Raw genomic sequence first — 115,343 nt, 5'->3', positions numbered from 1 at the left:
ATGTTTGAAAACAAGGCACAATTCCGTCAGACGATAAAAGTTATCAATCCTAATGCAAAATCGGTTGCAGTTTATGTAGAATATCAGGCGTGTAAAGAATCATGTATCCAATTGGATAAAACCTTCGACATAAAGTTACCGGCTCTGGCTGTAAAAGCTTCTGATATTTCTGCTGCTACCACTGCAGTAGCGGATACAGTTGCATCTCAGGAAGAATCAATAGTAACGGATACAGTTGCTTCATCAGAAACTGAAGTTACAAAAACAGCCGTTTCAGATAAACCAATTGGAAAAAAAGAGGAGAAGAAAGGAATATTCATGATTTTTATTCTGGCGTTTTTCTCCGGATTTGCAGCATTATTGACACCTTGTGTTTTTCCTATGATTCCAATGACCGTAAGTTTTTTTACTAAACAAAGTAAAACAAAGGCTCAGGGAATCAAAAATGCTGTTATTTACGGTATTTCCATCATTTTAATTTACGTTTTATTGGGTTCGTTGGTTACCGCTATTTTTGGAGCTGATGCTTTAAATGCGTTGTCGACAAACGTTTGGTTCAATATCATATTCTTCGTTTTATTGGTGGTTTTTGCCGCATCATTTTTGGGAGCTTTTGAAATCATGCTGCCGAATTCATGGGCAAATAAAGTGGATCGTCAAGCGGACAGAGGAGGAATAATCGGAATTTTATTCATGGCCTTGGCCTTGGCAATCGTATCCTTCTCGTGTACCGGACCTATTGTTGGAACCTTATTAGTGGAAGCAGCATCTAAAGGCGGAATTGCCCCGATTGTAGGTATGTTAGGATTTTCAATGGCTTTGGCTTTACCGTTTATGTTGTTTGCAATGTTCCCGGGTTGGTTAAATTCTTTACCAAAATCGGGCGGTTGGTTGAATACAGTTAAAGTATTTTTAGGATTCTTGGAGTTGGCTTTAGCTTTCAAATTCTTATCGAACGCTGATTTGGTACTTCAGATGCATTTGTTAGAAAGAGAAACTTTCTTAGCAATTTGGATTGTTATTTTCGGAACTTTGGCGTTTTATTTATTTGGAAAAATCACGTTGCCGCATGACAGCCCGCTTTCCCATATTTCGGTTGGAAGATTGATGCTGGGATTATTGGTATTATCTTTTACGATTTATCTGATTCCGGGACTTTGGGGGGCACCTTTAAAACTGATTTCCGGTTTCCCGCCGCCAATGACCTATAGTGAAAGTCCATACGGTTTAGGAGGTTCAAAAGGAAACGGTAATGCATCCACTCAGATTTTACCGGACGGAGCGCATTTAGGAGCCCATGACATCGTTGCGTTTGAAGATTATGAAAAAGGAATGGCTTACGCGAAATCGGTTAACAAGCCAGTGCTTTTGGATTTTACCGGATTTGCCTGTGTAAACTGTCGTAAAATGGAAGATTATGTGTGGTCAAAACCCGAAATTCTTTCAGTTTTAAAAGAGAAAGTAGTACTTATTTCATTGTATGTGGATGATAAGCGTGAGCTTCCTGAGAACGAACAATACACTTCCAAAGAAACAGGAAAAGAGATCAAAACCATCGGAAATAAATGGAGTGATTTTCAGATTACAAGATACAAAGCGAATGCTCAGCCTTATTATATAGTTTTGGATACGGATGGAAATAAACTGGCCGAACCGGTTGGTTATACTCCAGAAGCCGATGAATACAAAAAATGGCTGGAAGGCGGTATTTCGAAATTCAAAAAATAAAAGAGCGGGAAGTTATAAGTTTTTAATTTAGTTGAAAACTGTTGATTTGTAAATTTTTATAATTTGTTTCTTAAGGTACCTTTCGGACATAAATATTTAAATAAAATTTTAGCCACGAATTCACTAATTTGTACAAATTAATTAGTGAATTCGTGGCTAAGTTTTTTAATAAGAATATGAAATCAGTGAAAATCTTTTCAATCTGTATCCTCTGCATACTATTTTTTAGAGATGTTTCCAGATGGTAGGTTTCTTAAGGCATTTTTTTAATAAAGATTCCACAAGTTTTTTTCAGAAATTAATCTGTGAAAATTTGTGGAATCTGTGTTTTTATATTCTATCTGATGGATGTGTCCGGTCGATAGTGTAATAAAGATATTCTTATTATTTAAGGATATGCTGACTTAAAATCTGATATACTTCGTTGATGTTATTGTCTTTTCCGAATTGCTTTTTAATTGGCATTGATTCTCCGGTTACCCAGATTTTCAGTTCGGCATCCAAATCCATTAATCCCGCACTTTCTTTTGAGAATTTTTTAATGCTGCTGTAAGGAATGGATTGGTAATCTACCTTTGAACCTGTAATTCCTTGTTTGTCAACTAAAATCAGACGTTTGTTAGTGAAAACAAACATGTCACGAACGATTTTGAATGCTTTTTCAATGTGTTCTCCGTTGATTAAAATCGGTTGAAATTCCTGTGAAATTTTTTCGATGCTTACTTCTGAAGCATTCCCCATGATGGCGTTAAATAATCCCATAATTTTCTTACGTGTTTAAATTTTTTTATAAATTTATAAAAAATTTACACGCCATGTTAGTTAAAGTATTTGGAAGTGTGAATATGCATATATTAGATTGCAACGGTAAGTTTTTTTTTAGAATAAATTGAAATTAGTGTTTCCAGTTCATAATTTTAATTTAATATATTGTATTATGAAAAATCTAATTTTAAACTTATTGATATTTTCTGCTATATCATGTAAATCTCAAACAATATTTCCGATATATCAGATTGGTTCTGCGGATAAAAGAAATAATTTTTATTACAAGGACACTGAAAATTTTCAAGACCAATATGTTGGAGAGTGGTTATTTAATGATGGTACTACTTATTTAAAAGTGAAATTTATAAAGAAACCAAGGTTTATGGAAACAAGGCGAGGCGCAACTTTTTATAGAGATTTTTTGATAGGTGAATATGAATATAAAGTAAACGATATTACTGTCGTAAATACACTAAATAATATTGATGTCAATCATAGTGATATTCATATGTATAATATGTATAGCCTAATGAGATATAAAATTAATCAGTTTCCCGAATGTGTTGGTTGTGATGTAACAAAAAGATTAGTCATGGTATTTCAAGAGCTGACAAGTAGAAACCCTGATTGGGCAGCTGGTGCTCATTTTATTATTAGACGTGTAATGGAAGGCGGAGTAGAAAAGTTGAAAGTTCAATTTATAATGAAAGATTCAGCAAGTGGTATTCCTGCTGGATTGGGGGATGAATATAAAGGTTTTAGTTTACCTTTTGGGGAATATACACTAACAAGAGTATAGATAAATATTTACGATTTACGTTTGTTGTAATTGCGGCTTTCAGTTCTATCTGAAAGTCGCTTTTTTATTCATATTCAAATAATTTATCCGTCGCAACACAAATCAATCCATAATCCATATTCGCAACACCAAAAACCGATTCAGTCCTTTCCCGAATTTGGCATATGAGATTTCCATGAACTAATTTAGAATTCGTTTAATTTTCATTTTTTCAGTTTCTGTTTCTTTTGTTATAGTGAATTTCAATCTTCAGGTTTTAATTTGAATTTTTATGAGAAAAGTATTATTTTTATAAAAAATTTACACGCCATGTTAGTTAAAGTATTTGGAAGCGCCGTATTCGGAGTTGACGCCACGACCATTACCGTAGAGGTAAACATTGATAAAGGAGTAGGCTACCACTTGGTAGGATTACCCGATAACGCCATAAAAGAGAGCAGTTATCGCATTGCTGCGGCCTTAAAAAACAACGGTTATCAACTTCCCGTAAAAAAGATAACCATTAATATGGCACCCGCCGATTTGAGAAAAGAAGGTTCCGCTTACGATTTAACCATTGCCATCGGAATTTTAGCCGCTACAGGGCAGATAAAATCAGAAGAAGTCAGCAAGTACATTATTATGGGCGAACTTTCGTTAGACGGGGGCATGCAACCCATAAAAGGCGCTTTGTCGATTGCCATTAAAGCGAAGGAAGAAGGTTATAAAGGATTCTTTTTACCTAAGGAAAACGTAAAAGAAGCCGCTATTGTTACTGGACTTGATGTTTACGGAGTAGAAAATGTACTGGAAGTTATTGATTTTTTTGAAGGCAAAGGAACATTGGAACCCACCGTAATCAATACCCGTGAAGAATTTTATAAAACATTAGATTATCCCGAGTTTGATTTTTCCGAAGTAAGAGGGCAGGAGTCAATTAAACGTTGCATGGAAATTGCCGCAGCAGGAGGACATAATCTTATTTTGATTGGTCCGCCCGGAGCAGGAAAAACAATGTTAGCCAAACGATTACCGAGTATTTTACCGCCCATGACGTTAAAAGAAGCCTTGGAAACTACCAAAATTCACAGCGTCGCCGGTAAGGTAAAAGAAACGGGATTGATGAACCAAAGACCATTTCGGAGTCCGCATCATAATGCTTCTTCGGCTGCGTTGGTTGGCGGGGGAAGTTATCCGCAACCGGGAGAAATATCCCTGGCACACAATGGTGTTTTGTTTTTGGATGAATTGCCCGAATTTAAACGTGAAGTTTTGGAAGTGATGCGACAACCCTTGGAAGACAGGGAAGTAACGATTTCGAGAGCGAAGTTTACAATCACTTATCCATCATCGTTTATGTTGGTGGCCAGTATGAATCCGAGTCCGGGTGGGTATTTTAACGATCCCGATGCACCTGTAAGTTCCTCTCCTGCCGAGATGCAACGGTATCTCAGTAAGATTTCCGGTCCTCTATTAGACCGTATCGATATTCATGTCGAAGTGACTCCCGTTCCGTTTGAAAAACTGTCCGACACCCGAAACGGAGAAAGCAGTGTGGAAATCAGAAAACGGGTAACAAAGGCAAGGGAAATCCAGTCGGTTCGGTTTGAGAATTTCGAAAACATTCATTACAATGCGCAGATGAGTACGAAGCAAATTCGGGAGCATTGTGCTTTAGACCCAACGTCACTTCAACTATTAAAAACAGCGATGGAACGGTTGAACCTTTCCGCCCGTGCCTACGACAGAATCCTGAAAGTATCACGAACTATCGCCGATTTGGAGGGTTCGGAAAAAGTGGAGTCTAATCATATTTCGGAAGCGATTCAGTACCGCAGTCTGGATCGGGACGGATGGCTGGGGTAGGTTGCAGTGTGCAGTAATCAGGGAAGTTCAATCAGTGTTCAAGTAATTAGTAATCATAAATTTCTGTTCAATATAAATATGTTACTTAAAGCAATTTAATTACGTTTTAACGATTTTTATGTCTTTATAGATATGTTTCGAAGTTTTGTTTTGTAAGTTTAATAAGTTTTTTTGTTAAACATTTATTACTAACTCAAAAATGAATATTATGAAACAAAAAATTTTTACGCTGATTTTAATGGCATCTTTTGTTTTGTTCTCAGGATGCTACCCCGATGGAGCGGAAAATACGGAGGATTTTGATATTGTTTACTCGGCTTATGATGAGGGGTATAATTTTCAAAATGCCGGAACATATTCTATGCCTGAAGAAATTGTCATTTTGGGAGATGATGAAGAAATCGAAGTTGTTCCGGATGGGCCTGCTGCCAATATTTTGGCAAGAATTGATACTAATCTTCAGGCTTTGGGGTGGACAAAAATTGAAAATCCGGATTTTGATAACCCTACGGCTCCAAAACCTGATGTAGAATTTTTGCCTGTTTCATGGACGACTACAACAATTTCGGTTTGGGGTGGAGGATATTGGTGTTATTGGGATCCGTATTATTGCGGAGGCGGATGGTACTATCCCTATCCGGTGGTTACCAGTTATACTACAGGAACTTTATTATTTACCATGATTGACTATAATGCTCTGAACAATAATGGACAGAGAAAAGCGGTTTGGACAGGAGCTCTCAACGGATTGTTTCAGGGAACTTACAATGAAAGCAGAATTAATAAAGGTATTGATCAGGTTTTTGAACAATCTCCATATTTAAAAACTAACTAATTGAAGCGATTATGAAAAAACTATTTTATACTTTCTTGTTTTTTGGATGTTTATTAACTTCCATATCATACAGTCAGGGATCAAAACATGTTTATTCAATGGAATATTCGGTGGGATTAGCTTCTGATTTTATAGACAATGTCAGTTTCAGAGGTCTTGGATTTGAATATCGAAATATGGTGAAACCTAACATTGGAGTAGGGGTTGGTATCGGGTATAACTTCTTCTATGAAAAAAAGGATTATGGTACATATGTCAACGGTAATGAATCACTTACAGGTATTCAATTCCGTTATTTACACAATGTTCCCATGATGGTTGCGGGTGATTATTATTTTAAGCCGAACACAAAAATTAATCCTTTTGTGGGTTTTGGTATTGGAGGCAATTATATTTCCAAAAGAACTGAAATGGGGGTTTTCATGATAGAAGATGAAGCATTCCAATTTGCGTTTAGACCCGAGGCTGGAGCAATTTTTCAAGCAGGACCCGATGCCATGATTTCATTTACCGCTAAATATATTATAGGAACGGATGCCGACGACATTGATGCTCAAAGCTATCTTGCACTTAATTTAGGATATGTGTTTTAAGAAAATAGGGGAGTTCAGACCGAAAGGATTTTTAATATAGAATTAAAAAAAAGAGTTTGGATTACAAAAACCATACTCTTTTTTTTATCAGATTACCGAAATGTATAAGGGTTAGTAAATACAACAGTCTGTAATCTGCTGGCTTATCTCATTTCTTCAGCAAAAGTATCTCCCTGACGGATGTCCCCGGTTTTATAACCACGCATAAACCATTTCATCCGCTGCTCGGAACTGCCGTGTGTAAACGATTCCTGATTTACCTGTCCCTGCATTTTTGTCTGAATGGCGTCATCACCAACGGCATTGGCTGCACTTAATGCTTCTTCAATATCACCTTCTTCTAAAAACTGTTTGTTGTGGTAGGCCCATAATCCTGCATAAAAATCGGCCTGAAGTTCCAGGCAAACCGATAATTTGTTGGCTTCGGTCTCACTTCTGTTGCTTTGCAGTTGTCTTACTTTTGCAGAAGTTCCCAATAGGGTTTGTACATGATGCCCAACTTCATGTGCCATAACATAAGCGATCGCAAAATCACCTCCTTTGGCACCAAACCGCGTTCTGAGTTCTTCAAAAAAAGCCATATCCATATATACCTTTTTATCTCCGGGGCAATAGAAAGGACCTGAAGCAGAAGTCGCTCCACCACAAGCGGTTTGGACTTGATCTGTAAATAAAACCATTTTAGGTTTTTCATAGGTCATGCCGTTTTCCTCAAATATTTTACCCCACGTATCTTCCATAATGGCGAAATTGGCGTTTACGAAATCACCAATTTCAATTTCTTCAGCGGTAAGTTCCCGTTGTTCTGTTTGTTGGGGCTGTCCCTGTTGTATCTGCTCTAAAATAGGAGTGAGTTGCTGTGCATTTTCTCCGCCAAAAAGATTTACAAGCAAAATGATAATTCCCAAAATTCCGCCACCAACGAGGGTTTTTCCTCCGGTAGACATTCCTCTTCGGTCCTCAACATTGTCACTTTTTCTATAGCCTTTCCATTTCATAACAAACAAAATTTAAAATAAAATAATCTATTGTTATGTATTACTCTTCAAATCCAACACTGTGTTTGTAAATTGCATAATACATACAATAAAGGTAAGGCAATGTGAAGAATATCCCTATGCAAAAACCAAAAAATCCTATGAATGAACCAATTGCAGCGAGCAATAAAGCCAAAAATATAATCAGCGGTTGCTTGGAAACCACCATAATGCTGTTACTGATTGCACTCATTGCCGATAATTTTCCAAAGACAATCAGCGGGATTGTCATACACATCAGAAAACCAATCACATAACTTAGCAGCGTTCCTACAAAATCCAGATGAATAATCTGAAACACCACTGTTAATGTGCTTGTAATCAGTGAAATTATTAATGAAGACAAGAGCAGGTCCTTTAAATAACCGGCCTTGTAGCATTCAAAAATAGTAGCAAAAGAAACCTCATCCTTGGTTTCCACATCGTGAACGATTTTAATCAAACCCGCAGTAAACGGAGCCAAAAACATTGCAAATAGTGAAACTCCTCCGATATACGCCGCTATTTCCACAGGAGAAAATGTGGCGAAATTCATTATCATGCTTTCTTCCGACAGATTTTCAAAATCCGTAAAATAGGATAATCCGAAAACAACAACAATTATCAATGTTAAAATTACGATCAGCAGTGCTAACCCAGCCAAAAGTGCAATTTTCTTATAACTTTCAAAACTTTCGTTTATCAAATCCCCAAGATCAATCTGATAACCGTTTTGTCTTACTTCGTTAAGACGCTTGTTGATGTAATTCATTTTTTATTGTAAATATTATATTCCGAATCTGAATCCAAAGTAAAAATCAGCCTGTTTGGAATCACTCAATGCCGCAGTTACAATCGAACCCGAACCAAGGAAAAATCCGCCTAACCTAACTCCGAAACCAGTTGTAAATCCGGAAACTTCATTGTCTGAAAAAGGCATGTAAATCTCATAGTTTTCCCCTCCGAATCGAGGAGTCAGTGTAATGATATTTTGGATTGTCGAGAAATCATTCTGACTGTCATCTGATAATTTCTGTTGCGTATAGGCAGAAACCGACCATTTGTTGTAAATTTTATAGTCAACGTACGCATTTATTACGGCAGGAAGTTTTACTTTGAAATCTTTACTTGAAGCAGTTTCCTTTAGATAACCATTATCAATCAATATTTGCTCAATTTCAGCAACACTTTCCGTATCCTCAAATTCGTCAAGATTCAGCGGGTCGGTTGCAGGAATATCAAGTGTGTAGTTAGCAGAATGATTGTTATCGTCTTTAAAAGTCATACTGCCTATATTTCTGAAAGAAAGACCGGCATTTAATTTATATCCTTGTGGCTTAGGTGTCTCACCTTCAGCAACAGCAGTTGCTTTTTCTTTTAATTGGTAATTGAAACCAAAATCGGTACCGAAACCGTTCAAACCTCCAGCGAAAAGTTCGTTATAATTTGAACTGTCTTCGTAACTTTCAGCTAATGAACCCGAATAAGAAAAATTTACATTAGCACTCGCACCAGACAGGTAAACATCACCGGTTAAAGGATCGGCAATAATGGTTCCCTGTAGATTCTCCAATCCGAAATTTGTATAGGAACCGGGGAAAAGTAATTTAAAAGTCGCTCCCGCATTGAATTTATGCTGCTCATTTTCATAAATGGTTCGGGCTGCGGAAAGATTAATTTCACCCCAGGTAACACCGTTCATTCTTTGGTTGTATTGAGAATTTATCTGTGATGTCCCTAAGAAAGAATTGTTAAGTGCGTTTCCAAGGTTCACATCAATATCTATGGCGTTGGCTTTAATATTTCCTGCAGTAGTAACGGCAAAAGCCCATTTTTTAACTTTCATTCCGAAAGAAGGACCCTGAACCAAAGCGTCAACACGCATGCTGACAGGTTCTGTTCCGGTAAAAATTTTATCTTCAATGTTCTCTCCTTCAGTAATATCAGAAAAGCTGATTTTATTATTGGAAACGTTCAGACTCATGTTGAAAACATTGACATCATAAGTTCGGAACATATTATTTAACTCGGCCGGATTGATATAAGCATTAAGTAATCCGGTTCTTTTGGAAGTGTTGATTCCTGAAAAATGCTCCTGTGAAAAGGCGCTTATGGAAAGTAAAGAACATGACAGAAGTAGAATTTTTCTCATAATGTGATTTAATTTGTATTTTAAACAGTAAATAAACAAAAAGTTAAATGTTTTTCCAAACAACATTATCAGGAACTGGTGCAATAATCTCTAAAGTTTCTTTACTAACCGGGTGAATGAAGACCAATTTTCGTGCATGCAGATGAATTCCTCCATCCGGATTGCTTCGGTCGAAACCATATTTCAAATCGCCTTTTATCGGACATCCGATTGCTGAAAGCTGACTTCGGATCTGATGATGTCTTCCGGTATGCAGATTGATTTCCAAGACGTAATAGTTGTCCAGTTTCTTAATGATCTTATAATCTAAACTGGCTTTTTTACTCTCGGGAACTTCTTTTATATGTGCTTTTGAAGTATTGTTTTTCGGATTTCTTTTCAGAAAGTGCACAAGAATATCTTCGGTTTTAGGTGGTTGGTTTTTCACCACAGCCCAATAGGTCTTTTGAGTTTCGCGTTTACTGAACATTTCATTCAGGCGCGTCAAAGCTTTTGAAGTCTTGGCAAAAACTACGATACCGGTTGTAGGTCGGTCCAAACGATGAACCACACCGAGAAAAACTTCTCCGGGTTTGTTGTATTTTTCTTTTATGTATTCCTTTACGACATCGCTTAACGGTTTGTCTCCGGTTTTATCACCTTGCACAATATCGCCTACACGCTTGTTAACAATTATAATATGATTGTCTTCGTGGAGAATTTGTAAATTGTCTTTTGTAGAGAGAATTTTCATTTAGACTTCTTAGATTTTTAGACCTCTTAGACTAGCTTAGATTTCTTAGATTTTCAATGTAGAACGAAATCTTGAAATCATTTTTATAATTTCATTAAGCTGATTAGACAGCAAAAATAATTTTTCTGAATCAATAAAACCTAAATCGGATGCAATTATAAGTTGTGTTTCGACTTCATAGGCAGAACCTATGGCAATTTCCAAAAACCTTGAAAAATCTTTATTTGAATTTCGGGATGAACCCTCAGCGATGTTAGAAGGAATAGAAACAGAGGCTCTTCTTAACTGGTTGGTTAGACCAAATTTTTCTTCATTAGGGAAAGAGGTTGTGATGGAGTATATGTCTGAACAAAATACCCTGCTTTTTTTCCAAATTCCCAACTCTTTAAATTGATGCATATAATTTTGGCGTATATAAAATTTAATAATCGAAGTCAGTCTGTCAATCCAAATAATCCAACAATCTAAGAAATCTAAGCTAGTCTAAGAAGTCTAAATCAGTCTAACTAATACTGTTCATTCGCATTAGGGAAATCAACCGATTTTACATCCTCAACATATTGTCCGATGGCTTTGGTCATGTCTTCGAATAAATTCATGTAACGGCGTAAGAAACGCGGACTGAATTCGTGTGTCATCCCGATCATATCGTGTAAAACCAATACCTGTCCGTCAACACCGCTTCCGGCACCAATTCCTATTACGGGAATGGAAATGCTTGCGGCTACTTTTTGTGCCAATGCAGATGGTATTTTTTCCAAAACCAATGCAAAACAGCCAATTTTCTCCAGCATTTTGGCATCTTCCAAAAGTTTTTCAGCTTCCGCTTCTTCTTTGGCACGAACGGTATAGGTTCCGAATTTATAAATCGATTGCGGTGTTAAACCCAAATGTCCCATAACGGGAATTCCGGCGTTTAATATTTTTTTGATACTTTCCTTAATTTCTTTTCCGCCCTCAAGTTTTACGGCATGACCACCGCTTTCCTTCATGATTCGGATGGAAGAACGTAATGCTTCTCTGGGATCTGACTGATAACTTCCGAAAGGCAAATCAACCACAACCAGCGCTCTTTCAGCAGCTCTTACCACGGAAGATGCGTGATAAATCATCTGGTCCAAAGTGATGGGAAGCGTGGTTTCGTGTCCTGCCATTACATTACTGGCAGAGTCACCAACTAAAATTACGTCAACTCCTGCTGAGTCAACAATCTTTGCCATGGTATAATCATAAGCCGTAAGCATCGAGATTTTCTCTCCGTTGGCTTTCATTTCGATTAACGATTTTGTGGTAATTCTTTTGTAATCTTTTTTGGCTACTGACATAATTTTTTAGTTAGAAGTCAGAAATAGGAAGTTAGAAGTTCTGAATTAACTTGTAACAGCCTTTTTTCTGTAATTAGATTGTAAAATTACTACAATTTCCAAAATGACGTAACAATAATGGGATAAATGCTACTTATTGTACGTAATTAAAAATCAGTAAAAATGAAAAAGCTGCTTTTCTTGTTTTTGTTTTGTTTACCGATTATTTCCAACGCTCAAAAATTGGAAGTCGAAAATACGATTAAAACCTTTTTTGTTGGGTTTCATGCCAAAGACACCGTGAAAATAAAATCCGTTTGTTCTGAGAAAATGATTCTGCAATCGATAATAGAAGGGCAGAAGGGAACGCGATTTGAAGAGGAAAAACCATCCGAATTTTATAAATCATTTTCCACATTCCCCGCCGATTTGAAATTCGAAGAAAAGATTCTGAGTTATAACATTCAGATTGACGGAAAAATGGCCCACGCCTGGACACCGTATGAGTTTTACGTGAACGGGAAGTTGAGCCATTCCGGAGTAAACGCCTTTACGCTTTTCAAAGAAAATGAAACATGGAAAATCGTCCATTTGATTGATACAAGACGTAAAAAGCAGTAACTGATTTAGGTACTGCTTTTAAAGGAAATTGTGAAAGTACTTCCGGAACCCAATTCACTTTCAACTGAAATTGTTCCGCCCTGAGCTTCTATAAATTCTTTACTGATTGCTAATCCGAGTCCGGTTCCTTCTTTTTCGGTTCCCGGCACCCTGAAGTACTTGTCAAATATTCTGTCCTTGTATTGAGATGAAATCCCCAAACCATTATCGATAACACTTACCTTCACTGTTCTGTCAACTTTTTTTGCTTTAATGGCAACCGATGAGTTTTCGTAAGAATATCGGATTGCATTTGAAATTAAGTTCGAAATTACCCAAGCCGTTTTTTCCGAATCAGCATTAATTTGCGGTAAATTTTCTTCGATGTGTACCTGTAAAGCAATGTTATTTTGTTCTGCAAGATTTTTGGTTGACTCAACAGAATGTTTAACTATTTCTCCGATTTCGCATAATTCAATATGCATCCTGGTTTTTCCGGACTCTACCTGTGTGATGTTCAACAATTCTCCGGTAGTTTTGAGCAACCTGTCAGCATCATCATAAATACTGTGAATTAATCCTTTCTGCTCGCTGTTGAGTTTGCCTATTCCTTCATTTTCCAAAAGTTGTAAGCTCATTTTCATGGAGGCAATAGGAGTTTTGAATTCGTGTGAAACAGTTGCAATAAAGTTAGTTTTAGCGTCATCCAACTCTTTATAAGCCGTGACATTTCTGAGAATGATAAAAGAACCGATTTGTTTTTTCTCTTTTTCGCCTGTCGGGATAACCCCTATCGGAACGAGCTGTTTTTCGAAATAGCTTTCTTTTTTATCAGCATATATTTTCAGTGTTTCATGGTTTTTATTGAACTCATCATTTACAAGATGTTGTAATAACGATCGTAATAAATCGTTTGAAAGTGCTACTTCCTGCGCCGGTTTCCCAATAACCTCGCCTGCATTTAAGCCTGATATTTTCAATGCTTCTTCATTAATTAACAGAATGTTATTTTTATCATCCAACCCGATAACAGGATCATGCATATTGTTGATAAGCGTTTCTATCCGCTTTTTTTCAGTCATCAATTTGGCCAGATTACTGTCATTATACTCCTGTAGTTTCTCGGCCATCGTATTGAATGATTTTGCCAAATCACCAAATTCATTATGATTTTCAAAATGAACTCTCTGATGGTAGTTTTTGGCTGCAATTTGCCGGATACTTTCGGTTAAATCTTTAATGGGATCGGCAATACTGCTTGGCAGATTCACCAATAATGTAAAGGCGATGATAAAACAGGTCGCGCCGGTTATTGAAATCCATAAAATTGCGCCTTGTGCCGTTTTTGAAGCTACTACGCTTTTACGTTGAATCGCATCCATATTGAGTTTCATAATATCATTCAGGTCTTTTCTGATATGAATTGCAGCAGTTTTGTTATCAGGTTGATTTTGATAATTCGCAACATCATCTACGAGACTTTGGGTAAGCTCTTTTTCGCCTATTTCGGTTATATTCTGCAATTGCAATTTCAGAAATCCATTGAATTTTTGAAACGATTGGTTTTCGGTTTCAATTTTATCCAGTTCTTTGAGCATGTTTCGGGAATAGTCCAGCGAATTGTAATTAGCCACCAGAATATTCTTAGTGTCATTTGAAATCACATGAACCTGTCTGACGCCCAACGCTACCAAAAGCACGATCAGGAAGAACAATAATCCCACGCCAAGCGTAAGTTTTGTTTTTATTTTCATAGTTATGTTTTTTTAGAAGCAAGAGGCAAGAAACAAGAGGAAATACAAAAAACAAAAAACAGAAGACTTTCTTTTTGATCCATCATCTACTTAATTTATTTTTTCTTGGTTTTTGGTTCTTGCATCTTTTATGTCTTCTCTTTCTCAACTAAGTATAATCAAATCTATATCACTCGAAGATAGTTTGTTTAACAGCTCTTTGAAAACATTTGTGGATAGAATTATTTTCATCAGATTCATTCGTGGTTTTCCGATGCAAACGGTAGTTATGTTTTTCAGTTCGGCTTGTTCAATGATGGCTTTGGCGATTTTCGTATGTTCCACTTTTATTACTTCGGCACCCAATTCGGTAGCCAGTTTGAAGTTATTGATCAGATGGCGTTGTTTGTCTAGCGGAATCTTGTCCACACTCTCTTCAGGTACCTGAACGTATAAAACAAACCATTTGCTGTTATAATAATTTGCCAGTCGTGCCGTTTTCCGGATCACTTTTTTGGCTGTTCTCTCATTACTGCTGATACAGGCCAAAAACTTTTCGTGCCGTATGTTTTTATTTTTCGGAACTTCAATTTCCACTTTTCGTTCCACCTGACTTGCCACTTCTTTCAGCGCTAATTCACGCAATTGCAGAATATGTTCACTTTTAAAAAAGTTTTTCAGGGCTGTTTCTATTTTTTCCGCCTGATATATTTTTCCTTCTTTTAATCGGGTTATCAGTTCATCGGCGGTTAAATCGATGTTTACCACTTCATCGGCCTGTGCTAAAACACTGTCGGGAATCCGTTCTTTAACCTCAACGCCCGTAATGTATTTTATTTCTTCGTTCAGACTCTCAATATGCTGAATGTTTATGGCGCTTATAACGTTAATCCCGGCATCAAGGATCTCCATTACATCCTGCCAGCGTTTCTCGTTTTTACTTCCTTCGATGTTGGTATGTGCCAATTCATCAACGATTACAACTTCCGGACGCAGATTGATAATCGCCTGAACGTCCATTTCCTCCAGTTCTTTCCCTTTGTAGAATAACTTCCTTCTCGGAACCACAGGCAAACCCTCCAACAATTCCTGTGTTTCTTTTCGGTTATGGGTTTCAATAAATCCGATTTTAATGTCGATACCGTTTTTAAGTAAGGCATGTGCTTCCTGAAGCATACGGAAAGTTTTGCCCACACCGGCACTCATGCCGATGTAGACTTTAAATTTTCCTCTTCGTGACTTTTTAATTAAGTCCAGAAAATGCTGAACGTTATCTTCTCTCCTGATTTCCAAAATTGTACCGTTTAAATTGGATTAAAATGAAACCGTTAAAGATGTTACCATTGCAAAATTTTGCTTTACAGGGTCCCCATTTTTAGTAAAAACCTCATCTTTACTGCTTAAATTTCGTGCCTCAATACGCCAAACTGCGTTATCATAAATATAATAGTCTAAATTTAAGGAATATCCGAACGTTTGAAAACCATTTGGTGTTCCTGTTGTAATGATTACCCCATTTTCATCCGAATAATATTCTCCTCGGGCCACAATATTTATCTTATCAGTTGCTTTATATTTTGCGATTAAAACCGGTGAATACCAGCAATTGTAGCTTTCACTTCCTTTTGATTTTTGTTCGGCTCCAATGTCGAAACCTGCTGTTAATCCCCATTTGTCATTTAACTGATACTGACCGTATAGATTGTGGAAATAACGCATCTGTTTGGAATCATTCGGTTTATCATTTCCGATAAAAGAGCTGCTGTTTAATGTTACTTTTGAGTTAGGCTTATAGGTTAATTGATGACCGAAAGCCAATGTTTTGTTACCGTCTACGCGTTGGATACGTTGCCATCCGTTTAAAACCAATCCACTGACAAACCATTTTCCGCTGTCTGAAGTGTATCCGACTTTTACACCGCTTTCATAATAAGGTGAATTGTCGGAAAGTATGCATCGGGTCAGAGCCCAGCATTCTTTACTTACGGCACTTTCGAAACCGATGTGTGAAGCAAAAATCCCGGCATCGACCCAAAGATTTTTGGTTTTTGAAAGTTTAACTCCGGCGTTGGCTTCGTAAATGTTTTTTAAAACACCTTCTTCAGCAGCTAAATTAGCGTTGGAGTAGGTTCCTGCCATAAAAGCAAGATTGGCTCTCACATTATCTTTTTCATAGGCTGCTTTGATAAAACCTAAATTCAAAGCAACTTCGTTATGACGATTGTGTGAGTACATGAAACTGGGGCGTGTATTGTTCTCCGGCTCTCCAAAATCATAGGCATAATAGACGTCAACATAGCCACTGAATTTTAAAGGATTTACTGTTTTTGTACTGTCAGTTTGTGCCTGTAAGCCTAATGATGTTAAGGCAGTTGTTATTATTATTGTGATTTTTGATTTCATTTTATTTTGTCTAAAGCGATATTTAATTGCAGTACATTAATTTTTTCCGGGCCAAAAACCCCCAATAAAGGTTTGTCTGTATTTTCAGCGATTAAATGTACCAATTTTTGTTCATTAATGTTTCTGATTTTGGTAATGCGTTTTACCTGAACCTTTGCAGCCTGAGCTGAAATATTCGGATCTAAACCACTTCCGCTGGCGGTAACCAGATCGGCAGGAATTTCACTTCTTTTGATTTCAGGGTTCTGAATCAGGAAGGTGTCGATTCTTTGCTTTACTTCGGCTAAATATTCCGGATTACTCGGACCTTTATTACTTCCTCCCGAACCAGCTGCATTGTATGCTACAGCTGACGGGCGAGAGTTAAAATATTTTCCGTCCGTAAACGATTGGCCGATGTTCAAATATTGTTTTTTTCCATTTGCTTCAACTATTTCCCCTTTACCCTGATTAGGTGCCATTTGTGCAATTCCTAAAATAAACAAGGTGTAAATCCCTGAAAAAAAGACGAGGCATACTGCTGTCAATTTTATTCCTGATAAAATATGTTTTTTCATTTTTTTAAGTTTTAATTACATGAATAATGCAACTGCTATATCAATTACTTTGATTCCGATAAACGGAACGATAATACCTCCCAATCCGTACCACAGTAAGTTTCTTCTCAATAACGCCGAAGCTCCGATCGGTTTGTAAGTAACCCCTTTTAAGGCTAACGGAATTAAGAACGGAATTACAATTGCATTGAAAATTACGGCTGATAAAATGACACTCTCCGGACTGTGTAACTGCATGATGTTTAATCCTTGCAATGATGGGATTGCAGTGATGAAAAGAGCCGGAATGATAGCAAAATACTTCGCCACGTCGTTCGCAATACTGAAAGTGGTTAACGTACCTCTTGTCATTAGTAATTGCTTGCCGATTTCAACAATTTCAATCAGTTTGGTCGGATCGTTGTCTAAATCCACCATGTTACCTGCTTCTTTAGCAGCCTGAGTTCCACTGTTCATCGCAACGCCCACATCAGCCTGAGCTAAAGCCGGTGCATCATTGGTACCGTCACCCATCATGGCTACTAGCTTACCAAGTTGTTGTTCGTTTTTGATGTAATTCATTTTATCTTCCGGTTTGGCTTCGGCGATGAAATCATCCACACCGGCTTTTTCGGCAATAAACTTAGCAGTTAGCGGATTGTCTCCGGTAACCATTACGGTTTTTACACCCATTTTACGCAAACGCTCAAAACGTTCCTGAATTCCGGGTTTTATAATGTCCTGTAATTCGATAACACCCACTACTTTTTCATTTTCAGAAACTACTAGAGGCGTTCCACCGTTGCTTGAAATTTCGGTTACTCTTTCGGCAGTTTCTTTCGGGAAAGTAAAACCTGCATTTACACTCAGATTTCGGATTGCATCAAAAGCCCCTTTCCTGATTTTGGTTCCGTTGGGAAGATTCACCCCGCTGCTTCTGGTTTCGGCGGTAAATTTTATTAATGTGGCTCCTTCAATGGAAAGATTTCTCACCGCATCTTTTCCGGCCAATTCGATGATGGATTTTCCTTCCGGCGTTTCATCGGCTAAAGAGGAAAGTACACAGGCTTTCACAAAATCCGATTCGGCAACGCCATTGGCAGGGTAAAAATGAGTTGCTTTTCGGTTACCGATGGTGATGGTTCCGGTTTTATCCAATAAAAGCACATCGATGTCACCGGCAGTTTCCACCGCTTTACCTGATTTTGTTATCACATTGGCACGCAGCGCTCTGTCCATTCCCGCAATACCGATAGCCGATAGTAATCCGCCGATGGTAGTTGGAATTAAGCAGACAAAAAGTGAAATAAACGCCGCAATGGTGATTGGGATATTAGCGTAATCCGCAAAAGGTTTCAGCGTCACACATACTATAATAAATATCAAAGTGAATCCTGCAAGCAAGATGGTCAGCGCAATTTCATTTGGTGTTTTCTGACGTGATGCTCCTTCCACCAAAGCAATCATTTTATCAAGGAAACTTTCGCCGTGTTCGATGGTTACCTGTACTTTAATTTTGTCTGACAAGACTTTTGTACCTCCGGTAACCGAACTTTTATCGCCTCCGGCTTCACGAATTACCGGTGCGCTTTCTCCGGTTATGGCACTTTCATCAATCGTAGCCAAACCTTCTATAATTTCACCGTCTGTCGGGATGATATCGCCCGCTTCACAAATGAAAACATCACCTTTAACAAGACTTGAAGAAGGTACAACTACAACTTCGTTTACGTGTAATTCGCCTACACGCTCTATTTTTTTGGCAGGAGTTTCTTCTCTTGTTTTTCGCAAACTGTCGGCTTGAGCTTTACCCCGCGCCTCAGCAATAGCTTCAGCGAAATTGGCAAACAAAAGCGTAAAAAGCAGAATTACAAAAATTGTGAAGTTGTATGCAAAACTACCTTGTGATTGTTCTCCGGCTAAAATCCAAAGGCATACACAAAACATTACTGCTGTTCCGATTTCTACCGTGAACATAATTGGGTTTCGGAAAAGTGTCACAGGATTGAGCTTCAAAAAGGATTGTTTTAAAGCCTCCATTATCAATTCTTTCTGAAACAGGGATTTATTTTTAGTTTTCATTTTTATAAAATTGAATGTTGTACATTTTCAACGATTACTTCATTGAAAAATATTCGGCTATCGGTCCTAATGCCAAAGCAGGGAAGAACGACAAGGCTGCAATGATTGCGATTACGGAAAAAATCATTAGTCCGAAAGTTGTCGTATCCGTTTTTAAAGTGCCTGCACTTTCCGGAATGTGTTTCTTATTGGCTAAAATTCCGGCTATCGCGATTGGTCCGATTATTGGCAAAAATCTGGAAAGCAGCAAAACGATTCCGGTTGTGATATTCCACCACGGATTGTTGTCGCCCAAACCTTCAAATCCGCTACCGTTATTGGCTGATGACGAAGTGAATTCATAAAGAATCTCGCTGAATCCGTGAAACCCGGGATTGTTCAATGTACTGGCTCCCTGTTCTGGAAAACCGGTCGATAAGGCAACTCCCACTAATATCAACAGGGTGTGAAACAAGGCTACAATCATGGCGATTTTCATTTCACGGGCTTCGATTTTCTTCCCTAAAAACTCGGGCGTTCTTCCCACCATCAATCCGCTGATAAATACAGCCAGTATGATGAAAATGTAGAAGTTTAGTAATCCGACACCACAACTACCGTAGAAACAGTTAACCATCATGGCCAGCAATTGATTCATACCCGACAAAGGCATGGCACTGTCGTGCATCGAGTTTACCGAACCGGTAGAAATTACTGTTGTGGCGATACTCCAATACCCTGAAGCTGCTGCTCCGAAACGAACTTCCTTACCTTCGGTTGCACCATTAGATGTATCGATTCCCATGGCTTCGATTTCGGGATTTCCATTCATTTCTGCCATGACAGTCGGAACTGTTAAGGCTAAAAATCCGATGGTCATGACGCTGAAAATCATCCAAGATAATTTGCGTCGGTTTAAGTAAAAACCAAGGGCGAAAATCATGGCAAACGGAATAATCATCTGCGCTATCATTTCAACCATATTGGTGAAATAATTAGGGTTTTCTAACGGATGTGACGAATTGGTTCCGAAAAAACCACCGCCATTGGTTCCCACATGTTTGATAGCTGTAAAAGCGGCAACAGGTCCTGTAGAAACCTGAACGGTATCACCCTGAAGCGTTGTAATTGTATCTTTTCCTTCAAAAGTCATTGGCGTACCGTTGAATAACAAAACAACTGCTACAACTACTGAAACCGGTAACAAAATACGGGTACACGATTTAATAAAATAGTTGTAGAAATTACCCAGTTTTTCGGTAGTTCTTTCTTTTAAGGCATTGAACAACACAGCGGCAGCGGCTAAACCGATCCCTGCAGACACAAACTGTAAGAACATTAAAAACAACTGACTCAGATAAGTGACTCCGGTTTCCCCGGAATAGTGCTGCAGGTTACAGTTTACCAAAAACGAGATTGCGGTATTGAAAGCCAGATCTGCGGTCATGTTCGGATTGTTATCCGGATTTAGCGGAAGCCATCCCTGGCACATTAAGATAATCATTCCCAACAGGAACCAAATCGTGTTTAATGTCAGCAAAACAAACATATGTTGTTTCCAGTTCATTTCTTTGGTTGCATCTATGCCACTTATTTTATAGAATAGTTTTTCTATCGGATTAAAGACAGGATCTAAAAATGTTTTCTGACCTGTATATACTTTTGCAATGTACTTTCCTAACGGAATGGATAATCCAAGTGTTATGAGAAACATCGCTACGATTCCTATAATTTCTGTGTTCATGGTTTAAAATTTTTCGGGTTTAACTAACACATAACAGATATAGGCAAAAACGGCTATGGCTATGATGAATAAAGCTACCATATACTTAAATTTTATCGAAATAATAAATTGATGCGTAAAGGATTGCAAAACAAAGCAGTCCCACTACTGTTAAAACTACTGTCATCATACTCCTGAAGTATTAATCTGTTTGACATATTCATTGCGGAGTGTAACCGGTAACATTTTTGAAATCGGATATCGGTTCAATTCCAGATAATGCGAAACCGAGTACAAATACACATTGGTAATGGCATTTTTCATTTCTTCATTACCTTTACTTAGTAACTCATCAGCAAGAGCGAGACATCTTTTAGTTCTTGCCTTTTTGCCCAACTGCAAACTGCTGATGGTAATGCTGGCCAAGCGTTCCATTTTTCTGACCAGACTTTCATTAAACTGTTTCATATATGTAAAATTTATTTGTTAGCAGTCATATATAGTATCGCTTTTTATTTATCGGTGTTTGCTTGCGTAAACTTCTGGTTAATGGCGATTTCATAAAACATGAATTTATTTTTCTGTTCTATGCCAAAAAGCGAACCTCTTTTTTAGGAAAAGGTTTAAAGTTCACATACTGTGATGTTTATGGTTTTTATGAAGTTTGTGCCAAAGAAAAACCCTATCAAAACGATAGGGTAGGTACTTTCAAAACGATAGGGTTTTTAGCTTATTTTGTATTCTTCCAGCTTTCGGTATAAGGTTGTCAGGGCAATTCCGAGCAGTCTTGCGGTCTCCGTTTTATTGTGGTTTGTATAATTCAGTACTTTTTGGATATGAATTTTTTCGGCGGAAGCCATTGAAAATGCAGACATAGTTTTATCGGAATCTGTATTGCTGAAATCTTTCAGTTGTTGGATTTCAAACGGAAGACAGTCAGGCAGAAGTACATCTCCGGTTTCCAAAATCACACTGCGCTCCAGAACATTTTTGAGTTCACGGATATTTCCCGGCCAAGTGTGCAATTTCAACAAGTGAATAAACTCATCGGAAATCGATTTTATCTTTTTATTCGTTTTTAAAGCGAAAGAATTCAGAAAATATTTTGCCAAAAGTTCAATATCAATCACACGTTCCCGCAATGCAGGTAATTTAATTTGAAAAACTGAAAGACGGTAATATAAATCCTGACGGAAATGGCCTGCTTCAATCTCTTTTGTTAAATCGCGATTCGTTGCAGTTATTATCCGGACATCGACTTTGGTAACCTTGCTTTCACCCACTTTGATAAATTCTCCGTTTTCAATTACGCGGAGTAATTTCGCCTGTAAATCGAGTGCCATTTCGCCGACTTCATCCAGAAAGATGGTTCCGTTATTTGCCTCTTCGAACAACCCTTTTTTGTCCTTGGTTGCTCCGGTAAACGCTCCGGCAGTATGTCCGAACATTTCACTTTCCAGTAAATCATGGCTGAAAGCCGAACAGTTAATGGCCACAAAATGTTTGTTTTTTCGGTTACTTGACTGATGAATCGCCTGCGCGAAAACTTCTTTTCCGGTTCCGGTTTCGCCGGTTAGCAACACTGTTGTATCGGTTACAGCAACTTTTTTAGCCAGTTCAATAGCTTGTTGTAATGCTTTTGAGTTTCCGATTATCCCGTCAAAAGAGAACTTGGTTTCCAATTGCGCTTCCAACTGTGAAACTCTTTTTGTCAGCGTTCCTTTTTCTATAGCGCGGTGGAGCAGCGGAATGATTTTATTATTATCATCACCTTTTACGATATAATCAAAAGCGCCGTTTTTTATAGCCTGAACACCGTCGGGAATATTTCCGTAGGCGGTAAGCAGAATAACCTCGACAGATGGATTTTTGTCTTTGATAATTGCGGTTAAATCCACACCGTTACCATCGGGTAGTTTGACATCGCATAAAACAACATCAATATTGTTTTGCTCCAATTTTTTTAATCCCGATTTACAATCGCCTGCTTCGACAACCTCAAAGCCTTCGAGATGTATAATTCGGGCAATCAATCCGCGAAGTTTTTCTTCGTCGTCAATGATTAAGATTTTCTTCAATTAAAATTAGGATTTAATTATTTTGTAAAATTAGCAATCCGACATGTTAACAGCAACAGCCAAACCGCCTTCGGACGTTTCTTTGTATTTGTTATTCATGTCTTTTGCGGTTTGCCACATCGTATCCACCACTTTATCCAAAGGCACTTTTGCGTTTTTCGGATCAGTTTCCATAGCTAATTCGGCTGCGTTGATGGCTTTGATGGCTCCCATCGTATTTCTTTCGATACACGGAATCTGAACCAAACCGCCAATAGGGTCGCAGGTTAAACCTAAATGGTGTTCCATGGCGATTTCGGCAGCAACCAGAACCTGTTCCGGAGTTCCGCCCATCACTTCACATAAGGCTGCTGCTGCCATGGCTGAGGATACGCCAATTTCGGCCTGACATCCACCCATAGCGGCAGAAATGGTAGCGCCTTTTTTAAATATACTGCCCACTTCACCGGCAACCATTAGGAATTGTTTGATATGTTCTTCGTTGGCTTCGTGGTTTTCAATTACCATATAATACATTAAAACGGCAGGAATAACACCGGCGCTTCCATTGGTAGGTGCTGTTACAACGCGTCCTAGGGCTGCATTTACTTCGTTAACTGCCAAAGCAAAACAGCTAACCCATTTTAATATCTGACGGAATTTCACTTCGGTCATACGAATGGTTTCCAGCCACGATTGCGGGTTGTCATACGGTAAAACACCGATAAGATTTTTATGCATGTCATACGCACGACGACGGACATTCAATCCTCCCGGTAAAGTTCCTTCCGAATGGCATCCGATGTAAATACATTCTAACATGGTGTTCCAGATGCGCATCAACTCATGATCGATTTCTTCTTCGGAACGCATTGATTTCTCGTTTTCAAATACGATTTCGGAAATCTTTTTGTTTTCTTTTTTGCAATACGTCAGAAGTTCTTCCGCTTTATCAATTGGAAATGGGAAACTGCGTTTTATTTCTTTGTTTTCTTTCGAATGTTCACGGTCTTCCTTCACCACGAATCCGCCACCGATAGAGTAGAAGGTAGAGGAATATTCTTCAGTATCAGTGATAACCGTAAACGTCAGACCATTCGCATGAAACGGTAAGAAGTTTTTGTTGAAAACGATATCATTTTCAAAATCGAAAGGAATGATGATTTCGTTTCCGAGGAAGATTTCCTTTTTATTTTTTATAGCCGTGATAATCACATCGATGCTTTCCACAGGGATATATTCCGGATCGGCACCGCTTAAACCAAGCATTACGGCCAAATCGGTAGCGTGTCCTTTTCCTGTCAGCGAAAGCGAACCGTATAAATCCACTTTAATTCGGTTAATATTATCGATGAGGTTACGTTCGCGGATTTCGGCAAGAAATTGTTCGGCAGCACGCCACGGGCCTAAAGTGTGTGAACTTGAAGGTCCAACACCAATTTTAAGCATATCGAAAACGGAAATACATTCCATAATTTATTCTATAATTTATTATTTATGACAAAGGTAATTCTATAATTTGACAGTTCATAACGGTTTGATTTTTTATAACAACCTTAACATCAGACTTTATGTTTTAAAACAGTATTTTTGAGCAGTCAATCAAAAAATCATCATGAATAGCATTGTGTTTATTATAGTAACGTTTTTGTTTTCAGTTGTTTGTTTTCCGCAATCACAAAGGGAACTTTACAAGGAAAGTACGGAAGCGTATAAGAATAAAAATTACGTTCAGTTTTTAAAAATCACTCAGAAATTAGACAGTCTTCGGCCTTCGCATCCAACCTATACTTACAATCTGGCAGCGGCATACGCATTGAATAATGAAAGCGAAAAAGCGATTACTGTATTGGAAAAATTGGTGTTGTTGAATAACAAAGTCGATTTTGAAAAAGATGCCGATTTTGATAATCTGAAGGCTACTCCCGGATTTGCGAATGTCATTCAGATGAAAGCCGACCTGAACAAAATCATAAGTCATTCTGAAAAAGTTATTTTCCTATCTGAAAAAGATCTGCATCCTGAAAGTCTATTCTATTTGTCCAATCAGAAAATCTGGCTGGCATCAAGCATCCGAAAAAAGAAAATTGTAGCCTTTGATTTTAAAACCGGTCAATGTTCGGATTGGTTTGCGGAAAGTAATTTTTCGGTATTTGCCATGAAAGCCGATGCAAAAGAAAAATACCTTTGGGTTGCTACTACCGCAATGCCTGAGATGATTGGTTTTTCAAAAGAAATGGAAGGTCAATCAGAAATCCTGAAAATTGATATCAAAACCCGAAAAATTGTTAAGCGATTTCCGGTAGCAGGAAACCATGTTTTTGGCGATTTGGTTATTACAAAAGATGGCGATGTTTATGTTTCGGACAGTGGCGAAGCGCTGATTTACAAAATTTCGGGCGATATACTTTCGGTTTGGCTGGATCTGAAATCGGAAGCGTTTAATTTGCAGGGAATTACGTTTGATAGAAACCAATCGAAATTGTTTATTGCTGATTATCTGAAAGGGATTTTGGTTATAGATGTTAAAAATCCGCAAAACAGAAATTGGCTGACGTTTCCGAAAGGCGCCACGGTAAAAGGGATTGACGGTTTGGTTTTTCATGAGAATTCACTTTTTGCCATTCACAACGGTGTGAAACCGATTCGTGTAATTCAGTACAATCTGAATGGCAACCAGATTTCCGATTTCAAAATTATCGATAATAACCGACCGGAATTCGATGAGCCTGCTTTGGCCACGGTTGTTGGCGGAAAATTGGTTTTCTTTTCCAATTCGCCATGGAAAGCCTATGATAAATCTTTTAATCTGGACCCAACGAAATTTGAAAACCCAATGTTGTATCAGTATGAAATCTTACGGAATAATTAATCTTAAAATGACATTAATGTGTCGTAAATTAAATGTCAAATATAGGTTTTAACGATTATTTATGTTCAGACAAATGTCAATTAATGTCATCCTGTCAGTTTTTTTGAATCGTTTTTTGGCGGAATCTGACATTTTATATTTTTTTTCTTCTTGGCACAATCATTGTCATTTGCATCTCGAGTTTTAAACTTTTGAATTAAAATTAAACTATTATAAAAATGAGTAAGATTATTGGAATCGACTTAGGAACAACAAACTCTTGCGTATCCGTAATGGAAGGTGGAGAACCAGTTGTAATTGCTAATGCCGAAGGAAAAAGAACAACACCGTCTGTAATTGCATTTGTGGAAGGTGGCGAAATTAAAGTGGGTGATCCTGCGAAAAGACAAGCAGTAACGAATCCAACAAAAACTATTGCTTCCATCAAACGTTTCATGGGTAATAAATACACAGAAAGCGCTAAAGAAGCATCAACTGTAGCTTATAAAGTAGTTAAAGGTGATAACGATACCCCACGTGTTGATATCGACGGAAGACTTTACACGCCACAGGAATTATCAGCAATGGTACTTCAGAAAATGAAAAAAACGGCTGAAGATTATTTAGGAACTACAGTTACAGAAGCGGTTATTACCGTTCCGGCTTACTTTAACGATGCACAACGTCAGGCTACAAAAGAGGCTGGTGAAATTGCAGGTTTAAAAGTACGCAGAATCATCAACGAACCTACAGCTGCTGCATTGGCTTACGGTTTGGATAAATTAGGCCACGATCACAAAATCGCAGTTTACGATTTAGGTGGAGGTACGTTCGATATTTCTATCCTTGAATTAGGAGACGGCGTTTTCGAAGTATTGTCTACAAACGGAGATACACACTTAGGTGGTGATGACTTCGATCAGGTAATTATCGATTGGTTAGCTAACGATTTCAATGCTGCTGAAGGTCTTGATTTACGTAAAGACCCAATGGCATTACAGCGTTTGAAAGAAGCTGCTGAAAAAGCTAAAATTGAATTATCATCTTCTGCTCAGACAGAAATCAACTTACCATACGTTACGGCTACTGCTACAGGACCAAAGCACTTAGTACAGACATTAACTCGTGCAAAATTCGAGCAATTGGCTGATTCTTTGATCAAACGTTCTATGGAGCCGGTTGCAAAAGCATTAAAAGATGCTGGTTTATCAACATCGGATATCGACGAAGTAATCTTAGTAGGAGGTTCAACACGTATTCCTGTAATTCAGGAGCAGGTTGAGAAATTCTTCGGAAAAAAACCATCAAAAGGAGTTAATCCGGATGAAGTAGTTGCCATTGGAGCTGCTATCCAAGGTGGTGTATTAACTGGAGACGTGAAAGACGTATTGTTATTAGACGTTACGCCGCTTTCATTAGGTATCGAAACTATGGGAGGTGTAATGACTAAATTAATCGAGTCAAATACTACTATTCCAACTAAAAAATCTCAGGTTTTCTCTACAGCAGGAGATAATCAGCCATCAGTAGAAATTCACGTAATTCAAGGTGAGCGTACCATGGCGGCTGACAACAAAACAATCGGTCGTTTCCATTTAGACGGAATTCCGCCTGCACCAAGAGGAGTTCCTCAAATTGAAGTAATCTTTGATATCGATGCTAATGGTATTATCCACGTAACAGCAGTTGATAAAGGAACAGGTAAATCACACGATATTCGTATCGAGGCTTCTTCAGGATTAACTCCGGAAGAAATCGAAAAAATGAAAAAAGAAGCTGAAATGAACGCGGAGGCAGACAAATTAGCTAAAGAAAAAGTAGATAAATTAAACGAAGCTGACGGAATGATTTTCCAAACGGAAAAACAATTGTCTGAGTTCGGAGATAAATTATCTGATGGAAACAAAGCAAATATCCAAAGTGCTTTAGACGGATTGAAAGCGGCATACGAAACTAAAGATATCGTTACAATTCAACCTGCTTTAGACGCTATCAACGAAGCTTGGAAAAACGCTTCAGAGGAAATGTACAAAGCACAGGCAGAAGGACAAACTCAAGAAGCACAGCCACAAGCAGACGCTTCAGGAGATACAACTCAGGATGTAGACTTTGAGGAAGTGAAATAATCTTTTCGCAATTATATTTTAAACCACGCTTAACGGCGTGGTTTTTTATTTCAATTTTTACCGCAGATTCGCAGATTATTTATATAGATTAAGTTTTTAATCTGCGAATCTGTGGTTATTTTTAATTTTAACTTTCGCAATTATATTTTAAACCACGCTTAACGGCCTATCGTCTGGACACATCTCTAAAAAATAGTGTACAGATGATGCACATTGAAAAGATTTGCACTGATTTCATATCCATATTAAAAAACTTAGCCACGAATTCACTAATTTGTACAAATTAATTAGTGAATTCGTGGCTAAAATTTTATTTAAATATTTGTGTCCAGACGGTAGCTTAACGGCGTGGTTTTTTTATTTCAATTTTTACCGCAGATTCGCAGATTATTTATATACATTAAGTTTCTAATCTGCGAATCGGTGGTTATTTTTTAATTTTAACCTTGCAGACAGAAAGGCTATAATAATTATTAAACGTTTTACTTTTATGCATTTACCTTGACTTTTTAAAAATAGTGCTTCAAAGTGCTTTTACGAATTTTCTAAATTAATCTGTGAAAATCTGTGGAATCTGTGTTTGTTGTTTTAGATTTTTTAAAATATTTGTTTTTGTAAAAAAAAATTGTATTTTTCCAGAACCAAGTAACCTATAAACAACTTATGAAATCGCCATTAAAAACAGGTTTGCGTAGGCAAACACCAATAAATAAAAAGGCGATAACATATATGACCACTAAAAAATAAATTTTACATATATGAAAAAGACACTTTTATTAATTGCATTAGCATTGATTACCACTGTCGGGTACAGTCAGAAAAAGAAAAAAAGCGGTTCGAATTCAAAAACGACTTCTGAAGTTTTAGCCAAAACGGATAATCTTTCCGCCGAACTGGTTAAAAATGAGTTTCACTTATACCTGAACGAGGGAGGTAAAAAAGAAGTTCTTTTTACCCGTCCGATAGACGCCAAACGAAAATTATCAGAATGTAAAATAACAAGTTTTAAAGCTAAAGATACGCAGTTATATTACATTTCATGGATTGAAAAAGGAACCGTTAAAACCAATTTAAAAACGGAAGATATAACCAGTGTCGTTTCTGAAATTTGGGAGGTATCCACAAAGACACAGGTAGCTGCAAACACGCAAACCACTACGAATATCACCGAAAAAGTGTTCCTGGATGCATCAAAAGAGGTTTCAGAGACCCAGCAAAGAAAACGAAGTGAGGGATCGGAGTTTAAATTGTTACCCAATGGTGATGCAATACTGAAAGGCAAAGCGGAAAATAAATATACTTATGATCCGGTTACCAAAAAGTATGTGTTGGCAGGAGGTAAGAAAAAATAATAGGAATTAGACCAGTGGAAACAACCCACTGGTTTTTTTATATAAAATTGACGATATTTACAGTCCTCAAATCAAATTCGAAAAGCAGAAATTATGATGAACAAAAATACAGTTTTAGGATGGGCAACGTTAATCATGGTTATTATGGGTTGCATACTGATTGGTCTTGCGGTGTACCGTTATGCAGACGTTGCAGGATGGGGTTTTGGTGCTGTGGGTATCGGATTCTTTTCTATCGCATGGGTTTTTAATGCATTGAAAGGTAGAGTATAAGGAAAGAATTAAGAAGAGCGTATTAGAAACGGTATACTATTTTTAGATTTTAAAACAATAAGCTATTGCGTAGAGTAATAGCTTTTTTGTTTTCTGATGGTTTTTGTTTTCTCTTATATCAATGAATTACTGTATCCGAAATTACATTTCTCGCTGCTATTTGTAAGTATATGTAGTGAATGTTTCGGATACACTCAAAACGGTGCTTTACATAAAATGAAAATCATTATGATTCGAATCATAATGATTTTATTTACCTGTTAGTTGAAGTCTCTTTTTATTCATAATATTTTACTTATTATCGATTAAAACTGGGTTTGACCGAATATATATGTTAAATTTTTAAAAAAAATCATACATTTAATCCGCTAATCTTTTAATCAAAACCTAAAATCATGAGGAACATTTTTACAATTATAGCGTTCTTTTTATGTGCAGTTACTTTGCATGCACAGGATGAACCTAAGAAAAGTATGGAAATTTACGGCTTCATTATGATGGATGCCGGGTATAATTTTGATCAAATTCATCCGGATTGGTATGATGTAGTGAGACCAACCAAGTTACCGACAGTTGAAAATCAGTATGGTACAGACGGGAATACTTATTTTTCGGTTCGTCAGACCCGATTAGGCTTTAAGAACTATTTTGATACTCCGATGGGTGAGCTAAAAACCCAATTTGAATTTGAAATGTTCGGGACAGGTGTAGATGCAGGACAAACCACTATGCGTCTGCGTCATGCTTACGCAGAGTTGGGTAAGTTCGGAGTTGGACAGACTTGGAGCCCGTTTATGGACATAGATGTGTTTCCGAACACAGTGGAGTACTGGGGTCCCACCGGTATGGCTTTCTACCGAAACGTTCAGATTCGTTACATGCCGATTCAAGGGGATACACGTTTGACCTTCGCTTTGGAAAGACCAGGAGCCAGTGCTGACCAAGGACCTTATTCAGATCGTATTCCTGACGATCTCGCACCCCGTTTTCCTCTTCCGGATTTATCGTTTGAGTATCGCCATGCAGCCAAATTTGGTTATGTGGAAATAGCGGGAATTGCAAGAAGTATTCAATGGGAAGATACAGATACCACAGACGGTAATGATTTTAGTGATGAGGTTCTCGGCTGGGGACTTAACCTGAGTACCAATTTGAAATTTGGAAAAAGTACGGTTTTCAGAGGATCTGTTCTTTATGGTGAAGGAGTAGAAAACTACATGAATGACGCTCCGGAAGATATCGGAGTTGAAGTTAATTCTGATGGTACTTTAGAAGGTGTTGCTTTACCTGTTACGGGGATTTCAGCATTTATTGATCATAACTGGAATGATAAATTCAGCACTGCGATTGGTTATTCTATGATTGATATTGATAACTCTAACGGACAATCTGATGACGCCTTCAGTAAGGGACAGTACATAGCAGCCAATTTAATGTATTACCCGGTAAAGAATGCAATGATGGGTGTTGAACTTCAATGGGGTGATCGTACCAATTTTAATACAGGAGCTGATCCTGATCTTATTGATGCTTCCATAACAAAAATTCAATTCTCCTTTAAATACAACTTCAGTGAAATTTTCTATAAAAAAAATCAGTAAAACACTAGTAATCAACTAATAAATTATTCTATAATGAAAACGACTATAATCTCATCGGTTAATACAAAACTAATGGCCTTCGTGTTAGGTTTGTTTTTTGTATTCAGTGCCCAGGCACAAAATTTACCACGTGTAAAAATTCTTGCTACAGGAGGAACGATTGCGGGAGCAGGTGCTGCTGCAGACCAAGCCGGTTATAAGGCCGGAGCGCTTCCGATAGATCAGTTATTAAGTGCCGTTCCGCAAATCCATAAGTATGCGACGGTTACCGGTGAGCAGATTTCCAGTATAGGAAGCCAGGATATGAGTATTGAAATCTGGATGAAACTGAACAAACGCATCAATGAGATATTCAGTAAGAATGAAGCGGATGCTGTTGTAATTACCCACGGAACAGACACACAGGAGGAAACTTCTTTTTTCCTTAATCTGACACTTCGCAGCGATAAACCCGTTGTATTTACAGGATCAATGCGCGCAGCAACAGCAATCAGTGCCGACGGACCCAAAAATCTGTTTGATGCCGTTGTGGTGGCTGCCAGTCCGAAAAGTAAAGGAAGAGGTCCGATCGTAGTATTCTCGGAAAGCATCTTTGACGGAAGGGATATCGTAAAAACAAGTTCCACTCATATGGAGGCCTATACCGCTCCAAATGCCGGCCCGATCGGACAGGTATATGATGCAAAACCGGTTTATTATCAGGAGTCAGCGCGTAAATCAGATAAAAATACCCCGTTTGATATTTCAGGTGTGACTAAAATGCCGCGTGTTGAGATTGTGTATATGTATGCCGATGCAAATCCCTCACTGATAAACGCTTTAGTGAATGAAAAAGTGGACGGAATTGTTATAGCAGGAGTAGGAAACGGAAATTTCAACAAAGCGTATTACGATGCTATTGATGCCGCCGTGAAAAAAGGCGTGGTGGTTTGCAGAGCCACAAGATGTGTTTCCGGTCGTGTTGTACTTAAGGATGAGGTGGATGATGATAAGTTGGGAACCATTGTAAGTGATGACCTAAATCCTCAAAAGGCCCGTATTTTACTGATGATCGGTTTAACCAAAACCAAAGACAAAAAACAATTACAGCAATACTTCTTTGAGTACTAAAGGAATAAGCAGATGTGTGTTGAATGTTTTAAACAGTATTCAGATTTCAAAATAAAATATCATGAAAAAAGTAAAATATAACTGTCTCATATTGTTAATGGGAATCACATTACAATATGCAAATGCCCAAGTTCGAACAGAAAAAGATTTGTTGGGAGAAAAGCAGATTCCCGCTGATGCTTACTACGGAGTACAAACCCTAAGAGCATTGGAAAATTTTCAGGTCAGCGGAGTAAAAACGAACTTTTATCCCGACTATGTAAAAGCCTACGCCATAGTAAAGCTGGCAGCCGCCAGAGCCAACGGTGAGGTGGGCCGAATGAAAAAAGACAGACTTGCGGCCATAGAAAAAGCCTGCCAAGCAGTAATGGACGGAAAGTATCACGACCAATTTCTGACCGATTTGTATCAGGGAGGAGCCGGAACATCAGCCAACATGAATGCGAATGAGGTTTTGGCGAACATCGCCCTTGAGATGATGGGGAAGAAGAAGGGGGAATACCAGTACATTGAACCTCATGACGATTTAAACATGGGACAGTCTACAAACGATGTGTATCCCACGGCCATCCACATAGCATTGATATTGCATAACGATAAACTTATAAAAGAAGCAAAGTTATTATCACAGTCTTTCCATAAAAAAGGGGATGAGTTCGGCAAACTTTTAAAAATGGGGCGTACGGAAGGTCAGGATGCCGTTCCCATGACATTGGGGCAGGAGTTTCATGCCTTTGGTTACCAGATTGATGCCGCCATTGAAGCGTTGCGTAAATCGGAAGAGTATCTGTATGAAGTGAATATGGGAGCCACAGCGATTGGTACCGGCTTAACGGCAACCCCGGGCTATGCAGAAAAATGTTCTGCCCAACTCGCAAAAATTACAGGTAAACCGATTACAACAGCTAAAGATCTTATTTCCGCAACAAGCAGTATGCAGGCCTTTGTGATGTATTCTTCGGCAATGAAAAACTTAGCGGTTACCTTATCTAAAATCAGCAGCGATTTGATTTTCCTTGCAACTGGTCCGCGTACCGGTATTTTCGAAATCAATTTGCCGGCACTACAGCCCGGTTCCTCAATTATGCCGGGAAAAGTGAATCCTGTAATGCCGGAATTGATGAATCAGATTTGTTTTAAAGCGATAGGGAATGATGTAACGGTTACGTTCGCATCGCAGGACGGACTTTTACAGTTAAATGCCTATGAACCCGTGGTTGCGGTTGCTATCATGGAATCACAAGCCTTGTTCTACAAATCGATGCCGTTATTCCGTAAAAATTGTATCGACGGAATCACAGCCAACGAAAAAGTATTGAAATATTACATGGAGCGCAGTGTCGGTATTGTTACCGCTCTTAATCCGGTTCTTGGTTATGAAAAAACAACAGAATTGGCCAAGGAAGCATTGGAAACCAATAAAGGTATTCTTGAACTAATCCGTGAAAAGAAATTGCTTACCGAAGATCAGATTAAGAAATTGTTGGATCCGGCTACTATGACCGGACAGCAGAAAAAATAGTTGTGGAATTTGTTTTGGAGAGATCCGAAAATAAAATGTGTCCCAATGAAATTACTCGAAATTGAAGGCAAAAGCCAGGTAAAAAAATCGAATAGGATAAAAAAAACCTTGTTATCACTGCTTTTTGTGGTAACAGGGTTTGTTTCGTATGCGCAGGTTACACCAAAAGAACCGACTCTGGATGGGACTGAGGGAGAAGTTTTTAAGGAAAAGGATACAATTGCTTCTGAAAAAAAAATATCAAGAGCCAATGAATTCGAAAACGATTTTTCCACATTGAGGTTTGGCGGAGGATTCATGTACGAACATGCATTTTACAGTCAGGATGAGGAGAGTAAAGATCAGGTACAGCTATCTCCAGGCTTTATAGTGAGGGATTTTAGGGTTACGATGTCGGGTAAATTAAAGACAGAGAGGGATATAAGTTGGAAAGTAGGGGTCATGTATGATGGCGCATCCAGGAGTTGGCTCGTGAGAGAAAGCGGTGTTATGATTGGATTTCCGAAATTATCAGGACATATTTTTATAGGACGTACCAAGGAAGGATATTCACTCAGTAAGGTTATGAACGGATATTCGATGTGGCATGTGGAAAGAGCCATGGCTATCGATATTATTCCGATACTGGCAGATGGAGTGAAGTATATGGGGTTTCTTCCAAAACAAAAAATAAACTGGAATATTGGTTATTTTAATGATTTTTTATCTGAGGAACAGAGTTTTTCAAAATATAAATGGCAATTTGCTTCCAGAATTGGCTATCTGCCTATTTATACCGATGCTGTAAAACCGGTAATGCATATAGGAGTTAATTACAGATATGGGGAAACTAAAGATGGTAAATTGCAGGTAAGGTCGAGGCCAGAGGCTAATGGAGCACCTTATTTCGTAGATACAGGAACGTTTTCTGTAAATAACTCAAATCATATTGGAGGTGAATTTTATTACAGGTCAGGAGCTTTCCTTTTTGGATCTGAGTATAATCTCCATATGATGAATTCGCGTGAAACTAAAAATCCGATATTCAAGGGAGGTGAAGTGTTTTTGGCTTACTCGATTACAGGAGAAGTAAGACCTTATTTGAGTAACCCTGGGATATTTACATTCCTTAAACCAAAAAAATCTGTTTTTGAAGGAGGATACGGTGGTTGGGAAGCAATACTTCGTTTTTCTTCTCTTGATCTTAATGATGGAACATTAACTGGTGGTGAATTTTGGAGGATTACACCGATGGTTAACTGGTATCTTTCTGAAAATATCCGATTCTATTTTGCTTACGGATATGGAGTTTTGGATAAAGATAATCAACAAGGTGTCACTAACTTTTTTCAAAGCCGAGTATTGCTAATGTTGTAAGAGGTTGGAGTTTAATTTAAAAGTAAACCGTTTTTCATTCGCTCTAAAAAAAATCAGTAAAGGAGCCTGTTGCGTATTTATTTACCCGGCAGGTTTTTGAATGATTGATAAAATGTGAGGATAATTTTTTGCCTTTGATGAACCAATTTTGTTGATTTCTTCATGTCGCGTGAGGGATAGCAGTGGAAAGCCCGCAACGGAGCGAAGCGCAGAGAGGACTTGCAACGGATAGCCCGACCCGCCGGAAGTATGGAGGCGGGGCACGCCCTCAAAAAAATTGAACAATCTAAAAATCGAATGAACGTACCTAGATTTTTAGGTTAATGTAAAATCATACGAACTACTGAAGTCTGTTTAACAAAAAATGGCATGTCTAAATATTTAAAAGAACTGATAATTACATTTCTGGTCTTTCCAATGTATTTGTATGCCCAAATTCCTGAAAAAAATAAAATTGATTCCCTTCCTTCGATAGCGCAGGATACACTCCTGAAAAATGTTGAGGTAGATACAACGATTTCCAAAAAAGATAAGAAAATCAGAAAAGAGGCCTTTACGCCGGATATTTTACATCTGAAAAACGGAGACAGGTTAACCGGTAAAATTTTGTCGTTCCAACAAGGCCGATTGAGTTTTGATGCGCAGGGACCCGGTATTGTTTCCATAAAATGGCACAAAATATATTCTATTGACGGCGGAAGTAAAATATATAAAGTAGAAAGTATTTACGGGGAAATTTTTATCGGGAAAATAACCCAGTCTCAAATTATGGGTGAAATAATTGTTTTAACCGATTCGGGAGAAAAAATCAAGTCAAGTGAAACAGACGGGTTAAGTGAAACAGCCGGGTCAGGAGAAACTGTTGCGCCAAAAGGAACAATAATTAAGTTTGAAGATATTTTAAGAATTTTTCCTCTTGAAGAAAAATGGTATGAGGGATTTAAAGGCGATATAGGAGCGGGGGTAAGTTATTCAAAGTCGTCTGAAGTATTACGTGTCAGTGCCGAAAGTAACCTTTTTTATGTCATTTCACGATGGCGGTTTGTTAACAATTTCTCTTATATCGCGACTTCAACGGAAAGTTCGGATTACTCGGTGAGAATTCAGGAAAATTTGCAGGAGTTTTATTCGTTACACAAAAAATGGGTGCTGTATCAGGCGAATTCTTTTAACCGAAATGACGAATTGGGTATCGATGCAAAATTATCGTTTGGTTTCGGAATCGGAAATAATCTTGTAATTACCGAACGCCAGAGGTTGCTGTTATTCACAGGTTTTTTACAGAATTTTGAAGACACCATAGAAACGGATAAATTAGTGTCAAACAGTGAATGGCCTGTAACGTTGCAACATTCTGTGTACAGTTTTATAAGTCCGAATCTTTCCTCTACATTTAAATTGGGCTCTTATGTGGGAATTACCGAAAAAGACCGATATCGTTTTGATATGAGTGCAGATCTTACTTGGGAAATAATAAATAATTTCAAAATACAGTTCACTTTTTATTATAATTACGATAATAAGAACATAGTCGGAAAAAGCACAAAAGAGGATAGCGGAACAGAATTGTCTCTTATATTGGAACTGAAGTAAAAAATTTACTGCGGAAAGAAATCTCGCTACTGCGGAGAGAAATCTCCCTATTGCGGTGAGAAATCTCGCTATTGCGGAAAGAAAACTCACTACTGCGGAGAGAAATCTCCCTATTGCGGAAAGAAATCTCGCTATTGCGGAGAGAAAACTCGCTACTGCGGAAAGAAATCTCGCTATTGCGGAGAGAAAACTCGCTACTGCGGAAAGAAATCTCGCTACTGCAGAAAGAAATCTCGCTACTGCGGAAAGAAATTTTGCTGATCTAACAGATAAAACAGATTTTCACTACGTTTTTATAAAAAATGTAATCTGCGCAAATCTGCGAAATCTGCATGAAATTAATTTATCCTGTTTCTAATGCAGATTAAAGGTTTAAATTCCCCGAAAATGTAAATACAGAGTTGCAAAATCGCTTTTAAATTCCTTTATTTAAAGTTATCTTTGTCGGTAGCTTTTAAAAATAAAATAATAACAAACAATAAAATATGTCAGACGATAAGAAAGTGATTTTTTCGATGTCGAAAGTAAGCAAGACTTACTCCAGTACGAATAAGCAGGTTTTAAAAGACATTTATCTGAGTTTTTTCTACGGAGCCAAAATCGGTATACTTGGTTTGAACGGTTCGGGTAAATCGTCACTATTGAAAATTATTGCGGGTGTAGATAAAAACTACCAGGGTGATGTGGTGTTCGCGCCAAATTACACCGTTGGTTATTTAGAGCAGGAGCCGCATCTGGATGAAACCAAAACCGTTATTGAAGTAGTACGCGAAGGCGTTGCCGAAACCATGGCGATTTTGGACGAGTTCAATAAAATAAACGATATGTTCGGTCTTCCGGAAGTCTATGAAGATGCCGATAAGATGCAGAAACTAATGGACCGCCAGGCAGATCTTCAGGATAAAATCGATGCTCATGGTGCATGGGAAATCGATACTAAATTGGAAATCGCGATGGATGCGCTTCGTTGTCCGGATTCTGATACGCCAATCAATGTGCTTTCAGGAGGAGAAAAACGTCGTGTAGCTTTATGTCGTTTACTATTACAGCAACCGGATGTATTGTTACTGGACGAGCCTACCAACCACTTGGATGCCGAGTCGGTATTGTGGTTAGAGCAGCATTTGTCGCAATATGCAGGAACGGTAATCGCAGTAACGCACGACCGTTATTTCCTTGATAATGTTGCGGGATGGATTTTGGAATTAGACAGAGGTGAAGGTATTCCGTGGAAAGGAAATTATTCGTCTTGGTTGGATCAGAAATCAAGCAGAATGGCTTTGGAGGAAAAAACAGCTTCCAAACGTCGTAAAACATTGGAGCGTGAGCTGGAATGGGTTCGCCAGGGTGCCAAAGGACGTCAGACAAAACAAAAAGCGCGTTTACAGAACTACGATAAGTTATTAAACGAAGATCAAAAAGAACTTGACGAAAAATTAGAATTATACATCCCGAACGGACCACGTTTAGGAACAAATGTTATTGAAGCCAAGCATGTTGCCAAAGGTTACGGAGACAAATTGTTATATGACGATTTGAACTTCACCTTGCCACAGGCGGGTATTGTTGGAATTATTGGTCCGAATGGTGCCGGTAAGACTACTATCTTCAAAATGATCATGGATGAATTGCAACCGGACAGCGGAGAATTTGCTACCGGAGATACGGTTAAGATTGCTTATGTTGACCAGTCGCATTCCAATATTGATCCGAATAAATCCATCTGGGAAAACTTCTGTGATGGTCAGGAATTGATCATGATGGGAGGTCGTCAGGTGAATTCAAGAGCGTATTTATCCCGATTCAACTTCGGCGGAAGCGAACAGAATAAAAAAGTAGCCACACTTTCCGGAGGAGAGCGTAACCGTTTGCACCTGGCCATGACGCTGAAAGAAGAAGGAAACGTATTGTTGCTGGATGAGCCAACAAATGATCTGGACATCAATACCCTTCGTGCTTTAGAGGAAGGTTTGGAGAATTTCGCCGGATGTGCCGTGGTTATTTCTCACGACCGTTGGTTCCTGGACAGAATCTGTACACATATTTTAGCCTTTGAAGGCGATTCTCAGGTATATTTCTTTGAGGGAGGTTTCTCAGATTATGAGGAAAACCGTAAAAAACGTTTGGGGGATGTTGCTCCAACCCGAATCAAATATAAAAAACTTATCAGAGGATAATTACTAAAATACGCGGCCCATGAGGTCGCGTATTTTTTTAACAAAATTTATTTTTTTTCTTAGATTTTATTGATGTTATTTGATTTAGGTTTAGTAAATTAACATATTAAAACTTTTGATGAGAGTAAATACGATAAAATTCTTACTTTATTTTTTTCTGCTGAATTTTCAGTTGGCGTTTGCCCAATCTGAAGCGGTGGAACGTAAGAGCGTTTTAAATCTTTTGTCAAAATCAGGACAACATTTTAATAATTTAGAAACAAATGAATCATTATCGTATGCCAAAAAAGCATTAAATGCGGCATATAAAATTGATGACAATCAGTTAATTGCCCGAGCCTATAACCTGATCGGGTTGAACTTTGAGGAGTTTTCGGATTATAAAAAAGCTACTGTTTTTTATTCCAAAGGATTACAATTTGCCAATCTCACTACAAACGACACTTTAAAGGGATGGCTTCATAACAACTTGGGAAATCTGTATTGTTACAGAAAAATAAATTTCAGCAAGGGTGTTCAGTCCTATAAGAAAGCGCTCTTTTATGCCAAAAAAATTAAGGATACAACGGAAATAGCTTTCACAAATCTGAATATAGCTTCGGCATACTTTGCAAAGGAAGAATATGCTACCGGTTTCCCTTATTTAAAAGCTGCAGAACCCTTTGTTGAAGAGATTAATCAGATGGAAGCCACACTTTCCATGAATTCCTTATACGGTTCTTATTACACCCACAATAATGATTTTTCCAGAGCTGAAGCCGCTTTTAAAAAAGCTCTAAGGGTTTGCGAAACTAATAATGTTGAATTCCTTGAAACAAACGTAGCCGAGTTATATGATGACGTCTCAAATTATTATTTTAAAAGAAAGGATTATAAAAACGCATACCTGTACCTGGAAAAACATAGTGAGTTAAAAAGTAAAATCTATAATCAGGCGCGAATTGATGAAGTAAATCTTGAAGGGTCCCATATCGCATTAGACGAATATAAAAGAGAAATTGATAAAATTGAAAACGAAAAACTTGTGCAGATGGACAGGTTAAAACAAACCCGATTAATTGTGGTTATGTTCATTTTCATATTTTTCATCCTTCTTTTGCTGGTATATACGCTTTACAAAAATAATGCGCTCCGAAAAAAATCCAATAAGGAACTGAAAGCGGCTAATGAAGAATTGATGATTGCCAAAGAACAGGCGGAAGAGGCTTCATTGTTAAAATCCCAATTTATTTCCACAATCACTCATGAACTTCGGACCCCGCTGTATGGAGTGGTCGGCATTGCAGAGATGATTGCTGATGAGCATAAAGAACTTAAAAACAGTACTTATCTGAAATCATTGAAGTTTTCAGCGAAATACCTGCTTTCACTGGTTAATGATATTCTTCAGGTGTATAAAATCGAAGAAAAGAAAATTGTTCTGGAGAATACGATCTTCAATCTTGCCGACGAATTGAATTCCATTGTAGAGAGTTTACAGTTTTTGGCAGTAAAGAACAATAACCGATTGGTACTGGAGGTAGACGACAGTATCCCCGAGTTTATAATTACCGATAAGGTTCGATTGTCTCAGATTTTTATGAATCTGATCAGTAATTCGCTGAAATTCACTAATGATGGTGAGGTTAAAATATGTGCCAAACTGGAACGGAATGAGGCTTCTTTTTGTTTTATAACGTTCAACGTCATCGATAACGGAATCGGAATAGCAAAAGAACATCAGAAGAAAATATTTGAAAAATTTGTCCAGATTGAACGAAAAGAAGATGATTATCAGGGAACCGGTTTAGGGTTGTCCATAGTTAAACAGTTGATTTCATTATTTGGAAGTGAAATTCATTGTGAAAGCGAAGAAAATATCGGAACCAAAATGACATTTACCATTGGTTTTGATACCGATGAAAATCACCGTATTGACTTACTTAAAAACCTGGAAGTTGATTTCTCTGAGGAACATACCTATAAGATTTTAGTGGTTGAAGACAATAAGATTAACCAGATTGTAACCAAGAAAATATTGGATATCCGTCATTTTGAAAGTGTGATTGTGGATGACGGTTACGAGGCTGTTAAAATATTGGAAGATCAAACTTTTGATGTGATCCTGATGGACATCAATATGCCGAAAATAAATGGTTTTGATACATCCAAACTTATACGGAAAATGGGGGTAAACACTCCGATAATTGCTGTTACTGCTTTTGACAAACAGGAAATCATGGAGCAGATTGTTGCGTCAAAAATGAACGAAGTCATCGTAAAACCGTTTGATCCTAACTATTTGTACCGTATGATTGTCCTGCTTTCGGATAAAAAAGTTGAGGCTTCAAAAGCAAAAAAGTAAACTGTTTTTTAGAGAATGGTGTAGACAAAAAAAACCGCAAAATCCTCAATTATCGGAAAATTTTACGGTTAATTAATTATGTTATGAATACTAATCCCGATTCATTACAGTTTTCAGGATCAGTGTATCGGAATATTCTTTTTGGAGTTCGAATTTCGATTGGTGTTTTTAGGAATGGTTACATGTAAGATTCCATCTTTGTAAATCGCTTCGATTCTTTCGGTTTCAGCCGCATCAGGAAGATGGAACGAACGGCAGAATGAAGTGTAATTAAACTCTTTTCTTGTATAATTCTCTTTTTTATTGGTTTCTTCAAAACGCTCTTGTTTTTCAGAAGCAATTGAGATTGTCTTATCCTCAATTTCAACTCTGAAATCCTCTTTTTTCATACCGGGAGCTGCCAAATCAATTTGATACTCACGTTCGGTTTCAGACAAATTCACAGAGGGCATTGTACTGCCGATGTCTGTAAAATTTTTAAATCCCCACTCCACAATATCTTTCGGAAAGAACTCTTCCAAAAGTGTATATGGATTTGTTTTCGAATCGTTTTTAGCTAATAATCCCATAACTTTCAGATTTAAATTAATGAAATTTAACCGTTGTAAAGTTACGAAAAATGGTGAGGATGTAAAATTAAATAAATGCTAAAACACTGTTAATCAGATGATTGATTGCTTTTTTAATTTATCCCATTGGATCAAAGAATACTCATTCCCATTAAAACAGAATATACAACCAGAAGTAAACCAACAATAATCTGAATTGTTTCAATGGTTATCTTTTTCAAAAATTTATTGCCCAAATAAGCTCCTGAAAAAGCCATAAAAACAGCAATAAACAATAGCTTGTAATTACTTTTGTCTAATTGATATTTATCCGTTGAGTAAACCGTTAAACGTACAATGTCGATACCACAGGCAATCACGATTCCGGTTGCAATGAAAGCTTCTTTGGAAAGACCGGCACGTATCAGAAAAGCACTGCGAAGCGCTCCCTGATGACCGGAAAGTCCGCCAAAAAAGCCGCTGAGCATGCCACCCAAAGGAATGTATTTTTTACTGAACTCTAAATGTTTCAGTTTTGGGATAAGTTCCATCATTGCAAAAAAGAACAGCAATACTGCGATGCAAACTTTTATCGGAGTAACAGTATAGGTGTTTCCCCAAGCTTCATAAGAATATAAAGCAGAAAGATGACTTATCTGCTTCAGAAGCATTGCGCCAAGAAAAGAAAACAAAACAGCCGGAATACCAAAACGAATGACAATCCCTTTATCAGCTTTTTTACCGATTAAAAGCAGCTTAAAGAAGTTGTTAAGCAAATGAACAATGGCGGTTAAAGCAATGGCAATTTCCACAGGAAAAAAGACTGCAAAAACCGGTAAGAGAATTGTCCCGAGACCAAATCCGGAAAAAAATGTTAATGCGGAACCTAACAGGGCTGCTAGGGCAATAATCAGAATGTCCATTGATAATTTACTAAATTTCTAAAGGAAATCATTTTCAAATACTAATACCAGCGCTTTTTCTTTTTCTTGGAAGCCTCTGATTTTCGCGAATTAGATTCTGATGTTTTCTTCTCACCCAGAGGTTTCTTTTTATTTCTGAAATCAGGCTTAGCATCCGGATTTTTTTCCTCTTCGCTCCATTGGAAAGGATGATCGGTTACTACTTTTACTTTTTGACGGGTTAGTTTTTCTATATCCTGCCAATAGGTTTTTTCATCTCTGGAGCAAAATGAAATGGCCATACCCGAATTTCCGGCACGACCTGTACGTCCGATTCTGTGTACATAGGTTTCCGGGATATTCGGTAAGTCAAAGTTAATTACATACGGAAGCATTTCAATATCGATACCTCTGGCAGCAATATCAGTAGCGACTAAAACAGTGGTCTCGTTTCTTTTGAAGCTTTCCAATACACGTTGCCTTGCACTTTGCGATTTATCTCCGTGAATGGCTTCAGCATGAATGTTTTGTTTCTTCAACGCTTTTACCACATTGTCCGCTCCGTGTTTTGTACGCACGAAAACCAATACGCTTTCCAGTTTCTCGCCTTGAATAATTTGATACAGAAGGTTTCTTTTATTTTCTTTATCAACAAAATAAACTTTCTGATTTACTTTTTCGGCTGTACTGGAAATAGGGGTAACGGAAACATATTCGGGTTTCGTTAAAAAACTGTCGGCCAACTCGCGAATGGCAATCGGCATAGTTGCGGAAAACAATAATGTCTGACGGTTATCCGGAGTAAGTTTGATGATTTTCTTCACATCATTGATGAATCCCATATCCAGCATCAAGTCGGCTTCGTCTAAAACCAAATGGTGCAGGTGATTCAAATCGATAAACCCCTGTTTGTTTAAATCCAATAAACGTCCCGGAGTGGCTACCAGGATGTCAACGCCTTTTTTTAATTGGTCAACCTGTGATGTTTGGTTTACACCTCCAAAAATCACCAGCGATCTTATGTTGGTGTATTTTCCATAGGTGTCAAAACTTTCGGCTACCTGAATAGCCAATTCGCGTGTAGGTGTAACTACAAGGGTGCGAATGTGTTTTACTTTACTTGAGGAACCGACGATGCGGTGTAAAAGATTAAGAATCGGAATAGCGAAAGCCGCTGTTTTTCCGGTTCCGGTTTGCGCACAACCGACTAAATCGTTTCCGTCTAAAATAATCGGAATGGATTTTTCCTGAATAGGAGTAGGATTGGTATATCCCTCATCGGTTATGGCGTGCTGTATGTTTTTGAGTAAATTAAGTTCGTTAAATAGCATAAAAAAACGATAGTGTTTAGTGACTATCGTTTGCAAAAGTACTCTAAAAATTCGAGATTGTTATTTATTCGATTTTGCTTTCATAAAATCGGTTATCAGATATGCAATTAATTTACCTACCAGATGGTTGTTTTTTTCTTCAGCCAAATCCGGAGCGCCTTCGCAAATGTGTAAATAGGAGGCATTTGGATTCTGACCGAAGTAATGCAGAAACTGACGCAACTGCTCTACTGAGAAACCGCTGAGTGTCATGGCACTGCTTGGAATATTCGGAATGGCATCCAGATCGATTTCAATTCCGAACGCATCGCCGCTGATGTGTTTCTCAGCAAGATCCATTTCTGATTCAAAACTTTTTTCTTTTCGGATAGCAATCTGTTCGTAAGTATTGTATTTTATTTTGTCTTCTGCTTTTTTAATACTTTCCAGGATACTTTTGGAAGTGTAGCTTTCGTGTAATCCGAAAATGAAATATTTTTTAAGAAAACCTTCTTCATAGGCATATGAAAATCCGTTACCGCTGTGGCGTCCTTCGAGTGCACGAAAATCGGTATGGGCATCAAAGTTTATCGCGTTTACGGGTTTTCCTTTGGCTAAAGCCAATCCTTTAATGTTTCCGTAGGCATTGTTATGACCGCCACCGATTATAATCGGAATTTTTCCGGCTTTTACAATTTTACAGATGATGTGTGAAACTTCTTTGTCAATTTTGTCAACCAGTTTAAAGAATTTCTTTTTGTCGTCTTTGTTATTAATGTTTAAAGTTTCGATTTCTTCCATTTCCGGTTTCACGTCTAATGTACCTAAAATCATCAGCCGGCTTCCTTTGCAAAAACGGTTATTCTGGATATTTACAATGCTTTTTAACGTGCTTTCCCATGCTGAAGCTGCTCCGGGACGACCTAAGTTAGCTCGTACTCCGATATCTTCGGGTACTCCGAAAAGTACAAAATCGGCATCGCTGCTTTCAAGAAACTCCAAGGTGTCCATTTCTTTAGGTACCGTTTGAATCCGTTCCCCAAATTTAATTTCAGTGTTTCTGTGACTTGTGATTTTGGTTAAATCGCTTATTGTAAAACGGATGAGTTTCTCCATAAAAAACTAAAAATAATGCATTCAAAAATACTATTTTATCTAAAACTTCGTTTATTAATTTAGGTTTAAATGAAAAAAAAATTAAATTTGAAGAAAATATAAATACCATGGAAAATCAAAAAAGTAATTCTAGTTTAAAAGCTATTATCATTGTATTAGCATTATTATTATTGGGAAGTTTGGGATATATGTATAAAATGAGTACTGATAACCAGACAACTGAGAATAAAATAATGTCAGAAAAAGAAAAATTAAGTGAAGAATTGCAGGCATCGATTGCTAAATATGACGAAGCAATTGCGGCCAATACGGAACTTTCTGATGAACTGTCGGCAGAAAGAGAAAAATTGGTGCAATTAAAAGCCGAACTAGAAAAATCTCAGGGAGACGCTGCATCTATGGCTAAGTTTAAAAATGACTATTTACGTTTAAAACGCGAAATGGACAACTTAATAAAAGAAAATGATGCATTGAAAAAGCAAAACGAAACGCTTACTACGCAACGCGACAGTACGCAAGTTGTATTGGAAGACACTCGTAAAGTTCGCGATACTTTAGTTGCTACAAACGAAAACCTGGCTAAAACGGTTGAAAAAGGGTCCAAATTGTCGGTTTTGAACCTTCAGACAATGGCTGTTAAACAAAGAAGTTCAGGAAAACAAATTGATACAGACAAAGCAAGCAGAGCCGATGTGTTAAAAATCAGTTTTATGATTGCGGAAAATCAAATTGCAAAGTCAGGAGACAAAACTTACCATATTCAGGTAATCGACAGTAAGAATAATGTTTTAGGAGATAAAAAAACCGAATCTTTCGGTGAAAAAACATTAACGTACAGTTTTGAAAAAACAGTTAAATACGAAAACAAAACAGTTCAGGTATCACAAGATTTACCGGTTAAAGATATTGAAGGAGGAATATTCTATGTAAATATCTTTGATAAAGGGGAATTGGTTTCTAAAACAAGTTTTACTTTAAGATAATTAATTCTTCTTAATAGAATAAAAGGCTGTCATTTCTGGCAGCCTTTTTTATTGTTTTTTTTACTGATTCACAGATTAAAAAATGAAGGGAAATCTGTGGAAGTATGATGAACGGAATAGTTTCGGAATTAAATCAACTGTCCTTCAATAATAACCTGTTCAATCAGATTACTTCCAAAAGCATAGGGAATCTGGTAGTAGGACGTAAGCGGTTTGGTGATAATAATATTTGCCGATTTTCCTTTGGTTATACTCCCGTGAGTATCGGAAATTCCCATGGCATAAGCTCCGTTGATGGTGGCCGCGTTTATGGCTTCTTCCGGAGTCATTTTCATTTTAATGCAGGCTGTTGCCACAACAAAATTCATGTTCCCCGATGGCGTTGTTCCCGGATTGAAATCGGATGCCAATGCTAACGGTAATCCTGCCGAAATCATGTGACGTGCCGGAGTATAAGGGATGCTGATGAAATAAGAGCAGCTTGGTAAGGCAACCGGCATGGTTTTGCTGTTTTTTAAAGCAATAATGTCTTCATCGGTTACAATTTCAAGATGATCTACAGAAAGCGCTTCATGTTTTACGCAGGCCGCAATTCCGTTGATGGCTGTAAATTGATTGACGTGAATTTTTGCGGTCAGGCCGAATTGTTTTCCGGCTTCCATGATCCTTTCGGTTTCTTCTACGGAGAAATAGCCGGTTTCAAGGAAAGCATCGATATAATCGGCTAAATTTTCTTTTGCAATTCTGGGAAGCATTTCATTGATAATCAAATCGATGTAAGCCAAATGGTTTTCTTTGTATTCCGTTGGAAAAGCATGTGCGCCCAAAAAAGTTGCTTTGATTTTGATCGGATAGTTTTGGGAAAGTCTTTTGATGACGCGGAGCATTTTCAGTTCGCCTTCCACCGTTAAACCGTAACCCGATTTGATTTCTACAGCTCCGGTTCCCTGCTGCATTACCTCTTCCAAACGGACTTTCGATTGGTTGTAGATTTCCTCTTCGGATGTCGCATTAAGTTTTTTTGCCGAATTTAAAATTCCGCCACCGCGATTGGCAATTTCTTCATAACTCAATCCGTTAATACGGTCCACGAATTCCTGCTCACGATTCCCGGCATAAACAATATGAGTGTGGCTGTCAACCCAAGTAGGTAAAACAGTTTTTCCTGTTGCGTCAATTACCTGATCGAAGGTGTCATTTGGACAATTGTGCATCGTTCCGAAATCGGCAATCCGGTCGTTTTCAATCACTAAAAAAGCGTTGTCAATTTTTGGTAAAACCGCCATTTCTGCTCCGGAAACTTTATCGATCGTATTTTCACGAACCTGTAAAAGTTCTTTTATATTTTTTATAAGGATTTTCATTGTCTTAATTTTTCTGTAAATGTAAAATGGAATTTCAAAAACTCCTATCTTTATGACAAATTATTCGGTTTTGAGAAAGATAAAATATAAAAAAGGGCGTAAAACCCAACCCAATTTTTACGAATACACGGGTATTCATCGCACAGATTCCGTGGAAATGCAGTTGTTTGTATATAATGAAAATCAGTATCAGGAATTCAAAAATATCCATATTAACAGGGTTGGAGAAACACTTACTAATTCACTTCACATAAATGATATTAAATGGTTAAATGTACACGGATTACATGATGTTAATTTAATTAAGGATATTGGGGATTTGCTTCAGGTGGAGCCTTATATAGTGGGTGATATCCTCAATACAACACGCCGTTCCAAAATGGAAGAATTAGGTGATACCCTCTTTTTTACCATCAAATCAATTTTGCCTGAAGAGGATCTGAACTACTTGCGGGTGGAGCAAATTAGTTTCATATTAAAAGAAAATCTGCTGGTTTCTTTTCAGGAGAAGAAAAGTGATTTTTTTACGCATATCCGGGAACGTATCAGAACAAATGCGGGAATCGTCTGCAAAAAGAAAAATGATTACCTGTTGTATCTGATGCTGGATGCAGTTATGGAAAACTTCTACATCACCATCGAAAATTATGAGGATAGGATAGAGGTATTAATGATTGAAGCAAAAACCAATCACAAACAGGATGTTTTGGTGCGGATTGAGAATAACCGTGAGAATCTCAATTATCTGAAACGAGCCATTGTTCCGCTTCGCGATGCATTGTTTAGTCTGAAAAGTTTTCAGGATGATAATGAGTATGACGGAATTGAAGCTGCGAATTACACTTTTTTCGCCCGTTTGCATCAGAAATGTCTGGAGCTTCTGGAGCAGATTGACTACGATTTGACTTCATTGGACAGTGCTTCTCATTTTCACTTTTCGGCGCAAAGCCAGCGGATGAATGAGATTATGAAAACCCTCACCGTGGTTTCGGTTGTATTTATACCACTAACATTTATAGTTGGGGTTTATGGAATGAATTTCGATTATATGCCCGAGCTGCGTTGGCACAACGGTTACTTTCTTATAATGGGATTTATGTTTTTAATTGTCGTAGGGATGTTGTTTTATTTCAGGAAAAAGAACTGGTTTTAAACCATGTCTTCGGGTTTTACCCAGGCATCAAAATCTTCCGCAGAAACATAGCCCAACCGAACAGCCTCTTCTTTTAAGGAGGTTCCGTTTTTATATGCTGTTTGAGCAATTTCGGCAGCCTTGTAATAGCCAATTTTCGTATTTAAAGCGGTAACCAGCATCAGTGAATTATCAACCAATTCCTTGATTCGGATATAATTCGGTTCGATTCCTTGGGCACAATGTTCATTGAACGACATACAGGCATCTCCTAATAATCTTGCCGATTGAAGAAAATTGGCAGCAATCAGCGGTTTGAAAACATTCAGTTCGTAGTGTCCCTGAGCGGCACCTATTGTAATGGCAACGTCATTTCCCATGACCTGAGCACAAACCATGGTTAAGGCTTCGCATTGTGTGGGGTTTACTTTTCCGGGCATGATGGAAGAACCCGGTTCGTTTTCGGGTATCAGGATTTCCCCGATTCCGGAACGCGGACCCGAAGCCATCATTCGGATATCATTCGCAATTTTATTTAACGAAACTGCCAATTGTTTCAATGCTCCGTGTGTTTCCACCATGGCATCGTGAGCGGCCAGCGCTTCAAACTTGTTTTCAGCGGTTTTAAAAGGCAGTGCGGTGAATTTGGAGATGTAATCGGCCACTTTTATGTCGTAGTCTTTAGGGGCGTTTAAACCGGTTCCTACGGCTGTTCCGCCCAACGCTAATTCGGATAAATGAGCTAATGTGTTTTGTATGGCTTTCAATCCGTGATTTAATTGTGAAACATAACCCGAAAGCTCCTGACCTAATGTTAGGGGAGTGGCATCCATTAAATGGGTTCGACCGATTTTTACCACACCTTTAAAGGCTTCCGATTTTGATTGTAGTGTGTCACGAAGCTGTTCAACTCCGGGAATGGTGGTTTCAATTATGATTTTATAAGCCGCAATGTGCATGGCTGTCGGGAACGTATCGTTGGAGGATTGTGATTTGTTTACATCGTCATTGGCTTTGATAAAAGGTTCATCACCAATTTTATTTCCGGCCAAAACCTGAGCCCGGTTGGCAATAACCTCGTTCATATTCATATTGCTTTGCGTGCCCGAACCAGTTTGCCAAATAACTAACGGAAAATTATCATCAAGTTTTCCTGACAGGATTTCATCACACACCTGAGCAATGGCATCGCGTTTTTCAATAGGTAAAACCGCCAAATCACAATTGGTGTAGGCCGCCGCTTTTTTTAAATAGGCAAACGCTTCAATGATTTCTTTGGGCATGGAAGAAGGTTCGCCAATTTTGAAATTGTTTCTGGAACGTTCAGTCTGTGCTCCCCAGTATTTTTCTGACGGAACACGTACTTCTCCCATAGTATCTTTTTCTGTTCGGAAGTCCATGATATATTTATTTTTATCTAAATTTAGTGAATATCAATCGTTTAATGAGTATTGTTAAAATAATTTTAAGAGAACTGTTGTTGGGGCGGATATTTACACGTATATTTGGCCTGAATTCATAAAATTCCGGAAAACATGTTTGAATTTAAACAGTACTTAGGCTTTTTACTTTTCTTAGGAATCTTTTTAACAGGATTCTGGTTAATGCTTTTCTTGGTGAACTTCGTGTTCTACTGGGTAGGAGGAGCATTATGGGAAGGATTTAAAGAGAAAAGAAATCGCAAAAACAATGAATAGTTAGAATTCTAACTTTCATAAAAATAAAAAAGTCCCGATATTCGGGACTTTTTTTAGTTTTAACCTCCAATGAAGTCTTCACTTTCACCGGCAGTTTTAGGTAGTTTGTCTTTATCTGTTTTCTTCTTATTGAAACGATAGGTGAACGATAAGTTGATTTGTCTTTCACGTCCCTGCATTTCTGTATGTGCTATAACAGAGTTTAAATTACTGTCGAAAATTCTTTTTCTTGAATTGAACAGGTCATTCACGTTAAGTGTAAAGGTTCCTTTATCTTTCAATACATCTTTACTGAACGCTAAGTTTGCGGAAATAACACCTAAACTGGTACCTTGTGCGTTGGTTTGTGGCGCATTATACGTTGCGTTAGTTTGCCAGTCGATTGCATAAGGTAACGTTATTTTTGAACTGATACGTGTAAACCAAGTATAGGCAACATTGTCAAAATTCTGAACCACAACTTGGTTTTGATAGTCTGTGTATGTATAATCTCCCTGTGTTTCATTTCTGAAGAAATTGAAATTTCCGTTTAATTTCCACCATTTGAAAGGGGTGTAGTTCAGGGTGAATTCAAAACCGGCTCTGTATTCGGTTGCCAGGTTAATCGGTGTTGTTTCGATTACAGGAATCCCATCTACAAAATCTCCGGACTCTCTTTGAATAAACTGAAAAGAATTCTCAGTATGATTTAAATAAGCGGAAGTGCTCAGTGTTAATTTATCCCATTGTTTCATATATCCCAGATCAAAAGCATTTGTCATGGAAGGATCAATATCCGGGTTACCCTTGAAATAGGCTATATTACTGGAGTAATTTGAAAACGGGTTAATAAGACGACCTCTCGGACGGTTTATTCTTTTACTGTAATTAACACTGATGCTGCTTTTTTCACCTAACTCATAGGTTAAGAATGCACTTGGAAATAAGTTGTTGTACTTCTTATTATTGAACTCGTTTGTAGTCAGTAAATTAATATCGATGTTGGAATCTTCAAAACGAAGTCCGGCCAAATAACTGAATTTGCCGATTTTACCACCGTATTGCGAATAAATCGCGTTTATTTTTTCCTTATAATCCAACTTATTCGTTAAGTCGGTATTGATAGTACCTGTGTTTGTGTTAGGGTCAATATTTTCCAATACAGCGTAATCTGTCAGCATATTGGAAAAATCACCGCGATATCCGGCTTCGAATTGTCCTTTTCCGATAGGTAAAACGTAATCGGTCTGTACCATCGTACGGTTTTGTTTCTGATTGTTTTTTGTTCCTGTTATTACTGAACCTGAATTATCATCCAACGTTTCTTCAATCTTGGAAAAATCATTATCATGATTTCCGGAAACCGAAAAATCAGCCGTTAATTTATGTCCTTCTTTGGCGAAATTTTTTGTGAAGTTCGTAGAGTAATTGATGTTATTGCTCTCGTTGGTTTGGTCGTTATAACGATTTCTGATGTTGATTAGTTCATGATTTTCATCATAATTATAGTAGGTCACATTTTCCGGATTTCCTCCCTCATTTTTTGAAAACCCTATAGTATTTGTCCATGTTAAGGATTTACTTAAATACCATTCCAAACCGAAATTGTTGTTCTTCCCTTTTCTTTCTCGGTCGTTTTCTCTCATTTCATCAATGAAAGTGGGTGAACCCGGGTTAGGATCTAAATATTCCGAATTTCTTAAAAAGTTACCCGGACTGATGCTGTTGTTATACCCAAGGTTGGTGAAAAAGTTGAAATTTTCGGCTCTGAAATTAAAATTAGCCGTTAAACCATAATTTTGAGGATGTCCAACGGTTCCTGTGACACTACCGTTAATACCTTGGTTTTTTCCTTTTTTCAGGATGATGTTTACGATACCGCCACCACCTTCCGATTCATAACGGGAGGACGGATTTGTAATTACCTCGACTTTGTCAACAGAATCGGCCGGAAGCTGTTTTAAGGCTTGTGCGACGTTTACACCAATCATTCCGGATGGTTTTCCGTCAATCAGGATTTTTACGTTTTCATTACCTCTTAAACTTACGTTTCCGTCGACATCTACCGAAACAGAAGGTACATTGTCCAATACATCGCTGGCGGTTCCGCCTTTTACGGTCATGTCTTTACCGACGTTGTATACTTTTTTGTCGAGTTTAATTTCAACGGTTGATTTTTCGGCAATGATAACCACTTCATCCAATTGTTTAGAATCTTCCGTAACGGCAATTACTCCCAGATTTGTGTCGGAATTGATTGCCTTATCTTTGAATTCAACGGTTTTGAAACCTAAAAATTCGATTTTGATATAATACACTCCGGCTGGAACGTCAAAGGTAAATTCTCCTTTTGCATCAGTCATTCCCCCCGAAACTAAAGAAGGATTTTTGGTGTTTTGAGCATAGACGCTGGCATACTCTAAAGGCTGATTAGTAGATTTTTCAATAACTTTTCCGGTCACTTTTACTTTTTGTGTTTGCGGTTTTTGTTGCGCAAATGAAAAAAGCGTTGTTAACAGCACCAAAAAAGTTACTAAAGAATTGATCTTTTTCATGTGTAATAGGTTTGATTTGCTTCTTAAGACTGCTAAATTACTTTTTGGTTTATGCCGTAATTCCCAAATCTTTGTTAAAACAATCATGTAACGGTTCTAAATAATTGTCAAAACTTTTTCGATGGGTCTGCCAATTACTGCCTTATCGCCGTTAATAATGATAGGTCGTTCAATCAACACCGGATTTTCTGCCATAATGGTTATTATTTCCTTATCTGAAAGAGTCTTGTCTTTGTAATTTTCTTTCCAGAGCGTTTCTTTTGTTCGGACTAATTCAATCGGTTTGCAGTTTAATTTTTTGATTATCGCGGTTAGTTCTTCAACTGTGATATTCTCGTCAAGGTATTTAACGGTGTTGAATTCAATTCCTTTTTCTTCTAAAAAGCAAACGCCTTCTCTGGATTTGCTGCATCTCGGATTATGATAAATGGTAATCATGATTATATATTTTTTTCAAAAGTACTCCTTATAAATTAAAAAATGAAGTACCTTCGATGTAACAAATTCTGCCGTAAATACACCAATTTCTAAAATGCCATTTATGTTTATTGAACAGATAAAAAACAAAGATTTCAATTTCATTCTCTATTTACCGATTCTGTTAGGATTCTCTGCATTAATGCTGACCAATTATTTTATGACTCAGGATATAAGTAGCGAAGTCTTGATGCAACAGATGATTGAAGAATGGGGTTCCAATATTACTTTTGTTTTTATAGTTATTCCGTTGTCTTTAATGTGTCTGGGATTGCTGTTTTGGGTGAAATTCATCCACAGACAAAGTGTTCGAAGTTTGACTACAGCAAGAAAAAAGGTGGATTGGGGCAGGGTGTTTTTCTCTTTTGGATTGTGGGGATCGGTTTCTGCAATTTTATCGCTGGTAGCTTATTTTTTGGCACCGGAGGATTTTGTGGTTACTTTTGAGCCGGTACCTTTTTTTACTTTTTTGCTATTGGCCGTGATTTTAATCCCGTTGCAGACCAGCTTTGAGGAATACCTGTTTCGAGGATATCTGATGCAGGGTTTGGGTGTGATAACCAACAGTCGGTTAATTCCGTTTCTGACCTCTTCCGTTTTATTCGGACTAATGCATATAGCGAATCCTGAAGTGGGAAAATTGGGCATGACAATTATGATTTTCTATATAGGAACCGGATTTTTTCTTGGGATTATAACCTTAATGGATGATGGATTAGAGCTTGCCTTAGGATTTCACGCTGCCAATAATTTAGTAGGAGCACTTTTGGTTACGGCTGATTGGACTGCCTTTCAGACGAATTCGATCTTAAAAGATATTTCAGAACCTACAGCCGGATTTGATGTTTTGATTCCGGTTTTAGTGATTTTTCCGATATTGTTGTTCGTGTATTCCAAAAAATACGGTTGGACCAATTGGAAGGAAAAACTAACAGGGAAACTTGTTGAGTCTGCAGATGTTGAAACTATTGGAATGTAATGAACAGCCTTCTGAAAATACATCCGGACTTTAAATTCAATGACCGACACTATAATGAGGATGAATTTTGCTTTTTTGCTAAGGAATTAGCGCACTCTGATAAAGGGTTTGAGCAGGAATTGTCTAAATTTATTCTGGAATGGTTTAATGAAAACGAATTTGTTCAGGTCACCACTTCCGGAACAACAGGAACTCCTAAAGCGATCCAATTAAAGAAAGAAGCCATGATGAATTCCGCTTTGGCTACGGCTTCTTTTTTTGAATTAAGCAGTAATTGTAAAGCCTTGCATTGTTTGCCGATGCAATATATCGCCGGAAAAATGATGCTGGTTCGTGCTTTGGTACTGGGTTGGGATTTAGATTTTATCAAACCGGATTCCCATCCGCTTGACGGAAATACAAAAAACTATGATTTTGCGGCGATGGTTCCGCTTCAGGTGGAAAATTCATTGGCACAGCTGCATAGGATAACGAAGGTAATCATTGGAGGTGCAAAACTGAATGCTGCCTTGATTGATGCGTTAAAACAAATTCCGACAGCCATTTATGAAACTTACGGGATGACAGAAACCATCACGCATGTAGCTGTTAAAAAGATTCAGGATGACGCTTTTTCGGTGTTGCCGGATATTACCGTTTCAACCGATGACAGAAATTGTCTGGTTATTGATGCACCAAGATTATCCGATTCTAAAATTATTACTAATGATGTGGTGGAAATTTTGAACGGAACTAAGTTCGTATGGTTGGGACGTTTTGATAATGTGATAAACAGCGGAGGTGTGAAGCTGTTTCCGGAAAAAATAGAGGAGAAGCTCAGCGGTAAAATTCCGCATCGTTTTTTTGTTATTGGTAAACCGGATGCTTCTTTGGGTGAAAAACTGATTTTGGTTGTTGAAAGTAATCCTTATGAAATAGAAACTTCGGTTTTTGATGGTTTGGACAAATACGAAAAACCGAAAGAAATACTTTTTGTACCTCATTTTTCGGAAACCGAAACCGGGAAAATCAAACGTGCCGAATCTCTAAAATAAGTCAAACCACAAAGTAGTTGCTTTTGCAGTTCACATCGCCCATACGACGAAGGTTAAGCTTACTTTGTGGTTATCTTTAGAAAAAAGTTGTTTTACTTTATTATTGCTGCATTTTAAAGTAATAATCAGCCGAATGTTTTCCGCTTCCGTAGAAAAGGAAGAATATACAAACTAACAATGAGATTGATGAAAGCATGAAGTTCGGTGTACTGAATGGTCCTATAAAATTCACGGCAACTGCTCCTAATAATATCGGTAACTGTGCCCAAATGGCCCATCTTGTAAGCAAACCGAAGACAATCATTATTCCTCCCATCATGTGTGCGGAAGCGATGTAATGAATTAACAACATTTCACTTCCAAAATTCTGCATCGAGTTCAAAATGATATCGTGAAGGTAATGTTTGTTAGTGATAAAAACCCCTCCCATAACAATTAGGAAGACTCCAAGTGCCATCCGCAACATGTCCAGTGGATAACTGGTATGTGCATTAGCCCATTTGTTTAAATTTTTTACAGTATCCATAGCTTCTCTGATTTGATTAGTCCTAAATTATTAATAACGAACTACTTAATGCAATTTTTTCGTTAAAAGGAACTTTAAAATCGATGAAATGTATATTTGTATGGAATTGGCTATGAATCGAAATAAATAGATCGGAATCGGTTTGTGAGAGTAGTAAAAATAAAAAATCCCGAGTGTTTTCGGGATTGATTATTAGTCTTTTTTATAAGTATTCTTAAATGATTTTACAGTTTGGAAAGCTTATAAAACATTTTCAGCTTATTGAATTCAACCTGCTCCAAAGTTGCTTTGTTAGGGATTTTTTGCCAGTTATTGGTTGTGTTTATCCTTGCTGTTTTTCCGTTAATGGTGTATTCAACAGGCATTTCAAAATTGGTTACATCGGTTTTCCAGCGTACTTCCACATTTTTCTTGTTTTGACGTACTTCCAGTTCGGGAATGTTTGTGTAACGTAAATACTGATTGAAAACAGGAGTCAGATTCATTCCGGTCTCGTTGTTGAAAAAAGTAACCACGGTTTCGGTATCAATTATTTTATGACGGTAGGTTTCAGAGTATTTTAAAATCAGTTTCCACCATTTTTCGTCATCGTTTACAATGTGACGAATCGTGTTCAGCATTTGAGTTCCTTTGTCGTACATATCGCCTGAACCTTCATGATTCACTCCGTACTGTCCGATAATTGGTCGGTCGTTGCTAACATTTTTTCGTTGTCCGTAAATGTATTGTATTGCTTTGTCGTAGCCTAAAGTACATTCCACGAAAACACTTTCTGAATAGGTGGTAAAGCTTTCGTGAATCCACATATCAGCGATGTCTTTAGCCGTTACGCTGTTTCCGAACCACTCGTGTCCTGTTTCGTGGATGGTGATATAGTCGAAAGTCATTCCGATACCGGTAGCACTTCTGTCCATTCCCAAGTACCCTTTCAGATACCTGTTTCCGTAGGCGACAGCGCTCTGGTGTTCCATCCCTAAATAAGGCGTTTCCACTAACTTATAACCGTCTTCTTTGAAAGGATAGGTTCCGAATTTCGATTGAAAACAGTCCATCATCGGTTTAACATCGGCTTCAAAATGCTTACGGGCTTTTTCTTCGTTGGCACGTAAAACATAATAATCAAGGTCCAAACCTTTATAATTATCGTGCATGTGAACGTAATCGGCAATATTAACGGTGATGTCGTACGTGTTTATCGGACTTTTAACTTCCCAATCCCAACGGGTATAACCATTTTTCAGATCTTCCGAACCTAAGAAACGACCGTTGGAAACATTCATCAATCCGTTTGGAACGGCTACTTTTACTGACGATCCGAAGTCAGGTTCGTCACTTTGTGTATCTTTCACAGGATACCATAAACTTGCTCCGGTTCCCTGAACGGCAACGCCAATCCAGTCTTTGCCCTGAGTGTCTTTTTTAAACACAAAACCACCATCCCAAGGCGCGTTTTTTGCCACCAGTGGTTTTCCGGAGTAATAAAAACGTATTTTGCCTTCTTTTCCGGACTGCATCGTCTCGTTTAAACTGATAAAAACCGCGTGATGCTCCCTTTTGTATTGCAGTTTTTTCTTGTTGAAAACGATACTGTCCACATTCATGTTGTCAAATAGGTCGATTTGGATTTTGCTTGTCGGCTCGGCTATTTTAAACGTAATATCGTTATACCCCACGATGGTTCGTTCTTCGGGATTGATTTTGATGTTTAAATCATAACGCTGAACGTCAAAACTGGTACGCTCGTGACGTAAACCGCCCTGAAGTGTGTCTTTTCTTGTGAAATGTTGTGCCGATACCTGTTGTAATCCTAAAAGGAGCAGGGAAGTGTATAGAATGTTTTTCATATCTTAAAAATAAGTATAATATAGGTCTCTTAAAAAAAACGTCCAAATAATTCTAATGATTATTAGTGTTGTGATAATTGCACCGGGATGTGACCAATCCCATTTGAATTTATTCTCCTTATATTTCATAAAGTTTAAAAAAATCTACTGCTGTATAGGTAGCAGATTTTGTGGTTTTGTTACGGTTTTGTATATAATTTTCTACGATTACAGATTTGCTTTAATATCCTCTAAAATCCAGTCCATTTCGGGATCGCTGCCTTTAATCCGGTCTTCCAAAGTGGGAATGATTACTTTATTTGGGAATATTCCGCGTCCTTCAACAGTTGTTTTATGATGCGGGATATTGGCCATTAGTCCGAAACGCAGATTTAATCCGGAATTAGGAAGTTTTGTGACAGGCATTCTTCCGGCAATTGTTCCATTGTATGTGCCTCCGGTTTCCTCACCCACAAAAAACGCCCGCATGGAACCTCTTAAGTTTGAGGAAATAATGCTTGAGGCCGAAAAACTGCCACCGTTAATAAGTACATAAATTTTACCGTTAAAGGCAATCGGGTTTATACTTCGGGGTTTTGCCTGCGTACTGTAATAATAGTTGCCGTCTTCTTTTTTATGTACTTTGAAAAAGGTGTAGGGATAATACATCGGAGCAAGAAATATTTTGGCTACTTTTGAGCTTAAAGAACTTCCTTTAAAGTAATCGGCTTTTAACAGACTTGTTTTTGAAACTACCTGTGAATCATCCATGAAGATGAAAGTGTCATCTGCTAAATAAGTATATAAGTAAGCTATTTCAACGAGTCTTCCGCCGGGATTATTTCTCAGGTCAATGATGAGCGTTTTTGATTTGCAACGGTCAATCTTAGTAAAACTTTCATCGTAAAATGCGCGATAATTTCCTGCCGAGAACCCTTTGATTTTCAGAACTGCTATACTGCTGTCTTTTTCCATGAACTGAAGACTCCTGTTATATGTTTTTGTAATCACGTTATAGCCGTAAATACTTTTCTTTTTGTTTTCGGCTTTAATTTTGGCTTTGTCTTCCGCGGTTAATCTTTTTTTTAGGGTATTGTCTGTTTTAATCGAATCAATTACACTTCTTCTTATCGAGATTGTTTTTAAAGTGTCATTGTGTTTAAACAGATATCGAATACTGTCCTTAATTCCGTTTTCATAAGTGAAATAGGCTGAAAAACTTTTTGATAACGCATGTTTCTTGAACGTTTGATTATAACCGTCGGAAGCGAATCGGGTAGCGTATTTTTTTAGTAAATCGGTTGTGTTTTCGTTGTTTATGGCCACAACTTCTGTACCCGGTTTGATGGTTTTATCGTGTGATTTGTTTTTAATCACATACATTTTGTCATTGAAAACCTCAAATTCAAATTGGGATAATGGTCCGACGCCTTTTTTATCGAAGGCCTTTCTCTCTTTTTTAGTGAACCGTCTTCCCGAAGGAGAAATAGAAGTGTGTCCTTGTTTTATAGCAGCAATAACCGGACTTACTGTTGTGTAAAATTCTGCGCTGGTCATTGGTTTGGTTATAGTCGATTTTAAACTGTCGAATTTATAATCCAAGGATTCTTTACTGATGTACCAATATAATTTAGGATGTAATTTTTGAAGTTTTCTATAGGCATAATCAACATCCGATTTTAATTTTTTCTCGGATAGCAAATCATTCAGATGTTTGTTATGATATTTGACCGAATTACAGCCTGCAACGATAATCAGCAATAATGAAGCAAGGAAAGTTTTTTTCATGTTATAAAAAAAATGAGAAGACTGAATTAAATATTATTCGCAACTGAATTTATCAACTTCGTTTGAAAAAGCATTGAAAACTATTGTATTAAAAGCTTCGAAATCGATTAAGTAAATCCCTTTGCTGTTAACTGTAATTGCCGCAGGGTAAATCTTTTTATCAATATCTTTTAAAAACATATTGAACAAATAATCGGAATTATCATTTTTCCAAAGGTCTTTAGCCTCCACAGCTTCAGATTTTATATATATGATCGGTTTGTAAATAGCGGTAACAGTGCGACTATGTCTAGATATAGGATTAAAATACTTAGTTCCTTTTATCATTCTGTCATTTACAACTTTACAATCCCTTTTATCTTTTGAATAATAGAAATGCAATGTTTTTACGGAATCCAGATCAACTTTCCATTTGTTTTTCAGAAATGATTTGAGATTATGCAATTGCTCTTTATTTAAACATCCCGGAGTTACTTTTTCATGATCTTTTGGAAAAGCATCTTTTAAAGTTGCATTTTCGGTGTTTTTATAATTTTTAGGTTGTGAGAGCCCAATTTGCACCCAAGAACAAAGTAAAAGCAGAATTATTTTTTTTGTCATAACTGAGAAAGGTTTATGGTTCAATATGAATCATCATAAAAGGCATATCAGGATGATTTTTTTTATGGTTTTTTGCATTTTCATGAAGGCCGTCAAAGGTTTCCTCATCGATTCCTTTGCATATACCATAGGAATAATGGTATTTTAAAATTTCTTTATCAAGTAGTCCGAAAACTTTTTTGCTGTCGTAACATTTTGAAAAATAGCTATGACAGTCGAGTTTATCTGTCGTTCTGAAATATCCCAGAGATTCTATGAAAAGCTGTTGCATTTTTTCATTCATCAGGGTTTCATTGAAATAAGTAGTGCGGTCAATTTTAAGAAAACCTTTTGTGATCTGATTTTTACCATTCCAGTTGATTGAAAAATCGGCTTCTGATTTTTCAATATTTGATGCATATTCAAAATCCCCGCTGCAATAGACAATATAATTTGCTTTATTGATGTCTGTAACGAATGAAATATTTAAGGAGTCAATTCCTTCTGAAATCTCCTTTGCGAATTTTTTTAAGTTTTTTTGTGATTGGGCAGGAATACTTTTTGAAAAATAAACATTTATACCCGATTTCCAGTATTTCAGACGTGATTTCCCGTCTTTACTTTTATGATTATCGTTGAATGCAATTTTTTTATAAAGGTTTAAAAAAACGTCATCCTTATATTCAAACGGGACACTCTTTTTTTTGCGGCTATCGATTGCTATTAAGGTGTCGCCTTGAATTACCATATAACTGGAGGTGTCTTTAAAATCGGGTGTTTTTTTAAAAAACTGTTTATAATCATCAAGAGAGATATAGCTCTTGTCATGCCCTGAGGAAGATTTAGAATTTTTGACATTGTGGTGTTGGGCAACAGTAGTATTTAAGAAAAAGAAGGTGAAAAGAAAAAAACAGAGATACTTCATCATTATAATTTTAAATTTAATCTACCATTTACATTCGTAAAAGTAGTGGTGTGTATTTTTTCCAGAAGTTTGTTTAATTCAGGGTTTCCAATCGGATTTTTATTGTAAAGAGTATAATGACGATATAAAAAAGTATAATCGTATTTGGAAATGGTTCTTGTGTTTACATAGTCTTTAGAAAGAAGACTATTTTCTTCAAATTCATCCCAAAAGCCAAATGAGCCCAACGAAGCAAAGAAATATTGTCTCAATTTCGTTTTTATGTCTGTATCATTTTTTAATTGTTTCGGATTAAAAATCAATTTTCCGCCATAAAATTTATCAGAGCTGTCAGTAAGCAATGAAAATGTAATTCCGGTATAAAAGTCATCATCATAAGCGGCTATATGTTTTGTAACCGGACCGACATAGTAGTTTGCATCATTTTTATTGCTGACAATTGAAACGGAAAGTCTTTCAATTTTAGGAAGAAACTTCACAAATTGTGTAAAATCCTCTCTTATCGTTTTATCTATTGATTTGTCCAGATAAATTTTTATGGGAACGGACCAATGTTTTAATTTACTGTAGTCGCCGTTATCTAATTTTGTAAATGCCTGGCAATAATAATCATATATAAATTCTTTACGGATATTAACAAGACTGAATTCATCGGATGGGATTCCATCTAAAAGTACCAATGAATCATTTTCATATTTATAATTTTGATACAACATATTGTCCAATTCTCGCTTTTGGGCAACTAGAATATTTACTGGAATCAGAAAAAAAAGTAACAGGATTTGTTTCATTGCATTGTATCGTCTGATGCTGTTGGAATATTTAGATAAAAGCTTAGATTGTCAAAGACTAAAATATAAAAATAAACTTACTTGGAATTGTTTTTTGATAAAAAAAACACCTGACAGGTTCTTGAAACCCGTCAGGTGTGTTATGTTATAAAGAAATGAAACAGGTAATTAAACCTGAATCACCCCCAAGTTGAACTGTTTTTCAATAGGAGCGTGGTCAGCAGCTTCGATTCCCATGGAAATCCATTTTCTTGTATCTAACGGATCGATGATAGCATCGGTCCATAATCTTGAAGCGGAATAATACGGCGAAACCTGTTCGTCGTAGCGCGATTTTATTTTGTTGAATAATTCGGCTTCTTTTTCCGGAGTGATTTCTTCACCGCGGGATCTCATTGCTGATTCTTCTATCTGCAGTAATACTTTTGCTGCCTGAGCGCCACCCATTACGGCTAATTCAGCACTTGGCCAGGCGAAGATCAAACGTGGGTCGTAAGCCTTTCCGCACATGGCATAGTTTCCGGCACCATAAGAATTACCTACGATAACTGTAAATTTCGGTACAACGGAATTCGCAACCGCATTTACCATTTTGGCACCGTCTTTAATGATTCCGCCATGTTCGGATTTGGAACCTACCATGAATCCGGTAACGTCGTGAACGAATACCAACGGAATTTTCTTTTGGTTGCAATTGGCAATAAAACGGGTGGCTTTATCGGCTGAATCGGAATAAATTACACCGCCAAATTGCATTTCGCTCGGTTTGGTTTTTGCTCCTGTTGTTTTTACGATTTTACGTTGGTTGGCCACGATTCCCACAGCCCATCCGTCAATTCTTGCATAAGCGGTTATGATGGATTGTCCATATCCGGCTTTGTATTCGTCCAATTCGGAATTATCCACCAAACGTTTGATGATTTCCATCATGTCGTATTGTTCCGTTCTTGCTTTTGGAAGGATTCCGAAGATTTCGTTTTCGTCTAAGGCAGGTTTTTCAGCTTTGATTCGGTTGAAACCGGCTTTATTGTAATCACCAATTTTACCAACGATGTTTCTGATGGTATCCAAAGCGTCTTTATCATCTTTCGCTTTATAATCGGTTACACCGGAAATTTCACAATGCGTTGTTGCACCTCCAAGTGTTTCGTTATCGATGGTTTCTCCGATTGCCGCTTTCACCAAATAACTTCCGGCAAGGAAAATGCTTCCCGTTTTGTCTACGATTAATGCTTCGTCGCTCATAATCGGCAGGTATGCACCTCCGGCAACACAACTTCCCATAACGGCTGCGATTTGGGTAATTCCCATGCTGCTCATGATGGCGTTGTTGCGGAAAATACGTCCGAAATGTTCTTTATCGGGAAAAATTTCATCCTGCATCGGAAGATAAACTCCGGCACTGTCAACAAGATATATGATCGGAAGGCGGTTTTCCATAGCGATTTCCTGGGCACGCAGATTCTTTTTTGCTGTGATAGGGAACCATGCACCGGCTTTTACCGTGGCATCATTGGCTACAACTACGCATTGTTTTCCGTTGACATAACCAATTTTGATTACTACACCTCCGGAAGGGCAGCCCCCGTGTTCCTTGTACATTCCGTCACCCACAAACGCACCGATTTCGATACTTTTCGCGCCCTTGTCCAATAAATATTCAATACGTTCCCGGGCAGTCATTTTGCCTTCACCGTGAAGTTTTGCGATACGTTTTTCTCCGCCGCCGAGTTTTACTTTGGCTAAACGTTGTTTTAAATCGGAAAGTAAAAGTTTGTTGTGATCTTCGTTTTTGTTGAAGTTAATATCCATTATGCACTTATTTTTTTGCTGAGAAGTTGTAATTTCGGTTGGCTAAAATACAAAACCTTTTTATTCTGTGAAATAAACATTTATAGACTTTTCTGACTTTGTTATTAATCACGAATTAACATTGGCTTAACGTTAACTTAACATTGCACCGATACTTTTGCACCTTATAAATAAACATACTATGTCAATAAACAGTATTTTCCAATTTTTAGTACCAAAAGACAAAAAGTTCTTTCCTTTATTTGAGCAGGCATCTAATAATTTAACGTTGCTGGCCGAAACTTTGCATGAAGCCGTAAATGCTCCAAAAAGCGAAAGAGAAAGTTATTACAAGAAAATTGAAGAATTAGAAGCTAATATTGAGGAGATTACTCATAAAACGCATTTGGAATTAAGCAGAAACTTTATTACTCCTTTTGACAGGGAGGATATCCATGCTTTGATCAAAGCGATTGATGATGTGGCGGATTATATGCATGAAGGCGGAAGCAGAATGCGTTTATATCAGGTGGAAAAAATCACTAAATCTATCCGTAAATTAACAGAAATCAATCTTGAGGCTTGTCAGTTGATAAGTAAGGCGGTTCATGAACTGAAAGACTTGAAAAACCTTAAATCGATTACGGATGCCTGTAAGCGTATCAATAAATTAGAAAGTAAAGCGGACAGCGTTTTTGATAAAGCCGTAGCGGATATTTTTGAAAACGAAACGGATGCGAAAAACGTTATTAAGTATAAGGAAGTTCTGTCTTCATTGGAAACAGCTACTGATAAATGTAAAGGCGTTGCGAATGTTTTGGAATCGATTGTAGTTAAGCATTCTTAATTTCATTTCAATCAGAACAATTCTATGGATTTTACATTATTAATAATAATCATTGTATTAGCGCTTATTTTTGACTATATCAATGGTTTTCACGATGCGGCGAATTCAATCGCTACTATTGTTGCAACCAAAGTGCTTACGCCTTTCCAGGCAGTATTTTGGGCGGCTTTTTTTAATTTTCTAGCCTATTGGGTGTTTGGTTTTGGTGTTGCGGATACCGTAGCTAAAACTGCGCATACCGACAGCATTAACTTAACGGTAATTTTAGCGGGTATTATAGCGGCGATAATCTGGAATTTACTGACCTGGTGGAAGGGGATTCCGTCTTCGTCATCGCATACGCTTATTGGTGGTTTTGCCGGTGCTGCGATTGCTCACGGATTATCATCGGTTACAGATCCGGAACATGCCGGTTTTAAAATTGTAAACTGGTTTAAGGCTGCTAAAGAAGGGGAATTATTGCCTTCGGGAGTTTTTATAGTGATACTTTTCATTGTTTTCGCTCCGCTGTTAGGGATGATCATCTCTTATTTCATATCACTTTGGATGATGTATTCCTCCAGAAAAAGTATGTATCCGAAAATGGTAACCGTACTTATAATGGTATTAGCGGCTTGGTTTTTATCCTCTGTTTTACTTCCTTATGAAGATATTAAAAAGCCAAGATTTGACAGTCATTTTTGGAGCGTCGCAACAGAACCGCACAACATTAAATGGTTGTTGGTAGGTTTCATCTTTTTTAGCCTTGCAGTCTTTAATTTAGTGTTCAGTAGTTTTTCTACGGCTAAATCAGAGATGGTTCTTAAGAAAATGCAGTTGTTATCATCGGCAGCTTTCAGTTTGGGACATGGAGGTAATGATTCGCAAAAAGTAATGGGTATTATCGCTGCTGCAGTTGCTGTTTATATCAAAGCAAACCCGAATATTGACTTGTCTGCGGGATGGTTAGATTTGAATGTTATCTTGCCTTCGGAGAAGGACGGTATTAAGATTGACGGTCAGATGCCGGGTTGGATTCCACTGACTTGTTATACCGTAATTGCCTTAGGAACTTTGAGTGGTGGCTGGAAAATTGTAAAAACAATGGGTTCCAAAATCACGAAAGTAACTGCTTTTGAAGGTGTTGTTGCTGAATCTGCGGGTGCGTTGACATTATTTATGACAGAGCATTTTAAAATTCCGGTTTCCACTACGCATACTATTACGGGGTCGATTATTGGAGTAGGTTTGACTAAACGAGTTTCGGCGGTTCGTTGGGGTGTTACGGTTAGTTTATTGTGGGCCTGGATATTGACGATTCCGGTTTCTGCGGTTATTGCTGCAATTACGTATTACTTGCTAAGCGCATTTATTTAATATTTAGATTAATAAATTCTCATATAAAAAAACCACGCTGTCAGCGTGGTTTTTTTTATACTATCTTTTTAATAACCCGAAGTTTGTGTGTGTGCCTTCCGGTGTCAATATTGTAAATTCCAAGGTGATCCAATCGGTCAATGCGCACTTTTCCGTGAGCATGAATGATGTAATTGTCTTCCATTATCAGGCCTACATGAGTAATTCGTCCTTCTTCATTATCAAAAAAAGCCAAATCACCCGGTTCACTTTCTTCGATAAAACTCAGTGCTTCTCCTTGTGTAGCCTGTTGTGATGCATCGCGAAGCAGTTTGTAGCCATTCAGTTTGTAAACCATTTGGGTGAATCCGGAACAGTCGATACCGAAAGGTGTTTTTCCTCCCCAAAGATAGGGTGCGTTCAGATACATGAAAGCTGTTTTAATTAATTCCGACTTCGGCTTAATACCACAAGCTTTCATGCCTTCAAAAGAAAATTGTGAAATATTGATTTCAGGATTGTCTAAAAAAGATAAGGAACTTCCAATCGGAATAGGTAATAAGGAGTTGGTAGGAGTAGTGATGTATTCAATCAAATCAGCATTCATTATACATGCCGAATTGGATAGAAAAGTATAATTCGCTTCCGAAATCGGCTGAAATTGTTTGTTGTCAATCCAACCTTCATAAGTATCAAAAGCCAATTGAATTCTGGACCATTTGTCTGTTCGTTCCAAAATTGTGAAATGTTCGCCAAAGAGCACCTGAGAAACTAATTCGCTTCTGTCGCTGGGTTCTGCACGTAATGGAACTATGGCTAAATTACAAATAGCAAACATTTAGAAGAATTATGAGTTATAAATTATGAGTTATGAGTTATAAATTTTCAGTAACTTATAACTCAAAACTCATAACTAATAATTTATTTAAGCCCTTTCAATAACAATTGCAGAAGCACCGCCACCACCATTACAGATGGCTGCAGCTCCGATTTTAGCATTGTTTTGTTCTAAAACATTAATCAAAGTAACTACGATTCTTGCTCCTGAGCATCCAAGAGGGTGTCCTAAAGATACAGCGCCACCGTTTACGTTTACTTTATCATTATCTAAGCCTAATATTTTTGCATTTGCCAATCCAACTACGGCAAAAGCTTCATTGAATTCGAAGAAATCAACATCAGAAACAGCGATACCAGCCTTGTCTAATGCTTTAGGTAGAGCTTTTGCAGGGGCAGTTGTAAACCATTTTGGTTCCTGTGCAGCATCTGCATATGATTTAATATAAGCTAATGGTTTTAATCCCATTGCGATCGCTTTTTCCTCACTCATTAATACAACTGCAGCAGCACCGTCATTGATAGTTGATGCATTAGCAGCGGTTACAGTTCCGTCTTTTGTGAATACAGCGTTTAATGCAGGGATTTTATCTAATTTTACGTTAGAATATTCTTCGTCTTTAGCGAATACGATTGGGTCTCCTTTTCTTTGCGGAATGGATACCGGAACGATTTCGTTGTCAAATTTCCCAGCTTCCCAAGCTTTTGCAGAACGCTCATACGATTGAATTGCGAAAGCATCTTGTTCTTCACGGGTAATTTTGTATTCGGAAGCACATAAGTCAGCAGAAACGCCCATAGCGTTGTTGTCGTATGCGTCAGTCAAACCGTCTTTCTGCATTCCGTCCACTAAAGTTGTTGGGCCGAATTTAGCTCCGTTTCTCATGTGTACGTAATGTGGAATCAAACTCATGTTTTCCATACCACCTGCAACAACCACTTCAGCATCTCCGGCCATGATAGCCTGAGCACCTTGCATGATTGCTTTCATTCCTGAAGCACATACTTTGTTTACCGTAGTACAAGCAACTGTATTAGGTAAACCTGCATAAATAGCAGCCTGACGGGCAGGAGCCTGACCAACACCAGCCTGAACTACATTCCCCATTATAACTTCGTCAACTAAATTCGGGTCTAAGTTGATTTTATTTAAAGCACCTTTGATTGCGGTTGCACCTAATTGCGGAGCTGTAACGGTTGATAAACTTCCCATGAAACTTCCAATTGGAGTTCTTACAGCCGATACAATAACTACTTTTTTATTCATGATAAATTGTTGTTTGTTCATTCAAGATGCGAATTTAACCAAAATTGTCAAGATAATTAAATTTGATTTTAAAAATATGAGGTTTTTCATCTATTGGTCTAAATTGACGTTTTAGCTTAAAGACTATGATTTTTTTTTAAAATCTATTTAGCTGACAATGAAACAGTTTTAAATTATCTTTGCATAAAATGAAAAAAAACATTGAAAATAGTTGCAGAAACAATATCCTTAACATACATTTGCAACCGCAAAAAAGGATAAGTTCTTTGCAAAACAGGAGAGGTGCCAGAGCGGTAATGGAGCAGATTGCTAATCTGTCGACGGGTAACCGTCGCCAGGGTTCGAGTCCCTGTCTCTCCGCTGTTTTTTTGCACTCGGGGTGTAGCGTAGCCCGGTCATCGCGCCTGGTTTGGGACCAGGAGGTCGCAGGTTCGAATCCTGCCACCCCGACGATAGTTTCAGTATTCCCAATACAACTGAAAAAATATTAAGGTCCCGTAGCTCAGCTGGATAGAGCAACTGCCTTCTAAGCAGTAGGTCTCAGGTTCGAATCCTGACGGGATCACAAAAAACCACTGAATTTCAGTGGTTTTTTTGTTTTTAATATGTTCTGAAATCGTTATTCCACACAATTCAGATAATTGATGAAGTAGTTTTCAGGAAAATACTCCCCTTTGATTTTTTCCGATTTGAATTCTTTTTTAAAGACATAATCAACCGTTTCAGTGGCAAACTTCACTTTCATTAAACTTATCGGGTATTTTTTCAGATCTTCATATCCTTCTTTACCAAACAAAAAATAGTTGTTGAGCATGCGGATATTGTTTTTTTCTTTTTCATTGTAGTTTAATTGACTGCAAATGTCTCCGGCGCTTAACAGTGTGACGATTTTACCATTGGATAATTGAAGTGAAATTTTTGAAGCGGTATCAAAACATTTCGGATTGATAAAGTCTTTACTTTTTTGCAATAACTGAAAATTAAGATAAGGCGTACCATCTGAATTAATCAGGGAAAAAAGTATAAAATCACTTGAGTTTACAAAATCTTTTTCGTGAATAAGATAATCAGGGGTTTTCTTTATGAAAGTGGAATCTGTTTTTTCATCAATATCATAATCGCAGTTTTTTTGTTGTGCGTTGGCAATGATTCCGGTGAGGAACAATAAGGCTGATAGGTAATTTTTCATTTTTGGGTTTAAATTTTTTCGCAAAGTAAAACTATTTTCTCATTATTTACATCGGTTGTAAAAAAGCAATACTCGTTTCCGCCATCAATAATCTTCCATTTTTTTCGGATATCATCAACGGACAAAGGAAAGTTGCGTACCGTAATATTGATTTTTTTACCTTCAAGATGTTTTTTAACCGTTGCTTTTTCAAATGGAAACGTTTCTTTTATAACAAATTTCCTGCCAGGAAATTCAATTTCCGTTTCAGAAGTGTATAAATGAGAATGCTGGTGCAGTTTTTCAATATCATAAGTTACACCAATTGCCTCAAAAGCACCGGTTTTCATCATTGCGGCATTGGGTTCGTAAAGGTATTTTTTCGGAAGTGAATAGTTTGCTTTCACATCGGTTTCACCATAATTGACGCTGAAAATTTCCGTTTTATCTTTTGTTAAGGAAACAGCATTCAAACCGGTTTTCCCGCTATAGTCTTTTTCAATTTCCCACAACAATTCTTTTACTTCATTGTCAATAGCTATGCAATGGATTTTTTTGACGAATCGGAGTTCCGACAGCCCAGCTGTAATATCTAATATCGGAGCAGTTTTTATAAGGATCTTATCAGTGTATTGAAAGTAGTCTTCAAGATGAGCCGGGACATTTGGCAAACAGTCTTTCAGCATGAATACTTTTCCTTTCACATCGCTTCGTCTTGAAGGATCAATGTAAATCCAACTCCATTTTAAATTTAATTTTTTCAGAATATCCATGCTGTCTCCCTGATAGCATTCGATATTCCGTTGGTTTAAAATCTGATAATTATGTCGGACTATTTTAGATAATTCTTCATTAATTTCACAATGCACGACTTTGTTGAATTTCTGTGCAAAATAATAATCGTCGATACCAAAACCTCCCGTAAGATCAATCAGTGTGACACCATCGATAAGCGAGGCCTTGTATTTTGCGGCTCTTTCAGATGATGTTTGTTCGATGGAAATTTTTGACGGATAAATGATGTATTTATGGCTGAACCATGTCGGCAGTTTGTCTTTTGCTTTATTCTTTGAAGCGATCTGATTTAGAATGTCGTTCCATCGGATGTCCGGAAACGGGTTTTTCATCAGTGCAATTTTAGTGAAATTTGCCTGTAATGAATCGGTGATAAAATCCTGAACAGCTGAATTTAAAAGAGGAGAATCCAATTTAAATATTTTTAGTTAATATCTGGATAATTTTGTTTTCGGGTATAAATTCTTTCCCGATTACTTTTAAGGCGGTATAGGCGGGAACGGCCAGAATCATTCCGGATATACCAAAGAGATAACCTCCCATCAGTATGACCAGAAAAATTTCCAGAGGATGTGAATTAACGCTGTTTGAAAAAATGTAAGGCTGACTGATATTGTTGTCGATCAGTTGAACTATAAAAAATCCAATCATGACATAAATAGAATTCGGAAGGATTACGGTTGCGAAATCGGCTCCGGCAAAACTCAGCATGGTCAGCAGAACTGCAAAAACATTTCCGATTAACGGCCCAATGTAAGGGATGATATTCAAAATGGCACAAATAAAGGCAATTGTTAGGGCGTTGTCTATTCCGACGATAAGCAGTACAATTAAATACATAACGAAAACAATAAGTAATTGTAAAAGTATTCCAATGAAATAGCGTGATAGTAGATGGTTGATTTTTTCTATCGAGATTAATATTTTGTCTTCATGTCTGTCGGGTATTATTTTTTTAAAGAGTATTTCAAATAAATGTCTGTCTTTCAGAAAGAAAAAAGTTATAAAGATGACTGACGCCAAACCTACACTGAAACTGCTAAGCACATTGATTAATGAATTTAAAAAGGAAGTTATTACTTCGAAGTTCAGTTTTGATGGTATATTCAGTTTTTTATAAACTTCATCAGCGTTGATATTATTGGCTTCCAGAAAGGCAATCAATTGGTCAAATAAATTGAAAAAATCAGTACGCAACTCATCAGTGTTTAGAAGGGAAAGGTTTTCTCCCTGAGATATAAACAGAGGAATGAAAAGTAAAATAAATCCCGAAATCAACAGGATATAAAAAAGCATTGTCAGGATTACCGCTACAATGTTTTTTTTTAATTTCAGTTTTCGGGTTAAAAATTCCACAATTGGGTTTCCAATCATGGTTAATATCAATGAAATTAAAATATAAATAAGTACTGCTTTGATTAAATAGAGTACGTAAATCAATATGGCGATTCCGGTCAGTTTGAATATAGCGCCAAGAATACCGTTTGAAATATCTTTCGAAGTCATTTTAAATTAAATTGGACACTAAAAGTAAAAAAAAAACTCGCTTATTAAGCGAGTTTTAATAATTTATTTTGGTATGTCTTATGGTTGTGCAAATGAGTTTCTTGCTCCACCAGCAGCGAACACTGCTAACATTCTTGATTTTTGACCTTCAGAGAACATATACATTCCTCTGTCATCTGTGTAATCCATGTAGTTCATTGTCATTTCTATAGGAGTACCGGTACAAGTACTGTAGTGAGGGAAAGCCGGAACACCGTAGTTTGAGGCATTGTGTAAAGGTGTATCCGCAACCTGATCATTTCCGCAAGTTGCATCACCCCAAATGTGACGTAAGTTCATCCAGTGACCCACTTCATGAGTAGCGGTTCTTCCCAGATTGAACGGATAAGTAGCAGTTCCTGTCGTACCTAGATATTTCGAATCAATTACCACACCGTCAGTTGCAGAAGCACCGCCCGGGAATTGAGCGTAACCTAAGATTCCGCCACCAATAGTACAAACCCATAAATTAAGTTTAGTTGTTGGTGATGTTGGATTCATACCGCCTTTTGTTGATTTTTTCATATCATCTCTTGTACCCCAAGATGTTTTTTTGGTTGATTTTCTGTAAACAGCATCCAATACAAAGGAAATCCCAACGTTTGCTTTAACACCTGAGAAAGTTGCAGGTACTTGGTTGAAATCAGAATTTGTAGCGTTATAATCTTTGTTCAATACATCAATCTGTGACTGGATTTGTGCATCTGAAATATTTTCGGCTGCTGTGCGGTATAATACGTTTACTACTACAGGAATTTCAATTTTCCCATTCACTAAACGCCCTTCTCTGATTGCTTTCTCCGTGAATGATTCGATTTCATTCATTTTGATAGCTAATTGAGGATTTTGTCTCATCTGTTCTTCATGAACCTCATGAGATGCACAACCTCTTTGCGCGGATGATAATGTTTCGCTTGTTGTAGAATTTTCTTCTTTGTTACAAGAAATCAGGGATATCAGCAATGCAGCTGACAAAATAATTTTCTTCATAAAAGTAGGTTTTTGTGTTAAATAATTTCTTAATTGGTTAATTCTTTACAATAATATAACAATTTTTTTAAACAACAAATAATTATTATAGAAAAAGGATTACCTGATGATTTTTATAAAATGTGCAGAAAAAGCAAGATTTGTTTTAAAAAAAAGCAATGGATTGTGTTTATAGAATTGCTTGTTTGAAAAATCCGCATGGTTTTAAGCTTGAGAATGTTTCTGTAGTAATTAAATGGCATAAAAAAACTCGCTTAAATGGCGAGTTCTTTTATTTTTTTATGAATTTTTATGGTTGAGCAAACGAATTTCGTGGGCCTCCGGATGCAAAAACGGCCAGCATTCTTGATTTTTGACCATCAGAGAACATATACATGGCCCTGTCGTCGGTATAATCCATATAATTCATGGTCATTTCAACAGGAGTACCCGTACATGTACTATAATGAGGATATGCAGGAGCACCATAGTTAGCAGTATTATGTAGTGGAGTGTCTCCAACCTGATCATTACCGCAAGTGGCATCACCCCAGATATGGCGTAAATTCATCCAATGTCCTACTTCGTGAGTAGCTGTTCTTCCTAAATTAAAAGGATAGGCTGCAGTTCCTGTTGTTCCGAAAGCATTGTCGTCAATAACAACACCATCAGTGGAAGACGCACCTCCCGGGAATTGAGCGTATCCTAAAATTCCTCCTCCCATATTACAGCACCAAATGTTTAATACGGTAGCCGGTGTGGTAGGTGCAATTCCTTTAGGTGCTTTTTTCATGGCATTATTGGTGCTCCATGAGGTTGTGGTTGTGGATTTTCTAACGACATTTTGCAATACGAATGAAATTCCAACATTGGCTTTCACACCTGAAAACAAGTCAGGTACCTGGTTGAAATCCGAGTTTGTAGCGTTAAAATCTTTGTTCAGTACATCTATTTGTGATTGAATTTGTGCCAACGAAATATTTTGGGCTGCCGTTTTGTATAAAACATTGACAACAACCGGAATTTCAATTTTACCATTTACCAAACGTCCTTCCCGTATTGCTTTTTCGGTAAACGATTCAATTTCGTTCATTGTTATGGCTAATCCCGGATTGGCCTTTAATTCTTCCTGTAAAACTTCATGTGAGGCACAGCCCCTTTTGTCAGTACTGAAAATCTGCTCGTCTTTTGTTGTTGATTCTTCCTCCATACAGGAAACCAAGGTTGCGAAAACAGCGGTTGCTAAAAAAATTTTTCTCATAATTCGTAAGATTAGATTGAAAATTAATTATTATCGATTAATTAAATCAATAATAATTTTAAATATAAAGCACTAAATTAGGAAAAATAGTATTTAATAGGTTAAGAAAATTGATAAAATTTACAAAACATGTAAAAATAAAGTTATAATCCTGTATTTGTGTTAAAATACAAAAGCTTCTTTTAATCGGTTAATTGTTGAATACGTAGTGAATCAAATTAGCACCCATTTTTAATGCCTTTGTTCTTACATCAGCTGGATTGTTGTGTACTTCCGGGTTTTCCCATCCGTCACCCAAATCAGTTTCCACAGTATAGATAAGAACGATTCGTCCTTCAACAATAACGGCAAAAGCCTGTGGTTTTTTATTATCGTGTTCGTGTATTTTTGGGAGTCCTCCTGAGAAAACAAAGGGTTTCTGAAAAATAGGATGTGAGGAAGGGAGTTCTACCATCGGATTGTCCGGAAATATTTTTTTAATTTCCTTACGGATGTATTGGTCCATACCATAATTATCATCAATATGTAAAAAACCTCCTGATGTAAGGTAATTTCTCAGATTTATTATATCGTTATCGCTAAATACGACATTTCCGTGACCTGTCATATGAACAAACGGGTATGATAATAAATCGGGGCTGCCAACTTCAACAGATGGAATTTTAGTGCTTATTTTGGTATTGATATTCTGATTGCAGAATTTCGCCAGATTGGGTAATGAAGTTGGATTGGCATACCAGTCACCACCACCGGAATATTTTAAAAGGGCAATTTCCTGAGAAAATCCAATTGAAAAAACAAGGGAGAAAAACAGCAGAAATACCTTTTTAATAGTCATGATTTTGGAATTTGTTATTTGTATATTTTTATTCATTTGCAAAAACAACACTGTGACAAGCTACCACAGCGGCAGTTTCGGTGCGTAATCGCGTGTTCCCCAAAGATACCGGAATGTAATCATTTTTTAAGGCTAACTCTATTTCTTTTTCAGAGAAATCACCTTCAGGACCAATCAGGATGACATATTTTTCTTTTACCTGAACGGCTTCCTTCAGTAATTTTTTATCGGTTTCCTCGCAATGGGCGATGTATAATTTACCTTCGTGTTTTTGGTTGATGAAATCTTTGAATGAAACAGGTTCATTTAGTTTTGGTAAATAATACTGCAACGATTGTTTCATGGCCGATTGAATGATTTTATCAAAACGCTCTGTTTTTATCACTTTTCTTTCGGAATGATCACAGATTAAAGGTGTAATTTCATGAACACCAATTTCGGTTGCTTTTTCCAGAAACCATTCGAATCGTTCGTTCATTTTTGTTGGCGCCACAGCTAAATGAAGATAAAAATCAGTTGGATTTTGCGTTTCGGTCGCATTGATTTTAACCGTACATTTTTTATCGGAAGCTAAGATGATTTCTGTATAAAATAAAAATCCTAATCCATTAGTAACATGTAAAATATCGCCTTCTTTTTTACGTAAAACTTTAACGATGTGTTTGCTTTCTTCCTTGTCGAAAGAAAACTCATTTAAAGTTGAATTTATATCGGGGTTGTAGAATAATTGCATATTAAAATTCAATACGTGCTTTAGATACTACCGATGCGTCTTCAAACTGGTTTTCCAGATATTTATGATAGCCAACGATACCAATCATGGCAGCGTTATCGGTAGTGTATTCAAATTTCGGAATAAAGGTTTTCCAACCGTATTTTTGCTCACCTTCTTTTAAAGTTGCTCGGATGCCTGAGTTAGCAGAAACTCCTCCGCCAATAGCAATCTGATTGATACCGGTTTCGGCTACAGCCAATTTCAGTTTATCCATTAAAATCTGAATGATGGTATATTGAATGGAAGCACAAATATCGTTTTTATTCTCTTGAATGAAATTCGGATTCTGAGCTACATTTTTCTGAATGAAATATAAAATCTGGGTTTTCAATCCGCTGAAACTGAAATTCAAACCGTCTACTTTTGGCTTGGTGAACTGAAATGCTTTCGGATTTCCTTCTGCGGCAAATTTATCGATTAATGGCCCGCCGGGATAGGGAAGTCCCAATATTTTAGCGCTCTTGTCAAAGGCTTCACCTACCGCATCATCTGTAGTTTCTCCGATGACTTCCATGTCGAAAAAGCTCTTCACTTTGATAATTTGGGTATGTCCACCCGAAATCGTCATCGCCAGAAAAGGGAATTCCGGTTTGTCAAAGCCTTCTTCCTCAATAAAATGGGCTAAAACGTGTGCATGCATATGATGTACAGCAACGAGAGGAATGTTTAAAGCTAATGCCATGGATTTCGCAAAGGAACTCCCAACCAAAAGTGACCCCATTAATCCGGGACCCTGGGTAAAGGCGATACCTGAAAGTTGCGATTTGTCAATGTTTGCCTTTTTTAGCGCCACATCAATTACGGGGACAATATTCTGTTGATGCGCTCTTGATGCTAACTCAGGTACGACACCTCCGTATTCTTCATGAATGGACTGTCGGGCAACAATATTTGATAAAACTTTGTTGTTTTCAAGTACGGCTGCTGCGGTGTCATCACAGGAACTTTCAATGGCAAGGATGTAAATTGGCGGTTTTGTCATAAAAAAGGCACGAAATTTGTATTACTATTTCTGCCGACTGTATTATCTTTGAATTTAGCTTTCCATTGCAAGTTAAAAATGCTTGCGAATGTTCATTAAAAGCTTAAATTTACAAGTCGGTTCGACAAATTTAAAACAAATTAGGGTATCAAAAAATTTAAAAAAATAACACTTCGAATAATTATAGGAATTATCCTGTTGTTATTACTGCTTGGTATTACGCTTTCACTGCCTGTTGTACAAACTGAAATAGCTAATAAGGTTACCCAAAGAATCAACGATGATTTCGGAACCGATATAAAAATTGAAAAAGTGGCCATTTCTGTTTTCGGAAGTGTAAAACTGAAAGGAATTTTAATATCCGATCACCACAAAGACACGCTTTTTTACGTCAATCGATTGCAATCCAATATATTAAGTTTTAAGGAATTAAAAGATTCCCGTTTGTTCTTTGGAGAAGCCAGAATGGACGGATTGAATTTTAAATTAAAAAAATACAAAGGGGAGGAGAAAACGAATCTCGATTTATTTGTTGCCGCATTTGATAATGGAAAACCGGGTTCCGGAAAATTTCGACTGAAAGCAGATGCATTGTATCTTGCAAACAGCCGTTTTCGTTTAATTGATGAAAATCTGCAAACCACCAAACCATTGGATTTTACAAACCTGAACGGTGAATTGGAAGATTTTTTCATCAAAGGGCCTAATGTTACTGCCAACATTAAAAAATTAGCATTAAAAGACCATCGCGGGTTAATTGTCGAGAATCTTGCAGCCGATTTTACCTATACAAAGGAAAACATCATCCTCAAAAAAATGGATTTGAAAACGGATGAATCCACTTTAATTGGCGATGTGACTTTAAAATACCATCCGAAAGATTTTACCGATTTCAATAACAAGGTTGTCTTCGATGTCAAAATGGAAAAGGCATCGGTTTCCTCCAATGAACTTAATTTTTTCTACAACGAGTTCGGTAAAAATCAGCGTTTTTATCTCAATACACACCTAACAGGTACGTTAAATGACTTTGTACTGAACGATTTGCGCTTATTGGATCGTAACCAAACGGAAATCATCGGAAAAGTGAACTTCAGAAATCTTTTCAATAAGAAAAAGGAGTTTTATATGAATGGTAACTTCGACAGGGTTAGTTCGAATTATGATAATCTGAAAGGAATTTTACCGAGGGTTCTTGGGAAAAGTCTTCCGCCGGTATTGAAAAAATTGGGAAATGTCAATTTGATTGGTGATGTGAAACTGACTCGAAAAACCATTGACGCCGATATTGTTATGCTGTCCGGTTTAGGTAAATTGGAGTCAAAGCTTTCAATGACTAACATTAACAACATCAATAATGCTACATATAAAGGGTTTGTTTCTCTGCATAATTTTGATTTAGGTACTTTAACTGGACAAAAAGACATTGAGCGTGCCACTTTAGATTTGGATGTTGACGGGAAAGGGTTTGATAAAAAACACCTGAATACCTCCGTGAAAGGTCAGATCCATCAGTTCAGATATAACGGGTACACCTATCAGGAAATCACTTTGGACGGAACAATGAAAATGCCTTATTTTAAAGGGTATTTCAATAGTAATGATCCGAATCTGAAGATGGATTTTGACGGTCTGATTGATTTAAGTTCGAAGGTTAAAAACTACGATTTCAAGGCACACATTGATTATGCCGATCTGCATTTGCTGAATTTTAGAAAGAAAGATTCCATCGCCATTTTTAAAGGGCAACTGAGTTTTAATGCGAAGGGAAATACCATCGACGATATTGAGGGATTGCTCGAAGTGAATAACGCCTCGTACCAAAACAGAAAGGAAACCTATTTCTTTGAAGATTTTCACGTTGAATCCACTTTCGATGCGGATCGTGTAAGAACAATTACCGTGAATTCACCTGATATTATTCAGGGAAAAGTGGTCGGGAAATTCAAAGTGAATCAGGTTTCGAAAATAGTTGAAAACGCATTGGGTAGTTTGTATGCCAACTATTCTCCCAACAAACTGAATCCGGGTCAGTTTCTGGATTTCGATTTCGTTATCAACAACAAGATTATCGAGGTTTTTGATCCCAATATAACGTTATCTGAAAACACGGTTTTAAAAGGAAAAATCAATGCCGATGAAGGGAATTTCATGATGAATTTCTCCTCACCGAATGTAGTGGCTTATAAGAACAGTTTCGATAATATCCGGATAAATGTCGACAATAAAAACCCGCTATATAATGCTTTCATTGAGCTGGACAGTATTAAAACGAAGAATTACAAGGTTTCCGACTTCAGTTTGATCAACGTTACCATGAACGACACCATGTTTGTCCGTTCCGAGTTTAAAGGCGGAATTAAAAATCAGGATTTTTACAACCTGAATCTTTATCACACTATTGATAAGGACAATAAATCGGTGGTCGGTTTTAAAAAATCGGAAGTCAATTTCAAAAATTACTTATGGTATTTGAATGAAAATGACAGCAATGATAATAAGGTGGTTTTCAATAAAAAACTGACCGATTTTTCCATTGAGAAAATTGCGCTGACACATAATGATCAGAAAATGGAACTGTCCGGTATGCTGTTGGGTAAAAACCATAAAGATGTCCGGCTTTCATTCGATAATATTGATTTGGCCAAGGTGACGCCCTCACTTACCAATTTGTCGTTCGGAGGAAACTTAAATGGTAACGTGAGTGTAAAACAGGATAATGAAGCGTATCAGCCCGCATCGACTTTAACGGTCGATTCACTTAAAATAAACAATTACGATTTGGGTAACCTTGATTTACAGGTTACCGGTGATAATTCATTCAGGAAATTCAACGTCAATTCCACTATCAAAAACGATGATGTGGAAAACTTCTATCTCAGAGGAAATGTCGAAATTGTGAACGGTCAGAGTTTGTTATCTCTGGATACGGGCTTTTCAAGATTTAACATTGGAGCTTTCGGACCCTTATTGGGAAGTATATTCTCGGATGTGCGCGGATTTGCTTCCGGTCAGGCCGCTATTGTAGGCACGGTTAATGACCCTGAAATTGACGGACGACTTTACCTTAATGAGGCCGGAATGAAGGTGCCGTATCTGGGCGTCGACTTTAATATGGAGCCCAATGCGGTTGTGGATGTGACCGAGCATCAGTTCCTTTTCCGACGAATTGAAATTACAGATACTAAATACAACACATCAGGAATATTAAACGGAAGTGTAAGGCATAATAAATTAGCAGATTGGGCTGTAGATTTGGATATAGAGTCGGATAACATGCTCGTTTTGGATACCAAAGACAGTGAAGATGCTGCTTATTACGGCGTTGCTTTCATTGATGGTAAAGCAAGTATTAAAGGACCAACAAATGCTTTAGTCGTGACAGTCGATGCGAAATCGAATAAAGGGACTTCAATTAAAATTCCGGTGAATGATTCACAAGGTCAGGCCAATAATTCGTTTATTCATTTTGTTACTGAAAAAGAAAAAGAGAACAAAGGGAAAGGAATTCCTCTAGCCGAAAATAAATACAAAGGCTTGGAACTGGATTTCAGTTTGGACATCAATCAAAATGCTGAAATTGAAATCATCCTGGATCGAAACACAGGTCATTCCATGAAAGGAAAAGGGGAAGGTACCATCGATATGGAAATCAATACGCTCGGGAAATTTATTATGACGGGAGACTATCAGGTGTATGAAGGAGAATACAATTTTAAATATGGTGGATTAGTAGATAAAAAATTCCAGGTAAAAAAATTCAGCACCATTCGTTGGTATGGCGAACCCTTAAACGCGGCTTTAAATCTTGAAGCTGTTTATAAAACCGAAGCGAATCCTGCTGTAATTCTGGATAATGCCTCTTTTAATAAAAAAGTGCCAACAGAAGTTGTGATCTCAATTAGCGGAAATTTAAGCGCCCCGGAACCCGATTTTAGAATTGAATTCCCAACCGTAAGTTCTGTTTTGAAATCGGAAATCGATTATAAACTGAGTGATAAGGACACCCGTCAAACCCAAGCAATTGCACTTTTATCGGGAGGAGGATTTCTTTCCCCGGATAATGCGGCCAATTCGGTTACCGGAACTTTGTTTGAAAAGGCAAGTACAGTATTTAATGATATCCTCACCGGAGATGATGACAAGTTTAAAGTTGGTTTGAATTATGTTCAGAGTGACAGGGACCCTCTGCTGCAAACCCAAAGTACCGTAGGAGTTACCATGTCTACCCAGATAAACGATCGAATTACGATCAACGGAAAACTCGGTGTACCCGTTGGAGGAACGGAGCAATCGGCTATTGTTGGTAATGTGGAATTGCAAATGCTGATGAATAAGGAAGGAAGTCTGAAAGCCAGAGTGTTTAACCGTGAAAATGACATCAATTATGTAGGAGAAGGGGTCGGCTATACTCAAGGGGTCGGTTTGTCCTATCAGGTCGATTTTAACAATTTGCGGGAACTTTGGAGAAAAATTTTCTCTAAAAAAGACGGTGATGATACTGTTAAAAATCCTGTAGACCAGCTTCCGGATTCCGATTTGACGCCGGAGTTCATCAAATACATTGAAACCAAAAAAAATAAAAAAGCCGCTGAGCCTAAGAAGGAACCTATAAAAGTTCCTGAGATAGAATAACTTACCTGCAATATAACTGCTGATTTTTTCGATATTACAGCATTAAGGAATTCGTTTTTCGATGAAAAATCGGATATTCTTCAGTTTTTTATGTGTTTTATTTACTAAATTTATTAAAAACAAATTTGTAATGTCAGCAAGTATTAAAAGAATCGGCGTGCTAACTTCGGGCGGAGATGCTCCCGGTATGAATGCCGCAATACGCTCTGTTGTAAGAACCTGTGCTTTTCACGGGATTGAATGTATGGGTATTTATCGCGGATTTGAAGGCATGATTGAAGGTGATATAACCGAAATGGGTCCAAGAGCCGTAAAAAATATTGTGAATAAAGGCGGAACAATATTAAAATCGGCAAGGTCTAAGGAATTCATGAAACCTGAAGGTCGCCTGAAAGCATTTCAAAGTCTCAAAAAAAACGGAATAGACGCTTTGGTTATTATTGGTGGAGACGGAAGTTTCACTGGTGGAATGGTTTTTAACAAAGAGTTCGGTTTTCCGGTCATGGGAATTCCGGGAACCATCGACAATGATATTTTCGGAACAAAATACACCCTTGGCTATGACACGGCACTTAATACCGTTGTAGAGGCTATCGATAAGATAAGGGATACGGCCAATTCACATAACCGATTGTTTTTTGTGGAAGTCATGGGACGCGATGCCGGCCACATTGCCCTGAATGCGGGTATCGGAGCCGGTGCTGAAGAAATCCTGATCCCCGAAGAAAATTTAGGCTTGGACCGTTTGCTCGAATCGCTCCAAAAGAGCAAAGCTTCCGGAAAATCATCCAGTATCGTTGTTGTTTCCGAAGGCGATAAAATAGGGAAGAATGTGTTCGAATTAAAAGATTATGTTGAAGAAAACCTGCCGGAATATGAGGTACGTGTTTCCGTTCTCGGACACATACAGCGTGGTGGTTCCCCTTCTTGTTTTGACAGGGTTCTCGCATCGAGATTAGGAGTGAAAGCGGTGGAATCCTTATTGGAAGGAAAAACTAATTTCATGGTAGGAATAGATTGTGATGTCATTCAGCTGACACCTCTGGAACAGGCGGTTAAAGGCAAATCGAAAATTGATGAGGAATTGGTAAGGGTTTCCGATATTATGTCGACTTAGAGGGAGTAGAAGAGGCAAGAGAATAGAGAATAGAGAATAGAGAATAGAGGCAAGAAGCAAGAGACAAGAGGCAAAATAAAATAGATAATTAAAGAATGAGGCAATAGTAATCAGCATAAAGCTTATAGACTATTGCCTAAAGCAAAAAAATATGACAAAGGTAAAATTAGGAATTAACGGATTCGGAAGAATAGGACGAATAGTTTTCCGCGAAAGTATTAAAAGGGACAACGTTGAAGTAGTCGCTATCAATGATTTATTAAGTGTGGAACATGTGGCTTACTTATTACAGTATGATTCTGTTCATGGCCGTTTTGAAGGAAAAGTAGAGGTTAAGGATGGTCATTTATTTGTAAATGACAGGGAAATCCGTATTACAGCAGAAAAAAATCCGGCAGATTTAAAGTGGGATGAAGCGGGGGTGGATGTCGTTGCTGAATGCACCGGAGCATTTACTACAGTGGAAATGGCTTATAATCATATTAAAGGTGGTGCGAAAAAAGTTGTGATTTCGGCTCCCTCGAATGATGCGCCAACCTTTGTAATGGGGGTAAATCATGACAAAATAAAACCTACCGATGTAATTGTTTCCAACGCTTCCTGCACCACAAACTGCCTGGCGCCATTAGCTAAGGTGTTGCATGATAATTTTGAAATAGTTGAAGGATTGATGACAACAGTTCACGCGACAACTGCCACACAATTGACAGTAGACGGACTATCCAAACGCGATCTCAGAGGAGGAAGGTCGGCAATGATGAACATTATCCCTGCATCAACAGGAGCGGCAAAAGCGGTGGCAAAAGTGATTCCGGCTTTGGAAGGTAAGCTAACGGGAATGTCGATGCGTGTTCCGGTTACTGTTGTTTCTGTAGTCGATCTGACCGTGAAATTAAAGAAAGCGACTACCTATGACGAAATCATGAATGTACTAAAAAATGCCTCTGAAACGTCTATGAAAGGAATTATGGGCTTTACCGAAGACGATGTGGTTTCACGGGATTTCGTGTCTGATTCGCGTACCTGTATTGTTGATGCAAAAGCGGGAATTGGCTTGAATTCAACCTTTTATAAGATTGTTGCCTGGTATGATAATGAGTACGGCTATTCATCAAAACTAATAGATTTGTCCGTACATATTGCAGGATTATAGTATAGTAAAAAAAGTCCTCAGAATCTCGTTTATTTCAACGGGATTTTTTTATTTTTAGAAGCAGAACAAAGTGCTTTTTTTGAGCCATTTTCCCGCCATCCGCTCTATCTTTTTTTGCCATATATAAAAGCAAAAAAAGGATGCCGCTGCTGTCGGGGCTAAAAACAAACAAAAGGCATTTTTTAAACATTTTTTCCGGAATCAGGCAATATCCGATATTCCGGAATCCTTAATCTTAAAAAACAAAAATGAAATTAGTAGTAGACAGCGGTTCCACAAAAGCCGATTGGATTGCCTTAGACGATAACGGAAATATTCAGTTTACAGCCAGCACCTTAGGGTTAAATCCTGAAGTTTTAACAAAAGAAGAGGTTATCAAACGAATTAACGACAGATTCGACATTGCCCAAAATGCGCCCATCGTAAAGGAAATATATTTCTATGGAGCGGGTTGCGGAACAGACCGAATGAAAAATCATCTGACCGAAATTCTTAAAGAGTATTTTCCCAATGCCCACGTTGAAGTCAAGGAAGATACTTACGCAGCGGTTTTCGCCACAACACCAAGAGGCGAGAAGGCTATCGTTTGTATATTAGGAACGGGTTCTAACTGCAGTTATTTCGACGGAGAAGAATTGCATCAGAAAGTACAGTCGTTAGGTTATCTGGCGATGGACGACTGCAGCGGAAACCAGTTCGGACGCCATTTAATCCGTGCGTATTATTTCAACAAGATGCCAAAAGCATTAGCGGATATTTTTGAAAAGGAATACGATCTGGATGCCGATGTGATCAAACACAATTTGTACAAATCACCCAATCCGAATGCGTATCTGGCAACTTTTGCAAAGTTTTTAATTCAGCATAAAGACGAAGAATTCCTTCAGAAAATCATTTTAAATGACATGCAGAATTTCGTGGATTTTTACATAACGCAATTCGAAAACTGTAAAGAGGTACCGGTACATTTTATCGGTTCGATAGCTTATTATCTGAAGGAGGAATTGGATACTGTTTTAACCAAAAACGGTTTGAAACTCGGAAACGTGTACAGAAAACCCATTGACGGATTGATAAATTACCATGCGGTAACCACGCATTAATATCTTAGATTCATAAGTCGTGATTTAATATACAACGGTTGCGTGAGGGATAGCAGCGGAAAGCCCGCAACGTAGCAGAGCGGAGAGAGGACTTGCAGCGTATAGCCCGGCCCGCCGGAAGTATGGAAGTGGGACACGCCCATGGAAATCCGTAAACGTGTCCGCCTTTAAATTCATTTAATTGAAAAAGCTGTCTGAAACCTATTTAATTGCAATCATAGAGATCTCAACATTTACGTTTTTGGGCAGACAAGCCACCTGAACCGTTTCGCGTGCCGGAGCGGTTTTTTCGTCAAAATAGCTTCCGTAAACGGTATTTATTTTTGAAAAATCGTTCATGTCACTAATGAAAATAGAAGTCTTTATCACGTTTTCGAATGTCATCTCTGCGGCTTCCAGAACGGCTTTCATGTTTTCCATCACCTGCTTGGTTTCTGTTTCGATGTTGTCCAAAACCAATTCGCCATTAGCCGGATTAATTGCAATCTGTCCCGAGGTATATAGTGTGTTTCCAACCAAAACAGCCTGGTTATAAGGTCCGATAGGAGCCGGTGCCTTTTCCGTAAAAATTATTTTTTTCATGTTTTTATAAACTTAGATTTCAGTTTTCGTGTAGTATTTCAAAGCCAATTTCCTCCCTCTTGTCTCTTGCCTCTTGTCTTGTCAATCTACCTCAAAGTTCGGTCCGGTAAATTACGTTTGTCGTATTTGATATCGCTTAAGACGGATGACTTGATACCAATGAAGAACCCCCAGCTTGTATACGGCGCGATAGGTACCCAGTTAAAACTCATTCTCCAGCTCAATAGATCCCTTTCGAATCGGAGTTGCGTAAAGGATATACCTTTTTGAACAAAATCATATCCAGATGAAAAGCCCATTTTCCATTTTGGTGTCAGATCAATGTTTCCGGACGCCATTAATGAGTTTCCGACGATTTCATTTTCACGATTGGTATTGGAATAGGTTAGGGAATAGGCTAAGATTAAATTCCAAGGAATTTTCAAACGGTAAAATTCGGTGGTTTTCTTCTCCTTGTTTTTTTCATCCTCTTTACTGAAGAGACTTTGTCTCTGATCGCTCATATCGGTTCCGCGACCAAACAAATCATCCTCACGACCGCCGTTTAATACCGTTTGTTGGGAGGCATCACCTTTACCCTCTCCATCGGCACTGGAAAGTGAGTAGTTGATTGTCATGTTTGCCGTTGTCATTCTGAAAAGACTTCCTCCGTTATCGATGTTGAATTTATCAATACGTCGTCCGGAATTATCAATTGCATAGGGATCTAATGTGGTTCCGAAATTTAGATTTAATTTGTTGTCAAAGAATTGTGTCCCCCCGGATACCTGCATTGGAGACCAGGACAATGAATCGGCGGCGATATTATAACTCGTGGAAAAAAGTAAATTATTAAGCAACATCACTTTTTTAGGTTCGGTTTTGGTTTCGTCTTTATCACGCACCTTGGCCTCAAAAGTATTGTTTATAGACATTCCGATTCTGTTCGATTTGTTCTTCCCGGGTGCTCCGAAAATTCCTTCTTCAAAACGTGTGTAATCTGCATATCTTGTTCCGGTGGCATCCAAAGCATAGGTATCATAATACTGATCGAAACTGGGGGTGTACACATAGGAAACGCTTGGAGTCATTACGTGTCTGATAGCCTGAATTTTATTTTTTTCGTTAAATTTAAAGGTACCGTAAATTGTGGTTCCGATGCGTGAATTGAAATCATACGTTCTGAAAGCGTCAAATCCGTTAACATCGGTAGTTTCCACCTTATTTGTGGAATCGCTGAATTCTTTTTTTATTGTTTTGAAATACCAAACTTCACTATAAGATGAACCTGCCGTAACACTGAAATATTTGAAGACTTTAAAATTAGTACTGATCGGAATACTGTGTTGAAATCCGTTTCTTGCCTCATCAAACATTCCCGGTTTAAAGAAAAGAGAATCAGTTGTATGAATTCTGTTTTCACCTCTGATGCTGTATTGGAAATTAACATTTTTTATAATTCCTTTTTTGATTCCGTTTTTGGGAGCAAAAGGGAAAATACGGTCCACGCTGGCCTGAAATGTAGGCAATGTCATGTCAATTTCCTCTGTATTGGTATTTTGTGAATGTGTTGCCGCAACTGAGAAATTTACCTGAGGAACCGTCTGAAATGTTTTAGAATAGGAAACAGAAGAACTTAGGTTGTTGTTTAACGACGAACCAATATTAGACTGGTTGTAAGATTGCCTGAAATACTGACTGCTACCTAAATTGACGGACGCAGAAAATCTTGAATTCGGACTAGCCTTGGCATCCTGACTGTGTGACCATTGGATGTTATATTGTCTGGATCTGAAATAATCCGGAAATCCCTTTTCACTATTTATCTGATTCTCAAATCGGAAGTTTACCCTTCCGTTAAATCTGTAGCGCTTCGCATAACTGCTTTCAAATCGGGCTGCATAACTTCCGTTGGTGTAATAATCCCCTAAAACCTGTAGGTCAAAATAATCGCTTAACGCAAAATAATATCCTCCATTCTGAAAATAATAACCCTTTTCCTGGGTGTCACCAAAGGTAGGAATAACGAAACCGGACACCGACTTTTCACTCATCGGGAAATAAGCAAACGGTAAAAAAAGTGGGGTGGGGACATCGGCAATTACCATGTTGGTAAAACCTGCAACTACCTTTTTCTTAGGGACAAATTTTATTTTTCGGGCAAGAAAATAATATTCGGGATCTTCTATGTTTTCAGAAGTGGTAAATCGGGCACTTCTCATGAAATAAACCGAATCGTTTTCCCTTTTACTTACTTCGGCCTTCACCCTGAACTCACCTTGCTGTGTTCTTGAATTCCAAACCAGAGCTTTCTTGGTTTTCGTGTTAAAACGAATGGAATCGGGTTCAATCACATTTTGACCTTGTTTAAAAACAGGGTTTTGAGAGTAATTTCCGAGACTGTCTTTGATCCTCCCGGCATATACTTCGTCTTTTTCATAGTTAAAAACGATAATTCCTGCCTTCAGTTCAATGTCTTTATAGATTAATTCGGCCTCATTGTATAAGGTAAGTTCTTTCTTTTTCTGGTCGATTTTTTCATAATCGATAGCCTTACGCTTTACAATTCCGTCCAGAATAGGCTGCTTTTTTTTGATGCTGTCATTCTTAACCGTCTTGACAGTGTCAGCCGGTTTGAGAACGTCATTCAGACCTAAATTTAAGCTATCCTTCTGTTTTACAGCGGGTACAGGGATTGATTTGGAAGGGATTTCCTGGGCTTGAAGTTTCAAATTTCCAAGTGTTAGGAAAATTGATAATAAAACGATATGAAATAAGTTTGTACGCAACGCTTTTAATACTATTTTTGTAAAAATGTGGCTCAATTTTTGACGGGTCAAACTTACATATATTTTTTGTCAAAATTAAGTATTTAGTAAAATTATAACCATTGAAAATTATTAGGTCCTATATGCCATTTAAAGTTAGAGTATATTTATGCTTATTCGTGTTCTTGGTGTCTAATTTAATGTTGTCGCAATCTAAGTTTAAGGTTGTTTTGGATGCCGGTCACGGAGGTAAGGATTTCGGAGCCATAAAAAACGGATTAAAGGAAAAGGAAGTAGCTCTCGATGTGGTATTGCGAATCGGGAAAATTTTGAAGAATGACACTGATATTGAGGTTTTATATTCAAGAAAAACAGACGTTTTTGTAGAACTAAGGGAAAGAGCGGATAAAGCAAACAAGGCTAAAGCGGATTTGTTTGTATCGGTGCATTGCAATTCAAATCCTTCATCAAAGCCATATGGTTCTTTAACCTTAGTTATGGGGCTTTCCCGATCGTCTAAAAATCTTGAAATTGCCAAAACGGAAAACTCTGTTATTTTTCAGGAGGCCAATTATAAGAAAAACTATAAAGGATTCGATCCTAATAATCCTGAAACACTGATAGGTTTAAAAATTTTACAGGAAGAGTCCTTAAAATCGAGCATAGATTTTGCCAGTTCTATCCAGAATAAATTCGCAAACCAGCTTAACAGAAAAAACAAAGGTGTTCATCAGCAACCGTTATGGGTATTGGATGCCACCTGTATGCCTGGTGTTTTAATAGAAATGGGGTTTATTTCCAACAAGAATGAGGCTAGTTATCTGGGGTCTGAAAAAGGAAAAAATGAAATGGCAAAGGCCATAGCACTATCAATTATACAATATAAAGATGAATATTTTGCAACTACGGGGACTTCAGGTGTTAAAGAGCAAACAGTAACGAAAGAGGAAACCGAACCGAAACAAGATACACCCATAAAAGAAATAAAAGGGAAAGAATATAAAGTTCAGATAGCAACGAGCAAGAGGAAACTTGCAACAGAGCCTTCCAATTTCAAAGGGTTGAAAAATGTTTCAAGAACTTTTGAAAAAGGGTACTATAAATATTTTTACGGAAACGTTTCCACGGATGTTGATTGCAAAAAATTATTGGCAGAAGCTAAAAAGAAGGGATATGACTCGGCTTTCATTGTTGCCGGGAATGAAATAAATAATTAAGGAGTATGAAAATGAATGTTTTTTTTAAATCCACGCTGCTTGCATTAGTGCTTTCCACCGGTGCAGGTTACGCTCAAAATAATGCGAAATTCAGGGTTGTTCTTGATGCCGGTCACGGCGGAAACGACTTTGGTGCAACATATCATGGTTATGTCGAAAAAAACAACGCGCTGAATGTTGCCCTTAAAGTGGGGAGAATTCTTGAAAGTGATCCGGGAAGTCAGGTGATTTACACCAGAAAAACGGATGTTTTTATTCCTTTGGACGAACGTGCGGAAATTGCCAATAAATCCAAGGCTGATATTTTTGTGTCCATTCACTGTAACGCCAATAAGAATCAGGTTGCCAGCGGAACGGAAACCTATGTGATGGGGGTAACTAAAAATGCCTCTAACTTAGAAGTGGCACGAAAAGAGAATGAGGTGGTTACGCTAGAAAAAGATTATAAAATAAAATACGACGGTTACGATCCGAATTCACCCGAATCCGTAATCGGTATGACCGTAATTCAGGAAGAATATCTCGATCAGAGTATCGAACTGGCAGCTGGTATTCAGGAAGGTTTTGAAGATGGGCTGAACAGAAAAAGCCGCGGTGTAAAACAGGCCGGTTTCCTGGTGCTTCGAAAAATATACATGCCCCGTGTGCTGATAGAAATGGGGTTTGTTTCCAATAAGGAAGAAGGAGCTTTTTTAAGTTCTGATGAAGGTCAGGAGCAAATAGCGCAGGCCATTGCTAAAGCGATTCTGGATTATAAGAAAGAATATTTTGTTCCGGGGACGGAAGAGTATGTGCCTATTGAAAGACCAAAAACTCCCGAAAGAGAAATAAAAGTTGATACTCCAAAAGTTAAGGAGGTTAAAGTAAATGGTGAAAAAGGATTGGTTTTTAAAGTTCAGATTTCTGCTAGTACCAAAAAATTAGACCTGGTGCCAAGCAATTTTAATGGTTTGAATACTATTTCGATGGAAGACGACGGAAATATCATCAAGTACTTCTACGGAAACACAAAAGACCCTGACGAATCTAAAAAATTATTGGAAGAAGCCAAGGCAAAAGGCTACAGTTCGGCTTTTATCGTAGCATATAAAAACGGTCAGAAAGTGCCTCTGAAAGAAGCTTTGCGTTAATATAAAACGATTCTAAACTATTTTGTTTTAATTTTGTTCTTTAAATATATCGATTTTGAAAATTACTAGAGAAGTAAAAACCGCAGTTTTAGTCATTGGTTCCATATTGCTGTTCTTTTGGGGATACAGCTTTCTAAAAGGAAAAAACTTATTTGACACCACCAGAAAATTTTATGTCGTATACGATAACGTTGAAGGATTGGCGCCTTCAGCAGCAGTAACCATTAATGGTCTGACCGTTGGAAAAGTGAATACCATAACGATTCAGGAAAAAACAGGAAAATTGTTGGTTGAAATTCAGATGGATAACGATGTTCCGGTTGCGAAATCAAGTACTGCAAGTATCTACGAACCCGGATTTATCGGCGGAAAACAAATTGCTATCAATCCTAATTTTCAGGATACCAATTATGCGCAGTCCGGAGATTATCTGAAACCGGAAGTTATATTAGGTTTAACAGCTTCTTTAGAGAAAAATTTAGCTCCGATTCAGGAAAAATTAGATAAAGTTTTAGCAAATGCAGATGCTTTGATCACAAATATCAATGATGTTTTAGATGCTAAAACGAAAGAAAACCTTAAGAAAACAATTGCCGAGTTAAATACAACGATGACCAATTTCAGTTCCGTTTCCGGAAATTTAGATAAGGTTGTGGCGGATAACAAACAAAAACTGGGTTCGGTTGTAACCAATCTGGATAAAACTACAGGCAATTTCGCTAAAATTTCAGATGATCTGGAAAAAGCCAAATTAGGTCAGACCGTTGAAAATCTTGAGAAAACATTAGCCAGCGTTAATAAAATGATGGCCGATATGGAATCCGGAAAAGGAACAATGGGTAAACTGATGAAAGATGATGCGATGTATAACAATCTGACAAAAGCATCAAAAGAATTGGAATTACTGCTACAGGATGTACGCCTGCATCCAACCCGTTACGTGAATGTTTCCATGTTCGGCAAAAAAGAAAAGCCTTATGTGGCACCTACAGAAGAACAACCTAAAAAATAGAACTATTTAAACCAAGCCTATGAGTTATTTAGACAATATATTGTTTGCAATACTTCTTATTTTAGGAGGTGGATATTTTGCCGGAAACGTAAAGAAACTTATCCGAAACATTAAATTGGGTCAGGATGTAAACCGTTCAGACAATCCTTCGGAGCGATGGAAAAATATGGCCATGATTGCATTGGGTCAGTCAAAAATGGTAAAAAGGCCTATAGCCGGAATTCTTCACATATTCGTTTACATCGGATTTGTCATTATCAATATAGAGGTTCTGGAAATAGTAATCGACGGACTTTTTGGTACGCACCGTGTTTTTTCTTTTATGGGCGGATTTTATGATTTCCTAATCGGCTCTTTTGAAATTTTAGCATTACTTGTTATCGTTGCTGTTGTTACTTTCTGGATCAGAAGAAACATCGTCAAGTTAAAAAGATTTATTCATAACGACTTAAACGGATGGCCGCGAAATGATGCAAATTACATTTTGTATTTCGAAGTGGTGCTGATGACTTTATTCCTTGTAATGAATGCTGCCGATTTGCATTTGCAGACAATAGGTGCTCCGGGATATGAAAGTGCCGGTGCGTTTCCGGTTTCCCAATTCATTGCACCAATGTTTGACGGAATGTCGGAAAGCCTTGTTCATTTGCTTGAAAAAGGAGCATGGTGGCTTCATATCGGCGGTATCATGGTTTTCTTAAACTATTTATATTATTCGAAACATTTGCATATTTTATTGGCATTCCCAAATACGTATTTTGCAAATTTGAAACCTCAGGGACAATTCGACAATCTTGAATCGGTAACCAACGAGGTGAAACTGATGATGGATCCGAATGCCGATCCTTTCGCAGCTCCGGCTCCGGATGCAGATGCAGCTCCTGCCAAATTTGGTGCGAGTGATGTTCAGGACTTAAACTGGGTTCAACTATTGAACGCGTATACCTGTACTGAATGTGGACGTTGTACTTCATCTTGTCCAGCCAATCAGACCGGTAAGAAATTATCGCCGCGTAAAATCATGATGGACACACGCGACCGTTTGGAAGAGGTAGGAAGGAATATCGACAGTAATAAAGGTGTTTTTGTTCCCGATAATAAATCATTACTGAACGATTATATCACTCCGGAAGAACTTTGGGCTTGTACCTCTTGTAATGCTTGTGTGGAAGAATGTCCGGTGAATATCAGTCCGCTTTCCATCATTATGGACATGAGACGTTATCTGGTAATGGAGCAAAGTGCCGCGCCAACCGAATTGAATGCGATGATGACCAATATCGAGAATAATGGTGCGCCATGGCAATACAATCAAATGGATCGTTTAAACTGGAAAGACGAAGCATAATTTAATCAATTTTAAAAACTTTGCGACTTTGCGATTTCGCAATTTTGCAACTAATATAAAAGATATGTCAGCAAATTTAACAGTACCTACAATGGCCGAAATGATGGCTCAGGGCAAACAACCGGATGTATTATTTTGGGTTGGCTGTTCGGGTAGTTTTGATGATAGAGCAAAAAAAATAACCAAAGCTTTCGTAAAATTATTAAACCAGGCCAATGTGTCGTTTGCGGTTTTGGGTACAGAAGAAAGTTGTACCGGAGATCCTGCAAAACGTGCCGGGAATGAATTTTTGTTTCAGATGCAGGCAATGACGAACATTGAAGTTATGAATGCTTATGAGATTAAGAAAATCGTAACAGCTTGTCCGCATTGCTTTAATACCATTAAAAATGAATACCCTGAATTGGGTGGGAAATATGAAGTGGTTCATCATACGGAATTCTTAAAATCGTTATTGGATGAAGGTCGTTTATCGATTGAAGGAGGACAGTTTAAAGGAAAAAGAATTACTTTCCATGACCCTTGTTATTTAGGTCGTGCTAATAATGTTTATGAAGCACCACGTGATTTAATTCAGAAGTTGGAAGCCGAATTGGTGGAAATGAAACGCTCAAAGAAAAACGGTTTATGTTGTGGAGCAGGTGGAGCGCAAATGTTCAAAGAACCTGAAAAAGGGGATAAGGACATAAATGTGGAACGTACGGAAGACGCCTTGGAAACACAACCGAATATTATTGCTGCGGGTTGTCCGTTCTGTAACACTATGTTAACCGACGGAATCAAATTCAAGGAAAAAGAAGGTTCGATTAAGGTCATGGATGTAGCTGAATTAATTGCTAATGCTCAGGATTTGTAAAATTAAGGCCTTATAAATAATAAAAGTCACAATTTAAGTTGTGGCTTTTTTTATGGCTTTTTTTCATCGGATTAATTTGTTTTTTCGTCGGATTCAATGTTTTTCATCAAATTTTATAGCCGTTGAACGGATTATTTGAATGCTTGATTTTTAATTATAGTATCTTAGATAAAGAATTAAAAAAGTGATGAATGTCGCTTCATAAAATTGACTAAAAAAAGAGGTTAGTTATAATTGTTGTAAAAAACCATTGTGTCTGTGCGCTGCAATGGTTTTTTTTTATGCTAAAAATAAATTAAGTTTTCCGCATTCTAATTCTAAAAGGTTATTTTTGTGGTTTACTTAAAAAATTATGTACGTAGATTTTAATACACTTCCCGAAGAATCCAGAATCTGGATTTATCAGTCGAACAGAAAATTTTCTGAAGAAGAATTAGAAGAAATTGAAACTTCCATGAAAAATTTCATAGAAGAGTGGACGGCTCACGGGGCAGGTCTTCATGCTTCTTTTGTTACAAAATACAACCGCTTCATAGTGTTGGCAATCGATCAGACGATTCAGCCGGCTACCGGATGTTCCATAGATGCTTCAGTGGGTTTTATTCAGAGTCTGGAGAAGAAATACGACGTCGATTTATTAGACAAGATGAACGTTACCTTCAAATTAGGAGAACACATCGCGTATAAAACACTGATCGATTTCAAAAAAATGGCTAAAGAAAAAGCCGTTTCCGAAAATACAATCGTTTTTAATAATTTAGTAAATACAATCGGAGAATGGCAGGATTTTTGGGAGGTTCCTGCTAAAGAAAGTTGGCACAACCGATTTTTTTAAAGTGTAGTCCTGCGATTTGATAATTACCAAGTTTTTTTAAATGAGATATTTCCTTTTTATACTAGTTTTTATAAGCCAGTTTGCTTTTGCCCAAGACGAAATTTATTTTAACAACCATACGTTGGCAAGAGAAAAAGTTTGGGTGGACAGCATTTACAATCAGCTTACTTTTGAAGAAAAGGTAGGACAACTTTTCATGGTAGCTGCTTATTCCAATAAAGACGGTGAGCATGTGAAATCCATCGATAAACTTGTAGAGGAGTATAAAATTGGAGGCGTTATCTTTTTTCAGGGCGGACCGGTTCGTCAGGCTAAATTAACCAACAGATATCAGGCCAAATCTAAAATTCCTCTCTTTGTAGGGATTGATGCCGAGTGGGGGCTAAGCATGCGTTTGGATTCAACCTATCGCTATCCGTGGAACATGACTTTAGGTGCTGTTCAGGATTTGAAACTCATCGAAAAAATGGGTAAGCAAATGGCAAAACAAACGAAAAGACTCGGACTTCAGTTCAATTTCGCGCCCGTTTTGGATATTAATACCAACCCAAATAATCCTATCATCGGAAACCGTTCTTTTGGGGAAAACAAAGAGCGTGTTACCGAAAGGGCTCTAGCCTTAATGAAAGGGATTCAAAGTGAAGGGGTTTTTGCTACAGGTAAGCATTTCCCGGGACACGGCGACACTTCCACCGATTCACATCATACGTTGCCTTCGGTTACATTTTCCAAAGAGCGTCTGAATGAGGTTGAATTTTATCCGTATAAAAAACTTTTTAAAGAAGGATTGGCCAGTGTAATGGTTGCGCATTTAAATGTACCAAGCCTTGAATTCAGAGAAGGTTATCCAACTTCCATATCCCATCATGTGGTTACCAATGTATTGCAAAAAGAATTGGGTTTTAACGGACTGATTTTTACGGATGCCCTTAATATGAAAGGAGCAAGTAATTTCAAACAACCCGGAGATATTGATCTGGAGGCTTTTTTAGCAGGAAATGATATTTTGCTTTTCGCTGAAAATGTTCCCGTGGCCGTTGAGAAATTCTGTCAGGCTTATACCGATACTTTATTTACCGATGAGCGTTTGGAGCATTCCGTTAAAAAGATTCTGAAGTATAAATTCAGGGCAGGACTGGCAAATTACAAACCTATAGATCTGAATAATTTATACGAAGATTTGAATGCGCCCGAATATGAAGATCTGAATTATCAGTTGTATGAAAATGCGGTAACGGTTTTAAAGAAAGAAGAGAAGCAATTCCCGATAAAAAATGTTGAAAACGAAAAAATTGCCTATGTGAAATTAGGTGACGATAAGAATCAGGCATTTTTAAGTACACTGAGAAGTTATGCACCCGTTACTGAAGTGTATTTGGATAGTATTCATTTGGTTATGAAGGAACTGAAAAGCTATTCGAGAGTGATAGTAGGATTCCACAAAGCAGACGGAGCCTGGAAAAAACATAATTTCGAAGCAAAAGAACTGGCTATTTTAGACTCCATTTCAAGACATAATAATGTTGTTTTAGCTGTTTTTGCTAAGCCTTATACATTACTGCCGATTAACTATTTCGGGAATATAAAAAATGTGGTTTTGGCCTATCAGAATAATGATATTGCCCAAACTGTTGCCGGAGAAATTATTTTCGGAGCTGTTGGAGCCAAAGGAAAAATACCGGTTTCCATCAATGATTTCTTCAAAGCGGATACCGGATTAACAACTGTTAAAACCGATAAAATACTGTCTTTTTCGACACCTCAAAGTGTAGGGATGAACCCCAAAATTTTATCAAAAATTGATGCATTGGCCAAAAAAGCCATCGATGGCAAGATGACACCGGGAATGCAGGTTTTGGTGGCCCGAAAAGGAAAAGTTATCTATCAGAAAGCATTCGGTTATCATGATTATACCAAGGATACAAAAGTGACGAATCAGGATGTGTATGATGTAGCCTCTCTGACAAAAATATTATCGACGTTGCCTAATCTGATGTTGTTGTATGATAAGCACAAGATTACGATGGAAACAAAGTTGGGTGATATGTTGCCGATATTCAAAAGAACGGATAAGAAAAATATTCATTTAAAAGAACTATTGGCGCATCAGGCAGGTTTACAGGCTTGGATTCCTTTTTATCAGTCAACGTTAGACAGCACTAAACATCCGTCTAAAAATTATTACCGTAAAACATATTCTGCAGAATACCCATTGCAGGTTTCGGAAAATTTGTTTTTGAGGAGAGATTACAATGATACTATCATGAAACGCATCGCTGAAAGCAAATTATTGCCTAAAAAACAATATAAATACAGTGATTTCACTTTTATCATTCTGAAGGAATATCTTGAAAAAACAACGCACCGTTCTTTGGATTTTCTGAGTTATAACAACTTTTACAAGCCTTTAGGAATGAATACGATGACATATAATCCACTTCGAAAGATGGACATGAGCCTTATTCCACCAACAGAAATGGACAACTATTTCAGACATACGAAAGTACAAGGTTATGTTCATGATATGGGCGCTGCCATGCAGGACGGAGTAGGTGGTCACGCCGGATTGTTCTCCAATGCCATGGATGTGGCAAAAATGATGCAAATGTACCTGCAAAAAGGACATTATGGTGATCGTGAATATTTTACGGATAAAACGTTTGAAATTTTCAATACCTGTGCCTACTGTAATACAGGAAATCGACGCGGATTGGGCTTTGATAAACCGCAATTAAGCGGTGAAGGGCCAACTTGCGGGTGTGCTTCCATGACAAGTTTTGGGCACACAGGATTTACGGGAACCATTGCCTGGGCTGATCCTCAGGAAGAATTGGTTTACGTTTTCTTATCAAACAGAACATTCCCCACCGCTACCGAGAATAAATTATCCAAAGAAAATATCAGGGAAGATATTCAAAAGGTCATTTATGAAGCAATTGTGAGATAATTTTTTTTACTTTAGATAAAAAATCAGTTTCATGCAATCTACAGCAAAAACACCACAAGAGTATATTGATTCGTTACCCGATGACCGAAAAACAGCCATGGAAAAACTTCGCTCGGTAATTTCAAAAAATTTACCGAAAGGTTTCCAGGAAAGCATGGGGTATGGAATGCTGGGTTATGTGGTTCCACATTCAATCTATCCGAATGGGTATCATTGTGACCCGAAAACTCCGCTTCCTTTTTTAAGCATTGCTTCCCAAAAGAATTTTATTGCGGTTTATCATATGGGAATCTATTCCGATAAAAATCTTTTGGATTGGTTCACTTCCGAATATCCTAATCATGTTAAAACGAAATTGGATATGGGAAAAAGCTGTATCCGATTTAAAAAGCCGGAGCAGATTCCGTATGAGTTATTAGCCGAATTGTTTCAGAAAATGACTGTGGAAGATTGGATTTCTAAATATGAGTCCATTTTAAATCAAAGTTCAAAACAACGTTAATATTATCTAAAAGCAGGGTATTGCCTTACTTTTTTAGTTTAATTTAGTATCCACTTAAAACAAAAAAATGAAGATTGCAATCGTTTGTTACCCAACCTTTGGAGGTAGTGGGGTTGTTGCTACTGAATTGGGTTTAGAGCTTGCCCGCCGCGGTCATGAAGTTCATTTCATAACGTACAGCCAACCGGTTCGCCTGGCACTTTTAAATCCGAATATTCATTATCATGAAGTAAACGTACCCGAATATCCCTTATTTCATTATCAGCCTTATGAATTGGCTTTATCCAGTAAATTAGTCGATATGGTAAAACTTCATAAAATTGAAGTCTTGCATGTACATTACGCTATACCGCACGCTTATGCAGGTTATATGGCCAAACAGATGCTGAAAAGCGAAGGCATAAAAATCCCGATGATCACGACGTTGCACGGTACCGATATCACTTTGGTGGGAAATCATCCTTTTTATAAGCCTGCTGTGACTTTCAGTATTAATAAGTCTGATTATGTTACTTCGGTTTCCCAAAGTTTAAAAGAGGAAACCTATAGGTTGTTTGATATTAAAAGAGAGATTGAGGTTATTCCCAATTTCATTGAAATAAGCAAAGAGCCGATTAATGAAACACTTAATTGTGAACGTTCATTAATGGCGAATCAGGATCAGAAAATCATCACACATATATCGAATTTCAGAAAAGTGAAGCGAATTCCGGATGTTATCAAGGTATTTTACGAAGTTCAGAAACAAATTCCGTCCAAATTAATGATGGTTGGGGAAGGGCCTGAACGTGAAGTGGCTGAGAAAATGTGTGCAGATTTAAAAATCGAAGACAAAGTGATTTTCTTCGGTAACAGTAATGAAATTGATAAGATTCTGAGTTTTTCGGATCTTTTCCTGTTACCGTCTGAAACAGAAAGTTTTGGGTTGGCTGCACTGGAAGCAATGGCTTGCGGAGTTCCCGTTATTTCAAGTAATTCAGGTGGTTTGCCTGAAGTGAATAAGCAAGGTTTTTCAGGATATCTGAGTGACGTGGGCGATGTGGCATCGATGGCTGAAAACGCAATCTCTATATTATCAGAAGATGCCGAGTTGCATAAATTTAAGAGAAACGCTTTCGAGTTGGCAAAAGAATTTGACATCCTGAAGATTATGCCTCTTTATGAAGACCTTTATGAGAGGGCCATAAAAAAGTTTAAATAAATTTAAATAAAAAAGTCCCCTAAATTGGGGACTTTTGAATTATTAAAAGCGGTATCTGACACTTAATCCGAAATCACCTCCGTAGTGGCTATCTCTCACATCGCTGTATTCTCCGCTTACGTAAATTTCCGGACGGAAATCAAAGGAAAGCTGCAACGGGAAATCAAAGTTGTATTCGATTCCGATGTCCCCTGTGGCTATTAAAAAACTTCCGGAATCATCGTGGTGCTCATCATGGTCATGACCGTGATCGTGATGGTCAGTGTTCCATGTTCCTATGCCAAGACCGGGACCTGCATACCATTTGAAGCCGTTTTCAATATTCCACACCCATTGGTAAATACCGGTTAATTTTACAGCATCATAATTATCGGAATCTCTCCATCCCAAATCCAATTCAAGACGGTTTTTCTGTGACAACCATCTTTGATAAGAAACTTCTGCACCAAAACCATCGTTATTACCCAGACGTAAACCAAGCGCATTTTTTAAACCCTGTGCTTGTGCACTAAAATTTAACCCCATTAACACAGCGGCAGATAAAATTAATTTTCTCATAAATAAAACTTTGTTTTAACAAATGTAGACCTAACTTTTTTTAAGTCTGTAAAAGATTTTAAGTTTAACATTTTAATTTAAAACCAAACGTCTTTTTTTAAAATTAATTGTGAGTGTCTAAAAATTCTTCCTGTGTTTGTGTGTTTGTTGATGGAATGCCTAATTCTGATGCGACGTATTCATTTATGTTATAAGTTGTAACAGTATTTGTATAGACAACCCCGATACCGTCAGCTACATATTGGGTTGAAGTTATAACATCCTGTGCCGGTAAAACTGTAATCGGTAAGCCTGATATCACCGTTGTGATAGTAACTCTTAATACAATTTTTGAAGTTCTTACATTTGTGTATGTATCTCCGTTAGGTGATGTGAAATTAGGTATGGTTTCACCTCCTTTAGATTGTAAAGTATAATTTATAGTTAGCGGAAAACTTTCTACAGTTTGTTGAAACGAGCCGGATTTTGTGGAAAGCACTTCACCATTTGTCGCGTTTTTCTTGAAAATGATAAAATCGAGCAGCGATAAATCCAATCCGATTGGTAATTGTTGCCCATCTGCTAATGATAAATCACCGGATAACAGCAATTTGTGATCCACTTCTCTTACACCGTTATTTCTCAGGGAAGAAGAATAAAATCCGGTAGCAAGGTTCTCTCTGGTTTTAAATTTTTTATAGGTATTCCCAGCAATGATGGTGTCATTGGAAATATATAATGAATCACGGGTATTTACACCTTCACCTTCAACATCATAAGTCCAATATTTTCCGATTGTCAGCGGAATTGTAAAATTTGTATCCGAACTATTGTTTCCTCCATTATCGGAATCATCGGAAGAGCACGATAGTAGTAGGCCACTGAAAACAGCAGCAAGCAGGTAGAATCTTTTTTTCATTTTTTTGGTTATTAATTAGCTTGGCTAATATAATAAAAATGAAACTATCTTTGATTTTTTGTTAAAATATTTGATATAATAAGTTGTTCGCAAAGTTTTTCCTCAAATTCGAAGTAATCCTCTTCCTCGATGGGAAACGCCATTTTTTCATGCTTATAGAGTTTCCATTTTCGTTTATTGTATTCCAGCGCAGTTAGGTTTTCTATCCAATCTCCTGAATTCAGGTAGGTTGTTGTTCCTTTTTTGTTGTTTCGTTCCTCTATTTTTGGCTCATGTATGTGTCCGCAGATTACAAAATCATAGTTGTTGGCAATGGCTAAATCGGAAGCAGTTGTTTCAAAATCGGAAATGAATTTTACAGCCTTCTTCACACTTGCTTTCACTTTTTTTGAGAGTGAGTAGGGTTCTTTTCCTATCTTTGTTAAGCACCAATTGATGAAGCGATTAAGCAAAATAAGGTAATCATAACCAATTCCTCCAAGTTTTGCGATCCATTTGGCGTGATGAACGGAATTGTCAAAAATATCACCGTGAAAAAACCAGGCCTTTTTGCCGTCAATTTCTAAAACCAATTTATCGATAATGGAAAAATTGCCCAATTGAGACGGACTGAATTTACGTAACATTTCATCGTGATTTCCCGTGATATAGTATACTTTGGTACCTTTTGATGTAAAATCCAGAATTTTTTTGATTACTTTAAGATGTGATTTCGGGAAGTAGGATTTTCGGAATTGCCAAATATCGATAATATCACCATTCAGAATCAAAATTTTTGGTTTTATTGTTTTCAGATATTCTGATAATTCATTAGCGTGACAGCCAAAAGTACCAAGATGAACATCAGAAATAACCACGATGTCAATATTTCTTTTTTTCAAAATCTTTGTTATTTGTCACAAAAGAAAGAGTTTATTGTAAACGGAATATTATCTGAAAATTAAGGAATACTTAATTGGGAAAGAAAAATGACGGCTTTTTTTAAATTAAATGCCGAAAAAACTTATTTTTGTTTAAATAACGGTAAACAATGGCAGGAAATACTTTTGGAACTATTTTAAGGCTGATGACTTTCGGGGAATCGCACGGTGAGGCACTTGGAGGAGTAATTGATGGTTGTCCTCCCGGAATTGAATTAGATTTTGATGCAATTCAGAAAGAAATGCAACGCAGAAAACCCGGGCAATCAGCAATAGTTACCCAACGCAAAGAAGAGGATGAAGTACAATTTCTTTCCGGAATTTTTGAAGGAAAAACTACGGGAACCCCCATCGGATTCGTTATTCCTAATACCAATCAGAAATCAGATGATTATTCGGATATAAAAGATACCTATCGTCCCAGTCATGCCGACTATGTCTATGAAAAGAAATACGGTATACGTGATTATCGTGGAGGAGGTAGAAGTTCCGCACGGGAAACTGCCAGCAGGGTAGTGGCCGGCGCCATTGCAAAACAGATTATTCCGGATATTAAAATAAATGCTTTCGTTTCATCTGTAGGTGAGATTTTTATTGACAAACCTTATCAGGATCTGGATTTTTCGTTGATTGAAAGTAATCCTGTCCGCTGTCCCGATTTAGCATCAGCAGCCAAAATGGAAGATTATATCAGACAAATCAGAAAAGAAGGTGATACCGTTGGAGGAATGGTTACTTGTGTAATACAAAATGTACCGATAGGATTGGGGGAACCGGTTTTTGATAAACTTCATGCCGAATTGGGTAAAGCGATGCTGTCTATAAATGCAGTAAAAGGGTTTGAATACGGAAGCGGATTTTGCGGTGCTAAAATGAAAGGGAGTGAGCACAATGATTTGTACAATCCGGACGGAACGACGCAAACGAATCTTTCGGGCGGAATTCAGGGCGGAATATCAAACGGAATGGACATTTATTTCCGTGTAGCGTTTAAACCCGTTGCCACATTAATTCAAAAGCAAAATGTTCTTGATAATCAAGGGAATATAATTGAACAGCAGGGTAAGGGAAGGCATGATCCTTGTGTGGTGCCAAGAGCAGTACCTATCGTAGAAGCTATGGCAGCATTGGTTCTTGCAGATTTTTATTTACTATTAAATAGTGTTAAAAAATAACATAAAGCTAATTATAAGTTCTAATTTTGTGTATTAAAAGTTAGAAATTATGAAAAAAATTATGGTTTTATGCTCGATTTTGGTATCATGTTTCGGCTTTTCTCAAATAACAATATTTCAGGATAGTTTTGATACCTATGGTGATTTTCTGATTACGGGAATTGGTCAGTGGCGAACTCTCGATTTGGATATGCTGCCCACGTATACAGGTGGTACTGCCGGAGATCCTACTTGGGCAAATGCAGGTGCTCCACAGGCTTTTCAGATTTTTAATCCGACCACTGCGTTGGTTACTAACAGCACTGGTGACTGTAACCCAATAGAAAATCTCAATTTTACGCCAAGAACAGGAGCAAAATGTGCTGTGAGTTGGGCTGCCATTCCATCAACAACAGGTGGACCGACGGCTAATGATGATTGGTTAATCAGTCCGCCCATTGATTTGGCGGGAAAGACTGGTTTACAATTGAGTATTTGGTATAAAGCATTGTCCGATTGTTTTGGTGCGGAGCGTTTTACGATTGGAGTATATATTGGCAGTGGTAATCCTACCCAATCATCTGATTTTACTATTATCACACCCTTACCGTTTCTTCAGGCTGCTAATTATACCACGTGGACGGAGAGAACCCAATCACTGGCTGCCTATGAAGGTCAAACAGTAAGAATTGGTATTCATTGCATTTCTAATGACCGATACATGTTCATGGTGGACGATTTTAAAGTTACAGCTACAAGTTTATCAACAGATAGTTTTGTTTCTTCCCAATTCTCCGTGTATCCGAATCCATCCAACAGTATGGTGACGATTTCCAACAACGGAAATATTCAGATTAATAAAATCTCTTTTTTTGATATTAATGGAAGAACAGTGAATTCGAGTAATTTTAAAGGGGCTACTGGAACACAGATTGATATTTCTGAATTGAATGCAGGTATTTATTTTATGAATATTGATACTGATGAGGGTATTGCAACAAAGAAAATTATCAAGAACTGACTTTTTCAAAAACAGTAAGCAAATTAGCTCTGAATTTCAGGGCTTTTTTTGTGATTAAAACTGACATCAAAAGATGTAATCAAATCTTCAGTGTTATCTTGTTTTTAAAGAAATGTCACGAAAATGTTTTTTTTTGTTTTAATGTGTAGGGGTACCTTTGCATTTCATCAAAAAAAATAAAATGAAAAAAAAATTACTATTAATTACACTATTATTTATTGGTAGTGTTAGTTTATTTGCTCAAGGAACGACGACATGTGCAGCGGCATATACGTTGACAACAAACGGTCAATATTCAACAGGTGCGATAACAGGTACTTATCCTGCTACTTCTTGTTATGCCGCACCAAATCCATCTGCTGCAATGTGGTTTAAATTTACACCTACCCAAAGCGGTTTGATTACAGTAAACGCTGACATAGCTGCCAATCCGGCTAATGCAGACACACGTATGAGTATTTTTACCGGAACTTGTTCAACTTTAACTTGTGTAGCAGGTAATGATGATGTATCCGCATCAAATTACAGATCAAAAGTTGAAAATTTTGCCGTTACAGCAGGGACTACTTACTACATCGTATGGGATAACAAATGGGAAAGTGTAACTCGTTTTTTTGATTTTACGTTTACGGCACAGACATGTTTTGTACCTACGAATTTTACCTATACAGCAGCTCCAACAACAACAACAGCTGGAATTGGCTGGACAGCACCTACTGCAGGAACACCAACTGGTTATCAGTTTGAATATGGGGTGAGAGGTTTTACTCAGGGTACAGGAACTACTGTCAATACAAATGCTGCTACAACAAGCGTTTCATTAACATCCCTAACTCCGGGTACTGTTTATTCGTTCTATGTGAGAACTAATTGTGGATCAGGTAATTATAGTGTTTGGGCAGGGCCAGTTAATTTTAATACTGTTTTCCCGGCAGTTAATCCAACCTATAATACCAGTTTTGAAGATACTGCTTTTAATTTTATCGGATGGGCTGATCCTGCACCAGTATCTGGAGGAGCTTGGTCATTCAATGCTGCGGGTGTTGGCAACCCAACAGTTCAAAATGGCGCAACTTCAGTTTTTTCTTCAAGTGTTACTACTGGTCCGACAAACTCATCTGTAATTTCCCGTGGGATTAATTTAGTGGCAGGACAGCAGGCAACGATATCTTTTTATGCTCTTAACTATAGAGCTACAGGTAATACGACAAGTACTTCTTCATTCGAAGTAAGACATGGTTCTGCTCAAACTGTTGTTTCTCAAACAAACTTGATTGGTTCAGAAACAGCTTTCTCGGGTTCGGCTTTCGTATTAAAGACTTATACGTTTACTCCATCAACAACCGGAGTGTATTATTTCAGTATTAAACATACTTCCCCGGCAAATGCAGGTGGTGCTGCTCACGCATTGATTATAGATAATTTTACCGTAACCCAAACTTTATCAACTGATGATTTTATTTCATCTAAATTATCAGTTTATCCAAACCCAGTGAATAATGTTGTAAACATTTCAAATGCGGAAAATCTTCAGATTAATACAGTGGTAATTAATGATATTAACGGAAGAACGGTTAAAACAGTAAATGTAAACGGAGTTGCAGAAACTCAGATTAATGTATCCGATTTAAATTCAGGAATTTATTTCATGAATATCGAAACAAATGAAGGTACTGCTACTAAGAAAATTATCAAGAACTAATATGTTCAAGAGATAAAAACAATAAGCCCTGATTTTTCAGGGCTTTTTTTATTCTAAAAATTTAGCTTTAATTTCCGGAGTGGGAATCATGCAACTTTCCTTCTTTCCATACCATTTGTAGCGGTTTCTGGCTACAAAATCGTAAACACTGTTTTTCATCCAATTTGGAAATACGGAAAACAAACCCAGTATAGCATAAAGTCCACCAATGGATTTGGCAATTTCTATAGCAGCTTCAGCCTTTATATGGTAGGCATGACCGGGTTCGTATAAAATGATACTGTCGGTTTTTGATGTGTCAACACCAATGTGTTTTGTTATTTGTCTGCCCAAATCAGATTGTAGGGCCACAAAACGAAAAACATCCTGCTTGTCCTTTTTTATAACCATTTGAACAGTGGCGTCGCATAAGTTGCAGACACCATCAAAAAGAATAATTTTTTTATCTCTAGGTAGTTCCATGTTATTTCATTCTTTCCACCAGTTCCAGACTGTCTAAAGCTACTTTTGATGTAAAAATACCGTAGTTTACCGTAGCTTTATTTTTTTCAATGCTATCGATACTTCCTACTGCTTTTCCGTCAATCATTCGTACACGATCACCCACTTTTAAAGGGATTTTCGGTTTGTTCGCTTCTTCTTTCTGTGCCTTTACTTTTTTCTCCTTCTTTTCTTTGCGGATTTCTTCTACCTTTTCCTTCACTTCCTCAATAACCTGTTTTACAATAACTTCTTTGACTTTCTTCTCTTTGGCAGTGACTTTTTTTCGTTTGGAATTTTCGATTTCCACCATCTTTAAAAATTCACCGATTAAGTCTTTCTTGTTCTTATTGTTGAAGTATTTTTCGGAAATATCATCCACTTTCTGACCCATATAAATCAAACGCTGATTGGCATCATACAATTCCTGGTAGCTTTCCAGTTTTTGCTGAATCTTGGTATTGATGTTTTCCATCTTTTTACTTTCTTCACGTGCTCGGGTTTCCTCTTCCTTCAGGTTTTGGGATGTTTTTTCCATTTTGGAGCGCTCTTTCTGAAGATTGGCAATAGTTCGGTCAAAACGTACTTTATCGCCTTCAATTTTCTTTTTCGCCCGATTGATTAAACCGAAGGGAATCCCGTTTTTCTGAGCCACTTCAAAAGTAAATGAACTTCCTGCCTGACCCAGATGCAATTTATACATCGGTTCCAGAGATTTTTCGTCAAAAAGCATGTTCGCATTGATGGCAAACGGCAATTCGTTAGCTAATATTTTCAGATTGGTATAATGCGTGGTAATGATTCCGAAGGCTTCCCGATGATAAAATTCCTCAAGGAAAACTTCGGCCAAAGCTCCTCCTAATTCCGGATCGGAACCGGTACCGAATTCGTCAATCAGGAACAGTGTTTTTGAATTGCATTTTTTCAAAAAGTAGTTCATGTTTTTTAATCGGTAACTGTACGTACTTAGATGGTTTTCAATGGATTGATTATCGCCGATGTCCGTCAGGATCCGATCGAATAAAAACGTTTCACTTCGCTCATGAACCGGAATCAGCATTCCGCTTTGCAGCATCAATTGCAGTAAACCGATTGTTTTTAGGGTAATACTTTTACCGCCGGCATTCGGACCTGAAATTACAATTATTCTGCTGTCATTTTGAAGTTCAATGGTTTGAGGATAAGTAGTAGCGTTTTTCGCGTTGTTATTCAGCAACAGAATAGGGTGGAAAGCATCCCTGAAAAACAATCTTTTTTCTTCAGTTATTGCAGGTAACAATCCGTTGATTTTGTTTGCATAACGTGCTTTTCCGGCAATAACGTCTATATCGCTCAAAAAATCCTGGTACTGTTTCAAAAGTTCAAGGTGCGGACGAATAACATTGGTTAACTGCTTCAGAATCCGAACAATTTCTTCTTTTTCTTCATATTCCAGATTATTCAATTCTCTGGAATAACGTAGAGTGGCTTCCGGTTCGATATAAGTAATGCTCCCGGTTTTGGAATTTCCGAGAATCGTTCCTTTTACTTTTCGGCGGTACATTGCCAAAACGGCTAAAACACGTCGGTTATCAACGATGGTTTCACGAATATCATCCAAATACCCCAAACTGTTATAGCTCGACAAAGCCGCTCCGAAACTATGGTTTATTTTTCCGCGAACCAGATTCATGTTTTTGCGGATTTCTACCAGTAGAGGTGAAGCGTTGTCTTTAATTTCACCATATTTATCGACCACTTCGTCAACTTTCTGAATAATGAATTTCGTTAATTCAACTTCAGAAGCTTTCTGACTTAATTTGGGATAATAATCTTCAAATTTTCGAAGAAAGACAAGTAAATTGTTCGTGGTTTCCGAAATGGTAGCTATTTTTCTGAAACTTCCCACTTCCAGAAAACTGTCTTCTATGGCCAAAAACTTTATTTCGTTCGTTATTTCATCAAAATAATGGTTCGGAATCGCATTATTATTGGAATAGGAGGAAACATACTCGGAAGTCTGCAACAAAGCATTCATCAATGTTTCCTTATTATTGAAAGGTTTGATTTCCATGGCTTTTTGCTTACCGATTTCCGTGTTGCAAAGAGCGGATATGGTTTCTAAAACCGTATTGAATTCTAAATCCTGTAATGTCTTGGTATTGATTGCAATCATTTTATAGTGTCAAAGCCTCAAAGTTACAAAGTAGTGAAGTTACAAACTGTTTATATTTGTAAAAAATTAGCAAATGTTTACCGAATCCATTCATTCTTCCTGGCAGGATTTTTTTGATGCCGAGTCCAAAAAGGATTATTTTACAGCATTAATGGCGTCTGTTGAGGAGGAATATCAAAACCACACCTGTTTTCCGCCAAGGGAATTGCTCTTTAACGCTTTTAACCATTGCGGTTTTGTAGATGTTAAAGTAGTGATTATCGGTCAAGATCCTTATCATGGAGTTGGTGAGGCAAACGGTTTGTGTTTTTCGGTAAACGATGGCGTACCGATTCCGCCGTCTTTGCGTAATATCTTCAGGGAAATCAACGACGAATATGACAGTATTTTTTTTCCGACATCCGGGAATTTGGAGCGCTGGGCCGATCAGGGCGTTTTGCTTTTAAATGCCGCATTATCCGTAAGAAAGGATTTGGCCAACAGTCATAAACATTTAAAATGGAATCTTTTTACGGATGCGGTGATTAAGAAAATTTCGGATGAAAAAGAAAACGTTGTTTTTTTACTTTGGGGCGGATTTGCTCATAAGAAAGGTTTGAAAATCGACAGAAACAAGCATCTTGTTCTGGAAAGCGGACATCCGTCGCCGTTGAGCGCTAATCAGGGAAAGTGGTTTGGAAATAAGCATTTTAGTAAAACCAATGCCTTTCTGAAGGAAAAAGGAAAAACGGAAATTGTTTGGTGATAAAACTACCGATTTGATCTACCGTCTGGACACAAATAGTTAAATAAAATTTTGGCCACGAATTCACTAATTTATACAAATTAATTACTGAATTCGTAGCTAAGTTTTTTTAATAAGAATATGAAATCAGTGCAAATCTTTTCAATATGGATCATCTGTCTACTATTTTTTAGTGATGCATCCAGACGATAGTCAATTTGAGGGATTTTTTATAGCAGTTAATTAACAGTAAAGTAATAATACCCCTGACCGTTTGTGTTGTTTGCATTTGTTGTAATCCGCACGGAAGTCTCGTTTTCCGGATTTCTGGAAATCAAATCGGTAGATTGATATCCCGTGTAACTTTCGCCAAAACCCAAACGGTAATTTCCGGCTGAATTTAACGGAGTCGCGATATCACATTTGTAAGTCTGTGTAGCGGTCTGATAAACGGCTTCTGCAACACTAAATTCATCTCCGTTGTCAAAAACAGAAGTCCAGACATCCGGAGCAGTCTCTTTTTCAAGACGATACGCAAACCCAAATGATTCCGCTTTACTTGTTTTGTAGATGTCCAACGGATCAGTAAATCCGTCTTCCGGTAAATATCTTGAAAAATCGGTATGAAAGGAAACGTTGTCACCTACGGAATAACTTGCAGGGGTGTCTATGGTTATTAAATCAGGAACCGATACATAGGCAGCATTGTAAAATTCATCATCACTGTTGCATGAAATCAGGGATAATAATCCAAAAACTGCTATTACGAAATGTTTTATTGCTTTCATCTAATTGCGTATTAAAATCTGTAACCAAAATTAGCACCCACTCTCTGAACGTATGTCGGACTGGTTTCCATGTTCAAAATGTTTCTTCCCACACCAACAAATACTTCGATTCCGAATTTTTCTTTGATGTATAATTTGTATCCTGCGGCACCACCAATGGCCATATCGGTATAGTTGTCTTCCACAGCGTCCCAGTAACCGTATCCGTCTTCGGTAAAACGTCGCAATTCCCTATATTTTCCTCCGTTTACTGAAATAAATGCTTCCACAAAATAGTAGCTCACGGCACTTTTTGAAAGGGAATAGCGCACGAAAGGATTTACTTCATATTGAGGTAAGGTCTCGTTGAATCCGTTATCGAAATCTTCTTTATTTTTATTGCTTGCATTTAAAACACCACTTATGCCTACAGAAAAATCATTATTTAAAAAACGTTCGTAGCTGACATGAAATTTTGACATGGCTATTAAAGCAACCACATCGAATTTTATTTCATTTTTTTTCAGTTCAATAGAACTTGCCGTTTGAGTTGTTCCGGAATCCTGAGCAGAAGTTAATTGAAAAAAGAGTAATGTCGCCAGAAAAGCTATTTTTTTCATATTCGATTTTATTAATATGAGTAAATATAGCGAAAGGTTATTTAATTCAGTGTCAGCTCCCCCAGAATTTCTTCGCTCATAAAAGGTCCGCCCGGATATTTTGCGGTATAGTCCAGGTTTAACCAAATTTGGCCACGCTCATCGATATGATAATGTACTTCTTTATTGCGGCTTTCCTCTTTAAAAAGTACTTCCTTAATAAGATAATTGACGTTTTCCAGATCGGATTTATTGCCAATAAGCATTTCCGGATACAAATGGCCTCCGGTGTGGATGATACGCGGAGTTCCGCCAATTGCCCTGATTAAGGCCGACATCAGGATAGCATGGTCATCACAATCACCCGAAAAATGCTGCAGGGATTCGCTTGCGTAGGCAATGTATTCTTTTCCTTTGGGATCGTTTACATAATTCCATCGGTTACGCACTTCCTTAAAAGCGGCAAAGCACTGAATGGTTCGGCGGTATTGTTTAAAGCCTTTGATATTTGTAAAATGCTTTGTTGTGGTCATCAGCGCGAAATTCCGGACTTTCGGATTGTCAAAATTCACCGCATCAATGATTTTGCCTTTATTTGGGAAAGGCAGCAGTTTTGAAATAATTATATCCTGAGGGTTCGGATCATCTGCCATGGAATAAACCATAGATCTGTAGTCTTCATATACGGCATTAAATCCGTATCCTCCGAAAATGGTTCCCCACATCAAGCCAATCAAGTATAGGAAGATACAAATGATGATTACGGTTTTTAATAATCGTAAAATCAACTGAATGGAAATCAAGATGAATAAAAACAGTAAGATTCTGTCTAAGTGCACCTGCCATTCCAAATCTATCAGGTTTTGGTGTGCAATGATAAATATGGGAATCGCAATCAGGATATTCAGTGAAAAAATGACAACAGTATCCCACGGCTTCGGTAAAGAAAGCCTTTCTCTTATTTGTTTGAGTCTTGGTGGGATTGTTGGAATCATCCGATGTTTTTCCTTCGCTATAGTTATTTTACAGCCGATTCGTAGTCACGTTTATCAGCAATCAAATTTAAATCAAATAATTGATTCTGAACTTTATCGAAGGTTTGTTTATCTAGTTTTTTTTGCGACCAACGCGTCAGTTTGAGCCATTCCTGAATGTCGCTTAACTTTTGATTGTATTTTGTAGCCAATGTTCTGTCGATACTCGGAATGTCCTTAAATTCTATTGTAGTGTTGTTGATGATTTCAAGAATCTGTTCCACAACGTGTTTGTTGGTTTTCAGGAATTCGTTTCGGACAGCAATCACAAAACACGGCCATGGAGTAGGGCAATCGTCAATTCTTCTGAATGTACCGTTATCGACCAGTGGTTTTGTCATAAAACGTTCCCACATGAAATAATCAGCTGCTCCATTTGATAAAGCTTCAACGGCTCCGTCAATGGTATTTACGATTTCAAACTGTAATTCGGTATTCCAATTTTGATTTTTGGCATTTACAACAGCCATTAAGTGCGAACCGGACCCTATGCGGCTGATGGCAACCTTTTTGTTTTCTATGTCGGATAACTGTTGGTAACCCGATTTTGCATCCACGTGAATTCCCCATATTAAGGGCGATTGTACGTAAATCTGAACAATGGTGCTTTCATTTCCGGCGGCAATATCTCTGATGATTCCTTCGGTCAGGATTACGGCTATATCGGTAGTTCCTTCGCGCAACATCTGACACATTTTCCCGGTACCTTCAGGAACGTCTGTCCACTGTAAATCGATATCCACTTCGTCAAACTCACCGTTTTCGATGCAAAAATGCCAAGGTAAATTAAAATGTTCGGGAACGCCCGCTATTCGTACTGTTTTCATAATTTATTGTAAATAATCATTCTTATTCAATTCAAACCAGGCACATTCATCATCTCCGTGAAAGAAAGTCCCTGTGTTTTTCATTCCTATTTTCTCCAAAATTCGTTTTGAGCCTTCGTTTCCAATCACGGCATGGGCATAAACATTTTCAAGATGCATTACATTGAAAGCGTAATCCAAACAAGCTTTTGCGGCTTCATAACCATATCCTTTTTGCCAAAAGCTTTTGATGAAACGATAGCCTAAATCGTAAAAATTCTGGTGTCCGTTAATGTTTTCTTTGACCAGTTTTAATCCGGCCCAACCTATGAATTCATGATTTTCTTTGAGTAAGACCGCCCATCGCCCAATACCGTTTTCCTGATATTGAAGTCTGACAAAATCAATAATAGTTTGAGCTTCTTCGATAGTTTTTATCGGGTTTTTGCCCAAAAACTCATGAACATCCATGTCGGAATCTAAATGAAAAATTCCCTCTTTATCGGAAGGAAGTAATTCACGCAATAATAAACGATCGGTTTCTATGATTATTTTCATACGAGGTTGTTTTCCATTTCAAGCCAATAACACGGAATTCCATTCCATAAAAATTCGGAAGTAATCTGCATTCCTATTTTTTCAAGAATTCGTTTCGAAGCGGTATTCTCTTTATGTACGGAAGCATACATTTTTTCAATTTTCATTTCGGAAAAACCATAATCCAGCCAAGCTTGTGCGGCTTCGCTACCGTACCCTTTTCCCCAATATTCTTCCTGTAACCGGTAACCAATTTCATAAACATTGACGTGATTGTTTTCAGGCTCTGTCAAGAATTTAATTCCAGACCAACCAATAAATTCATTGGTTTCCTTTAATACAACTGCAAATCGGCCAATACCATTTTTTTTGTATTGATTTTGAAGGTTATTGATAAGCGTTAAACTTTCATCTATCGTTTTTACCGGATTATTCCCTAAATAGGTATTTACATTCGGATTGCTGTCCAATTTAAACATTTCTTCAGCATCTGAAAGAAGTATCTCTCTTAAAATAAGTCGCTCTGTTTCTAGTTTGATGTTCATTTATTTTGCTTTTAAATCTGAAATGATAATTCTGAATCCGTCCGGGTCAAGTATCATTTTTCCATTTGTATTCCAATATGGATTTGCTGAAGTGATAGTTGATATGTTGCTGTTTATTATTTTATTAATGAGATTGTTGTATTCTGAAATTGTTTCCGGATATAAAACTGTAATATCGTCTTCATCTGAAAAATGATTCGCTTTTGTATCCGATTGTGTAAATTCGAAATGCCAATCCGAATCTGGTTTGCCAATGAAAATACCGTCATAATTATCGTGATTTTCAAATCCGCCTAAAAGTTCAAAACCTAATACATCGATATAGAAGGTTTTTATTTTTTCCAAATCGTCGGTATGTCTGGCAATTCTCAGTTTCATTTAGTTGACTAATTTATTCAAAACGTATACAATCAGTTCGTCTACAGCCTTATAAGGATCTTTACTGAAAGTTCCGTTAGCACGATTGGCGATAATCGCATTCATGGATAAGGTTTCGTGTCCCAACAGTTTTCCCAAACCGTAAATCGCTGCTGTTTCCATTTCCAGATTCGTCATTCGGATTCCTTCGTAATTGAAACTGTCCATTTTACCGTTCAGCTGTTCATCCTGAATATTCAAACGCAAAACACGGCCTTGCGGACCATAAAACCCTCCCGCGGTTCCTGTAAATCCTTTGTGAATGGTATCACTTTCAATCAGATTCGACAATTTTTCACTTCCTTTAACCACATACGGACGGCCTTTTTGCAAATCCCAATTCGTGTGGCTGATGAACGCGTCTTCGATGGTTTTATCGGTAACCGAATCAATCCGATAGGAGCGAAGCATGTTGTCCAATCCGATGGCGTATTCAGATAGTACAATGCTGTCAACCGAAATATCCGCCTGTAAAGATCCCGAAGTTCCGATACGAACAATGTTTAAAGATGTCAATTCCTTTTTAGGCTGACGCGTATTCAAATCGATGTTCACCAAAGCATCCAATTCGTTCATTACAATGTCGATGTTATCCGGTCCAATTCCGGTAGACATGACTGTTAAACGTTTGCCTTTATAAGTTCCTGTTTGTGTTTTGAATTCACGCTTTTGTATTGAAAACTCAATGGTATCAAAGAATTGCGTGATTTTTTCCACCCGGTTCTGATCGCCTACAAAGATGATGTCGTGTGCAATATTTTCCGGTTTCAGGTTTAAGTGATAGACACTTCCGTCTGGATTTAATATTAATTCTGATGATTTTATGTCTGACATGGGTTTTGGGGTGCTAAGGTTCTGAGGAACTAAGGCGCTAAGGTTTTTAGTTGCTGAGTTTTTGACTGCGACTGTGACTGCAAGCCAATCACCCGCCAACGCGTTTTACTTTAAAACCTTTCTCTTTAAGAATTGTCATTATTTTATCGCGGTAATCACCTTGGATGATAATGGATTCGTCTTTGAAACTTCCTCCCACGCTGAGTTTGGTCTTAATTTCTTTGGCTAAGATCTTAAAATCTTCGATATCGCCTTCGTATCCTTCGATGATGGTGGTAGCTTTGCCTTTTCGCTTTTCGTATTTGCAGATAAGCGGTTCTTTCTGAATGAAAAGCGTGTGTTCTTCCTCGTGAACTTCTTCGGGTTCGTTAGATGGAACGTGATCGGGGAACAGGTTTTTTAATTGGTCTTGTAAATCCATTTTTTTGAGTTGCTGAGTTACTAAGTGGCTAAGTAACTGAGTTTTTTTCTTAAGCCTCAGAAACTAAGGAACTTTGAATAAATTAAAAAGACATCAAGAATAAACTCAATGCCTTTTGTATTGAAAAGTAAAATTACAATTAATTTTTAATCAATCCTAAATCCACTAAGCGTTCGTATAAGAAATCACCTGCGGTTATATCCTCATATAATTTAGGATGATTTTCATCGATACAATTCTCTAAACAGTTCAGCGGCATATCGCCTACAGGATGCATAAAGAAAGGAATGGAGAAACGGGAAGTGTCCCACAATTCTCTCGGCGGATTTACCACCTGATGAATGGTCGATTTTAATTTATTATTCGTGTGACGCGATAACATGTCACCCACATTGATTACCAGTTCGTCCGGTTCTGCAATAGCGTCAATCCATTGTCCATCGTGGTTTTGTACCTGTAATCCTTTGCCCTGAGCGCCCATTAAAAGCGTAATTAGGTTGATGTCCCCGTGAGCAGCAGCACGAACGGCTCCGTCTTTCGGTTCATCTGTAATGGGAGGGTAGTGAATTGGTCGTAAAATACTGTTTCCGTCCTTTATAAATTTATCAAAATAGAATTCATCCAAACCGATGTAAATAGCCAAAGCTCTTAATACATAAACACCTGTTTTTTCCAGCATTTTGTAGGCCTCTTTACCTACGGCATTGAATTTTGGTAATTCCTCAACAGTAACGTTTTCCGGATATTCGTCAGCATATTTGGAATCGTTGCTAACGTACTGGCCAAAGTGCCAGAATTCTTTCAAGTCGCCCGCCGAACGTCCTTTGGCATGTTCTTTACCAAAAGAAACATAGCCTCTTTGTCCGCCAATGCCCGGGATTTCGTATTTGCTTTTTACCTCTAGGGGAAGGTTGAAGAAATTACGAACTTCACCATAAAGTTCATCAACTAATTTGTCATCTAAAAAATGACCTTTTAATGCTACGAATCCGATTTCTTCGTAGGCTTTTCCGATTTCATTTACAAATTTTTGTTTACGTGCCGGATCATCCGACAGGAAATCACGTAAGTCAACACTAGGAATGTTTTGCATTGTACTTAGTTTTTGTTAATAACTTTTTCGGTATAAAACCATTATAAAAACAAATGTATTGAATAATTTTTGGATTAAAATAATAAAGTTGCCAACAATCAGAGCAAACACATGAGTTTAATTTAATTAAAATGGTAACGATTTTTGAAAAGTCTGTTGATTTTCTGCGCAAATCTGCGGAGTC

Annotated in this window: 99 protein-coding genes and 3 tRNA genes (1 of these 102 running past the window's edge); 43 read left to right on the top strand and 59 right to left on the bottom strand. The window is 37.6% G+C overall.

Going from position 1 to position 115,343, the window contains the following annotated elements; all coding sequences use genetic code 11:
* On the top strand, positions 1-1,728 hold the 3' portion of the coding sequence (locus FLJC2902T_RS07770) for a protein-disulfide reductase DsbD family protein (protein WP_035677820.1). 303 nt of this gene lie to the left of the window's left edge; 1,728 of the gene's 2,031 nt are visible here — the last part of the coding sequence; its start codon lies beyond the left edge, outside the window; the stop codon is at positions 1,726-1,728.
* A 384-nt stretch (positions 1,729-2,112) separates the two neighbouring features.
* Here FLJC2902T_RS07770 and FLJC2902T_RS07765 read toward each other — a convergent pair whose 3' ends face one another.
* Positions 2,113-2,490 (bottom strand): PH domain-containing protein, encoded by a 378-nt coding sequence (locus tag FLJC2902T_RS07765; RefSeq protein ID WP_023579250.1) that lies wholly within the window; start codon positions 2,488-2,490, stop codon positions 2,113-2,115.
* Positions 2,491-2,665: 175 nt separating this feature from the next.
* On the opposite strand from FLJC2902T_RS07765, the gene FLJC2902T_RS07760 reads away from it, so the two are divergent.
* From FLJC2902T_RS07760 to FLJC2902T_RS07745, 4 genes are all read left to right on the top strand, one after another.
* On the top strand, positions 2,666-3,295 hold the full coding sequence (locus tag FLJC2902T_RS07760) for a DUF6705 family protein (RefSeq protein ID WP_035677818.1): 630 nt from the start codon (positions 2,666-2,668) through the stop codon (positions 3,293-3,295).
* 309 nt (positions 3,296-3,604) lie between these two features.
* Positions 3,605-5,140: a YifB family Mg chelatase-like AAA ATPase gene (locus FLJC2902T_RS07755; protein WP_023579248.1), complete on the top strand. Its 1,536-nt coding sequence runs from the start codon at positions 3,605-3,607 to the stop codon at positions 5,138-5,140.
* 208 nt (positions 5,141-5,348) lie between these two features.
* The gene (locus FLJC2902T_RS15790) at positions 5,349-5,975 is read left to right on the top strand and encodes a DUF4136 domain-containing protein (RefSeq protein ID WP_023579247.1); all 627 of its coding nucleotides are present in this window, start codon (positions 5,349-5,351) and stop codon (positions 5,973-5,975) included.
* An 11-nt stretch (positions 5,976-5,986) separates the two neighbouring features.
* Positions 5,987-6,568 (top strand): outer membrane beta-barrel protein, encoded by a 582-nt coding sequence (locus FLJC2902T_RS07745; protein WP_051364331.1) that lies wholly within the window; start codon positions 5,987-5,989, stop codon positions 6,566-6,568.
* Positions 6,569-6,711: 143 nt separating this feature from the next.
* Here FLJC2902T_RS07745 and ypfJ read toward each other — a convergent pair whose 3' ends face one another.
* The 6 genes from ypfJ to panB form a co-directional block, all read right to left on the bottom strand.
* A complete protein-coding gene (gene ypfJ / locus FLJC2902T_RS07740; protein ID WP_023579245.1) occupies positions 6,712-7,566 on the bottom strand; it encodes a KPN_02809 family neutral zinc metallopeptidase in 855 nt (284 codons plus the stop codon).
* Between the two features lie 40 nt (positions 7,567-7,606).
* Positions 7,607-8,356 (bottom strand): hypothetical protein, encoded by a 750-nt coding sequence (locus FLJC2902T_RS15785; RefSeq protein WP_023579244.1) that lies wholly within the window; start codon positions 8,354-8,356, stop codon positions 7,607-7,609.
* Positions 8,357-8,371: 15 nt separating this feature from the next.
* The gene (locus FLJC2902T_RS07730) at positions 8,372-9,736 is read right to left on the bottom strand and encodes a DUF5723 family protein (protein ID WP_023579243.1); all 1,365 of its coding nucleotides are present in this window, start codon (positions 9,734-9,736) and stop codon (positions 8,372-8,374) included.
* A gap of 43 nt (positions 9,737-9,779) precedes the next feature.
* A complete protein-coding gene (locus tag FLJC2902T_RS07725; protein WP_023579242.1) occupies positions 9,780-10,469 on the bottom strand; it encodes an RluA family pseudouridine synthase in 690 nt (229 codons plus the stop codon).
* Between the two features lie 45 nt (positions 10,470-10,514).
* Positions 10,515-10,868 (bottom strand): four helix bundle protein, encoded by a 354-nt coding sequence (locus FLJC2902T_RS07720; RefSeq protein WP_023579241.1) that lies wholly within the window; start codon positions 10,866-10,868, stop codon positions 10,515-10,517.
* Positions 10,869-10,975: 107 nt separating this feature from the next.
* Positions 10,976-11,794 carry a 3-methyl-2-oxobutanoate hydroxymethyltransferase gene (panB, locus tag FLJC2902T_RS07715; protein WP_023579240.1) on the bottom strand — a complete coding sequence of 273 codons (819 nt, stop codon included), beginning with the start codon at positions 11,792-11,794 and terminating at the stop codon, positions 10,976-10,978.
* Between the two features lie 162 nt (positions 11,795-11,956).
* On the opposite strand from panB, the gene FLJC2902T_RS07710 reads away from it, so the two are divergent.
* Entirely contained in the window at positions 11,957-12,394 is a 438-nt protein-coding gene (locus tag FLJC2902T_RS07710; protein WP_023579239.1) for a hypothetical protein, read from the top strand.
* 5 nt (positions 12,395-12,399) lie between these two features.
* Here the strand turns inward: FLJC2902T_RS07710 and FLJC2902T_RS07705 are convergent, their stop codons facing one another.
* From FLJC2902T_RS07705 to FLJC2902T_RS07660, 10 genes are all read right to left on the bottom strand, one after another.
* Complete coding sequence (locus tag FLJC2902T_RS07705) at positions 12,400-14,127, bottom strand: HAMP domain-containing sensor histidine kinase (protein WP_023579238.1); 1,728 nt, start codon at positions 14,125-14,127, stop codon at positions 12,400-12,402.
* 144 nt (positions 14,128-14,271) lie between these two features.
* A complete protein-coding gene (locus tag FLJC2902T_RS07700; protein WP_023579237.1) occupies positions 14,272-15,399 on the bottom strand; it encodes an osmosensitive K channel signal transduction histidine kinase, sensor subunit KdpD in 1,128 nt (375 codons plus the stop codon).
* 21 nt (positions 15,400-15,420) lie between these two features.
* Positions 15,421-16,509, bottom strand: coding sequence for a porin (locus FLJC2902T_RS07695; protein WP_035677814.1), 1,089 nt, complete (start codon positions 16,507-16,509; stop codon positions 15,421-15,423).
* The gene (locus FLJC2902T_RS07690) at positions 16,506-17,066 is read right to left on the bottom strand and encodes a K(+)-transporting ATPase subunit C (protein WP_023579236.1); all 561 of its coding nucleotides are present in this window, start codon (positions 17,064-17,066) and stop codon (positions 16,506-16,508) included. Before FLJC2902T_RS07690 ends, FLJC2902T_RS07695 begins: the two co-directional genes overlap by 4 nt.
* Positions 17,067-17,081: 15 nt before the next feature.
* The gene (kdpB, locus tag FLJC2902T_RS07685; RefSeq protein WP_035677811.1) at positions 17,082-19,127 is read right to left on the bottom strand and encodes a potassium-transporting ATPase subunit KdpB; all 2,046 of its coding nucleotides are present in this window, start codon (positions 19,125-19,127) and stop codon (positions 17,082-17,084) included.
* 34 nt (positions 19,128-19,161) lie between these two features.
* The gene (gene kdpA, locus FLJC2902T_RS07680; RefSeq protein WP_023579234.1) at positions 19,162-20,850 is read right to left on the bottom strand and encodes a potassium-transporting ATPase subunit KdpA; all 1,689 of its coding nucleotides are present in this window, start codon (positions 20,848-20,850) and stop codon (positions 19,162-19,164) included.
* Between the two features lie 3 nt (positions 20,851-20,853).
* Positions 20,854-20,931 (bottom strand): potassium-transporting ATPase subunit F, encoded by a 78-nt coding sequence (locus FLJC2902T_RS16620; RefSeq protein WP_155958882.1) that lies wholly within the window; start codon positions 20,929-20,931, stop codon positions 20,854-20,856.
* A gap of 84 nt (positions 20,932-21,015) precedes the next feature.
* Complete coding sequence (locus tag FLJC2902T_RS07675; RefSeq protein ID WP_023579233.1) at positions 21,016-21,297, bottom strand: DUF7674 family protein; 282 nt, start codon at positions 21,295-21,297, stop codon at positions 21,016-21,018.
* Between the two features lie 257 nt (positions 21,298-21,554).
* On the bottom strand, positions 21,555-22,907 hold the full coding sequence (locus FLJC2902T_RS07665; protein WP_023579231.1) for a sigma-54-dependent transcriptional regulator: 1,353 nt from the start codon (positions 22,905-22,907) through the stop codon (positions 21,555-21,557).
* A gap of 30 nt (positions 22,908-22,937) precedes the next feature.
* The gene (locus FLJC2902T_RS07660; RefSeq protein WP_023579230.1) at positions 22,938-24,359 is read right to left on the bottom strand and encodes an L-serine ammonia-lyase; all 1,422 of its coding nucleotides are present in this window, start codon (positions 24,357-24,359) and stop codon (positions 22,938-22,940) included.
* Positions 24,360-24,501: 142 nt separating this feature from the next.
* On the opposite strand from FLJC2902T_RS07660, the gene FLJC2902T_RS07655 reads away from it, so the two are divergent.
* The 11 genes from FLJC2902T_RS07655 (at position 24,502) to FLJC2902T_RS07600 (ending at position 41,191) form a co-directional block, all read left to right on the top strand.
* Positions 24,502-25,758: a TPR end-of-group domain-containing protein gene (locus FLJC2902T_RS07655; protein WP_023579229.1), complete on the top strand. Its 1,257-nt coding sequence runs from the start codon at positions 24,502-24,504 to the stop codon at positions 25,756-25,758.
* Between the two features lie 218 nt (positions 25,759-25,976).
* Positions 25,977-27,863 carry a molecular chaperone DnaK gene (dnaK, locus tag FLJC2902T_RS07650; RefSeq protein WP_035677809.1) on the top strand — a complete coding sequence of 629 codons (1,887 nt, stop codon included), beginning with the start codon at positions 25,977-25,979 and terminating at the stop codon, positions 27,861-27,863.
* A gap of 758 nt (positions 27,864-28,621) precedes the next feature.
* A complete protein-coding gene (locus FLJC2902T_RS07645) occupies positions 28,622-29,215 on the top strand; it encodes a hypothetical protein (protein ID WP_023579227.1) in 594 nt (197 codons plus the stop codon).
* A gap of 96 nt (positions 29,216-29,311) precedes the next feature.
* The gene (locus FLJC2902T_RS07640) at positions 29,312-29,488 is read left to right on the top strand and encodes a CAL67264 family membrane protein (RefSeq protein ID WP_023579226.1); all 177 of its coding nucleotides are present in this window, start codon (positions 29,312-29,314) and stop codon (positions 29,486-29,488) included.
* Positions 29,489-29,883: 395 nt separating this feature from the next.
* Positions 29,884-31,089, top strand: coding sequence for a DcaP family trimeric outer membrane transporter (locus FLJC2902T_RS07635; protein ID WP_023579224.1), 1,206 nt, complete (start codon positions 29,884-29,886; stop codon positions 31,087-31,089).
* 33 nt (positions 31,090-31,122) lie between these two features.
* Complete coding sequence (locus FLJC2902T_RS07630; protein WP_051364328.1) at positions 31,123-32,199, top strand: type II asparaginase; 1,077 nt, start codon at positions 31,123-31,125, stop codon at positions 32,197-32,199.
* 97 nt (positions 32,200-32,296) lie between these two features.
* Positions 32,297-33,721 (top strand): aspartate ammonia-lyase, encoded by a 1,425-nt coding sequence (locus FLJC2902T_RS07625; RefSeq protein WP_035678020.1) that lies wholly within the window; start codon positions 32,297-32,299, stop codon positions 33,719-33,721.
* 45 nt (positions 33,722-33,766) lie between these two features.
* Positions 33,767-35,077 carry an OprO/OprP family phosphate-selective porin gene (locus FLJC2902T_RS07620; RefSeq protein ID WP_023579221.1) on the top strand — a complete coding sequence of 437 codons (1,311 nt, stop codon included), beginning with the start codon at positions 33,767-33,769 and terminating at the stop codon, positions 35,075-35,077.
* A 369-nt stretch (positions 35,078-35,446) separates the two neighbouring features.
* Positions 35,447-36,670, top strand: a complete 1,224-nt coding sequence (locus FLJC2902T_RS07615; protein WP_023579220.1) for a DUF481 domain-containing protein — start codon at positions 35,447-35,449, stop codon at positions 36,668-36,670.
* A 485-nt stretch (positions 36,671-37,155) separates the two neighbouring features.
* Positions 37,156-38,847, top strand: a complete 1,692-nt coding sequence (gene ettA, locus FLJC2902T_RS07605; protein WP_023579219.1) for an energy-dependent translational throttle protein EttA — start codon at positions 37,156-37,158, stop codon at positions 38,845-38,847.
* 118 nt (positions 38,848-38,965) lie between these two features.
* Complete coding sequence (locus tag FLJC2902T_RS07600) at positions 38,966-41,191, top strand: ATP-binding response regulator (protein WP_023579218.1); 2,226 nt, start codon at positions 38,966-38,968, stop codon at positions 41,189-41,191.
* A 119-nt stretch (positions 41,192-41,310) separates the two neighbouring features.
* Here FLJC2902T_RS07600 and FLJC2902T_RS07595 read toward each other — a convergent pair whose 3' ends face one another.
* The 4 genes from FLJC2902T_RS07595 to FLJC2902T_RS07580 all read right to left on the bottom strand — a co-directional run bounded on the left by FLJC2902T_RS07595 (position 41,311) and on the right by FLJC2902T_RS07580 (position 45,067).
* Positions 41,311-41,760: an Hsp20/alpha crystallin family protein gene (locus FLJC2902T_RS07595; RefSeq protein ID WP_023579217.1), complete on the bottom strand. Its 450-nt coding sequence runs from the start codon at positions 41,758-41,760 to the stop codon at positions 41,311-41,313.
* A 131-nt stretch (positions 41,761-41,891) separates the two neighbouring features.
* Positions 41,892-42,662 carry a sulfite exporter TauE/SafE family protein gene (locus tag FLJC2902T_RS07590; protein WP_023579216.1) on the bottom strand — a complete coding sequence of 257 codons (771 nt, stop codon included), beginning with the start codon at positions 42,660-42,662 and terminating at the stop codon, positions 41,892-41,894.
* A gap of 41 nt (positions 42,663-42,703) precedes the next feature.
* Positions 42,704-43,972, bottom strand: a complete 1,269-nt coding sequence (locus FLJC2902T_RS07585; RefSeq protein ID WP_023579215.1) for a DEAD/DEAH box helicase — start codon at positions 43,970-43,972, stop codon at positions 42,704-42,706.
* Between the two features lie 60 nt (positions 43,973-44,032).
* Positions 44,033-45,067: a formimidoylglutamase gene (locus FLJC2902T_RS07580; RefSeq protein WP_023579214.1), complete on the bottom strand. Its 1,035-nt coding sequence runs from the start codon at positions 45,065-45,067 to the stop codon at positions 44,033-44,035.
* A 107-nt stretch (positions 45,068-45,174) separates the two neighbouring features.
* Between FLJC2902T_RS07580 and FLJC2902T_RS07575 the strand changes: the two genes are divergently transcribed.
* Entirely contained in the window at positions 45,175-46,050 is an 876-nt protein-coding gene (locus FLJC2902T_RS07575) for a hypothetical protein (RefSeq protein WP_023579213.1), read from the top strand.
* Between the two features lie 128 nt (positions 46,051-46,178).
* Here the strand turns inward: FLJC2902T_RS07575 and hutI are convergent, their stop codons facing one another.
* Positions 46,179-47,414: an imidazolonepropionase gene (hutI, locus tag FLJC2902T_RS07570; protein ID WP_023579212.1), complete on the bottom strand. Its 1,236-nt coding sequence runs from the start codon at positions 47,412-47,414 to the stop codon at positions 46,179-46,181.
* 70 nt (positions 47,415-47,484) lie between these two features.
* Here hutI and corA point away from each other — a divergent pair, with 70 nt between their 5' ends.
* A complete protein-coding gene (gene corA / locus FLJC2902T_RS07565; RefSeq protein ID WP_035678011.1) occupies positions 47,485-48,567 on the top strand; it encodes a magnesium/cobalt transporter CorA in 1,083 nt (360 codons plus the stop codon).
* Here the strand turns inward: corA and fumC are convergent.
* The 3 genes from fumC to arsC form a co-directional block, all read right to left on the bottom strand.
* Positions 48,564-49,946, bottom strand: coding sequence for a class II fumarate hydratase (gene fumC, locus FLJC2902T_RS07560; protein WP_023579210.1), 1,383 nt, complete (start codon positions 49,944-49,946; stop codon positions 48,564-48,566). The two genes, corA and fumC, sit on opposite strands and share 4 nt — an antisense overlap.
* A 356-nt stretch (positions 49,947-50,302) precedes the next feature.
* A complete protein-coding gene (locus FLJC2902T_RS07550) occupies positions 50,303-52,777 on the bottom strand; it encodes a TonB-dependent receptor domain-containing protein (RefSeq protein WP_023579208.1) in 2,475 nt (824 codons plus the stop codon).
* A 96-nt stretch (positions 52,778-52,873) separates the two neighbouring features.
* Complete coding sequence (gene arsC, locus FLJC2902T_RS07545; protein WP_023579207.1) at positions 52,874-53,215, bottom strand: arsenate reductase (glutaredoxin); 342 nt, start codon at positions 53,213-53,215, stop codon at positions 52,874-52,876.
* Between the two features lie 103 nt (positions 53,216-53,318).
* Between arsC and FLJC2902T_RS07540 the strand changes: the two genes are divergently transcribed.
* Positions 53,319-54,233, top strand: coding sequence for a CPBP family intramembrane glutamic endopeptidase (locus FLJC2902T_RS07540; protein WP_035677799.1), 915 nt, complete (start codon positions 53,319-53,321; stop codon positions 54,231-54,233).
* Positions 54,233-55,267 (top strand): AMP-binding protein, encoded by a 1,035-nt coding sequence (locus tag FLJC2902T_RS07535; protein ID WP_023579206.1) that lies wholly within the window; start codon positions 54,233-54,235, stop codon positions 55,265-55,267. The genes FLJC2902T_RS07540 and FLJC2902T_RS07535 overlap by 1 nt, the downstream gene beginning before the upstream one ends.
* Positions 55,268-55,367: 100 nt before the next feature.
* Here the strand turns inward: FLJC2902T_RS07535 and FLJC2902T_RS07530 are convergent, their stop codons facing one another.
* From FLJC2902T_RS07530 to FLJC2902T_RS07500, 7 genes are all read right to left on the bottom strand, one after another.
* A complete protein-coding gene (locus tag FLJC2902T_RS07530; RefSeq protein WP_023579205.1) occupies positions 55,368-55,793 on the bottom strand; it encodes a DoxX family protein in 426 nt (141 codons plus the stop codon).
* A gap of 224 nt (positions 55,794-56,017) precedes the next feature.
* Positions 56,018-57,637 carry a M1 family metallopeptidase gene (locus FLJC2902T_RS07525; RefSeq protein WP_023579204.1) on the bottom strand — a complete coding sequence of 540 codons (1,620 nt, stop codon included), beginning with the start codon at positions 57,635-57,637 and terminating at the stop codon, positions 56,018-56,020.
* Between the two features lie 207 nt (positions 57,638-57,844).
* Positions 57,845-59,404: a S41 family peptidase gene (locus tag FLJC2902T_RS07520; RefSeq protein ID WP_023579203.1), complete on the bottom strand. Its 1,560-nt coding sequence runs from the start codon at positions 59,402-59,404 to the stop codon at positions 57,845-57,847.
* A 33-nt stretch (positions 59,405-59,437) separates the two neighbouring features.
* The gene (locus tag FLJC2902T_RS07515) at positions 59,438-60,004 is read right to left on the bottom strand and encodes a hypothetical protein (protein WP_023579202.1); all 567 of its coding nucleotides are present in this window, start codon (positions 60,002-60,004) and stop codon (positions 59,438-59,440) included.
* A 13-nt stretch (positions 60,005-60,017) separates the two neighbouring features.
* On the bottom strand, positions 60,018-60,911 hold the full coding sequence (locus tag FLJC2902T_RS07510) for a DUF2927 domain-containing protein (protein WP_023579201.1): 894 nt from the start codon (positions 60,909-60,911) through the stop codon (positions 60,018-60,020).
* Entirely contained in the window at positions 60,911-61,699 is a 789-nt protein-coding gene (locus FLJC2902T_RS07505) for a hypothetical protein (protein ID WP_035677797.1), read from the bottom strand. The genes FLJC2902T_RS07510 and FLJC2902T_RS07505 overlap by 1 nt, the downstream gene beginning before the upstream one ends.
* A 168-nt stretch (positions 61,700-61,867) precedes the next feature.
* On the bottom strand, positions 61,868-63,511 hold the full coding sequence (locus FLJC2902T_RS07500) for an acyl-CoA carboxylase subunit beta (RefSeq protein ID WP_023579200.1): 1,644 nt from the start codon (positions 63,509-63,511) through the stop codon (positions 61,868-61,870).
* Between the two features lie 181 nt (positions 63,512-63,692).
* On the opposite strand from FLJC2902T_RS07500, the gene FLJC2902T_RS07495 reads away from it, so the two are divergent.
* Both FLJC2902T_RS07495 and FLJC2902T_RS07490 read left to right on the top strand, forming a co-directional pair.
* Positions 63,693-64,337 (top strand): DUF47 domain-containing protein, encoded by a 645-nt coding sequence (locus tag FLJC2902T_RS07495; RefSeq protein WP_023579199.1) that lies wholly within the window; start codon positions 63,693-63,695, stop codon positions 64,335-64,337.
* A 24-nt stretch (positions 64,338-64,361) separates the two neighbouring features.
* A complete protein-coding gene (locus FLJC2902T_RS07490; RefSeq protein ID WP_023579198.1) occupies positions 64,362-65,693 on the top strand; it encodes an inorganic phosphate transporter in 1,332 nt (443 codons plus the stop codon).
* Positions 65,694-65,748: 55 nt separating this feature from the next.
* Here FLJC2902T_RS07490 and FLJC2902T_RS07485 read toward each other — a convergent pair whose 3' ends face one another.
* Complete coding sequence (locus tag FLJC2902T_RS07485) at positions 65,749-66,510, bottom strand: C40 family peptidase (RefSeq protein WP_023579197.1); 762 nt, start codon at positions 66,508-66,510, stop codon at positions 65,749-65,751.
* 87 nt (positions 66,511-66,597) lie between these two features.
* Positions 66,598-67,776 carry an acetyl-CoA C-acyltransferase gene (locus tag FLJC2902T_RS07480; protein WP_035678007.1) on the bottom strand — a complete coding sequence of 393 codons (1,179 nt, stop codon included), beginning with the start codon at positions 67,774-67,776 and terminating at the stop codon, positions 66,598-66,600.
* A gap of 276 nt (positions 67,777-68,052) precedes the next feature.
* Here FLJC2902T_RS07480 and FLJC2902T_RS07475 point away from each other — a divergent pair.
* The 3 genes from FLJC2902T_RS07475 to FLJC2902T_RS07465 all read left to right on the top strand — a co-directional run bounded on the left by FLJC2902T_RS07475 (position 68,053) and on the right by FLJC2902T_RS07465 (position 68,341).
* A tRNA-Ser gene (locus tag FLJC2902T_RS07475) sits at positions 68,053-68,136 on the top strand.
* Between the two features lie 15 nt (positions 68,137-68,151).
* Positions 68,152-68,226 (top strand) — tRNA-Pro (locus tag FLJC2902T_RS07470).
* 41 nt (positions 68,227-68,267) lie between these two features.
* Positions 68,268-68,341 (top strand) — tRNA-Arg (locus FLJC2902T_RS07465).
* Positions 68,342-68,395: 54 nt separating this feature from the next.
* Here FLJC2902T_RS07465 and FLJC2902T_RS07460 read toward each other — a convergent pair.
* The 8 genes from FLJC2902T_RS07460 to tsaD all read right to left on the bottom strand — a co-directional run bounded on the left by FLJC2902T_RS07460 (position 68,396) and on the right by tsaD (position 76,109).
* Complete coding sequence (locus FLJC2902T_RS07460) at positions 68,396-68,965, bottom strand: hypothetical protein (RefSeq protein ID WP_023579195.1); 570 nt, start codon at positions 68,963-68,965, stop codon at positions 68,396-68,398.
* An 8-nt stretch (positions 68,966-68,973) separates the two neighbouring features.
* Positions 68,974-70,152 carry a THUMP-like domain-containing protein gene (locus FLJC2902T_RS07455; protein WP_023579194.1) on the bottom strand — a complete coding sequence of 393 codons (1,179 nt, stop codon included), beginning with the start codon at positions 70,150-70,152 and terminating at the stop codon, positions 68,974-68,976.
* A 1-nt stretch (position 70,153) separates the two neighbouring features.
* Positions 70,154-71,245, bottom strand: a complete 1,092-nt coding sequence (locus tag FLJC2902T_RS07450) for an AI-2E family transporter (protein ID WP_023579193.1) — start codon at positions 71,243-71,245, stop codon at positions 70,154-70,156.
* A gap of 78 nt (positions 71,246-71,323) precedes the next feature.
* Positions 71,324-72,274, bottom strand: a complete 951-nt coding sequence (locus FLJC2902T_RS07445; protein ID WP_023579192.1) for a zinc metalloprotease — start codon at positions 72,272-72,274, stop codon at positions 71,324-71,326.
* Positions 72,275-72,563: 289 nt separating this feature from the next.
* Entirely contained in the window at positions 72,564-73,514 is a 951-nt protein-coding gene (locus FLJC2902T_RS07440) for a zinc metalloprotease (protein WP_023579190.1), read from the bottom strand.
* Positions 73,515-73,704: 190 nt separating this feature from the next.
* Positions 73,705-74,346 (bottom strand): DUF4159 domain-containing protein, encoded by a 642-nt coding sequence (locus tag FLJC2902T_RS07435; protein ID WP_035678005.1) that lies wholly within the window; start codon positions 74,344-74,346, stop codon positions 73,705-73,707.
* Positions 74,347-74,380: 34 nt separating this feature from the next.
* The gene (locus FLJC2902T_RS07430) at positions 74,381-75,085 is read right to left on the bottom strand and encodes a 16S rRNA (uracil(1498)-N(3))-methyltransferase (protein ID WP_023579188.1); all 705 of its coding nucleotides are present in this window, start codon (positions 75,083-75,085) and stop codon (positions 74,381-74,383) included.
* A 1-nt stretch (position 75,086) separates the two neighbouring features.
* Positions 75,087-76,109, bottom strand: coding sequence for a tRNA (adenosine(37)-N6)-threonylcarbamoyltransferase complex transferase subunit TsaD (tsaD, locus tag FLJC2902T_RS07425; protein WP_023579187.1), 1,023 nt, complete (start codon positions 76,107-76,109; stop codon positions 75,087-75,089).
* A gap of 198 nt (positions 76,110-76,307) precedes the next feature.
* Between tsaD and FLJC2902T_RS07420 the strand changes: the two genes are divergently transcribed.
* From FLJC2902T_RS07420 to FLJC2902T_RS07405, 4 genes are all read left to right on the top strand, one after another.
* Entirely contained in the window at positions 76,308-80,744 is a 4,437-nt protein-coding gene (locus tag FLJC2902T_RS07420; RefSeq protein ID WP_023579186.1) for a translocation/assembly module TamB domain-containing protein, read from the top strand.
* Between the two features lie 130 nt (positions 80,745-80,874).
* Positions 80,875-81,861, top strand: coding sequence for a 6-phosphofructokinase (gene pfkA / locus FLJC2902T_RS07415; protein ID WP_023579185.1), 987 nt, complete (start codon positions 80,875-80,877; stop codon positions 81,859-81,861).
* A 151-nt stretch (positions 81,862-82,012) separates the two neighbouring features.
* The gene (gene gap, locus FLJC2902T_RS07410) at positions 82,013-83,014 is read left to right on the top strand and encodes a type I glyceraldehyde-3-phosphate dehydrogenase (RefSeq protein WP_023579184.1); all 1,002 of its coding nucleotides are present in this window, start codon (positions 82,013-82,015) and stop codon (positions 83,012-83,014) included.
* 248 nt (positions 83,015-83,262) lie between these two features.
* A complete protein-coding gene (locus FLJC2902T_RS07405; RefSeq protein ID WP_023579182.1) occupies positions 83,263-84,117 on the top strand; it encodes a BadF/BadG/BcrA/BcrD ATPase family protein in 855 nt (284 codons plus the stop codon).
* 201 nt (positions 84,118-84,318) lie between these two features.
* Here the strand turns inward: FLJC2902T_RS07405 and FLJC2902T_RS07400 are convergent, their stop codons facing one another.
* Positions 84,319-84,699, bottom strand: coding sequence for a RidA family protein (locus tag FLJC2902T_RS07400; protein WP_023579181.1), 381 nt, complete (start codon positions 84,697-84,699; stop codon positions 84,319-84,321).
* 86 nt (positions 84,700-84,785) lie between these two features.
* Positions 84,786-87,518, bottom strand: a complete 2,733-nt coding sequence (locus tag FLJC2902T_RS07395) for a putative LPS assembly protein LptD (RefSeq protein ID WP_211233882.1) — start codon at positions 87,516-87,518, stop codon at positions 84,786-84,788.
* A 71-nt stretch (positions 87,519-87,589) separates the two neighbouring features.
* Here FLJC2902T_RS07395 and FLJC2902T_RS07390 point away from each other — a divergent pair, with 71 nt between their 5' ends.
* The 9 genes from FLJC2902T_RS07390 (at position 87,590) to bshA (ending at position 98,494) form a co-directional block, all read left to right on the top strand.
* The gene (locus FLJC2902T_RS07390; RefSeq protein WP_035677790.1) at positions 87,590-88,663 is read left to right on the top strand and encodes an N-acetylmuramoyl-L-alanine amidase family protein; all 1,074 of its coding nucleotides are present in this window, start codon (positions 87,590-87,592) and stop codon (positions 88,661-88,663) included.
* Between the two features lie 5 nt (positions 88,664-88,668).
* Positions 88,669-89,793, top strand: coding sequence for an N-acetylmuramoyl-L-alanine amidase family protein (locus FLJC2902T_RS07385; protein WP_023579178.1), 1,125 nt, complete (start codon positions 88,669-88,671; stop codon positions 89,791-89,793).
* Between the two features lie 55 nt (positions 89,794-89,848).
* Entirely contained in the window at positions 89,849-90,805 is a 957-nt protein-coding gene (locus tag FLJC2902T_RS07380; RefSeq protein WP_023579177.1) for an MlaD family protein, read from the top strand.
* A 19-nt stretch (positions 90,806-90,824) separates the two neighbouring features.
* Positions 90,825-92,153 (top strand): (Fe-S)-binding protein, encoded by a 1,329-nt coding sequence (locus FLJC2902T_RS07375; protein WP_023579176.1) that lies wholly within the window; start codon positions 90,825-90,827, stop codon positions 92,151-92,153.
* A gap of 64 nt (positions 92,154-92,217) precedes the next feature.
* Positions 92,218-93,009, top strand: coding sequence for a (Fe-S)-binding protein (locus tag FLJC2902T_RS07370; RefSeq protein ID WP_035677788.1), 792 nt, complete (start codon positions 92,218-92,220; stop codon positions 93,007-93,009).
* A 352-nt stretch (positions 93,010-93,361) separates the two neighbouring features.
* Entirely contained in the window at positions 93,362-93,844 is a 483-nt protein-coding gene (locus FLJC2902T_RS07365; protein ID WP_023579174.1) for a hypothetical protein, read from the top strand.
* Between the two features lie 40 nt (positions 93,845-93,884).
* Entirely contained in the window at positions 93,885-96,791 is a 2,907-nt protein-coding gene (locus FLJC2902T_RS07360) for a glycoside hydrolase family 3 N-terminal domain-containing protein (protein WP_023579173.1), read from the top strand.
* A 31-nt stretch (positions 96,792-96,822) separates the two neighbouring features.
* Positions 96,823-97,293 (top strand): DUF1801 domain-containing protein, encoded by a 471-nt coding sequence (locus FLJC2902T_RS07355; protein WP_023579172.1) that lies wholly within the window; start codon positions 96,823-96,825, stop codon positions 97,291-97,293.
* 67 nt (positions 97,294-97,360) lie between these two features.
* Positions 97,361-98,494, top strand: coding sequence for an N-acetyl-alpha-D-glucosaminyl L-malate synthase BshA (bshA, locus tag FLJC2902T_RS07350; RefSeq protein ID WP_023579171.1), 1,134 nt, complete (start codon positions 97,361-97,363; stop codon positions 98,492-98,494).
* Positions 98,495-98,536: 42 nt separating this feature from the next.
* Here the strand turns inward: bshA and FLJC2902T_RS07345 are convergent, their stop codons facing one another.
* The 3 genes from FLJC2902T_RS07345 to FLJC2902T_RS07335 all read right to left on the bottom strand — a co-directional run bounded on the left by FLJC2902T_RS07345 (position 98,537) and on the right by FLJC2902T_RS07335 (position 100,831).
* Positions 98,537-99,052: a hypothetical protein gene (locus FLJC2902T_RS07345; RefSeq protein WP_023579170.1), complete on the bottom strand. Its 516-nt coding sequence runs from the start codon at positions 99,050-99,052 to the stop codon at positions 98,537-98,539.
* Between the two features lie 103 nt (positions 99,053-99,155).
* A complete protein-coding gene (locus FLJC2902T_RS07340; RefSeq protein ID WP_023579169.1) occupies positions 99,156-99,950 on the bottom strand; it encodes a hypothetical protein in 795 nt (264 codons plus the stop codon).
* A gap of 44 nt (positions 99,951-99,994) precedes the next feature.
* Positions 99,995-100,831, bottom strand: a complete 837-nt coding sequence (locus tag FLJC2902T_RS07335) for a UDP-2,3-diacylglucosamine diphosphatase (RefSeq protein ID WP_023579168.1) — start codon at positions 100,829-100,831, stop codon at positions 99,995-99,997.
* Between the two features lie 149 nt (positions 100,832-100,980).
* Between FLJC2902T_RS07335 and aroC the strand changes: the two genes are divergently transcribed.
* From aroC to FLJC2902T_RS07320, 3 genes are all read left to right on the top strand, one after another.
* Positions 100,981-102,045: a chorismate synthase gene (gene aroC / locus FLJC2902T_RS07330; protein WP_023579167.1), complete on the top strand. Its 1,065-nt coding sequence runs from the start codon at positions 100,981-100,983 to the stop codon at positions 102,043-102,045.
* A gap of 49 nt (positions 102,046-102,094) precedes the next feature.
* A complete protein-coding gene (locus FLJC2902T_RS07325) occupies positions 102,095-103,045 on the top strand; it encodes a T9SS-dependent choice-of-anchor J family protein (protein ID WP_023579166.1) in 951 nt (316 codons plus the stop codon).
* Positions 103,046-103,226: 181 nt separating this feature from the next.
* Positions 103,227-104,747, top strand: coding sequence for a T9SS type A sorting domain-containing protein (locus tag FLJC2902T_RS07320; protein ID WP_023579165.1), 1,521 nt, complete (start codon positions 103,227-103,229; stop codon positions 104,745-104,747).
* A 48-nt stretch (positions 104,748-104,795) separates the two neighbouring features.
* Here FLJC2902T_RS07320 and FLJC2902T_RS07315 read toward each other — a convergent pair whose 3' ends face one another.
* Both FLJC2902T_RS07315 and FLJC2902T_RS07310 read right to left on the bottom strand, forming a co-directional pair.
* Positions 104,796-105,209, bottom strand: a complete 414-nt coding sequence (locus FLJC2902T_RS07315) for a thiol-disulfide oxidoreductase DCC family protein (RefSeq protein WP_035677783.1) — start codon at positions 105,207-105,209, stop codon at positions 104,796-104,798.
* A gap of 1 nt (position 105,210) precedes the next feature.
* Positions 105,211-107,382: an endonuclease MutS2 gene (locus tag FLJC2902T_RS07310; RefSeq protein ID WP_023579163.1), complete on the bottom strand. Its 2,172-nt coding sequence runs from the start codon at positions 107,380-107,382 to the stop codon at positions 105,211-105,213.
* 73 nt (positions 107,383-107,455) lie between these two features.
* Here FLJC2902T_RS07310 and FLJC2902T_RS07305 point away from each other — a divergent pair, with 73 nt between their 5' ends.
* A complete protein-coding gene (locus FLJC2902T_RS07305; RefSeq protein WP_023579162.1) occupies positions 107,456-108,127 on the top strand; it encodes a uracil-DNA glycosylase in 672 nt (223 codons plus the stop codon).
* A 218-nt stretch (positions 108,128-108,345) separates the two neighbouring features.
* Here the strand turns inward: FLJC2902T_RS07305 and FLJC2902T_RS07300 are convergent, their stop codons facing one another.
* The 10 genes from FLJC2902T_RS07300 to FLJC2902T_RS07255 form a co-directional block, all read right to left on the bottom strand.
* Entirely contained in the window at positions 108,346-108,894 is a 549-nt protein-coding gene (locus FLJC2902T_RS07300; protein ID WP_023579161.1) for a hypothetical protein, read from the bottom strand.
* Between the two features lie 11 nt (positions 108,895-108,905).
* A complete protein-coding gene (locus tag FLJC2902T_RS07295; RefSeq protein ID WP_023579160.1) occupies positions 108,906-109,493 on the bottom strand; it encodes a DUF3575 domain-containing protein in 588 nt (195 codons plus the stop codon).
* Positions 109,494-109,534: 41 nt separating this feature from the next.
* Positions 109,535-110,467: a transglutaminase-like domain-containing protein gene (locus tag FLJC2902T_RS07290; RefSeq protein ID WP_023579159.1), complete on the bottom strand. Its 933-nt coding sequence runs from the start codon at positions 110,465-110,467 to the stop codon at positions 109,535-109,537.
* Positions 110,468-110,490: 23 nt separating this feature from the next.
* Entirely contained in the window at positions 110,491-111,333 is an 843-nt protein-coding gene (locus FLJC2902T_RS07285; RefSeq protein WP_023579158.1) for a substrate-binding domain-containing protein, read from the bottom strand.
* 3 nt (positions 111,334-111,336) lie between these two features.
* Positions 111,337-111,870, bottom strand: a complete 534-nt coding sequence (locus tag FLJC2902T_RS07280) for a GNAT family N-acetyltransferase (RefSeq protein WP_035677778.1) — start codon at positions 111,868-111,870, stop codon at positions 111,337-111,339.
* Positions 111,867-112,394 carry a GNAT family N-acetyltransferase gene (locus FLJC2902T_RS07275; RefSeq protein WP_023579156.1) on the bottom strand — a complete coding sequence of 176 codons (528 nt, stop codon included), beginning with the start codon at positions 112,392-112,394 and terminating at the stop codon, positions 111,867-111,869. Before FLJC2902T_RS07275 ends, FLJC2902T_RS07280 begins: the two co-directional genes overlap by 4 nt.
* The gene (locus tag FLJC2902T_RS07270) at positions 112,395-112,772 is read right to left on the bottom strand and encodes a VOC family protein (protein WP_023579155.1); all 378 of its coding nucleotides are present in this window, start codon (positions 112,770-112,772) and stop codon (positions 112,395-112,397) included. It abuts the gene before it with no gap.
* Entirely contained in the window at positions 112,773-113,645 is an 873-nt protein-coding gene (locus FLJC2902T_RS07265) for a nucleoside phosphorylase (RefSeq protein ID WP_023579154.1), read from the bottom strand.
* A gap of 88 nt (positions 113,646-113,733) precedes the next feature.
* Entirely contained in the window at positions 113,734-114,066 is a 333-nt protein-coding gene (locus FLJC2902T_RS07260) for a translation initiation factor (protein ID WP_023579153.1), read from the bottom strand.
* Between the two features lie 139 nt (positions 114,067-114,205).
* Positions 114,206-115,159: an isopenicillin N synthase family dioxygenase gene (locus tag FLJC2902T_RS07255; RefSeq protein WP_023579152.1), complete on the bottom strand. Its 954-nt coding sequence runs from the start codon at positions 115,157-115,159 to the stop codon at positions 114,206-114,208.
* Positions 115,160-115,343: the final 184 nt, after the last annotated feature.

This window comes from Flavobacterium limnosediminis JC2902 (genome assembly GCF_000498535.1).
GTDB classification, from domain to species: domain Bacteria; phylum Bacteroidota; class Bacteroidia; order Flavobacteriales; family Flavobacteriaceae; genus Flavobacterium; species Flavobacterium limnosediminis.
The sequence above is the reverse complement of the archived record's forward strand: the minus strand, read 5'-3'. Positions and strand labels throughout refer to the sequence as shown.

Bases quoted from the DNA above. Each gene is read 5' to 3' on its own strand.
- FLJC2902T_RS07765 (WP_023579250.1), bottom strand. From the start codon at position 2,490: ATGGGATTATTTAACGCCATCATGGGGAATGCTTCAGAAGTAAGCATC.
- FLJC2902T_RS07760 (WP_035677818.1), top strand. From the start codon at position 2,666: ATGAAAAATCTAATTTTAAACTTATTGATATTTTCTGCTATATCATGT.
- FLJC2902T_RS07755 (WP_023579248.1), top strand. From the start codon at position 3,605: ATGTTAGTTAAAGTATTTGGAAGCGCCGTATTCGGAGTTGACGCCACG.
- FLJC2902T_RS15790 (WP_023579247.1), top strand. From the start codon at position 5,349: ATGAAACAAAAAATTTTTACGCTGATTTTAATGGCATCTTTTGTTTTG.
- FLJC2902T_RS07745 (WP_051364331.1), top strand. From the start codon at position 5,987: ATGAAAAAACTATTTTATACTTTCTTGTTTTTTGGATGTTTATTAACT.
- ypfJ (WP_023579245.1), bottom strand. From the start codon at position 7,566: ATGAAATGGAAAGGCTATAGAAAAAGTGACAATGTTGAGGACCGAAGA.
- FLJC2902T_RS15785 (WP_023579244.1), bottom strand. From the start codon at position 8,356: ATGAATTACATCAACAAGCGTCTTAACGAAGTAAGACAAAACGGTTAT.
- FLJC2902T_RS07730 (WP_023579243.1), bottom strand. From the start codon at position 9,736: ATGAGAAAAATTCTACTTCTGTCATGTTCTTTACTTTCCATAAGCGCC.
- FLJC2902T_RS07725 (WP_023579242.1), bottom strand. From the start codon at position 10,469: ATGAAAATTCTCTCTACAAAAGACAATTTACAAATTCTCCACGAAGAC.
- FLJC2902T_RS07720 (WP_023579241.1), bottom strand. From the start codon at position 10,868: ATGCATCAATTTAAAGAGTTGGGAATTTGGAAAAAAAGCAGGGTATTT.
- panB (WP_023579240.1), bottom strand. From the start codon at position 11,794: ATGTCAGTAGCCAAAAAAGATTACAAAAGAATTACCACAAAATCGTTA.
- FLJC2902T_RS07710 (WP_023579239.1), top strand. From the start codon at position 11,957: ATGAAAAAGCTGCTTTTCTTGTTTTTGTTTTGTTTACCGATTATTTCC.
- FLJC2902T_RS07705 (WP_023579238.1), bottom strand. From the start codon at position 14,127: ATGAAAATAAAAACAAAACTTACGCTTGGCGTGGGATTATTGTTCTTC.
- FLJC2902T_RS07695 (WP_035677814.1), bottom strand. From the start codon at position 16,509: ATGAAATCAAAAATCACAATAATAATAACAACTGCCTTAACATCATTA.
- FLJC2902T_RS07690 (WP_023579236.1), bottom strand. From the start codon at position 17,066: ATGAAAAAACATATTTTATCAGGAATAAAATTGACAGCAGTATGCCTC.
- kdpB (WP_035677811.1), bottom strand. From the start codon at position 19,127: ATGAAAACTAAAAATAAATCCCTGTTTCAGAAAGAATTGATAATGGAG.
- kdpA (WP_023579234.1), bottom strand. From the start codon at position 20,850: ATGAACACAGAAATTATAGGAATCGTAGCGATGTTTCTCATAACACTT.
- FLJC2902T_RS16620 (WP_155958882.1), bottom strand. From the start codon at position 20,931: ATGGTAGCTTTATTCATCATAGCCATAGCCGTTTTTGCCTATATCTGT.
- FLJC2902T_RS07675 (WP_023579233.1), bottom strand. From the start codon at position 21,297: ATGAAACAGTTTAATGAAAGTCTGGTCAGAAAAATGGAACGCTTGGCC.
- FLJC2902T_RS07660 (WP_023579230.1), bottom strand. From the start codon at position 24,359: ATGGAATGTATTTCCGTTTTCGATATGCTTAAAATTGGTGTTGGACCT.
- FLJC2902T_RS07655 (WP_023579229.1), top strand. From the start codon at position 24,502: ATGAATAGCATTGTGTTTATTATAGTAACGTTTTTGTTTTCAGTTGTT.
- dnaK (WP_035677809.1), top strand. From the start codon at position 25,977: ATGAGTAAGATTATTGGAATCGACTTAGGAACAACAAACTCTTGCGTA.
- FLJC2902T_RS07645 (WP_023579227.1), top strand. From the start codon at position 28,622: ATGAAAAAGACACTTTTATTAATTGCATTAGCATTGATTACCACTGTC.
- FLJC2902T_RS07640 (WP_023579226.1), top strand. From the start codon at position 29,312: ATGAACAAAAATACAGTTTTAGGATGGGCAACGTTAATCATGGTTATT.
- FLJC2902T_RS07635 (WP_023579224.1), top strand. From the start codon at position 29,884: ATGAGGAACATTTTTACAATTATAGCGTTCTTTTTATGTGCAGTTACT.
- FLJC2902T_RS07630 (WP_051364328.1), top strand. From the start codon at position 31,123: ATGAAAACGACTATAATCTCATCGGTTAATACAAAACTAATGGCCTTC.
- FLJC2902T_RS07625 (WP_035678020.1), top strand. From the start codon at position 32,297: ATGGGAATCACATTACAATATGCAAATGCCCAAGTTCGAACAGAAAAA.
- FLJC2902T_RS07620 (WP_023579221.1), top strand. From the start codon at position 33,767: ATGAAATTACTCGAAATTGAAGGCAAAAGCCAGGTAAAAAAATCGAAT.
- FLJC2902T_RS07615 (WP_023579220.1), top strand. From the start codon at position 35,447: ATGTCTAAATATTTAAAAGAACTGATAATTACATTTCTGGTCTTTCCA.
- ettA (WP_023579219.1), top strand. From the start codon at position 37,156: ATGTCAGACGATAAGAAAGTGATTTTTTCGATGTCGAAAGTAAGCAAG.
- FLJC2902T_RS07600 (WP_023579218.1), top strand. From the start codon at position 38,966: ATGAGAGTAAATACGATAAAATTCTTACTTTATTTTTTTCTGCTGAAT.
- FLJC2902T_RS07595 (WP_023579217.1), bottom strand. From the start codon at position 41,760: ATGGGATTATTAGCTAAAAACGATTCGAAAACAAATCCATATACACTT.
- FLJC2902T_RS07590 (WP_023579216.1), bottom strand. From the start codon at position 42,662: ATGGACATTCTGATTATTGCCCTAGCAGCCCTGTTAGGTTCCGCATTA.
- FLJC2902T_RS07585 (WP_023579215.1), bottom strand. From the start codon at position 43,972: ATGCTATTTAACGAACTTAATTTACTCAAAAACATACAGCACGCCATA.
- FLJC2902T_RS07580 (WP_023579214.1), bottom strand. From the start codon at position 45,067: ATGGAGAAACTCATCCGTTTTACAATAAGCGATTTAACCAAAATCACA.
- FLJC2902T_RS07575 (WP_023579213.1), top strand. From the start codon at position 45,175: ATGGAAAATCAAAAAAGTAATTCTAGTTTAAAAGCTATTATCATTGTA.
- hutI (WP_023579212.1), bottom strand. From the start codon at position 47,414: ATGAAAATCCTTATAAAAAATATAAAAGAACTTTTACAGGTTCGTGAA.
- fumC (WP_023579210.1), bottom strand. From the start codon at position 49,946: ATGGACTTCCGAACAGAAAAAGATACTATGGGAGAAGTACGTGTTCCG.
- FLJC2902T_RS07550 (WP_023579208.1), bottom strand. From the start codon at position 52,777: ATGAAAAAGATCAATTCTTTAGTAACTTTTTTGGTGCTGTTAACAACG.
- arsC (WP_023579207.1), bottom strand. From the start codon at position 53,215: ATGATTACCATTTATCATAATCCGAGATGCAGCAAATCCAGAGAAGGC.
- FLJC2902T_RS07540 (WP_035677799.1), top strand. From the start codon at position 53,319: ATGTTTATTGAACAGATAAAAAACAAAGATTTCAATTTCATTCTCTAT.
- FLJC2902T_RS07535 (WP_023579206.1), top strand. From the start codon at position 54,233: ATGAACAGCCTTCTGAAAATACATCCGGACTTTAAATTCAATGACCGA.
- FLJC2902T_RS07530 (WP_023579205.1), bottom strand. From the start codon at position 55,793: ATGGATACTGTAAAAAATTTAAACAAATGGGCTAATGCACATACCAGT.
- FLJC2902T_RS07525 (WP_023579204.1), bottom strand. From the start codon at position 57,637: ATGAAAAACATTCTATACACTTCCCTGCTCCTTTTAGGATTACAACAG.
- FLJC2902T_RS07520 (WP_023579203.1), bottom strand. From the start codon at position 59,404: ATGAAAAAAACTTTCCTTGCTTCATTATTGCTGATTATCGTTGCAGGC.
- FLJC2902T_RS07515 (WP_023579202.1), bottom strand. From the start codon at position 60,004: ATGACAAAAAAAATAATTCTGCTTTTACTTTGTTCTTGGGTGCAAATT.
- FLJC2902T_RS07510 (WP_023579201.1), bottom strand. From the start codon at position 60,911: ATGATGAAGTATCTCTGTTTTTTTCTTTTCACCTTCTTTTTCTTAAAT.
- FLJC2902T_RS07505 (WP_035677797.1), bottom strand. From the start codon at position 61,699: ATGAAACAAATCCTGTTACTTTTTTTTCTGATTCCAGTAAATATTCTA.
- FLJC2902T_RS07500 (WP_023579200.1), bottom strand. From the start codon at position 63,511: ATGGATATTAACTTCAACAAAAACGAAGATCACAACAAACTTTTACTT.
- FLJC2902T_RS07495 (WP_023579199.1), top strand. From the start codon at position 63,693: ATGTCAATAAACAGTATTTTCCAATTTTTAGTACCAAAAGACAAAAAG.
- FLJC2902T_RS07490 (WP_023579198.1), top strand. From the start codon at position 64,362: ATGGATTTTACATTATTAATAATAATCATTGTATTAGCGCTTATTTTT.
- FLJC2902T_RS07485 (WP_023579197.1), bottom strand. From the start codon at position 66,510: ATGTTTGCTATTTGTAATTTAGCCATAGTTCCATTACGTGCAGAACCC.
- FLJC2902T_RS07480 (WP_035678007.1), bottom strand. From the start codon at position 67,776: ATGAATAAAAAAGTAGTTATTGTATCGGCTGTAAGAACTCCAATTGGA.
- FLJC2902T_RS07460 (WP_023579195.1), bottom strand. From the start codon at position 68,965: ATGAAAAATTACCTATCAGCCTTATTGTTCCTCACCGGAATCATTGCC.
- FLJC2902T_RS07450 (WP_023579193.1), bottom strand. From the start codon at position 71,245: ATGACTTCGAAAGATATTTCAAACGGTATTCTTGGCGCTATATTCAAA.
- FLJC2902T_RS07445 (WP_023579192.1), bottom strand. From the start codon at position 72,274: ATGAAGAAAATTATTTTGTCAGCTGCATTGCTGATATCCCTGATTTCT.
- FLJC2902T_RS07440 (WP_023579190.1), bottom strand. From the start codon at position 73,514: ATGAGAAAAATTTTTTTAGCAACCGCTGTTTTCGCAACCTTGGTTTCC.
- FLJC2902T_RS07430 (WP_023579188.1), bottom strand. From the start codon at position 75,085: ATGCAATTATTCTACAACCCCGATATAAATTCAACTTTAAATGAGTTT.
- tsaD (WP_023579187.1), bottom strand. From the start codon at position 76,109: ATGACAAAACCGCCAATTTACATCCTTGCCATTGAAAGTTCCTGTGAT.
- pfkA (WP_023579185.1), top strand. From the start codon at position 80,875: ATGTCAGCAAGTATTAAAAGAATCGGCGTGCTAACTTCGGGCGGAGAT.
- gap (WP_023579184.1), top strand. From the start codon at position 82,013: ATGACAAAGGTAAAATTAGGAATTAACGGATTCGGAAGAATAGGACGA.
- FLJC2902T_RS07405 (WP_023579182.1), top strand. From the start codon at position 83,263: ATGAAATTAGTAGTAGACAGCGGTTCCACAAAAGCCGATTGGATTGCC.
- FLJC2902T_RS07400 (WP_023579181.1), bottom strand. From the start codon at position 84,699: ATGAAAAAAATAATTTTTACGGAAAAGGCACCGGCTCCTATCGGACCT.
- FLJC2902T_RS07390 (WP_035677790.1), top strand. From the start codon at position 87,590: ATGCCATTTAAAGTTAGAGTATATTTATGCTTATTCGTGTTCTTGGTG.
- FLJC2902T_RS07385 (WP_023579178.1), top strand. From the start codon at position 88,669: ATGAAAATGAATGTTTTTTTTAAATCCACGCTGCTTGCATTAGTGCTT.
- FLJC2902T_RS07375 (WP_023579176.1), top strand. From the start codon at position 90,825: ATGAGTTATTTAGACAATATATTGTTTGCAATACTTCTTATTTTAGGA.
- FLJC2902T_RS07370 (WP_035677788.1), top strand. From the start codon at position 92,218: ATGTCAGCAAATTTAACAGTACCTACAATGGCCGAAATGATGGCTCAG.
- FLJC2902T_RS07365 (WP_023579174.1), top strand. From the start codon at position 93,362: ATGTACGTAGATTTTAATACACTTCCCGAAGAATCCAGAATCTGGATT.
- FLJC2902T_RS07360 (WP_023579173.1), top strand. From the start codon at position 93,885: ATGAGATATTTCCTTTTTATACTAGTTTTTATAAGCCAGTTTGCTTTT.
- FLJC2902T_RS07355 (WP_023579172.1), top strand. From the start codon at position 96,823: ATGCAATCTACAGCAAAAACACCACAAGAGTATATTGATTCGTTACCC.
- bshA (WP_023579171.1), top strand. From the start codon at position 97,361: ATGAAGATTGCAATCGTTTGTTACCCAACCTTTGGAGGTAGTGGGGTT.
- FLJC2902T_RS07345 (WP_023579170.1), bottom strand. From the start codon at position 99,052: ATGAGAAAATTAATTTTATCTGCCGCTGTGTTAATGGGGTTAAATTTT.
- FLJC2902T_RS07340 (WP_023579169.1), bottom strand. From the start codon at position 99,950: ATGAAAAAAAGATTCTACCTGCTTGCTGCTGTTTTCAGTGGCCTACTA.
- aroC (WP_023579167.1), top strand. From the start codon at position 100,981: ATGGCAGGAAATACTTTTGGAACTATTTTAAGGCTGATGACTTTCGGG.
- FLJC2902T_RS07325 (WP_023579166.1), top strand. From the start codon at position 102,095: ATGAAAAAAATTATGGTTTTATGCTCGATTTTGGTATCATGTTTCGGC.
- FLJC2902T_RS07320 (WP_023579165.1), top strand. From the start codon at position 103,227: ATGAAAAAAAAATTACTATTAATTACACTATTATTTATTGGTAGTGTT.
- FLJC2902T_RS07315 (WP_035677783.1), bottom strand. From the start codon at position 105,209: ATGGAACTACCTAGAGATAAAAAAATTATTCTTTTTGATGGTGTCTGC.
- FLJC2902T_RS07310 (WP_023579163.1), bottom strand. From the start codon at position 107,382: ATGATTGCAATCAATACCAAGACATTACAGGATTTAGAATTCAATACG.
- FLJC2902T_RS07305 (WP_023579162.1), top strand. From the start codon at position 107,456: ATGTTTACCGAATCCATTCATTCTTCCTGGCAGGATTTTTTTGATGCC.
- FLJC2902T_RS07300 (WP_023579161.1), bottom strand. From the start codon at position 108,894: ATGAAAGCAATAAAACATTTCGTAATAGCAGTTTTTGGATTATTATCC.
- FLJC2902T_RS07295 (WP_023579160.1), bottom strand. From the start codon at position 109,493: ATGAAAAAAATAGCTTTTCTGGCGACATTACTCTTTTTTCAATTAACT.
- FLJC2902T_RS07290 (WP_023579159.1), bottom strand. From the start codon at position 110,467: ATGATTCCAACAATCCCACCAAGACTCAAACAAATAAGAGAAAGGCTT.
- FLJC2902T_RS07285 (WP_023579158.1), bottom strand. From the start codon at position 111,333: ATGAAAACAGTACGAATAGCGGGCGTTCCCGAACATTTTAATTTACCT.
- FLJC2902T_RS07280 (WP_035677778.1), bottom strand. From the start codon at position 111,870: ATGAAAATAATCATAGAAACCGATCGTTTATTATTGCGTGAATTACTT.
- FLJC2902T_RS07275 (WP_023579156.1), bottom strand. From the start codon at position 112,394: ATGAACATCAAACTAGAAACAGAGCGACTTATTTTAAGAGAGATACTT.
- FLJC2902T_RS07270 (WP_023579155.1), bottom strand. From the start codon at position 112,772: ATGAAACTGAGAATTGCCAGACATACCGACGATTTGGAAAAAATAAAA.
- FLJC2902T_RS07265 (WP_023579154.1), bottom strand. From the start codon at position 113,645: ATGTCAGACATAAAATCATCAGAATTAATATTAAATCCAGACGGAAGT.
- FLJC2902T_RS07260 (WP_023579153.1), bottom strand. From the start codon at position 114,066: ATGGATTTACAAGACCAATTAAAAAACCTGTTCCCCGATCACGTTCCA.
- FLJC2902T_RS07255 (WP_023579152.1), bottom strand. From the start codon at position 115,159: ATGCAAAACATTCCTAGTGTTGACTTACGTGATTTCCTGTCGGATGAT.